100 protein-coding genes and 1 pseudogene (1 of these 101 running past the window's edge) are annotated in these 115,343 nt (G+C 64.9%); 67 read left to right on the top strand and 34 right to left on the bottom strand.

What is annotated here, in order from left to right; genetic code table 11:
• A protein-coding gene (locus BMZ02_RS05230) for a tetratricopeptide repeat protein (protein WP_091640601.1) crosses the window boundary here: on the top strand, positions 1–1,402 show its 3' portion. The gene continues 992 nt to the left of window position 1, outside the view; only the last 1,402 of its 2,394 coding nucleotides appear in the window; the start codon falls outside the window, past its left edge; its stop codon occupies positions 1,400–1,402.
• Here the strand turns inward: BMZ02_RS05230 and yqeC are convergent, their stop codons facing one another.
• Together yqeC and BMZ02_RS05220 are read right to left on the bottom strand one after the other, a co-directional pair.
• Positions 1,403–2,158 (bottom strand): selenium cofactor biosynthesis protein YqeC, encoded by a 756-nt coding sequence (gene yqeC / locus BMZ02_RS05225; protein ID WP_091640599.1) that lies wholly within the window; start codon positions 2,156–2,158, stop codon positions 1,403–1,405.
• A complete protein-coding gene (locus BMZ02_RS05220; protein WP_245753948.1) occupies positions 2,155–3,210 on the bottom strand; it encodes a WD40/YVTN/BNR-like repeat-containing protein in 1,056 nt (351 codons plus the stop codon). Before BMZ02_RS05220 ends, yqeC begins: the two co-directional genes overlap by 4 nt.
• A 169-nt stretch (positions 3,211–3,379) precedes the next feature.
• On the opposite strand from BMZ02_RS05220, the gene BMZ02_RS05215 reads away from it, so the two are divergent.
• Together BMZ02_RS05215 and moeB are read left to right on the top strand one after the other, a co-directional pair.
• Positions 3,380–3,778 (top strand): M67 family metallopeptidase, encoded by a 399-nt coding sequence (locus tag BMZ02_RS05215; RefSeq protein WP_091640596.1) that lies wholly within the window; start codon positions 3,380–3,382, stop codon positions 3,776–3,778.
• Positions 3,778–5,223 (top strand): molybdopterin-synthase adenylyltransferase MoeB, encoded by a 1,446-nt coding sequence (gene moeB, locus BMZ02_RS05210; protein WP_091641798.1) that lies wholly within the window; start codon positions 3,778–3,780, stop codon positions 5,221–5,223. The genes BMZ02_RS05215 and moeB overlap by 1 nt, the downstream gene beginning before the upstream one ends.
• On the opposite strand, the gene moeA is transcribed toward moeB, so the two are convergent.
• On the bottom strand, positions 5,224–6,501 hold the full coding sequence (gene moeA / locus BMZ02_RS05205; RefSeq protein WP_091640594.1) for a molybdopterin molybdotransferase MoeA: 1,278 nt from the start codon (positions 6,499–6,501) through the stop codon (positions 5,224–5,226). It lies immediately after the preceding gene.
• A gap of 61 nt (positions 6,502–6,562) precedes the next feature.
• Here moeA and BMZ02_RS05200 point away from each other — a divergent pair, with 61 nt between their 5' ends.
• The 12 genes from BMZ02_RS05200 (at position 6,563) to BMZ02_RS05150 (ending at position 18,245) form a co-directional block, all read left to right on the top strand.
• Positions 6,563–6,775 carry a DUF6494 family protein gene (locus tag BMZ02_RS05200; RefSeq protein WP_091640592.1) on the top strand — a complete coding sequence of 71 codons (213 nt, stop codon included), beginning with the start codon at positions 6,563–6,565 and terminating at the stop codon, positions 6,773–6,775.
• Positions 6,776–7,062: 287 nt separating this feature from the next.
• A complete protein-coding gene (locus BMZ02_RS05195) occupies positions 7,063–7,563 on the top strand; it encodes a DUF3305 domain-containing protein (protein ID WP_171909821.1) in 501 nt (166 codons plus the stop codon).
• The gene (locus BMZ02_RS05190) at positions 7,560–8,141 is read left to right on the top strand and encodes a DUF3306 domain-containing protein (RefSeq protein ID WP_091640589.1); all 582 of its coding nucleotides are present in this window, start codon (positions 7,560–7,562) and stop codon (positions 8,139–8,141) included. The genes BMZ02_RS05195 and BMZ02_RS05190 overlap by 4 nt, the downstream gene beginning before the upstream one ends.
• Positions 8,134–9,837 (top strand): 4Fe-4S binding protein, encoded by a 1,704-nt coding sequence (locus tag BMZ02_RS05185; protein WP_171909820.1) that lies wholly within the window; start codon positions 8,134–8,136, stop codon positions 9,835–9,837. The genes BMZ02_RS05190 and BMZ02_RS05185 overlap by 8 nt, the downstream gene beginning before the upstream one ends.
• A 10-nt stretch (positions 9,838–9,847) precedes the next feature.
• A complete protein-coding gene (locus BMZ02_RS05180) occupies positions 9,848–10,471 on the top strand; it encodes a TorD/DmsD family molecular chaperone (protein WP_091640586.1) in 624 nt (207 codons plus the stop codon).
• A 74-nt stretch (positions 10,472–10,545) separates the two neighbouring features.
• The gene (locus tag BMZ02_RS05175; RefSeq protein WP_091640584.1) at positions 10,546–10,761 is read left to right on the top strand and encodes a twin-arginine translocation signal domain-containing protein; all 216 of its coding nucleotides are present in this window, start codon (positions 10,546–10,548) and stop codon (positions 10,759–10,761) included.
• Positions 10,762–10,816: 55 nt separating this feature from the next.
• Complete coding sequence (locus BMZ02_RS05170; RefSeq protein ID WP_091640583.1) at positions 10,817–13,696, top strand: formate dehydrogenase subunit alpha; 2,880 nt, start codon at positions 10,817–10,819, stop codon at positions 13,694–13,696.
• Between the two features lie 26 nt (positions 13,697–13,722).
• Positions 13,723–14,313 carry a formate dehydrogenase FDH3 subunit beta gene (gene fdh3B / locus BMZ02_RS05165; RefSeq protein WP_091640581.1) on the top strand — a complete coding sequence of 197 codons (591 nt, stop codon included), beginning with the start codon at positions 13,723–13,725 and terminating at the stop codon, positions 14,311–14,313.
• An 82-nt stretch (positions 14,314–14,395) separates the two neighbouring features.
• On the top strand, positions 14,396–14,590 hold the full coding sequence (locus tag BMZ02_RS18735; protein WP_139209147.1) for a hypothetical protein: 195 nt from the start codon (positions 14,396–14,398) through the stop codon (positions 14,588–14,590).
• 15 nt (positions 14,591–14,605) lie between these two features.
• On the top strand, positions 14,606–15,721 hold the full coding sequence (locus BMZ02_RS05160) for a formate dehydrogenase subunit gamma (protein WP_091640579.1): 1,116 nt from the start codon (positions 14,606–14,608) through the stop codon (positions 15,719–15,721).
• 79 nt (positions 15,722–15,800) lie between these two features.
• Entirely contained in the window at positions 15,801–16,295 is a 495-nt protein-coding gene (locus tag BMZ02_RS05155) for a DUF6505 family protein (protein WP_091640577.1), read from the top strand.
• A gap of 147 nt (positions 16,296–16,442) precedes the next feature.
• Entirely contained in the window at positions 16,443–18,245 is a 1,803-nt protein-coding gene (locus BMZ02_RS05150) for a PHA/PHB synthase family protein (RefSeq protein WP_091641796.1), read from the top strand.
• Between the two features lie 98 nt (positions 18,246–18,343).
• Here BMZ02_RS05150 and BMZ02_RS05145 read toward each other — a convergent pair whose 3' ends face one another.
• The 6 genes from BMZ02_RS05145 to BMZ02_RS05120 all read right to left on the bottom strand — a co-directional run bounded on the left by BMZ02_RS05145 (position 18,344) and on the right by BMZ02_RS05120 (position 25,394).
• Positions 18,344–19,705, bottom strand: coding sequence for a GH1 family beta-glucosidase (locus BMZ02_RS05145; protein WP_091640576.1), 1,362 nt, complete (start codon positions 19,703–19,705; stop codon positions 18,344–18,346).
• A gap of 20 nt (positions 19,706–19,725) precedes the next feature.
• On the bottom strand, positions 19,726–20,589 hold the full coding sequence (locus BMZ02_RS05140) for a carbohydrate ABC transporter permease (RefSeq protein ID WP_091640574.1): 864 nt from the start codon (positions 20,587–20,589) through the stop codon (positions 19,726–19,728).
• The gene (locus tag BMZ02_RS05135; RefSeq protein WP_216110703.1) at positions 20,589–21,605 is read right to left on the bottom strand and encodes a carbohydrate ABC transporter permease; all 1,017 of its coding nucleotides are present in this window, start codon (positions 21,603–21,605) and stop codon (positions 20,589–20,591) included. The genes BMZ02_RS05140 and BMZ02_RS05135 overlap by 1 nt, the downstream gene beginning before the upstream one ends.
• A 69-nt stretch (positions 21,606–21,674) precedes the next feature.
• Positions 21,675–22,910: an ABC transporter substrate-binding protein gene (locus BMZ02_RS05130; protein ID WP_091640573.1), complete on the bottom strand. Its 1,236-nt coding sequence runs from the start codon at positions 22,908–22,910 to the stop codon at positions 21,675–21,677.
• Positions 22,911–22,971: 61 nt separating this feature from the next.
• Positions 22,972–24,198: a carbohydrate porin gene (locus BMZ02_RS05125; protein WP_091640571.1), complete on the bottom strand. Its 1,227-nt coding sequence runs from the start codon at positions 24,196–24,198 to the stop codon at positions 22,972–22,974.
• A 110-nt stretch (positions 24,199–24,308) separates the two neighbouring features.
• Positions 24,309–25,394: an ABC transporter ATP-binding protein gene (locus BMZ02_RS05120; protein WP_091640569.1), complete on the bottom strand. Its 1,086-nt coding sequence runs from the start codon at positions 25,392–25,394 to the stop codon at positions 24,309–24,311.
• Between the two features lie 191 nt (positions 25,395–25,585).
• Here BMZ02_RS05120 and BMZ02_RS05115 point away from each other — a divergent pair, with 191 nt between their 5' ends.
• Positions 25,586–26,620: a LacI family DNA-binding transcriptional regulator gene (locus BMZ02_RS05115; RefSeq protein ID WP_091640568.1), complete on the top strand. Its 1,035-nt coding sequence runs from the start codon at positions 25,586–25,588 to the stop codon at positions 26,618–26,620.
• Here the strand turns inward: BMZ02_RS05115 and BMZ02_RS05110 are convergent, their stop codons facing one another.
• The 7 genes from BMZ02_RS05110 to malE all read right to left on the bottom strand — a co-directional run bounded on the left by BMZ02_RS05110 (position 26,621) and on the right by malE (position 35,267).
• Positions 26,621–28,570 carry a primary-amine oxidase gene (locus tag BMZ02_RS05110; RefSeq protein ID WP_091640566.1) on the bottom strand — a complete coding sequence of 650 codons (1,950 nt, stop codon included), beginning with the start codon at positions 28,568–28,570 and terminating at the stop codon, positions 26,621–26,623. It abuts the gene before it with no gap.
• Positions 28,571–28,661: 91 nt separating this feature from the next.
• Positions 28,662–29,462, bottom strand: a complete 801-nt coding sequence (locus BMZ02_RS05105) for a DUF2182 domain-containing protein (protein WP_171909819.1) — start codon at positions 29,460–29,462, stop codon at positions 28,662–28,664.
• The gene (locus BMZ02_RS05100; protein ID WP_091640563.1) at positions 29,459–30,109 is read right to left on the bottom strand and encodes a DUF1326 domain-containing protein; all 651 of its coding nucleotides are present in this window, start codon (positions 30,107–30,109) and stop codon (positions 29,459–29,461) included. Before BMZ02_RS05100 ends, BMZ02_RS05105 begins: the two co-directional genes overlap by 4 nt.
• Positions 30,110–30,237: 128 nt before the next feature.
• Positions 30,238–31,287, bottom strand: coding sequence for an alpha/beta fold hydrolase (locus tag BMZ02_RS05095; protein ID WP_171909818.1), 1,050 nt, complete (start codon positions 31,285–31,287; stop codon positions 30,238–30,240).
• Positions 31,288–31,451: 164 nt separating this feature from the next.
• Positions 31,452–32,342, bottom strand: coding sequence for a maltose ABC transporter permease MalG (gene malG, locus BMZ02_RS05090; protein ID WP_091640559.1), 891 nt, complete (start codon positions 32,340–32,342; stop codon positions 31,452–31,454).
• 21 nt (positions 32,343–32,363) lie between these two features.
• Positions 32,364–33,989: a maltose ABC transporter permease MalF gene (malF, locus tag BMZ02_RS05085; protein ID WP_091640557.1), complete on the bottom strand. Its 1,626-nt coding sequence runs from the start codon at positions 33,987–33,989 to the stop codon at positions 32,364–32,366.
• 81 nt (positions 33,990–34,070) lie between these two features.
• A complete protein-coding gene (malE, locus tag BMZ02_RS05080) occupies positions 34,071–35,267 on the bottom strand; it encodes a maltose/maltodextrin ABC transporter substrate-binding protein MalE (RefSeq protein ID WP_091640556.1) in 1,197 nt (398 codons plus the stop codon).
• A 253-nt stretch (positions 35,268–35,520) separates the two neighbouring features.
• Here malE and BMZ02_RS05075 point away from each other — a divergent pair, with 253 nt between their 5' ends.
• The gene (locus tag BMZ02_RS05075) at positions 35,521–37,008 is read left to right on the top strand and encodes an alpha-amylase (protein WP_171909817.1); all 1,488 of its coding nucleotides are present in this window, start codon (positions 35,521–35,523) and stop codon (positions 37,006–37,008) included.
• A gap of 51 nt (positions 37,009–37,059) precedes the next feature.
• On the opposite strand, the gene BMZ02_RS05070 is transcribed toward BMZ02_RS05075, so the two are convergent.
• From BMZ02_RS05070 to zwf, 5 genes are read right to left on the bottom strand one after another with little or no spacing between them, the layout of a single operon-like run.
• On the bottom strand, positions 37,060–38,013 hold the full coding sequence (locus tag BMZ02_RS05070) for a carbohydrate kinase family protein (protein WP_091640553.1): 954 nt from the start codon (positions 38,011–38,013) through the stop codon (positions 37,060–37,062).
• A complete protein-coding gene (gene pgi / locus BMZ02_RS05065; RefSeq protein WP_091641790.1) occupies positions 38,010–39,674 on the bottom strand; it encodes a glucose-6-phosphate isomerase in 1,665 nt (554 codons plus the stop codon). The genes BMZ02_RS05070 and pgi overlap by 4 nt, the downstream gene beginning before the upstream one ends.
• 38 nt (positions 39,675–39,712) lie before the next feature.
• Positions 39,713–40,591: an aldo/keto reductase gene (locus tag BMZ02_RS05060; protein ID WP_091640551.1), complete on the bottom strand. Its 879-nt coding sequence runs from the start codon at positions 40,589–40,591 to the stop codon at positions 39,713–39,715.
• On the bottom strand, positions 40,591–41,550 hold the full coding sequence (gene glk / locus BMZ02_RS05055) for a glucokinase (RefSeq protein ID WP_091640549.1): 960 nt from the start codon (positions 41,548–41,550) through the stop codon (positions 40,591–40,593). The genes BMZ02_RS05060 and glk overlap by 1 nt, the downstream gene beginning before the upstream one ends.
• A 5-nt stretch (positions 41,551–41,555) precedes the next feature.
• On the bottom strand, positions 41,556–43,013 hold the full coding sequence (gene zwf, locus BMZ02_RS05050) for a glucose-6-phosphate dehydrogenase (protein WP_091640548.1): 1,458 nt from the start codon (positions 43,011–43,013) through the stop codon (positions 41,556–41,558).
• Positions 43,014–43,422: 409 nt separating this feature from the next.
• Here zwf and BMZ02_RS05045 point away from each other — a divergent pair, with 409 nt between their 5' ends.
• The gene (locus BMZ02_RS05045) at positions 43,423–44,628 is read left to right on the top strand and encodes a maltoporin (protein ID WP_091640546.1); all 1,206 of its coding nucleotides are present in this window, start codon (positions 43,423–43,425) and stop codon (positions 44,626–44,628) included.
• 95 nt (positions 44,629–44,723) lie between these two features.
• On the opposite strand, the gene hexR is transcribed toward BMZ02_RS05045, so the two are convergent.
• Positions 44,724–45,572 (bottom strand): transcriptional regulator HexR, encoded by an 849-nt coding sequence (gene hexR / locus BMZ02_RS05040; RefSeq protein ID WP_091640544.1) that lies wholly within the window; start codon positions 45,570–45,572, stop codon positions 44,724–44,726.
• Positions 45,573–45,650: 78 nt separating this feature from the next.
• Complete coding sequence (gene pgl / locus BMZ02_RS05035) at positions 45,651–46,370, bottom strand: 6-phosphogluconolactonase (RefSeq protein ID WP_091640542.1); 720 nt, start codon at positions 46,368–46,370, stop codon at positions 45,651–45,653.
• A gap of 239 nt (positions 46,371–46,609) precedes the next feature.
• Between pgl and edd the strand changes: the two genes are divergently transcribed.
• From edd to BMZ02_RS04985, 10 genes are all read left to right on the top strand, one after another.
• Positions 46,610–48,472 carry a phosphogluconate dehydratase gene (gene edd, locus BMZ02_RS05030; RefSeq protein ID WP_091640541.1) on the top strand — a complete coding sequence of 621 codons (1,863 nt, stop codon included), beginning with the start codon at positions 46,610–46,612 and terminating at the stop codon, positions 48,470–48,472.
• Positions 48,472–49,146 carry a bifunctional 4-hydroxy-2-oxoglutarate aldolase/2-dehydro-3-deoxy-phosphogluconate aldolase gene (gene eda, locus BMZ02_RS05025; RefSeq protein WP_281244306.1) on the top strand — a complete coding sequence of 225 codons (675 nt, stop codon included), beginning with the start codon at positions 48,472–48,474 and terminating at the stop codon, positions 49,144–49,146. Before edd ends, eda begins: the two co-directional genes overlap by 1 nt.
• Before the next feature lie 23 nt (positions 49,147–49,169).
• Positions 49,170–50,186 (top strand): type I glyceraldehyde-3-phosphate dehydrogenase, encoded by a 1,017-nt coding sequence (gene gap / locus BMZ02_RS05020; protein ID WP_091640538.1) that lies wholly within the window; start codon positions 49,170–49,172, stop codon positions 50,184–50,186.
• A 40-nt stretch (positions 50,187–50,226) separates the two neighbouring features.
• Positions 50,227–51,672, top strand: coding sequence for a pyruvate kinase (gene pyk / locus BMZ02_RS05015; protein WP_091640536.1), 1,446 nt, complete (start codon positions 50,227–50,229; stop codon positions 51,670–51,672).
• Positions 51,673–53,295 carry an alpha-amylase family glycosyl hydrolase gene (locus BMZ02_RS05010; protein ID WP_091640535.1) on the top strand — a complete coding sequence of 541 codons (1,623 nt, stop codon included), beginning with the start codon at positions 51,673–51,675 and terminating at the stop codon, positions 53,293–53,295.
• A 72-nt stretch (positions 53,296–53,367) separates the two neighbouring features.
• Positions 53,368–56,085 (top strand): HTH-type transcriptional regulator MalT, encoded by a 2,718-nt coding sequence (gene malT / locus BMZ02_RS05005; RefSeq protein WP_091640533.1) that lies wholly within the window; start codon positions 53,368–53,370, stop codon positions 56,083–56,085.
• A gap of 135 nt (positions 56,086–56,220) precedes the next feature.
• A complete protein-coding gene (locus BMZ02_RS05000) occupies positions 56,221–57,918 on the top strand; it encodes an alpha-amylase family glycosyl hydrolase (RefSeq protein ID WP_091640532.1) in 1,698 nt (565 codons plus the stop codon).
• Positions 57,906–59,021, top strand: a complete 1,116-nt coding sequence (gene ugpC / locus BMZ02_RS04995) for a sn-glycerol-3-phosphate ABC transporter ATP-binding protein UgpC (RefSeq protein ID WP_091640530.1) — start codon at positions 57,906–57,908, stop codon at positions 59,019–59,021. The genes BMZ02_RS05000 and ugpC overlap by 13 nt, the downstream gene beginning before the upstream one ends.
• Before the next feature lie 251 nt (positions 59,022–59,272).
• Positions 59,273–59,971, top strand: a complete 699-nt coding sequence (locus BMZ02_RS04990) for a cyclase family protein (RefSeq protein WP_216110702.1) — start codon at positions 59,273–59,275, stop codon at positions 59,969–59,971.
• A gap of 65 nt (positions 59,972–60,036) precedes the next feature.
• A complete protein-coding gene (locus BMZ02_RS04985; protein ID WP_091640526.1) occupies positions 60,037–61,464 on the top strand; it encodes an amidase in 1,428 nt (475 codons plus the stop codon).
• A gap of 61 nt (positions 61,465–61,525) precedes the next feature.
• Here the strand turns inward: BMZ02_RS04985 and BMZ02_RS04980 are convergent, their stop codons facing one another.
• A complete protein-coding gene (locus BMZ02_RS04980) occupies positions 61,526–62,485 on the bottom strand; it encodes a LysR family transcriptional regulator (protein WP_171909816.1) in 960 nt (319 codons plus the stop codon).
• A 360-nt stretch (positions 62,486–62,845) separates the two neighbouring features.
• Here BMZ02_RS04980 and BMZ02_RS04975 point away from each other — a divergent pair, with 360 nt between their 5' ends.
• From BMZ02_RS04975 to BMZ02_RS04890, 18 genes are all read left to right on the top strand, one after another.
• Positions 62,846–64,054, top strand: coding sequence for an ABC transporter substrate-binding protein (locus BMZ02_RS04975; protein WP_091640522.1), 1,209 nt, complete (start codon positions 62,846–62,848; stop codon positions 64,052–64,054).
• A gap of 152 nt (positions 64,055–64,206) precedes the next feature.
• Positions 64,207–65,082, top strand: a complete 876-nt coding sequence (locus tag BMZ02_RS04970; protein ID WP_091640519.1) for a branched-chain amino acid ABC transporter permease — start codon at positions 64,207–64,209, stop codon at positions 65,080–65,082.
• The gene (locus BMZ02_RS04965; RefSeq protein WP_091640515.1) at positions 65,079–66,920 is read left to right on the top strand and encodes a branched-chain amino acid ABC transporter ATP-binding protein/permease; all 1,842 of its coding nucleotides are present in this window, start codon (positions 65,079–65,081) and stop codon (positions 66,918–66,920) included. Before BMZ02_RS04970 ends, BMZ02_RS04965 begins: the two co-directional genes overlap by 4 nt.
• Entirely contained in the window at positions 66,917–67,693 is a 777-nt protein-coding gene (locus BMZ02_RS04960) for an ABC transporter ATP-binding protein (protein ID WP_091640513.1), read from the top strand. Before BMZ02_RS04965 ends, BMZ02_RS04960 begins: the two co-directional genes overlap by 4 nt.
• Positions 67,694–67,740: 47 nt before the next feature.
• On the top strand, positions 67,741–69,819 hold the full coding sequence (locus tag BMZ02_RS04955) for a hydantoinase/oxoprolinase family protein (protein ID WP_091640510.1): 2,079 nt from the start codon (positions 67,741–67,743) through the stop codon (positions 69,817–69,819).
• A 3-nt stretch (positions 69,820–69,822) separates the two neighbouring features.
• Positions 69,823–71,625 (top strand): hydantoinase B/oxoprolinase family protein, encoded by a 1,803-nt coding sequence (locus BMZ02_RS04950; protein ID WP_091640507.1) that lies wholly within the window; start codon positions 69,823–69,825, stop codon positions 71,623–71,625.
• Positions 71,622–72,560 (top strand): N-carbamoyl-D-amino-acid hydrolase, encoded by a 939-nt coding sequence (locus BMZ02_RS04945; RefSeq protein ID WP_091640504.1) that lies wholly within the window; start codon positions 71,622–71,624, stop codon positions 72,558–72,560. The genes BMZ02_RS04950 and BMZ02_RS04945 overlap by 4 nt, the downstream gene beginning before the upstream one ends.
• 44 nt (positions 72,561–72,604) lie before the next feature.
• A complete protein-coding gene (locus tag BMZ02_RS04940) occupies positions 72,605–73,870 on the top strand; it encodes a Zn-dependent hydrolase (protein ID WP_171909815.1) in 1,266 nt (421 codons plus the stop codon).
• A gap of 35 nt (positions 73,871–73,905) precedes the next feature.
• The gene (locus tag BMZ02_RS04935) at positions 73,906–74,790 is read left to right on the top strand and encodes a polysaccharide deacetylase family protein (protein ID WP_091640498.1); all 885 of its coding nucleotides are present in this window, start codon (positions 73,906–73,908) and stop codon (positions 74,788–74,790) included.
• Between the two features lie 56 nt (positions 74,791–74,846).
• Positions 74,847–75,152, top strand: a complete 306-nt coding sequence (locus BMZ02_RS04930; RefSeq protein ID WP_091640494.1) for a hypothetical protein — start codon at positions 74,847–74,849, stop codon at positions 75,150–75,152.
• Positions 75,149–76,186 carry a CobW family GTP-binding protein gene (locus BMZ02_RS04925; protein ID WP_091640492.1) on the top strand — a complete coding sequence of 346 codons (1,038 nt, stop codon included), beginning with the start codon at positions 75,149–75,151 and terminating at the stop codon, positions 76,184–76,186. Before BMZ02_RS04930 ends, BMZ02_RS04925 begins: the two co-directional genes overlap by 4 nt.
• Positions 76,187–76,315: 129 nt before the next feature.
• Positions 76,316–76,789: a nucleoside deaminase gene (locus BMZ02_RS04920; protein WP_091640490.1), complete on the top strand. Its 474-nt coding sequence runs from the start codon at positions 76,316–76,318 to the stop codon at positions 76,787–76,789.
• Between the two features lie 17 nt (positions 76,790–76,806).
• Positions 76,807–77,946: an ABC transporter substrate-binding protein gene (locus BMZ02_RS04915; RefSeq protein WP_091640488.1), complete on the top strand. Its 1,140-nt coding sequence runs from the start codon at positions 76,807–76,809 to the stop codon at positions 77,944–77,946.
• Between the two features lie 17 nt (positions 77,947–77,963).
• Entirely contained in the window at positions 77,964–78,893 is a 930-nt protein-coding gene (locus BMZ02_RS04910) for an ABC transporter permease (RefSeq protein WP_171909814.1), read from the top strand.
• A gap of 53 nt (positions 78,894–78,946) precedes the next feature.
• Positions 78,947–79,678 carry an ABC transporter permease gene (locus BMZ02_RS04905; RefSeq protein ID WP_171909813.1) on the top strand — a complete coding sequence of 244 codons (732 nt, stop codon included), beginning with the start codon at positions 78,947–78,949 and terminating at the stop codon, positions 79,676–79,678.
• A 31-nt stretch (positions 79,679–79,709) separates the two neighbouring features.
• Positions 79,710–80,789, top strand: a complete 1,080-nt coding sequence (locus BMZ02_RS04900; RefSeq protein WP_216110701.1) for an ABC transporter ATP-binding protein — start codon at positions 79,710–79,712, stop codon at positions 80,787–80,789.
• Positions 80,750–82,339, top strand: a complete 1,590-nt coding sequence (locus BMZ02_RS04895) for an amidohydrolase family protein (RefSeq protein WP_216110700.1) — start codon at positions 80,750–80,752, stop codon at positions 82,337–82,339. Before BMZ02_RS04900 ends, BMZ02_RS04895 begins: the two co-directional genes overlap by 40 nt.
• A 137-nt stretch (positions 82,340–82,476) precedes the next feature.
• On the top strand, positions 82,477–84,801 hold the full coding sequence (locus BMZ02_RS04890) for a molybdopterin-dependent oxidoreductase (protein ID WP_091640481.1): 2,325 nt from the start codon (positions 82,477–82,479) through the stop codon (positions 84,799–84,801).
• Between the two features lie 13 nt (positions 84,802–84,814).
• On the opposite strand, the gene BMZ02_RS04885 is transcribed toward BMZ02_RS04890, so the two are convergent.
• The 4 genes from BMZ02_RS04885 to BMZ02_RS04870 all read right to left on the bottom strand — a co-directional run bounded on the left by BMZ02_RS04885 (position 84,815) and on the right by BMZ02_RS04870 (position 89,590).
• A complete protein-coding gene (locus BMZ02_RS04885) occupies positions 84,815–86,011 on the bottom strand; it encodes an efflux RND transporter periplasmic adaptor subunit (RefSeq protein WP_091640479.1) in 1,197 nt (398 codons plus the stop codon).
• Positions 86,012–86,014: 3 nt separating this feature from the next.
• Positions 86,015–88,378 carry an ABC transporter permease gene (locus tag BMZ02_RS04880; protein WP_091640477.1) on the bottom strand — a complete coding sequence of 788 codons (2,364 nt, stop codon included), beginning with the start codon at positions 88,376–88,378 and terminating at the stop codon, positions 86,015–86,017.
• Between the two features lie 5 nt (positions 88,379–88,383).
• Positions 88,384–89,112 carry an ABC transporter ATP-binding protein gene (locus BMZ02_RS04875; protein ID WP_091640475.1) on the bottom strand — a complete coding sequence of 243 codons (729 nt, stop codon included), beginning with the start codon at positions 89,110–89,112 and terminating at the stop codon, positions 88,384–88,386.
• 79 nt (positions 89,113–89,191) lie between these two features.
• The gene (locus tag BMZ02_RS04870; RefSeq protein ID WP_091640473.1) at positions 89,192–89,590 is read right to left on the bottom strand and encodes a DUF2306 domain-containing protein; all 399 of its coding nucleotides are present in this window, start codon (positions 89,588–89,590) and stop codon (positions 89,192–89,194) included.
• Between the two features lie 81 nt (positions 89,591–89,671).
• Between BMZ02_RS04870 and BMZ02_RS04865 the strand changes: the two genes are divergently transcribed.
• The 13 genes from BMZ02_RS04865 (at position 89,672) to BMZ02_RS04805 (ending at position 97,333) form a co-directional block, all read left to right on the top strand.
• Positions 89,672–90,208, top strand: coding sequence for a PadR family transcriptional regulator (locus BMZ02_RS04865; protein ID WP_091640471.1), 537 nt, complete (start codon positions 89,672–89,674; stop codon positions 90,206–90,208).
• Positions 90,209–90,324: 116 nt separating this feature from the next.
• Positions 90,325–90,942, top strand: a complete 618-nt coding sequence (locus BMZ02_RS04860) for a histidine phosphatase family protein (protein WP_171909812.1) — start codon at positions 90,325–90,327, stop codon at positions 90,940–90,942.
• Positions 90,943–91,197: 255 nt separating this feature from the next.
• A complete protein-coding gene (locus tag BMZ02_RS04855; RefSeq protein WP_091640469.1) occupies positions 91,198–91,428 on the top strand; it encodes a DUF6429 family protein in 231 nt (76 codons plus the stop codon).
• A gap of 114 nt (positions 91,429–91,542) precedes the next feature.
• A complete protein-coding gene (locus BMZ02_RS04850; protein ID WP_091640468.1) occupies positions 91,543–91,968 on the top strand; it encodes a GNAT family N-acetyltransferase in 426 nt (141 codons plus the stop codon).
• 360 nt (positions 91,969–92,328) lie between these two features.
• A complete protein-coding gene (locus BMZ02_RS18730) occupies positions 92,329–92,619 on the top strand; it encodes a hypothetical protein (protein ID WP_139209146.1) in 291 nt (96 codons plus the stop codon).
• 261 nt (positions 92,620–92,880) lie between these two features.
• The gene (locus BMZ02_RS19375) at positions 92,881–93,072 is read left to right on the top strand and encodes an immunity protein Imm33 domain-containing protein (protein ID WP_216110698.1); all 192 of its coding nucleotides are present in this window, start codon (positions 92,881–92,883) and stop codon (positions 93,070–93,072) included.
• 102 nt (positions 93,073–93,174) lie between these two features.
• Positions 93,175–93,573 (top strand): GFA family protein, encoded by a 399-nt coding sequence (locus BMZ02_RS19370; protein WP_091640466.1) that lies wholly within the window; start codon positions 93,175–93,177, stop codon positions 93,571–93,573.
• 295 nt (positions 93,574–93,868) lie between these two features.
• The gene (locus BMZ02_RS04830; protein ID WP_091640465.1) at positions 93,869–94,414 is read left to right on the top strand and encodes a GNAT family N-acetyltransferase; all 546 of its coding nucleotides are present in this window, start codon (positions 93,869–93,871) and stop codon (positions 94,412–94,414) included.
• A 68-nt stretch (positions 94,415–94,482) separates the two neighbouring features.
• Positions 94,483–95,010, top strand: coding sequence for a GNAT family N-acetyltransferase (locus tag BMZ02_RS04825; protein WP_091640463.1), 528 nt, complete (start codon positions 94,483–94,485; stop codon positions 95,008–95,010).
• A 456-nt stretch (positions 95,011–95,466) separates the two neighbouring features.
• A complete protein-coding gene (locus BMZ02_RS19175) occupies positions 95,467–95,826 on the top strand; it encodes a class I SAM-dependent methyltransferase (RefSeq protein WP_245753946.1) in 360 nt (119 codons plus the stop codon).
• Between the two features lie 87 nt (positions 95,827–95,913).
• Entirely contained in the window at positions 95,914–96,732 is an 819-nt protein-coding gene (locus tag BMZ02_RS04815) for an aminoglycoside adenylyltransferase family protein (RefSeq protein ID WP_091640461.1), read from the top strand.
• A 68-nt stretch (positions 96,733–96,800) separates the two neighbouring features.
• A complete protein-coding gene (gene yidD, locus BMZ02_RS19365; RefSeq protein ID WP_091640459.1) occupies positions 96,801–97,142 on the top strand; it encodes a membrane protein insertion efficiency factor YidD in 342 nt (113 codons plus the stop codon).
• 2 nt (positions 97,143–97,144) lie between these two features.
• Positions 97,145–97,333 carry a hypothetical protein gene (locus BMZ02_RS04805; protein ID WP_091640457.1) on the top strand — a complete coding sequence of 63 codons (189 nt, stop codon included), beginning with the start codon at positions 97,145–97,147 and terminating at the stop codon, positions 97,331–97,333.
• A 101-nt stretch (positions 97,334–97,434) separates the two neighbouring features.
• Here the strand turns inward: BMZ02_RS04805 and BMZ02_RS04800 are convergent, their stop codons facing one another.
• Positions 97,435–98,346, bottom strand: coding sequence for a LysR family transcriptional regulator (locus BMZ02_RS04800; protein ID WP_091640456.1), 912 nt, complete (start codon positions 98,344–98,346; stop codon positions 97,435–97,437).
• A gap of 215 nt (positions 98,347–98,561) precedes the next feature.
• Between BMZ02_RS04800 and BMZ02_RS04795 the strand changes: the two genes are divergently transcribed.
• Together BMZ02_RS04795 and BMZ02_RS04790 are read left to right on the top strand one after the other, a co-directional pair.
• Positions 98,562–99,011: an OsmC family protein gene (locus BMZ02_RS04795; RefSeq protein WP_091640454.1), complete on the top strand. Its 450-nt coding sequence runs from the start codon at positions 98,562–98,564 to the stop codon at positions 99,009–99,011.
• 121 nt (positions 99,012–99,132) lie between these two features.
• Positions 99,133–100,062 carry a LysR family transcriptional regulator gene (locus BMZ02_RS04790; protein WP_091641778.1) on the top strand — a complete coding sequence of 310 codons (930 nt, stop codon included), beginning with the start codon at positions 99,133–99,135 and terminating at the stop codon, positions 100,060–100,062.
• Between the two features lie 54 nt (positions 100,063–100,116).
• On the opposite strand, the gene BMZ02_RS04785 is transcribed toward BMZ02_RS04790, so the two are convergent.
• The gene (locus BMZ02_RS04785; RefSeq protein WP_091640452.1) at positions 100,117–101,133 is read right to left on the bottom strand and encodes a Gfo/Idh/MocA family protein; all 1,017 of its coding nucleotides are present in this window, start codon (positions 101,131–101,133) and stop codon (positions 100,117–100,119) included.
• A 217-nt stretch (positions 101,134–101,350) separates the two neighbouring features.
• On the opposite strand from BMZ02_RS04785, the gene BMZ02_RS04780 reads away from it, so the two are divergent.
• Both BMZ02_RS04780 and BMZ02_RS04775 read left to right on the top strand, forming a co-directional pair.
• On the top strand, positions 101,351–103,114 hold the full coding sequence (locus BMZ02_RS04780; RefSeq protein WP_091640451.1) for a hypothetical protein: 1,764 nt from the start codon (positions 101,351–101,353) through the stop codon (positions 103,112–103,114).
• A 2-nt stretch (positions 103,115–103,116) separates the two neighbouring features.
• Complete coding sequence (locus BMZ02_RS04775; protein WP_091640449.1) at positions 103,117–104,985, top strand: polysaccharide deacetylase family protein; 1,869 nt, start codon at positions 103,117–103,119, stop codon at positions 104,983–104,985.
• Between the two features lie 8 nt (positions 104,986–104,993).
• Here the strand turns inward: BMZ02_RS04775 and BMZ02_RS19275 are convergent, their stop codons facing one another.
• The 3 genes from BMZ02_RS19275 to BMZ02_RS04760 form a co-directional block, all read right to left on the bottom strand.
• On the bottom strand, positions 104,994–105,368 hold the full coding sequence (locus tag BMZ02_RS19275; protein ID WP_216110696.1) for a LysR family transcriptional regulator: 375 nt from the start codon (positions 105,366–105,368) through the stop codon (positions 104,994–104,996).
• A 188-nt stretch (positions 105,369–105,556) separates the two neighbouring features.
• On the bottom strand, positions 105,557–106,912 hold the full coding sequence (locus BMZ02_RS04765; protein WP_091640445.1) for a sigma-54-dependent transcriptional regulator: 1,356 nt from the start codon (positions 106,910–106,912) through the stop codon (positions 105,557–105,559).
• A gap of 4 nt (positions 106,913–106,916) precedes the next feature.
• Positions 106,917–108,764: a sensor histidine kinase gene (locus tag BMZ02_RS04760; protein WP_171909810.1), complete on the bottom strand. Its 1,848-nt coding sequence runs from the start codon at positions 108,762–108,764 to the stop codon at positions 106,917–106,919.
• 120 nt (positions 108,765–108,884) lie between these two features.
• On the opposite strand from BMZ02_RS04760, the gene BMZ02_RS04755 reads away from it, so the two are divergent.
• From BMZ02_RS04755 to BMZ02_RS04740, 4 genes are all read left to right on the top strand, one after another.
• Positions 108,885–109,868 (top strand): TAXI family TRAP transporter solute-binding subunit, encoded by a 984-nt coding sequence (locus BMZ02_RS04755; RefSeq protein ID WP_091640441.1) that lies wholly within the window; start codon positions 108,885–108,887, stop codon positions 109,866–109,868.
• Between the two features lie 69 nt (positions 109,869–109,937).
• Entirely contained in the window at positions 109,938–112,121 is a 2,184-nt protein-coding gene (locus tag BMZ02_RS04750) for a TRAP transporter permease (protein WP_091640440.1), read from the top strand.
• A 13-nt stretch (positions 112,122–112,134) separates the two neighbouring features.
• Positions 112,135–113,223, top strand: a complete 1,089-nt coding sequence (locus tag BMZ02_RS04745; RefSeq protein WP_091640438.1) for a porin — start codon at positions 112,135–112,137, stop codon at positions 113,221–113,223.
• A gap of 311 nt (positions 113,224–113,534) precedes the next feature.
• Positions 113,535–114,659: a WD40/YVTN/BNR-like repeat-containing protein gene (locus tag BMZ02_RS04740; RefSeq protein WP_091640436.1), complete on the top strand. Its 1,125-nt coding sequence runs from the start codon at positions 113,535–113,537 to the stop codon at positions 114,657–114,659.
• Between the two features lie 415 nt (positions 114,660–115,074).
• Here BMZ02_RS04740 and BMZ02_RS04735 read toward each other — a convergent pair.
• Positions 115,075–115,343: pseudogene (locus tag BMZ02_RS04735) on the bottom strand (integrase core domain-containing protein); the annotation flags it as partial.

The following is a 115,343-nucleotide window of genomic DNA, read 5'->3' as shown; positions in this document are numbered from 1 at the left end:
GTACTGGTCCGCATGGGGCGACGCGGACACCATCGCCAGCTGGTATGCCGAGCGGATCCCGGACTGGCGGGGCCGGCTGGACCGCGATGCGTTCGCGGGGCTGCTGCTCGGCCTGGCGTCGGCTCTCCGTGACATGGGCGCCACGGACGCCCTGCAGCCCCATCTGGATGCGCTCGAGGCGGAGTTCGATCAGCTCCCGGTCCAGCTGCAGGCGCGCGCCCTGGCCGTGCGCGGAGGCTGGTTTACGGATCGTGGCGACCACGAGGCGGCCGAGGCGCCGCTGCGCCGGGCGCTGGCGCTTCGCCAGGAGGCTTGTGGACCCGACCACCCGGAGACGCGCACCAGTCGTCACCAGTTGGCGATCTGGCACGAGGAGCGCGGTGAGCTGCAGCAGGCCGTGGCGTTGTATCGGGAGGCGCTGCAGCAGCGCGAGCGGACCCTGGGCGAGCGTGATCCGGGTTTGATTCCGTATCTCACCAACCTGGGTGCGGTCTACAAGGCCATGGACGACATCGCCGCGGCCAAGCCGTGGTACCGGCGTGCACTGGACATTGCCGAACGGCAGCACGGCAACAGCCACCCCACCACGGCCGCCTGTCTCGACAATCTCGCCGGTGTTGTCTACGCGGAGCATGACTTCGATCAGGCCGAGACGCTCTACCAGCGCGCCCTCGGCATTGCCGAGACGGTGTTCGGCACCATGCACGCCGCCACCGCCGCTGCGGCCCACAACCTGGGGGCAGTCATGGACGCGCGGGAAGACTTCCGTACCGCCGAGATGCTGTTCCAGCGCGCTCTGGATATCCGCGAGGAGCTGTTCGGCGCGGAACACGTGGACACCGCCTCCACGCTCCACAACCTGGCCGGCGTCAAGGACGCCATGGGGCGGTATACGGACGCCGAGCCGCTGTACCGCAAGGCGATCGCCAACTGGGAGGCACTGGTGGGGGAGCAGCACCCGGCCACGGCCACCAGCGTGAACAACCTGGCGGACCTGCTGCGGGAGACGGGCCAGTACGACGAAGCCGAACAGCTCTATCGCCGCAATCTGGAGACGTGGGGATCGCTGATGGGCGGTGACCACCCCCATACGTTGATGACCCTCTGCGAGCTGGCCGGGCTGTTCGCAGACCGGCAGCGCTACCAGGAAGCCGAACCCATGTTGCGGGATGCCGTGGAGCGGACCGCCCAGGTGCTGGGGCGGGACAATATGGACCACATCAACGCGGTGACCCGCCTGGCGGCGCTGTACCGGGATACCGGGCGCCGCGATGACGCGCGCCAGCTGCTCAAGCAGGCAGTGCTCTCGGTGGAGGGGACACTGGGCATGATGTCACCGCGGGTGCAGAAACTGCGGCGGCACCTGGAGGCCCTGGACGTGGACCCGGACCGGCTGCACTAGCTACCGGCGCCGGATCACGTCCACCAGCAGGCCCGGCGCCTTGAGGCTGGTCAGCACCACCCGGTCGAATCGGTCGCTGCCGTCGAGAATGTGGTGGGCCGTGACTTCCGCCGCCTCACGCGCCACGCCGGTGTCGACCATGTTCAGCACTGGCACCGGCGTCGCCGACCCCGTGCCCTGCAGCAGCCCGTGCGGGTGCGTGTAGAGCCGCGCCATGGCCGCCGGCGTCAGCAGTTGATCTTCCGCCAGCCCGGTGATGGCCAGGACCTGGTCCAGACGGTGGGCGATCCGGGCGTTCACCGGGCGCGCCAGCGCGTGCACCGAGCCCACCAGCAGCGCCGTATCCGCACAGGCCGGGATGCGCGGCTCGTCGTCGCGGGGGGCCTTGATGAGGCGCATGCGGGCGCCATCCGCCTTCACCGCGGTCAGCCCGAAGCCACCGTCCGCGTGGATGCCCGCCAGGGTTTCCGCTGACACGCCCGCAAGCCGGCCGGCCTTGTCCGTGGGCTGGGCGTAGAGAATGCGGGAGGCGCCATGCTGCGGTACGGACGCCCGGAGCTGCGTCTCGTCGTCCACCACCACAGTGGCCTCCAGCCGGGGCGGAGGCTGGTAGGTGAACACCGTGGTGGTCATGGCCGTGCGGCCCGGGTAGTACTGGAGCAGGTGGTACAGCAGCGTCTTCTTGCCGCCGGCGCCCACGGCGCAGACGATGCCGTCGCGGATGCCCAGTGCCTCCAGCAGCGGTTCGATGTTCATGCCAGGGCCTCCTCCGGGATCACGGCCGCCTTCACCGAGAGGATCCGCGGCAGGAAACCTTCCAGCAGCCGCCAGCTCCCGCCGCGATCACGACTGATGAACAGGTGGCCGCTGGAGGTCCCCATGTAGACGCCGCACTCCGGCAGGTCATCCACGTCCATGGCGTCGCGCAGCACCGAGACGTAGGCGTGGTCCTGCGGCAGCCCGTGCGTCAGCTCTGCCCACGTGCGGCCGCCGTCGCCGGTGCGGTAGACGCGCAGCCGGCCGTCCACCGTGGTGCGCAGGTGATTGCTGTCGATGGGCACCACGTACAGCACATCGGGATCGTCGGCCTCGGTCACCGCGGCATAGCCGAAGTCGCTGGGCAGTCCGGCGGTGATCTCCGTCCAGGTGTCTCCCGCGTCGTCGCTGCGGTAGACGCCGTTGTAACACTGCCGGTACAGCCGCTCCGGGTTGCGCGGGTGAACCACCAGGCGGTGGATGTTGTGGCCGGTCTCCGGGGCGGCCTGGGGCAGGTGCTCCGCGCGCACGCCGCGGTTGATGGGTGTCCAGTGATGGCCGTCGTCGTCGCTGCGGAACGCACCGCCCGCCGATACGGCTGCGAACAGCCGTCGTGGCCGGGTCGGCAGGGCGTGGATGGAGTGCAGCGAGAAGCCGCCCTTGGCGGGCTCCCAGGTGCGGCGCGTGGGATGGTGGTTCAGCCCCTCGACGGCCTGCCAGGCGTCGCCGCGGTCGTGGCTGACGAACAGCCCGGCGGGGTCGATACCGGCGTACAGTGTCTGCGGCGCGGCGGTGTTGCCCGGCGCCAGATACCAGATGGCGTTCAGCGCCGAGTCAAACGTGCCGGAGGGGTGGCTCGGCGGCGCCGCGGTGGGCGACCAGGTCGCGCCGGCGTCGTCGGTGCGGTACACGTGGGCGCCCCAGACCAGATGCTTGGCGGCGGCATAGCCGCGCCGCGGGTCGCGGGGGTCGAGCCAGGCGTGGAGAATCTCGTAGCCTGCGATCAGCGGCCCGTCCATGCGCCATGTCTCCCGGTTGCGATCACTGGTCACGCGGAACAGTCCCTTCTGGGTTCCCACCAGAAGGACGACGCGAGTGGCTGTGGACGGGGAAGGCTGGTGCATCGGGCTCCTCGGTGACGGTATGGATGACGTATCGAACCGGGCTGTATTGCACCAGAAAAGTGGATTGCCGGCGATCACGAACTGATACGATATCCGCATGAGTAAGACCGAAGTGACGCCTGCGCTGCGCGAGGAGCTCATCGACGCGTCCCGCCGGGCGCTGCCGGAAGAGGCGTGCGGTATTCTGCTCGGGCGACACGGTGTGGTCCGGGAGATCGTGGGAATGACCAACCAGGCGCGACGGCCACTGGACCAGTTTGCCCTGGATCCGCTGGAGTACATGCACGCGGAACGCGACGCCGGGCAGCGGGGCCTTGATGTGCTTGGTGTCTGGCACAGTCACCCGGATGGCCGTGCGGAGCCGTCCGAGAGTGACCGCCGGGCAGCCTGGGCCGGCTGGTTGTACGTGATTGTCGGATCGCCCGGTGACGCGCACGCCGAGATCCGTGGCTGGCGCCTCAATGGCAGCCGGTTCGAAGAGGAGGTGTTGTGCTGATGCCCGTTGTCACCGTGCGTATCCCCACCCCGCTGCGTGGCCATGTGGAGGGTCGGCCGGAGGTGACCCTGGAAGGGCAGACCGTTGGTGATGTGCTCAACCGCCTCGCCACGGACTACCCGGCGCTGGGGCAGCGCCTGCTCACCCCTGAGGGGCGTGTGCGCACCTATGTGAACGTGTTCGTGGGCGAGCACAACATGACCGCGCTGGACGGCTGGCAGACACCGGTGAGCGAAGGGCAGGTGGTGTCGGTCCTGCCCGCGGTCGCCGGGGGCGCGGGCCGGGCCCGGGATCGGCGCCTGGAGCGGCTGCGCGAGAGCGTGGACGAACTTGAACCCCGGCAGGCGCACACCATGCTGGCCGGGGGTGCGGCGCTGATCGACGTGCGCGAGCCCGACGAGGTCGCCGAGGGCAGCCCCGACGGGGCGCTTCGCCTCGGCCGAGGGTATCTCGAGCTGCGCGTCGAGGACGAGATCCCCGACCTGGACCGGCCGGTGATGGTGATGTGCGGAGGAGGGACGCGCTCGCTGTTCGCTGCCGAAGATCTCCAGCGCCTGGGCTATACCCGGGTCTATTCCGTTGCCGGGGGCTTCAACCAGTGGAAGAACGAGGGCCTGCCGTTCAGCATCCCGCGCATGCTGGATGCCGACGCCCGCGCGCGCTACTCCCGCCACCTGCTGATGCCGGAAGTGGGCGAGGCCGGGCAGGCGCGTCTGCTGGACAGCAAGGTGCTGCTGGTGGGGGCCGGTGGGCTCGGATCGCCGGCCGCGCTCTACCTGGCGGCCGCTGGTGTGGGCACCATCGGCATCGTCGATCACGATGTGGTCGACCGCAGCAATCTGCAGCGACAGGTCATCCACAGCGAGGAACGGGTAGGCCTCTCCAAGGTCGAGTCCGCCCGCGAGGCCATCCGCCACCTGAACAGCTCGGTGACGGTGGTCGGGCACGAGGCGCATCTCGAGTCCGGTAACGTGGAGGACCTGTTCAGCGGCTACGACGTCATCGTCGATGGCACTGACAACTTCCCCTCGCGCTATCTCATCAATGACGCCTGCGTGAAGCTTGGCCTCCCCAACGTGCACGGGGCGGTGTATCGGTTCGAAGGTCAGGTGACCGTCTTCTGGCCGGGTCGGCCGGACGCGCCTGGCCCCTGTTACCGCTGCCTGTTCCCGGAGCCGCCACCGCCCGAGCTGGCGCCATCGTGTGCGGAAGCCGGCGTGCTCGGGGTGCTGCCCGGCGTGGTCGGCCTGATGCAGTCGGTGGAGACCATCAAGCTGCTGCTCGGCATCGGCGAGCCGCTGGTGGGGCGGTTACTGCACTACGACGCCCTGGCTGCCCGCTTTCATGAGCTGCGGGTGGAACGGGACACCGGCTGTGCCTACTGTGGCGACGGTGTACAGTTCCCCGGCTACGTTGACTACCAGGCCTTCTGCACCGGCAGCTGATCACCCCATGACGCCGTGGAATGGCTGCACGTCGACCATGGTGCCGGCGGCCACGTCTCCGCTGTCGTGGGGCAGCACGATGAAGCAGTCCGCCAGGCTGACCGAGCGCAGGATGCCGGAGCCCTGGCTGCCCGTGGTGGTGACCACCAGCTCCCCGGCGTCGTCGCGCCGCAGGATGCCGCGCTGGAATTCGGTGCGCCCGGGCCGCTTGCGCAGGGCCGTGGCCGTGCGCACCCGGAAGGTCGTGGGCGGCTCGGGATCTTCACCCATCATGCGGCGCAGTGCCGGCTGCACGAACTGGTACCAGGTCGCCACCACCGACACCGGGTTGCCGGGCAGGCCGAAGAAGCGTGCGTTGCCGATGGTGCCGAAGGCCAGTGGCCGGCCGGGGCGCATGGCGATTTTCCAGAACCCCACCTGGCCCAGGCGGTTCATGATGTCCTTGACGAAATCGGCTTCGCCGACCGAGACCCCGCCCGAGGTGATGACGGCATCGGCAAAGGAGGCCGCGTCGGCGAAGGCCTGCTCCATGGCGTCCGGGTCATCGGCGATCACGCCCATGTCCGTGGCCTCAGCGCCGAGCGCCTGGAGCGCCGCATACAGGGTGTACCGGTTGCTGTCGTAGATCTGGCCGGGGTCGAGTGACGACCCCGCCGTGCGCAGCTCGTCGCCCGTGGAGAAGAAGGCCACGCGCAGCCGCCGGTAGACCGGAACCTCCACCAGCCCGAGGCTGCCGAGCATGCCCAGTTCCGCGGTGCCGATCCGCTGGCCTGCGGCCAGCACCGTCTCGCCCCGGCGCAGGTCCTCACCCGCCGGGCGTACGTTCTGTCCCGCGGTCTCGCCGGCTGCGATCACGACCTGATCGGCGTCGCGACGGACATTCTCCTGCATCACCACGGTGTCCGCTCCGGCGGGCATGGGCGCCCCGGTCATGATCCGCACGCAGTCCCCCGCCTGCAGGCTACCGTCCAGCGTGTGGCCGGCCATGACCGTGCCGATGCAGCGCAGCGTGGCCGAGCCCTCACTCGGGATGTCACCGCCCCGCAGGGCGTAACCGTCCATGGCCGCGTTGTCGTGGGCCGGCACGTCGATGTCGGAGGTCACCGGCTCCGCCAGCACCCGGCCCAGTGCCAGCCGCGTGCTGACCCGTTCCACACCCGCTACCGGAGCGAGATCGGTACGGATGCGCTCCCACGCTGCGGAGACCGGCAGCGACTGGGGGTCGTGGTCGCTCCGGCAGGAGGGGTCGTCTTGGATGGGGTTGTCGCTTTCAGTCATGATGCCCACGTCATTGCGGTTGGTGTTGGCCGGTCAGGCCCTGAACAGTAAGGAGCGAACGATGAATGATGATGCCCTGAATATGCAGATTCGCAAATGCCTCAAACAGTTTGGCGTGACCTCGCAGCAGGAAATCGAACGATCCCTGGGGGCCGCGCTGGAGAGCGGGGCCCTGAAAGGAAACGAGAAGCTGCCCGTACGCATGACCCTGGAGGTGGACGGGCTGGATATCAGCCACACCGTCAGCGGGGAGCTGGATCTCGACGCCGAGTAGGCGCCGGCCGTGTTGTGGGGCGTTGTGATAAAACGACGCATTGGTGCGGCGCCGCATGGTGCATTGTGTCCCGGTGCGCGCCGTACCGGATGTTCGGCCCGGCCCGGGCTGCCCGGCTCTCCCGCAAAAAACCCTTGGGTTTAGCGGGACAACGGGCCGAAGGACGGGCCGCATCGCTGCAGAAGGCCTGTGGCACCGATCTTGCTACTGTTGCCGTAGACGTCAACGTGAGGTGGCCGGTGCAGGCAGGATCCACGAAGCACAATGAGGGTTGGGGTGATGACGCAGTGCTCCCTGCTGCCGTCATCATCGCCCAGGCGGCCTCCGGACGCGCGGAGGCCAACGGCGTTGTCGTGGGCAAGCGATTTGCCACGGAGCGACGCCAGTCCACCTGCATCCGCTCCGCGGAGGAGGGCAGCCTCTACATGTGGTCCGGCTACCACCTGCAGCTGCGCAAGGCGCAGGCGGAGGCGTATTACCTGAATATCCGTGGTGATTCGCCCTCCGTCTTCGTGGTGGGGCGCAACGGTGCGGACGGCTTCGTGCCGGAGCGCCTGACGGTCAGTCTGGACGAGGCGCAGAACCTGGACGCCACGGAGCTGCGCGATGCCGGCGAGACCGTGATGCGCGTGGCCATGCCCGCCGAAGTCTATCGCTGGGTGGAAGGGTTCGTGCTCAAGCACTACGAGCCGCGCCGCAAGGGTGGCAAGGGCCGTGGCAAGAAGCGCAGCAAGGCGCTTTACGATGCCGAGGTGGGTGACCAGGCCGACACGGGAGGGCAGACGTGAGCGAGCGGGAGCAGCAGACCGCCGATACCGGCTTTTTCGATCGCTGGTCGCGCCGCAAGGCGGGGCGGCGGCAAGGGGAGGTCCTGCCTGATGAGCCGGAGCAGCCGCAGGCCGAGGCCGCCGTTGACACGGAAGAGGTCGAGGAGGCGCCGGTGCGGATCGATGAGCGCACCGGCAAGCCCTACGATGAACTGACCGATGACGACATGCCGCCGCTGGAATCGCTGACACCGGACTCCGACGTGAGCATGTTCATGGCGCGGAACATCAGCCCCGAGCTGCGCCGCAAGGCGCTGCGGACGCTGTTCCGTTCGCCGAAGTTCAACAAGATCTCCCTGTGCGCGGAGTACGCCGAGGACTACACCACCTGGACGCCCATGGGCGACGTGGTGCCGCACGACTGGAAGCGCGCGATCGCGCGCGAGGCGGAGCGGGCGCGCCAGAAACTGGCCGATGCCATGGGTGACGACATGCAGGCCGCCGACGATGGTGTCGAGCTGGCTGACGCGGACCGGACGGCCGGCGGCACCGCGACGGGTGCCGACGGCCACGAGCCGACCACGAGGACCGATGACTGATTATCTGAACGTATACGCCGACATGGCCTTGCCCGCTTCCGGGGCCGCGCGTGACGCGGCGCTGCAGGCGGGCGCCGTCGTTGAAGTGGGCGCAACATCGCTTGTGGGCTATCGCTCGGCAGGCCACCTGCTGCTCATCGGGGCGGAGCTGGACGCGCTGGAGTGTGCGGCGCGCCTGCGTGAGTCCCTCACGTGCACGATCATGGCGACCCGCGCCCATGAGGGTGAGCTGCCCGGGGAGGCCGCAGCGGCGCGTGCGGATCAGCGGCGTGTGACGGTGCTCTACGGCCAGCCGGCCAGCGTCGGTGGTCATCTCGGGCACTTTGATGCGTTGCTGGAGACACCGCGCGGCGAGGCCCTGCGCGCGGCGGATCTCAACGGCGATGACCACCCCTGGTTTGATCTGGTGCTCGATCTCCGGCGTGAGCCCGCGCTGCAGATGGACCTGCCGCCGTTCGGCTATTACGCCCCTGCCGGCGATGCGGAGGCCCTGGAGCGGGCGCTTGCCGAGATCCCGGAGATGACCGGCGAGTTCGAGAAGCCGAAATTCTTCAACTACAGCCCCGATATCTGTGCCCACGGCGATAGCGGCCTGACCGGGTGCACGCGCTGCCTGGATGCCTGCCCCGCGGACGCCATTACCTCCATCGGCGAGATCATCGAGGTGGACCCCTACCTCTGCCAGGGAGGCGGCACCTGTGCCACGGCGTGCCCGACCGGCGCCATCATCTACGCCTACCCGGGGCCGAAAGACATGGCCGCCCGGGTCAAGGCGATGCTGCAGGCGTACAGGGAGGCCGGCGGCGAGCGGCCGGTGCTGCTGTTCCACGATGAGGACGCTGGCGCGGACCGGTTGCACGCAATCGCGGCGGACCTGCCGGATCACGTCATTCCCGTGCGGGTCGCCGAAATCGGCTCCGTGGGCATGGATCTGTGGCTGACGGCGCTGGCCTATGGTGCGGCCGGGGTGGTGTTGCTTGATACCCGGGCCGTGCCGCCCACGGTGCGCGCGGAGGTGGAGCGCCAGCTCGATTATGCCCGCAGCCTGCTGGACGCCATGGAGCTGGGCGGCGACCGGCTCGTGCTGGCACCCGCCGATGACGGTTTTGCCGCAGCGCTTCAGGGTGCCGCGGGCCGGGCGCCAGTGACGCCGGCGGGGTTCGAGACGTTCAACGAGAAGCGCGGCACCCTGCGCCTGGCCATTGATCACCTCTACGGGCAGGCACTGGCACGCCCGCAGGTGACGGCCATGCCCGCCGGTTCGCCGTTCGGGCAGGTCATGGTGGACGCCGACAAGTGCACGTTGTGCATGGCGTGCCCGCAGGTCTGCCCGACGAACGCCCTCACGGATGCCGGCGACAAGCCGCAGCTCAATTTTACCGAGGACCTCTGCGTGCAGTGCGGCCTGTGCCAGACCGCCTGTCCCGAGGACGCCATCACGCTGGAGTCCCGCTTCCTGTTTGACTGGGAGCAGCGCCGCCAGCCGCGCGTGCTCAACGAGGAGCAGCCGTTCGAGTGCGTCAGCTGCGGCAAGCCGTTTGCGACGCCGAGCGTGATCGAGCGCATGACGCAGCGGCTCGAGGGGCATCACATGTTCCAGTCGGAGGCGAATCTCCGGCGCCTGAAGATGTGTGGCGACTGCCGCGTGAAAGACATGTTCGAGACCGAGCAGGGCTCGGGCAATACATTGATGTGAGCGAGTGTTTATGAGCACGACGGAATGGTCAGTACCGGGTGCAGGCGCCGCGACGCGGGAGGATGAGCTCCGTGCCGGGACCTGGACGCTGCTTGGCCGGCTGCTTGCGGCGCCGCCGGACCGGGAGGTCATCGACCTGCTGCGTGGTATCTCCCGCGGCTCCGGAAAGGGCGAGTCCGACAACCTGGCCGCGGCGTGGCAGGCGTTGCGTAAAGCCGCCGAGCGGGTCGGCATCGAGGCGGCCGACCGCGAGTTCCATGACCTTTTCATCGGCGTGGGCGGTGGTGAGATCACCCCGTACGCGTCGTGGTACCAGACCGGCTCGCTCATGGAGCGGCCGCTGGTTGTTCTGCGGCAGGATCTGCAGCAGCTCGGTGTCGAGCGCCAGGAAGGCAACAGCGAGCCGGAGGATCATGCCGCGGCGATCTGCGACGTCATGGCGCTGATCATCAGTGATCCGGACGTCTCGTTCGAATGGCAGAGGGAGCTGTTCCAGAAGCACGTTGAGCCATGGATGGAGACGTTCTTCCGGGATGTGGAGCAGTCCGGGAACGCCGATTTCTACCGTGCCGTGGGGCAGGTGGGGGCCGCGTTCGTGGCGCTTGAGCAGGATTATTTTTCCATGCTGGCCTGACAGCGGGGGCTGGGGTCGGTTCGGTGAACCTTAGGGTCGATGGTATCGACAGGGTATGGCAGGAGGACGCAGACATGAGCATGTCCGATAACGACAAAACCCGTCCGGAACGGCGGCGCTTTCTGAAGACGGTCGTGGCAACCGGTGGTGCCGTGGCGCTGACGGCCGGGGCCGGCCAGGTGCTGGCACACAACCACGAGGGTCCCGAGAAAGAAGAACTCCAGGAAGGGAAGAAGGGCTACCACGAGACCAAGCATATTCGCGATTACTATGCGCGGGCGGATTTCTGAGTCGTGCGGGCAACCGTAACTGCATCGAATTCGTCCCGAGTGGAGGAGTAAGACCATGAAACTGACAAAGAAAAAGGCATCGGCGGCCGGCGCCGCGGCTCCCGGACTGCTCGGCAAGGCGCTGACGCGCCGGGCCTTTCTCCAGGGGTCCGGGCTCGCCGTAGGTGGTGCCGCTGTCGCCGGGATGCTGCCGACGTCCATGATGCGCAAGGCCAAGGCCGCGCGCCGCATCGATCCGGATGCGGAGATCCGCGAAGTGCTCACCGTCTGCGGTCACTGCTCCGTCGGTTGCAGCACCATTGCCGAAGTGCAGAACGGCGTCTGGGTCGGACAGGAGCCGGCGCTGGACAGCCCCATCAATCTGGGCGCGCACTGCGCCAAGGGTGCGGCCCTGCGTAATCACGGCCACAGCACCCGCCGGGTGAAATACCCGATGAAGAAGGTTGCCGGCCGCTGGGAGCGGATCAGCTGGGAAGAGGCCATCGAGGAGATCGGCGACAAGCTGCTGCATATCCGTGATGAGTCCGGCCCGGATTCGCTCTGGTTCGCCGGCTCGTCCAAGGCCAACAACGAGGGCGCCTACCTGCAGCGCAAGTTCGCTGCCTTCTGGGGCTCCAACAACTGTGACCACCAGGCACGCATCTGCCACTCCACCACGGTGGCCGGCGTTGCCAACACCTGGGGTTACGGTGCGCAGACGAACTCCTACAACGACATCCTCAACTCCAAGTGCATCATCATGTGCGGCTCCAACGCCGCCGAAGCCCACCCGGTTGCCATGCAGATGATCCTGCGTGCGAAGGAGCAGGGCTCGAAGATGGTGGTGATGGATCCGCGCTTCACCCGCACCGCGGCGCACGCCGACACCTACGTCCGGTTCCGCTCCGGTACGGACGTGGCGCTGATCTGGGGCATTCTCTACCACGTCTTCGAGAACGAATGGGAAGACACCGAGTACCTGGAGCAGCGCGTCTTCGGCATGGACCGCGTCCGCGAGGAAGTGGCCAAGTGGACGCCGGACCAGGTCGAGCGCGTGACCGGTGTGTCGGAAGAGGGTGTCTACGAAGTGGCCAGGATCATGGCCGAGAATCGCCCCGGCACCTTCGTGTGGTGCATGGGCGGCACGCAGCACACCATCGGCAACAACTATGTCCGCGCCTACAACTGCCTGCAGCTGGCGCTGGGCAACATTGGCGTCGAGGGTGGCGGTGCCAACATCTTCCGCGGTCACGACAACGTCCAGGGCGCCACCGACGTGGGCCCGAACCCGGACAACCTGCCCGGCTACTACCCCATTGCCGAGGGTGGCTGGCAGCACTGGTGCCGGGTCTGGGACGTGGACTACGACTGGCTGAGTGCCCGGTTTGACCAGGACGAGTACGACGATGGCCAGGGTGGCACGGTGAAGCCGATGAACTCCGGCGGCATCACCGTCTCCCGCTGGATCGACGGTGTTCTGGAGGACAAGGACAACATCTCCCAGAAGGACAACATCCGCGCGGTGATGATGTGGGGCCATGCGCCCAACTCCCAGACCCGCGGGCCGGAGATGAAGGAAGCCATGGAGAAGCTGGACCTTCTCGTGGTCATCGATCCGTATCCGACGGTCACCGCCGTGCTGCACGAGCGCTCCGACGACACCTACCTCCTGCCTGCTGCCACGCAGTTCGAGCAGGCCGGGTCGGTGACGGCCTCGAACCGCTCCATCCAGTGGCGCGAACAGGTGATCGAACCGCTGTACGAGCACAAGGCCGACTCCGACATCGCCTACATGCTGGCCAGCAAGCTCGGTTTCGCCGACGAGATGTTCAAGAACATCGAAGTGGCGGACGGGCATGTGAGCCCCGAGAGCGTGCTGCGCGAGATCAACCAGGGCACCTGGTCCATCGGCTACACCGGGCAGAGCCCGGAGCGGCTGAAGGAGCACATGGCCAACCAGCGGTCCTTCGACGTGAAGTCGCTGAAGGCACGGGGCGGCCCCGTGGACGGCGAGACCTACTGCCTGCCGTGGCCCTGCTATGGCACGCCGGAGATGAAGCACCCCGGCACCCACGTGCTCTATGACACCAGCAAGCACGTCATGGATGGTGGCGGTAACTTCCGGGCCAACTTCGGCACCGACTACGAGGGTGAGAACCTGCTCGCGGAAGGGTCGTGGTCCGAGGGCGCGGAGATCGAGGACGGCTACCCCGAGTTCGACTCCGAGCTGCTCAAGCAGCTGGGCTGGTGGGACGATCTCACCGACGAGGAGAAGGAGTACGCCGAGGGCAAGTCCTGGACTACCGACCGCTCCGGCGGGATCATCCGTGTTGCCATGGAGCACGGCTGTCATCCCTTCGGTAACGCCAAGGCCCGTGCCTACGTGTGGAACTTCCCGGACCCGGTGCCGCTGCACCGCGAGCCGCTCTACACGCCGCGGTACGACCTGGTCGAGGACTTCCCGACCTACGAGGACCGCAAGGTGTTCTACCGGCTGCCGACCCGTTTCGAGTCCGTGCAGGCCACCGACTACTCCGACGACTATCCGCTGATTCATACCAGCGGCCGTCTGGTGGAGTACGAAGGTGGCGGTGAGGAGACGCGCTCCAACCCGTGGCTCGCCGAGCTCAAGCAGGACATGTTCGTGGAGATCAACCCGGCTGACGCCAACGATGCGGGGGTCCGCAACGGCCAGATGGTCTGGCTGGAAGGCCCGGAAGGCGGCCGCATCCGCATCAAGGCCCTGGTCACGGATCGCGTCGGTCGCGGCACGGTGTTCACGCCGTTCCACTTCGGCGGGCACTTCCAGGGTGAGGACCTCATCGACCGGTATCCGGAGGGGGCTGCGCCCTACGTCCGTGGTGACTCGACCAACACGGCGACCACCTACGGGTATGACTCGGTCACCATGATGCAGGAAACCAAGACCACCCTTTGCCGCGTGACGCCGGCCTGAGAACGATTTGAGAGGAGAAAGCCGTCATGGCAAGAATGAAATTTCTCTGTGACGCCGAACGCTGCATCGAGTGCCAGGCCTGTGTCACGGCTTGTAAGAATGAGCACGAGGTGCCGTGGGGCGTGAACCGCCGCCGGGTCATCGTCATGAACGATGGCCAGCCCGGCGAAAAGGCCATTTCCGTGGCCTGCATGCATTGTACTGACGCACCCTGTGCGGCGGTCTGTCCGGTGGACTGTTTCTACACCACCGCCGACGGCATCGTGCTGCACGACAAGGACCTGTGCATCGGTTGCGGTTACTGCTTCTACGCGTGCCCGTTCGGCGCGCCGCAGTACCCGCAGCAGACGGCATTCGGGGTGCGCGGCAAGATGGACAAGTGCACCTTCTGCGCAGGCGGCCCCGAAACGGCGCACTCCCAGGAAGAGCTGACCAAGTACGGCACCAACCGTGTCGAGGAAGGCAAGCTTCCGCTGTGTGCCGAGATGTGTGCGACCAAGGCCCTGATCGCGGGGGATGGCAACGTCATTGCGGATATCTACCGCAAGCGTGTCATGACCCGCGGCGGGCGGCCGCAGACGTGGGGCTGGCAGGCTGCCTACGGGCAGGATGTCTGACGGGGTTGAAGCCGGGGCCTGTGCGCGGGCCCCGGCCGATCGGCCGGTGAACAAGAACAGCAAGGCTGGAGAGGAGCATTCCATGATGCCTAGAAAATTCACCCTGTCAGCGACGGCGGCCCTGAGCCTGGCACTGTTGGCGGGTTGTTCCGATGTGACCCTGTACGAACCCGGTGTCTACAAGGGCAGCGGCGACGAGACTGCATCGGAGGAAGCTGCCGAGCGTCGATCAGGGGCTTTGAGAGACCGTGCGCAGTCTGCCCACAGTGACCGCTAGCGCGAGGAGGTCCACATGAGTGAGCACCAGCAAACAGCGGTGCGGGCACGGCGCAGATGGCGCTCCATGATCTGGAGCATCATGGCCATCTTCGTGCTTGCCGTGGCGCTGCCTTCTGCCGGGTATCTCTTTGCGCAGACCACCACGGGCGAGCCCCAGCGGCAGTTCTCTGAGCAAAGCGAAAGCAATCCCCGGTCCGACATGTGGCGTGACGGCCGGCGCGGCGAGGGTGGTTTCACTACCCAGACCGGGCCGTATGTCACCAACCAGATGATGACCAACGTCGGCGAGAATTACCGGCAGATTCGCAGTGGTCCCGTGATCACTGCGGGAGGCTGGTTCCTGGTTCTCGTCTTTCTGGCGATCACCGCCTTCTTCCTGCTCACCGGGCAGAAGAAGATCGAGGGCGGCCGTTCCGGGCAGACCATCGTGCGATGGCAGGCCTACGAGCGGTTCCTGCACTGGTTTACGGCGATCTCCTTCATCCTTCTCGCCATTACCGGCCTGAGTCTGCTGTTCGGCAGGACGGTGCTGATCCCGATTTTCGGGCACCAGGGCTTTGCCGCGTACGCGCAGCTTGCCTACTGGGTCCACAACGTGGTCGGCCCGGTCTTCTCGGTGGGCGTGTTGATGATGATCGTGCTGTGGGTGCGCCACAACATTCCCAACAAGACCGACCTGGAGTGGTTCAAGCAGGGCGGGGGCATTATCGGGAACAAGCACCCGTCGGCGGGCAAGATGAACGGCGGTGAGAAGGTCTGGTTCTGGGGCGGGGTTTTCGCTCTCGGGCTGACCGTGATCATTACCGGCTTCATCGCGCTGTTCCCGAACTGGGGCTTCCAGACCCGGGAGATCATGTCGTGGTCGCTGATCATCCACGCCACGGCGGCGATCCTCTGGATCGGGCTGTTCCTGGGCCATGCCTACATCGGCACTCTGGGTACCGAAGGGGCTCTTGAGGGCATGACCCGCGGGCGCGTCGATACGGCCTGGGCGAAGCAGCACCACGACCTGTGGTATCAGGACGTGCTGGCGTCCGGCGAGAAACCGGTGCCGGAAGAGGAACTCGGGAGCGGCGCCAGGCAGGCTCCACCGGGTGAGTCGAAACCGGCAGGTCAGCAGGGTTCCTGAACCCGGCTGCAGCTGTCCATCGTAGCGGCAGGCGGCTTCCGGGCCGCCTGCCGTTTGTTGTTTGTGAGGGGATGGCCGAATGAAATTCATGCGTGTCGCCCGGCTTGATGACACCGACGAGCACGTCTACGAGAATGCAGCCCGGGTTGGCGAACCCGCGGTGCCCGGCAGTTTCGTCTTTACCTTCTCCGACCGCGACCCGACCCTGTTCGAAGGCAAGGAGAAACAGGCGTTCCGTCATGGATTTCTGGGAACGCGCAGTTTCGGCTGGGCGACCGTCGTGGTGGTCGACGACATCGAGGAGGGCGAGTACAAGAGCGTGATCGAGAGCCTCGCCCACCACTTCGTCAGCGAGTACGGTGCGCCCAGCATGGAGGCGGCGTTGCCTGTCGCCAGACAGGAGGCGGAGTACGCCGCCGGGCTCTGCGAGCATGAGGTCAACACCCTGCTGGCCGTGGAGCGCGCTGCCGACGAGGACGGCATCCACGAGGCCTTCAAGACGGTGCAGCCCCGGGCCGACTGGGAAGGTGAGGGGCAGCCCGTGCGCGTCTGGGATTTCTTCCGCGACGAGTAGTTTTTCGTCCCCAGGACGTTGCGTTTTCGCCCATTCGATCCGACCATGAAGCAGAGGCCTGCACAAGGATGGTTCAGGCCGGTGTTCGGTACCCGACAGGCACGGCCGGTTCCGTTGATCCGGCCCCGACGCAGCGAGGTCACCCGCATGAGTGAGTCACAAGGTCAGTCCTCCCGGATCGATCCCGAGAAACTCTCCCGGTCCATGATGGACGTCGCTGGCAGGAGCCAGGAGCTGGTCAAGGACTTTCTCGCACGTCAGCAGTCGAGCCAGAACATCAGTGGCGACGAAGCCCGCCACATGATGCAGTTGTTCCAGGATTTCTACGCCCGCCTCGTGTCCGATCCGGCAACGCTGGTCCAGGCCCAGATGCAGTTCTGGCAGGACTACATGGCGCTGATGCAGAGCACCGGGCTGCGCATGATGGGGCTGGAGGCTGAGAGCGCCGTGAAGCCCAAGCCGGGGGACAAGCGCTTTCGTGATGCCCGCTGGGAAGAGAATCCGCTGTTCGACTTCATCAAGCAGTCCTATCTGCTGACTGCCGATCATATCCACCACACGGTCGCGGGCGTCGAGGGGCTCGACGACAAGACGCGCCGGAAAGTGGATTTCTATACGCGGCAGTTCGTGAATGCCATGTCGCCGTCGAACTTCGTGGCCACCAACCCGGAGGTGCTGCAGAAGACCATCGACACGGGCGGGCAGAACCTGCTCGATGGCCTGAACAAGCTGCTGGAGGATCTTGAACGCGGCAACGGCGAGCTGAAGATCCGCATGACCCACCCGGAAGCGTTCGAGGTGGGCAAGGATGTGGCCGTCACCCCCGGCAAGGTGGTCTACCAGAACGACCTGATCCAGCTCATTCAGTACGCGCCGGCCACCAAGGAAGTGAGCAAGCGGCCGATCATCATCACGCCGCCGTGGATCAACAAGTACTACATCCTGGATCTGCGACCGGAGAACTCGGTGGTCCGCTGGCTGGTGGAGCAGGGGCACACGGTGTTCATGATCTCCTGGCGCAATCCGTCCCCGGCCCTCGCCAACAAGCGCTTCGATGACTACATGCTCGAAGGTCCGCTGGCGGCCATGGACGTGGTGGAGGAGATTACCGGCGAGTCGGAACTGAACATGGTGGGTTACTGCCTCGGCGGCACGTTGCTCGCGTCGACCCTGGCCTACTGTGCCGAGACGGGCGACAAACGCCCGCAGAGCGCGACCTTCTTCGTGACTCTGCTGGATTTCGAGAGTCCGGGTGATCTGGAGCTGTTCATCGACGAGGAGCAGCTGGAGGTCCTGGAGAAGCAGATGGAGGAGCGCGGTGTGCTCAAGGGCAGCCAGATGGCCACCGCCATGAACATGCTGCGGGACAACGACCTGATCTGGTCGTTCTTCGTCAACAACTACCTGCACGGCCAGGATCCGTTTCCGTTCGACCTGCTGTTCTGGAATCAGGACTCCACCAACATGCCGGCGCGCATGCACTCGTTCTATCTGCGCAACATGTACCTGCGCAACAAACTGCGGGAGCCCGGTGGTATCTCGCTGAATGGCGTGCCCATCGATCTGTCGAAGGTCAAGGTGCCCGCCTATTACATTTCCACCAAGGAAGACCATATCGCGCCGTGGCGGGCCACCTACTCGGGGGCGCGTCTGCTGTCGAGCAACGTGAAGTTCACCCTCGGCATGTCCGGGCATATTGCGGGCGTGGTCAACCCGCCCAGCAAGAACAAGTACGGCTACTGGACCAACCCCAAGAGCGGCAAGCTGCCGGCGTCACCGGATGACTGGATGGAGAAGTCGGCGTTCAACGAAGGCTCGTGGTGGCCGGACTGGAACAACTGGCTTGCCGACAAGAGCGGCGGCAAGGTGGCCGCAAGAAAACCCGGCAGCAAGACGCATCCTCCCATCGAGGATGCGCCGGGGAGCTACGTGCGGGAGCGGCACGACTGATCCGGCCGCGGCCGCCCCGGCGCCGGGACCCGGGTCACCCGGGCCACCCGGGCGCGGGTGGCCCGGGGCGGGTACTGACATGACTCCGGGCGGGGCTCTCAGGATGCTGCACCGGCCCCGGCGCTCTGGCGCTCGGCCATGAACTCCCGGAACAGCGTCGCGCTCCGTTTCCGGATCCGCTCCTGGCTGTCGTAATCCACGTAGACCAGCCCGAATCGCTGGCTGTACCCCTCGGCCCACTCGAAGTTGTCCAGCAGGCTCCAGGCGAAGTAGCCCGTGATGTTGACGCCGTCGCGAATGGCCTGGTCGACGGCCTGCAGGTGGCGGTTGTAGTAGTCGCAACGCAGGTCGTCGTGAATGCCGTCGTCCTCGACGGTTTCGGTTACGGCCGCGCCGTTTTCCGTGACCATCAGGGGCGGCAGGTGATACTGCCGGTCGAGGTCGGTGAGCAGGCGATACAGGCCGTGGGGATAGACCTCCCAGTCCATGCTGGTGCGCTGGGCATTCTCCACCCGGACTTCCCTGGCCTCCCCGTCCTGGTCATGGGTGACCAGGCTGCGGGTGTAGTAATTCACCCCCAGGAAGTCGATGGGGCGGGAGATGATGTCCATGTCGCCGGGGTAGACCACCGGTGTGGATTCCGGCCGGAAACGGGTGACCAGGGAGGGGTAACGGCCTTCGAGTACCGGCTCCAGGAACCAGTGGCCGTTGATGGCGTCCTGCAGGAGGGCCATGGCCTGGTCGTCGTATCGCTCGGTTGCCGGGAAACTGGGCGTGAAGTTCAGCACCAGCCCGTGTCGCGATTGTGGTGCATTGTGACGCATGGCGGGCAGCGCGAGCCCGTGGGCCAGGAGCAGGTGATGTGCCGCCTGATAGGCCAGCCGCGGTTCCTTGAGGCCGGGTGCGTGGACGCCGAGCTCGTATCCCAGGAAGGCGCTGCACCAGGGTTCGTTCAGGGTGGCGTACGCCTCCACCCGGTTCCCCAGGGCCGCGGTCACCACGTCCGCAAACTCCGCGAAGGCGTAGGCCGTCTCGCGGTTGACCCAGCCGCCGCGGTTATCCAGGTACTGGGGCAGGTCCCAGTGATACAGCGTGACGATCGGTTTGACGTCGCGTTCCACCAGCCCGTCGATGATCTGCTCGTAGAAGCGGAGCCCTTCCGGGTTGACCTCGCCACGGCGCGGCATGACGCGGGGCCAGGAAATGGACAGCCGGTACGCGTCGAAACCGAGATCCTGGACCAGGTCCAGATCCTCCGGCCAGCGATGATAGTGCTCGCAGGCCACATCACCGGTGTCGCCGTTGAGGACCCGCCCCGGCTGCCGGCAGAAGGTATCCCAGATGCTCGGCGTGCGCCCGCCTTCCCGGGCGGCCCCTTCCACTTGATACGCGGCCGTCGCCACTCCGAAAAGGAAGTCGGGGCTGCGCAGTCTGGAATCGTTCGGCACATCAAAAGTCACAAGTACGTCTCCTGTTTCCGTTACTGTTTGACGGCACCACTGGTCATGCCGGAAATCATCTGTCTGGATGCCACGAGGTAGATGGCGATCAGCGGCAGGATGGAGATGGTGGTTCCCAGCATGACCGCGCCCCACGGCGTGTTGGGGATGTTCTGGACGCTGCGCAGTGCCAGCGTGATCACCTGGGTATCAGACTCCGTGAGCACCACGAGCGGGTGCAGGAAGTTGTTCCAGAGAAAGACGAACTGGACGATCGCCAGTGTTGCCAGGGCGGGGCGGAGCAGGGGCAGCACCACGCTCCAGTAAATGCGGAACTCGCCGGCGCCGTCCAGTCGTGCGGCCTCCAGCAGCTCCCTGGGCACCGATGCCACCGTGTACTGACGCATCAGAAAGATGCCGATGGGGTTGATGGTGAAAGGCAGCCACACTGCGATGTGCGTATTCACCAGCCCCAGGGAGTCGATCACCAGGTAATAGGGGATCAGGGTCAGCACCGGAGGAATCATCATGGAGCAGACCATGACCAGGAAGACCAGGTTACGCCCCCTGAAGCGGTACACGGCGAGGGCGTATCCGCACATGCTGCAGAACAGCAGCGAGACCAGCGTCCCCAGGACCGACACCTTGAAGCTGTTATACATGGCGGTCCAGAACGGCATGATCTCCATGAGCCGCTGGTAGTTGTTGATGAGCTGATCGCTGAAGTAGAGCGTCAGCTCGGAGCTGAACATGGTCGAGCGGTCATGGGTCGACAGCAGGATCGACCACAGGAACGGGAAGATCGTCACGAAGACACCCAGCAGCAGGAAGGTCCACAGCAGGGTCTTCAGGGCGACATCCAGGTTGCGTTGATAGCGGTCGCTCTGGAATAGAGAGGTCAGCATCAGTTGCCCTCCAGGCCCTTGCGGCCGAACAGGTGGAAGTAGACCCAGGTCATCGCGGCGATGACGAAGAACAGGATCCAGGAGATGGCGGCTGCGCTGCCCATGTCCATCCACTGCCAGGCGACGCGATAGAGGTAATTGGAGATGGTCATGCCGCTTCGGGATGCCTGCTCCAGCGCGCGGGTGAGCACGTATGGCTCGTCGAACAGGTTCATGTTGCCGATGATCGTCATGGTCACGGCAAAGAAGATGAACGGGCGCAGCATGGGCAGGGCCACGAAGCGGAACTGCTGCCAGGCGTTGGCACCGTCGATGCGGGCCGCTTCGTAGAGATCCTTCGGGATCGTGGTCAGCCCGGCGACGTAGATGATGATGTTGAAGCCCACGTACTTCCAGAACACCACCGCAGAGATGGAATACTGGATCAGTGCGTTGTCCTGGACCCAGCGGATGGGCATCACGTCAGCCACCCAGGTGAACGCCCAGCCGGTGACCGGGTTCGTCGCCAGGTAGATCAGCGTCTGGTTCAGAATGCCGCTGTGAGGGGCATAGATGACGTAGAAGATCATCGACACGGCGATGGTCGATGTCACGTAGGGCGTGAAGTAGGCGACGCTGAGCCAGTGGCGTGCGCGGCTGCCCAGTTGCACGAGAACGAACGCCGCGGGCAGCGCGATCAGGTGCTGGGGCACCCCCGAGAGCAGCGCGATGACCACGGTATTGCGAAGGGAGCGCCAGAGCGTGGGGTCGGTCAGCGCGTAGCTGTAGTTCTCCAGGCCGACCCACTGCATGGCACTCAGCCCCGCGGCCGGGTTCCAGACGTGGAACGACAGATAGATCATGAAGAAGATCGGGAAGACGAAGAACGTCCCGAACAGGATGAAAAAGGGCGACAGGAACCAGTACGGTGCTTTGGTCCGGGCCATTTTGCGGCGGCCCGGACCATCACCGGCGCGCTGGCCCTCGAGAGGGACGGCGTGACTGGCTGTCGCTGTATCGGACGTGTGGGTGCTCATGGTGATATCCCCGTGGCTCAGCCGGGGTGGCGCCTGGGGCGCCACCCCGGTCATGGCGGTGCCTGTGCGTCAAAGCATCCGGAGGCGGCGCTTGAGCTGGCTCTCGGCCTCCTCAAGCGCATCCATGATGGCCACGTCGTCGTCCAGGACCCTGGACAGGGCGTCGCTGACGACGAGGTCGTAGGCAATGTGATCGCCCTGGTGCGGGGTGACCGGTTCGATGTTCTCCGCGATTTCGGCGAACAGGTGCCGTGCCTGCTGACCCCGCAGGAATTCGATTTCATCGTCGAACATCGGGTGGTCGTAGGTTCTGGTATTGGCAGGGAACGCCGCGATGTTCTCGAAGCCCTCGATCTGAATGTCCGGGCTGATCAGGTACTCCAGCAGCTCCCAGGCCTCCTCCTGGTTGTCGCTCTGCTCGGGGATGGCGAGGAAGGAACCGCCCCACGAGCCGTAACGCCCCGCGGGCAGGCGGGAGGCTCCCCACTCTCCGGAGGTTTCCGGCGCGATCCAGTTCTGGAGGTGGCCCAGCAACCACGCCCCCGAGAGCTCGGTGGCGAATTCGCCGTTCCGGAAGCCTTCGTACCAGTCCTCGGTCCAGTCGTTGATGCTACCGTCGAGCCCCTCTTCACGGATGGTCCGCGCCATCTCGAAGGCACGCACGAACCGGTCACCGGTGATCAGTGAGTTGCCGTCTTCGTCGAAGTAGAATCCTTCCCCTTCGTCGACCTCGGTGAAGATGATGGCCTGGGCCACGGACGAGGCGTTGCCGACCAGCAGCGTGTCGTGCTCTTCGCGCAGCCATCGGCCGTACTCCAGGTAGGCGTCCCAGGAGTCCTGAATGTCGTCCAGGTCCTGTTCGGCCTCGTCCATGAGGTCGCGGCGGTAGTACATGACCCCCGGGCCGATATCCACCGGGATGCCGTATTGCCCACCGTCGGGGGACTGTCCCTGAGTCACCGCGTAATCGGCGAAGTCGTCCTCCATGCCCTCGAATCGCTCCGAGAGATCCACCAGCCCGCCTTCGCCGACAAAGGCACCGATCTGACCCACGTCCACCAGTACCAGGTCGCCGGCACCGCGACCGGTGCCGAGCGTCGTGGCAAGGCGGTTGTGGTGTTCCTCCCATTCGTTCATGAGAATGTCGACCTGCAGCCCGTGCGCCTCCTGGAAGGCGGGTAGCACGGCCTCGAGCTGGCTGTCGTAATCCGGGAACCCTTCGAAGCGGATTTCGTCATCCGCCAGGGCGGGAAGGGCCAGCAGCAGCATTGCCGCGGCTGAGCCCAGGCGTTGGGATGCTTTCATTGTCTTCTCCTCCTTGGGCGGGATCGTTACGTCCCGTTGATCGTGCGTGCCGGTAAACGGGTTACCACCAGGTCTCGACCTGGGCGCCGACGGACGTACCGCTGGTGTCCCCGGCGAATGCGGATGTGCCCTCATCGTCGAAGGTGAGTGGGCCGCCGGCATCGTTGACCGCGTCGTTCCACCGGGCGTGCGTCGCAAAGAACCGGATGGTGGGGCGTGAGGTCGGATCAGGTCCCGCGGAGAGGGCGAGGGCGGCTGTCCCCTTGGTCATGTGGATGGTGTCGCCGTCGTCGGGTTCGATCCGGTCGTGGCCAATCTCCAGCAGGAAACGGAACGGCCCGCCCAGGTGGGTGTCGGTGCGTGCCCCGAGCGAGTACCAGTCGTCTTCCGGGCCGTCGTCGAAGTCCCGGTAGCGGTACTGGGCGATGAGGTCCCAGCCCGTGGAGGCGGCGTCAATGAAACCGGTCTGTTGCAGGTGGAGCCGGTACAGACTCCCGTCGTGGTCCTGTGCAGCGGGATTGACGCCGTCATCGTCGGGCGTGTGGTAGTCGCGGTACTGGAGGCCGACGATGGTGCTGCCGCCCAGCGTTCCGGTGGTGGTGTGATACAGCGCCACGGAGATGCCGTCGTCATTGTCGATGTCCGGATCGCCTTCGCTGGTGGACTGGTTGTGGCTGTAGGCCGTGTAGATATCCAGGTGGTTGCCCGGCAGGGTCTGAATATCCGTCAGCCGCACCGAATGCGTGATGTTGGCGTTATCCGCCGCCTGGTTGGGATCCATCAGGAAGGCGTAGCTGAGTTTGCCGAAGCCTACATCCATGTCTTCAATCCCGGCGCCGTCGCCATCACGGCTCTCCATGAAGAAGTCGTTGATGCCGAACTGGACGCGGTCGTAGAAGCGTCGGCCCGCCCATACCCGACCGTTGGCCAGAGCGGGAATGTTCTCGCCGTAAGCGTACGCCTGGCCGAAGGTCGCTTCCAGGTCTCCTTCCTCGAAACCCCAGGCCGTCCAGGCGCTGGGCATGACCAGCACGCCCCAGCGGCTGCCGTCTTCGCCTTCCGCGAGCGTGGCACCGATCTCCGGTTCGATGACGTAGTCGCACTCGTTGCCGAGACGCCACTTGTAGTCAGCCCCGGGCAGCTGGAAACAGGTCATGCGACCGCCGTCCGTGTTGAACCCGGTGCCGGCACGCATGTACCCGCTGAACTCGATGGGATCGGCCGGAGTGACGGACCAGACCCCGACCAGCCCGATTGCAATGGCGCCTCTGGTTAGAATGGATTTCATGGTTCTCCTCCTTGCGTTTCTGCTTCTTGCCGTTTTCTGCGGCCTCCGCCGCCGTTTCTATCGGTTCTGTTCTTGAAATGAAAACGTTTTCATTCTTGGTCGAAAAAGGATTACCCCACGCGGAGCGTCGGGCCCGCTTCATCGAAGTAGTGGCACTCTTCCGGCACCGCACGCAGTGCGACAACGTCGCCGGGGGCATAGTGGCCGGCCGTCTCCGTGAGCTTCACCGAGACGATCTGGTCCGTATCCCTGAGGCGTGCGTGCAGAATGGCGTAATCACCCAGGTTCTCCTGCACTTCCACCGATGCCGGGGCGCCGTTCTCCGCGTCCGTCAGCTCGAAGTGTTCGGGGCGGATGCCCACCGTCGCCGGGCAGTCAGTGCGGCTCAGGGCATAAGGGACCGGCAGGGCCAGGGAGTCGCTGAGCCATGCCCTCGTGGCGCCGTTGCTGTGCTCCAGCCGGCATGGCAGCAGGTTCATCTTCGGCGAACCCAGGAACCCGCCCACGAACTGATTGGTCGGCCGCGCGTAGAGTTCCGCGGGGGGACCTGACTGTTCAATGACCCCGTGGTTGAACACCACGACCCGGTCACCGAGCGTCATGGCTTCCACCTGATCGTGGGTGACGTAGATCATGGTCGTGCCCAGTTCCCGGTGCAGGCGCATCAGCTCAATACGCATCTGCACGCGCAGCGATGCGTCCAGGTTGGAGAGGGGCTCGTCAAACAGGAATACCTCGGGTTTACGTGTAATGGCGCGGCCGATGGCGACGCGCTGGCGCTGCCCGCCGGAGAGCTCCTTGGGCCTGCGCTCAAGCAGGTGATTGATCTGCAGGATATCCGCTGCCGTGTTGACCGAGTCGTTGATCACCTGCCTGGAGTGGCCCGCGAGCTTCAGGGCGAAGCCCATGTTTTCGCGGACGTTCATGTGGGGGTAAAGGGCGTAGCTCTGGAACACCATGGCAACGCCGCGGCGGGCAGGAGGTGTCCGGTTGTGCAGGGTACCGTCGATCAGCAGCTCGCCGTCGGAGATGTCCTCCAGCCCGGCGATCATGCGCAGCATGGTGGATTTACCGCAGCCGGACGGCCCCACCAGCACGACGAACTCACCGTCGCTGATGTCAAGGTCGACGCCCTTGATGACGTCGCTGTCTCCGTCATAGCGTTTGGCGATGTTCCGCATGGTCACGGCAGCCATCGGCGATTCTCCTCCCGAGTCGTGATTTGGTATTGTTTATCAACGTAAGAAAACGTTTTCATTTTTCAACAGTATTAGTACCTCGGGTTTCTGCTGTCAAGGGTCCGGGTTGCTTCATCAACCGATTGGTATCAGTGGGTTTGTCGGTATACTAGTCTTTGGGAAAGCTTCGGTGTGCTGGAGAAATCAGCTTGAAAACGTCAGTCAGGTCCCGTCGTGACGAAAAGGCGTCCTCGCCAACGGTTCTCGAGGTCGCCAAGGTCGCGGGCGTCTCCGTGAGCACCGTCTCGCGCATTCTCAACGGGACGGCCAGGGTCTCCGAGGCCAAGCGCCAGGCGGTCGAGGACGCCATTGCCGCGCTCGATTTCGAACCGAACGCGCTTGCCCAGAGCCTGAAACGCGGGCGCTCCATGACGGTCGGGGTGCTGACACAGGACGTCAGCAGCTCTTATTTCACGGAAACCCTGAAAGGGGTCGAGCATGCGCTGACGGACACCGGCTACGCGCCACTGATTGCCAGTGGTCACTGGAATGCGGAGGAGGAGGCGCATCGTGTCAGGCTGCTCATCGCCCGCCGGGTGGACGGGATCATCATCCTGAGCGGCAACCTCACGTCGGCGCAGATCACCCAGTATTCCGGGCAGGTGCCGGTGGTCGCCACCGGCCACCGCATCGAGGCGCCCAAGGCGTGGGCGATCGAGCTGGACAACGAGCGCGGGGGGGTGATGGCAACGCGCCACCTGCTCGATCTCGGGCACCGGCGGATCGCCCATATCCGGGGGCCGGAAGAGCACGCCGATGCAGAGCAGCGGTTCGCCGGTTACCGGCGTGCCCTGGAGGAGGCCGGCGTCCAGTACGATGAGCGTCTGGTGGTTCCCGGGGATTTCTACGAAACCAGCGGCGTGCTGGGTGTCGCCGAGCTGCTCGCCCGCGGTGCGCCCTTTACCGCGATTTTCGCGGCGAACGACCAGATGGCGTATGGCGTCCGGTTGGCACTGAGTCGACAGGGCATCCGCGTGCCGGACGACATCTCCCTGATCGGATTCGATGATCTGCCGGGTTCGCTCTACACAACCCCGCCGCTGACCACCGTGCGCCAGCCGCTGTTCGACATGGGGCGGATCGCGGCCGGCAATCTGCTTCGCATCATTGACGGTGACCCGCCCGAACCGTTTGCGCCGGAGGTGGAGCTGGTGGTTCGGGAGACCACGCGCCGGTTGCGGTGACTAGGCGCAACAGCTAGCGGCGTTCCTGCCCGGCGGCAGGGTGATGGCCGGGTTGCGGTCGAAGAAACCCGAGGGCATCAGCCGGAAGCCGCAGGTGACACAGGGCTGCACCGGGTAATCCTCGGGGCGCACCGGGTGGTGCAGGCCGAAGACGTGCCAGAGCACCACGTCGGTATCCACCAGGTTGCGGTCCGCGGATGTCCACTCCGGGAGTCCCTGTCCGGGGCCAGACTGGTTCACGAATTCGCCGGCGGGGTAGCGTTCCTCCGCGTTGAAGGGCGTCACCCACATGTGATTCTGGATGAATCCACCGCGTTGTCCGGAGCGCGACTGCGGGTGCGTGTACGGGGTGACCGGATTGGTGGCCTCGAGCTTGAAGCCGGTGGGCTGGCCCACGCCGTTGCGGCGCTGCCGGTTGACCACCTTCCAGTAGCGCATGGTCTCGCTGTTCGCCCGTCGCTGCGCCACCCGCTCCGTCTCCAGCAGGGTCGCCTCCTCGCGGAAGGCGTTGCCGTAAGGATTCTCGGGCCCCTCCGGCGGCACCACCACGTTGTACTCCATCACCGCGTTGTCCGGGCCGTCCACGTCCATGTCCAGACGGGCGCAGAACAGGTGCTGGTGGATCTGGCCGGCCACGCCCGGGGCGACCTCGTTGGCGAACGGGGAGGGGTTGCCCGGCTCGCAGGCCACCGTGTTGATGATGCCGGTGGCCTTCATCTCGAACTCGACAGTGCCCGTCTGGTAGAGATACCAGTACGACGCGTATTCGTAATTGCCGACCGTGGAGATGGACGAGATCACCAGCCGCCGCAGCCGTCGCACCTCCGTGTGGTCGGTGCGGAAATCCCAGTGCTTCCAGGCGATGCCGTTGTCTTCCTCGTGGATGCAGATGGCATTGGCGATCTCGATGGGCTCGCCGTCGACGCCGTTGACGTAGGCGTCCAGGTAGCGGATCGCGCCCAGGCAGTCGCAGCCCAGCGTGAGGGAGTTCGCCAGCTTGCCGAGGCCGTACTCGCCGATGTCGAAGACGTTCTTGCGGTAGTGGCCCGGTGCCGGGCTGCCGTAGGGGACCACCATCTCCGCCAGGGATGCACGGTAGAGCACGGGGCGGCGTTCATCGCCCTCGGTATAGCCCAGCGTGTGCAGGGTCAGCCCCTCGCGGGCGTTGAAGCCGATGCGCACATCCCACCCCTGCCAGCGCAACAGGTTCCCCTCAACGGTAAAGCTGGGGCCGTCGCTCTGGACCACGTCCAGGGGCTTGATGCCGGTGCGGGTAGCGCCCACCAGATCGGCCTCGTAGTTGGATTCGCCGCGGGGCACGGGCACAGGCTCACGGTCGGCATAGTGGTCGTCGACCCGGATCACTTCCATGGTGTCCACGTCCACCACGGCGTTCACCCCTTCGATGGGGTGCGCGTAGAAGTTGTCCCGGGGGTGGGTGCGGACCCACGCGAAGGTGTGGGACAGGCGGCGCCCCTCTTCGCCGGGGACGTCAAAGCGCCCCGCGGACCATGGGTCCACGCAGACCAGCGACATGTCCTCCACGCCACGGCGAGCGCACGCCTTGATGAACGCCGGATCGGCCTTGACCGCGTCCTCGATGGCCATGAACTCCTCGAGCATGATCATGGGGCGTGCATCCGGGCGGTGTTCGCTGGACAGGATCCGGCGTTCGGTGAGGGAGAGTGCACCGAGCGTCACGCCGATGCCGCCGGGGCGGGACACCACGAACCGTACCCGGCGGTCCAGGGGGTGGCCCGGCTCCCAGTCACGGACCGTGTCCTTGTCGGGCTCTTCCAGGACCAGGCGTTCGAAGCGCAACGGCTCCGGCCCGAGCGCTTCGCGCAGCAGGGCCGCGGCCGCACGGATCTCTTCCGGGCCGAGTGGGTCGAGTGGGTGGAACGTATCGGCGGCTGCGCCGACTGGAGTGGATTCGCTACTGATCGCCATGTTCCGGCCTCCCGACCAACCGATTAGCTTGAGATAAGCAGAGGCCGGGGAGAGCGTCAAGCGGCTTCTGACGAAGGGCAGTGCCTTGGCCTCAGTGGCCATGGACCCCGTGATGATCGTGGCCGACGGATGTCCACTCCGGCGCGAGCAGCAGGAGCGTGCCCAGCACTATGAGCCCGATCCCCACGGGTTTGACGACCCGGTCACCGTAAGCGCCGGTCTTCTCGTAGAGCATCAGCAGTGCCAGCGGCGCCATCCACGCGAGATTGGCGATGCCCACCACGACCATCACAAGCATCAGCGCCCAGCAGCAGCCGATACAGAACAGCCCGTGCCGCAGCCCCAGGTGCAGTGCCGCCAGTCGCCCGCGCCGGTAATGGGCCATGAGGAAGACGCCCGGGTGGCGGCAGTGGCGCAGGCAGGCGTTCTTGAGGCCGGAGAACTGGAAGGCACCGGCCAGGACCAGGGCACCACCCGCCAGCCACTCCGGTCGGTGAGCGAGCCAGTGCCAGTGGTGTCCGGCGGCGAGCACGGCATTGTGGAGTGTCAGTGCGCCCACACCGAATGCGGTCCAGACCAGCAGGTAGCCGCCGATGAAGGCCCCGTGCGCCGTCCCCGGATGGGGCTGGCGTGCCGCCGTGCGGGCAAACAGCCGTATCATCGGCAGAGACGATGGCAGCATCATCGCCGCAATGTGGACCTGCCAGGCCAGCAGCAACAGAGCCAGGCTCGCCGCCAACGACATGTCGCCGGTGACCAGCCGGTGGTGATGGATCCACTGCGCGTGGCCGGTGAACTCGGCAGTGAGGCCGAGCAGCCAGGCGCTGGCGATCACTGCCAGCAGTACCGGCGACGCAAGCCAGACGTTGCGCGGTGCGGTGACCGTGCTCACGGCCGGTGCTCCATGTGCCATGCGGTCTGGATGGTGTTGCGTCCGTCGAATGACCAGGACATGCCGTACCGGGGCAGGTTCACGCGGAACGTGCGCGACTTGCCCACGTAGGCGGGGGCGCCGGCGACCGTGGAGAAGGGGCTGCCGTGGAGCGTGGCCTGGGCGCCGTCCGGCGACGCGACGATTGGCTCCAGTGCCGCGTCCACCATGCCGTCCACCCGCAGGTGGCCCGATGCGTTCTCGGCCCCGTGGGACACCGGGGCGCGTTCCACGGCCACCAGTTCTCCCACGAGACCGGCCAGATCGGCGAGCGGGCCGCCCAGGTCGCCGGAGAACGCCCGCAGCAGTGCCTCGTGCTGGGCGACCGAGGCGCGCTCGTCCACCAGTTGCACGACGCGCCACTGCCCGGCCAGGGCATTACCGGGGATGACGGCAACGTTGACCACCGTCAGACCGGAGACGTCCACGCCCTCGACGACCCCGCGCTCCAGGTTGAATGCGATGACCCCGTAGCACGCGCCACCGTCCGGGTCCTCGCCGATGAAACAGGGGCAGGGGGCGCCGCAGGAGCAGATTTCCAGTAGCGTGCCTTCCAGTGCGTAACCCCGTGCAGTCGTGTTGTCTGCGTGTTCCGAAGAGGTCGCCATGATGCATCTCCCATGGTCTGGATGAGCGCGAGAGGTGATGTGTTCAGGGAGTCTAGACGGGCGCCACACCGCACCGCATCGCGGCAACCCCGCAGGGGGCGATGCCGGAAAACCGGCATGGCGCGTAATCAGGGGGCCGGAGAGACCAGGCCCAGCTTCACGGCCCGCAGTGCCAGGTCGGCGCGGCCGTGGGCGGGCAGCTTGCTGTAGATGTGACTGACGTGGCGCTCCACCGTGCCGACAGAGATGCCGAGCGCCGTTGCGATGGCCTTGTTCGAGGCGCCTTCCGCGATGTGCTGCAGCACTTCGCGCTCGCGGCTGCTGAGCTCGCCCCCGGGGGTGGGCGCGTGGTGCTCCGCGCCGGGTGGCCGGCCGGCGAGGAAGTGCAGGATGAGGTCGACCAGCGAGCCGGAGTCGCGGATGAACGGGTCGTGTTCATTGCCGTCCAGGGCCTCGAACTGCGCGCCCGGCACAAGCGCGGCGATTTCATGGCCAGCGCTGAGCGGCACTGCACGATCGCCCCGGTTGTGCACGACCAGAACGGGCATGGTCAGGGCCGGGAGGACGTCGCGCACGTCCATGGTCCACAGGTGGTCCAGCAATTGCGCTGCCATCCCGGAGGATGCCGCCATACGCTGGAAGCGACCGTACCACTGCATTTCGCGGGCACCCCCGTTGGGCACCAGCATTGCCGCCAGGGTCCGGGAGCCCACGTTCCAGTTCATGTGCACCACCTGCTTGAGGGCCTCCAGGCGCTCCCTGGTGGTGATGGCGCTGCCCCGGGCGAACGCGGAGCAGAAGACGAGGCGTTGCACCCGCTCCGGGTGGCGTGCGGCGAAGACCGCCGCCGGCGGGCCGCCAAAGGAATAACCGATCAGGCTGGCGCGCTCGATCCCCGCGGCATCCATCACCGCGGTCAGTTGCTGGACATCGTTCTCCAGCGTCAGGGCAAATCCCTGACGGTCCGACAGCCCGCAGCCGAGGCGGTCGTACCAGGTGAGCTGATGCACGGCGGTGAGTTTCCGGCGGGCGCTCGCCGCTGCGGGGTGCGTCCAGAGCTCATGGAGGTGACACAGCCAGCCCGGGACGAGCACCAGTGGTGGACCGCGCCCGAGGCTTGCGAAGGCGATGCGCGCGCCCTCGGGCCCCTCGCACAGACGAACCGAGGGTTCATGCATGGCAATGATTCCAGTCCGCGGTTGCCGGCGCCTCCCGGGTCGCGTGGTGCAGCCCGGTTGCTTCAACTGTAGCCGGTGCCGGGGAGGGCGGCCACGCGTTGACTGGAACTGCTGCATCCGTACCCGGCGGCGGCCGCGCTACGACACGGCCGCCTGGTCCCGATTCAGCCCTTCACCCCGCCCGCGGTCAGCCCACCGATGATCCAGCGTTGACAGATCAGGAAGGCAACCGTGATTGGCAGCCCCGACAGCACCGCGGCGGCCGCGAAGTTGCCCCAGCGCTGGTTGTGCTCGGCCAGGTACTGTTGCGCACCCACCGCCAGCGTGAGTTGGTCCATGTCGACCAGTAGCACCGATGCCATGGGGTACTCCATGATGCTCATGACGAAGGCCAGGATGAACACCACCATCAGAATGGGCAGTGACAGGGGTAGCAGGATGTAGCGAAAGGCCTGCCAGACGCTGGCACCGTCCACCATGGCGGCTTCTTCCAGCGAGCTGTCGATGGATTCGAAATACCCCTTGATCGTCCAGATGTGCAGCGCGACCGCGCCGAGGGAAGCGAGTATGAGTGCGCCGTGACTGTTGATGCCCAGCCAGCTCACGAAGTGGCCGAGGCGGTCGAAAAGGGCGTAGAGCGCCACCAGGGAGAGCACTGGCGGGAACATCTGGAAGATCAGCATGCCCTTGAGCATGGGGGCCTTGCCGGCGAAGCGCATGCGCGCGAAGGCATAAGCGCTGGTTGTGGAGAGCAGCAGGATCAGCAGCGAGGACACCACGGCCACCTTGACCGAGTTCCACAGCCATAGCAGAACGGGGAACGGCGGGCGTACCACGGTGCCGTCGGCCCGCTCCCAGGGGATGCCGAAGGCCAGCGCCCAGTGCTCCAGCGAGAAGCGCTCGGGGATCAGGCTGCCGGTTGCGAAGTTCCCTTCCCGGAACGAGATGGAGATCACCAGCAGCAACGGGAAGATGATCAGCGACACGAAGCCGATCAGGAACAGGTGTGCCGCCAGCTTGCGGGAGCGGATCGAGCGGGGTTGGACCATGGCCATTGTTGTCACTCCTCCAGGCGGTCAGACCTTGACCTTCGACAGGCGCAGGTTGATGAGCGAGAGTGCCGCGACCAGCAGGAAGATCAGCGTTGCCACCGCCGCGGCGAGACCGAAGTTCTGCCCCGAATCCTGGAAGGCGATGCGGTACGCGTAGCTCACCAGCAGATCCGTGGTGCCGGCAGGGGTGGACGCCCCCACAATGTCCGGGTTGCCGCCCGTGAGCAGGGCAATCAGCACGAAGTTGTTGAAGTTGAACGCGAACGCGGCGATCAGCAGCGGCGTCAGTGGCTTCAGGATCATGGGCAGGGTGATGGTCAGCATGTTGGTGATGGGTCCGCCACCATCCACCGCGGACGCCTCGTAGAGATCCCGCGGGATGGACTGCATCAGGCCCATGCACAACAGCAGCATGTACGGGTAGCCCAGCCAGGTGTTGACGATCAGCAGCATGGTGCGCGCCAGCCATGGATCGCTGAACCAGTCCGGGCTGATGCCGAACAGAGAACTCAGGATGAGATTGATCTCGCCGAAGTTCTCATTGAACATCCCCTTGAAGATGAGGATGGATATGAATGCAGGGACGGCGTACGGCAGGATCAGTAACGTGCGGTAGGTGGCCTTGCCACCGAGCTGGTCCCACTGCAGCAGTGACGCGAGAACGAAACCGAGCGCCAGCGTGAACAATACGGTGAGCCCGGCGAAGGCGAAGGTCCACACGAAGATCTGCATGAACGGCCCACGGATGTCCGGGTCGAAAAGGACCCGGGCGTAGTTCTCGAAGCCCACGTTCACCGGCCACCCGGGGGTGATCCGTTCGCCCTCGTCGGTGACGAAAAAGCCGGTTTCCTGGTCCGGTGTGAGGGTGGTCTGTTCCCGGAGGTCGGTGAGGGTGCCGTCCTCGTTCTCCACGTACCGGTCGAGCATGGGAGCGAAGCTGCGCAGCCCGGTCATACGCAGTTCCAGGTCGCCGGGTGTGGTCAGGCGCATGGCCTGAAGCGCATCCCGCAGTGAAATCACCTCCCGGGTTTCCAGTGCCGTGCCGGCGGGGGGAGCATCGGCCTCGTGCAGGGTGATGGCCTGACGGTCGTCCGTGTCCAGGGAGACCGGATCGCTGACAAGAAGACGCGGCCCGTCGACCGTATCCTCGATCAGCTCTTCCTGGCTGCTGTCGAGCGTATCCGGCAGGGCGGCATCCCTGTCCAGCTCCAGGAACAGGCGCGCGTCGTCCTGATCCCGGTAGACCGAGAAACTGAAGGAAATCCCTTCCTCCTGGTAGGTGCGATCCAGCAGCTGAGCCCGCACGCGCTCCTCGCTCAGCAGGTTGGACGAGCTGTAGTTGGTGAAGCTGATGCCCACCGTGTAGACCAGCGGGAAAATGACGAACACGCCCATGCCGGCAAGCGCCGGGAAGACGTAACGGTGGCGCATGAGCGACCGCTTCGTGAACACCACCGTCAGTGAGGCGGCCAGGGTCAGGAACAGCAGCGCGAACGGCCACTCGCCCTGGGCGTGGAAGGCCACCACGAGCCAGAGCAGGGAGATGACCAGAGCGGCAAACAGCCCGCCCTGAAGCCAGCGCTTGGCCCGGTCAAGGTGATCGGAGATGCCGTTGCCCGACAGGGGCCGGGCGAAGGTGGCAGTGTTCATGGTGCGTTCCTGCTGGCGTCGGGGCCGGCCTGCGCTCGTGGTCTGCCGTGACCGGCCCCGGGGAGTGAGTGCGTACCGCGCTTACTGCTGCATGCGACGGGCCGCGGTATCCAGGGCCTCCCGGACATCCTGCCGGCCGCTGCCGATGTTCTGCAGCGCGGGCTCCATGGCCGACCAGAACGCTCCCATCTCGGGTACGTTCGGCATGGGCATGCCGAGCTCCGCGTTCTCCAGCGTTGCCTTGATCCGTGGATCCTCCTCCAGTTCGGCCTGATACGCCTTGTGCGCCACCGCGCCCAGGGAGCCGTCGCTGTTGAAGGTGCGCATGCCGTCCTCACTCAACAGGTAGTTCTCCAGGAACTCCACCGCGATCAGGTCGTTGGGCGAGGCGGAGTTGACCATGGCCGCCATCACGCCAAACATGGGCCGGGCGCGCTCATCCCCGACCTTTGGAAGCAGTGCCACTCCGTAGTTGATGCCACTCTGCTCCAGATTGCTCCACGCCCACGGGCCACTGATCATGGTGGCCACTTCGCCGCGATTGAAGCGGGCATCCATGGCACCGTAGTCGGTGCCGCTTGGCAGCACGTCCTGCTCGATCAGGTCCCGCAGCAGCTGTGCGCCCTTGACCGCGCCGTCGCTGTTGATGCCGATATCCGACGTGTCGAAGCCGTCTTCGGTCTCCTGGAAGACGTAGCCGCCGTTGGCTGCCAGCAGCGGCCAGGTGTAATAGGTGTCGCTGTAGTCCCAGAGAATTGCCTTCTTGTCCTGCTTCACCAGCTCCTCGTCCAGGGCGATGAGCTCGTCGAAGCTCTCCGGGGCGGTGTCGACAATGTCCTTGTTGTAGATCAGCCCGATGGACTCGACGGACACGGGGTAACCGTAGATATCGCCATTCCATTGCACGGCATCCCAGGTGAAGTCGAAATAGTTGCCCCGGAAGCTGCTGGACGGCGACAGCGGCTTCAGCAGCCCGCTCTGGGCCCACTCGCCCATACGGTCGTGGGCCCAGATGACGATATCCGGCCCCTGGCCGCTGCCGGCGGCCTGCTGGAAGCGGTCGGTAATATTGTCCGGGTGCTGCACCCGGACTTCGATACCGGTGTCCTCTTCGAACTGACGGGCGACGTCGCGGATGCCGTCCTCGCCCTTGTTGTCACCCATCCACACGGTAATGCGGTCGTCGTCAAAGGCAACAGCCGCCTGGGACAGGCCGAGCCCGGTACCCAGGCCGGCAGCCAGCAGGGGAAACAGAATGCTGCGGCGGTTGATGGACATGGGGTTCTCCTCCTCGCTTCTCTTCTGATCGCAACAGGCGTGGGCCACGCATGCGGGGCTCCGCCTGAAGGTGTGGTGGCCTACAGAGTCCCCGAATCTGCGCCTACCGTCCTCCTCCCCCTGGACCGGTTCCATGGCGTATTCGCGGGGCGTAGCCGGGCCGGACCGAGCTGCGCCCCGGGATGAGCCCGGGCGCCGCCGCGCCGGGTACTGTCGAGTGCAGATTCCACGAACACCAAAGGAGGAGAAGACAATGCGTGGCATTCATGGACACTCACTCGTTGCCGGCGCGGTGTTTCTCGCCGGACTGGCCGGGGCGCCCGCCCTTGCCGCGGAGCCGGCGGATGCAACCCGTCTTGGCAGTCCGCAACCGGTGATGGTGCACCTTTTCGAGTGGCGCTGGGACGACATCGCTGCCGAATGCGAGGATTACCTGGGGCCGACGGGGATCGACGCGGTGCAGGTCTCCCCACCCAACGAGCATATCGTACCGGGCGGCGTGGAGGGGGCATGGTGGGCGCGGTATCAGCCCGTGAGCTACGAGGTGACGTCGCGGAGCGGCGACCGGGAGGCATTCGAAGCCATGGTCCGCCGGTGTGACGCTGCCGGCGTCGGTATTGTCGTGGACGCCGTGATCAACCACATGGCGGCCATCGGCGAAGGGGAAGGCATTGCCGGCACGTCCTATTCCGAGTTCCGGTACGGTGATCTCTACTCCAGGGACGACTTCAACCACTGCGACCGCTACGACGACGACCACATCCGCGACTATCAGAGCCGCTACGAGGTGCAGTACTGCCATCTGCTGGGCCTGGCCGACCTGGCCACCGGTGAAACGCACGTGCGCGCGCGTATCGCCGATTACCTGCAGACACTGGTGGACCTGGGGGTTGCCGGCTTCCGTATCGACGCCGCCAAGCACATGCCGGCGGAAGACGTGGCCGCCATCATTGATCGGCTGGACGGCGAGCCCTACATCTTCCAGGAGGTCATCGACCCAGGCGATGAACCCATCACCAAGTGGGAATACCAGGGCATCGCCGCGGTGACCGAGTTCAACTATCCCCACGAGGTGGCGACCGCCATCGAGGAAGGCGCGTGGGACCGGCTGAAGCATGTGGGTGAGGGGGATGCCTGGCTGAAGAGCGACTCCGCCCTGGTGTTCGTCGACAACCACGACAACCAGCGCGGCCACGTGGGTGGCGGCGTGCTCATGCACCGGGACGCGGCTTACCCGCTGGCGCTGGCGTTCAAGCTGGCGTGGCCTTACGGAACGCCAAAGCTCATGTCGAGCTTCGCGTTTGAAGACGGCGACCAGGGGCCGCCATCCGACCCCGATGCGGGGTGGGCCACGACTCCGGTGCATGGCGACGATGGTATCGGCTGCCTGGACCCTGACGACGACCCGAACGAGGGCTGGGTCTGCGAGCACCGCTGGTCGGAGGTAACGGCCATGGTTGGTTTCCGCAAGGCGGCCGGTGATGCGCCGGTGACGCACTGGCAGCAGGACGGGGCGACCCGTATCGCGTTCTCCCGTGATGATGCCGGCTTCCTGGCCATCAATGGCGGGGACGACGAATGGGACGCCCGGTTACAGACCGGGTTGCCCGAAGGGGCGTACTGCAACGTGCTGGCGGCGGATTGCGACACGCCCGTGCACGTGGGTGGCGACGGCGTCGCCGAGGTGGCAGTGCGCGGCATGGACGCGGTTGCACTGCAGGTGAATCGCACGGCCGAGTAGGTGATGAGCGCGTGCGGGCCGCCGCGCTGCTGCCCGCACGCGCTCAGGTATTCAGAATCGCACGTCCGCGGTCGTCGGCAGGGCGGTGTACGCCCCGGGGCGTGTGACCGCGTGGGCGCCACAGCGGCACGCCACGTCGACCATGGCGCGCAGTCGCCCCGCGTCACGATGCCATGGTGCATCGATACCGTCCCGGGCCAGCATCGCCAACAGGCCGCCGGTAAAGGCATCACCGCCGGCGGTGGTATCCACCGCCTGCACCGGCGGGGGCCGCTGCACAAAGCCCAGCTCCGCCGTTCGAACGTCGACGGTGCCGGGGCCATCCGTGACGATCACGAGCCGCACACCGGCGTCGAAGCGATCCCGGAACCAGGTATCCACCGGTTGCTCGCCCCGTAGCGCGTCCAGCTCCTCCCGCCCGAGTTTCACCAGCGCTGCCCGGTCCAGGAGTCGGGTGACGCGTCTCGCGTCCGCCTGCCCACCGGGCCAGAGGTCATGGCGCAGGTTGACGTCCACGCTGATCAGGCAGCCTGCCGCCGAAGCCTGTCCGACGATGGCGAAGGTGGTCTCCGCAATGGCCGGTTCGGTAAGGCTGTTGCTGCAACAGTGCAGGATGGCCCGGACGTCGAACACGCCGCCGGGAAGGTGGTGCGGGCGGTACAGCAGGTCTGCGGCGGGTGGGCGGTAGAAGTCGAAGGTGCGCTCGCCGCTGGCGTCCCGGGAGACGAAGGCGAGGGCGGTGCGCGCCTCGCCGGTACGCGCGATGCCGCTGGTATCCACCCCGTGACGGGTCAGCTCCTGCACCAGGAAGTCACCGAAATAGTCCGCCCCCACCATGCCGAGGAATCGACTGGGGACACCCAGCCGTGCGCAGGCGACTGCCACATTGGCGGGCGCTCCACCGGCGTAGGGGGTGAATGTCTCCGTCTCGCTGTCCGCTCCGTCACCGAGGCGGCTGGAGAGCATGTCCACCAGCGCCTCGCCGAACGCGATGACCGGGGTCACGACTTCTTGCCCTGGCGCTTTCCCGGTCGTTGCGACGGCTTTTCTGTCCGGCCACCGCCCGCCTCGCGGTCGTTGCCGAAGCGCTCGCGCACCAGGTGCAGCAGCCCCTGGGTGGAGGGGTCGAAATCGGTGACGTTGGTGTCGATGCGCTCGCTGATCTCGCCGGCGATGCGCTTGCCCAGTTCCACGCCCCATTGGTCGAAGGAGTTGATGTTCCAGATCACGCCCTGGACGAACACCTTGTGCTCGTAGAGCGCGATCAGGGCGCCCAGGTTACGGGGGGTGAGCTCATCCAGCAGCAGCGTGCTGGAGGGGCGGTTGCCCGGGCAGCTGTACGGGTCCAGCCGGCTGCCGGTCTGGCTGCCCTCCATGAAGGCGTTGGCCTGGGCGAGCATGTTGGTGAGCAGGGCGAAGTGGTGCTCCTCGAAGCCGGGCTCGGGTTTCAGCGAGGCGATGAAGTCGATGGGCACGTAGCGGGTGCCCTGGTGCAGGAGCTGGAAGAAGGCGTGCTGGCCGTTGGAGCCGGTCTGCCCCCAGACGATGGGTCCGGTCTTGTAGTTCACCGGGTGGCCGAAGATGTCCACCGACTTGCCGTTGGACTCCATGTCCAGCTGCTGCAGGAACGCCGGCAACTGATGCAGCGCCTGGTCGTAGGGGACGATGGCGTGCGTCTCCGCCCCCACGAAGTTGATGTACCAGATGCCGATCAGCGCCATCAGCACCGGCATGTTCTCGGCGTTGGGCGCTTCCAGGAAGTGGCGGTCCATCTCGTGGGCGCCCCGGAGCATGTCCATGAAGCCCTCGAAACCGATGGCCAGGGCGATGGGCAGGCCAATGGAGGACCACATGGAGTAGCGCCCGCCTACCCAGGCCCAGAACTCGAAGATGTTCTCCTCGCGGATGCCGAACTCCCTGGCCGCCTTGCGGTTGGTGGAGGCGGCGACGAAGTGGGCGCCGATGTCGGCATCCTCGCCGGCGTTCTCCAGGAACCAGCGCCGGGCGGTGCGCGCGTTCAGCAGCGTCTCCTGGGTGGAGAAAGTCTTGGTGGAGACGATGAACAGCGTGGTTGCCGGATCCAGGTCCTTGAGGACTTTCTGGATGTGGGTGCCGTCCACGTTGGAGACGAAGTGGAAGTTCAGCGCCGGGTGGCGCTGGTCCAGCAGCGCCCGGCAGGCCATGTTGGGGCCGAGGTCCGAGCCGCCGATGCCGATGTTCACCACGTCGCGGATGCGCTCGCCGCTGTAACCGGTCCACTCGCCGCTGCGCACGGCATCGGAGAAGCGGTGGATCTGCTCCCAGGAGCGGTGGATTTCCGGCATCACGTCCTTGCCGTCGGCGTGGTAGACGGGCTGGTCGCTGACGTTGCGCAGGGCGGTGTGGAGCACCGGCCGGTCCTCGGTGACATTGATGATATCCCCGGAGAACATCTGCGCGCGCCGCTGCACCAGGGCGGAGTGGTCGGCGAGCTCCAGCAGCTTGGCGAGCACGGCGTCCGAGATCTGGTGCTTGGAGTAGTCCAGAAACAGCCCGCCCACGCGCAGGCTCATCTTGTCGAAGCGCTCGGGGTCGGCGGCGAAGTAGTCGCGGATGCGGTCGTGCTCGGTCTCCTGCTGCAGGCGCTGCAGGGCCTGCCAGGTCACGCTGCGGGTCAGTTGAAACATGGTGTGTTGCTCCGATTCATGATGCTGTCGCCGGCCGCTCATGCCACGGGCTCGCCCCGGGCCTGCTCCAGCAGCGCGAACCAGGTGGCTCGCGTCATGGGCTGCCCGGTGGAGCCTAGCAGTTCGTCGATCCGTTCGGGTCGCAAGGTGCCGATCACCGGCAACGGGCGGCCGGGCAGGGTGCGCACCCAGTCGAGTGCGATGGCGGCGGCTGTACTGTTCCATTCCCCGGCGAGGCGCTCAAGCATGGCGCCGGTGTGCCCCTGAAGGGCGGCTCCGCCGCCGAGGGGTGACCAGGCCATGGGCTGCAGGCCGTCTGCCAGCAGGGCATCGTAGTCGCCGTGGAACAGGGGGGATGTGCGTGCCAGCGAGAGCTGCAGCTGGTGGCCGGCAAGCCGGTTGCGCATGGCGCCCTGCAGGCGCCGCCACTGCTCCGGCCCGAAATTGGACACGCCGGCCGCACCGATCTTGCCCGCAGTGATGGCGTCGTCCAGTGCCCGGCCCGTGGCCTCGGCATCCAGGAGCGGATCCGGCCGGTGGATCAGGAAGTGATCGACATGCGCCACGCCCAGCCGGTCCAGGGCGGCATCAATGGCCCGGGTGACGTGGGTTGCCGACGTGTCGTAGTGCTTGACGCCGAAGGGCGAACTGTCGCGTCCCTCGGGCACGATCCCGGTCTTGGTGACGATGCGCACCTGCCGGGCCAGCGCCGGGCGGTGGCGCAGTGCCTGGCCGAACAGGCGCTCGCCGGCCCCGTCGCCGTAGATGTCGGCGTGGTCGAACCAACACAGCCCCTGCTCCAGCCGTGCCTGGATCCAGTCCGCCAGGCGCTCCGGCCGGTGCAGTTCCGGGCGCTCATGCAGGCGCATCATGCCGAGCAGGAACGGCGTGTCCGGCCACAACGGTGACGCGGCCATCAGGCCACCTCCTCGTTGTGGAGCGCTTCGGCGGCGCCCAGCAGGCCCGTCCACTCGGCGGTGACCACGAGGGTGGGAATGCCGGCGGTGTAGTCGCTCATGCGGCCCTTGTCCGTGAAAGCCGCGCGGAAGCCGCTGCCGGGCAGGCGGTCCAGCAGGCGCGGCACGATGCCGCCGCCCAGGTAGACACCGCCCCGGGCGCCGAGGGCCAGGGCCGCGTCGCCGCAGACATCACCCAGGATCTTCAGGAACCGGTCCACCACCGCACTGGCGACGGGGTCGCCCGCATCGGCCCCGGCGGTGACCTCCGCCGGCGCGGTGTAATCGGGTGTCAGGCCGTTGATCTGCGTGTGCGTCCGGTACAGCTCCAGCAGACCCTGGCCACAGAGAATGCGCTCCACCGAGACGCGCCCGTAGCGGCTGCGGAATGCCCGCAGCACCTCGGTTTCATAAGCGTCCGTGGGGGCGAAGGCTACGTGGCCGCCTTCCGTGGTCAGCGGAATCCAGTTGCGGCGTCCTGGCACCACGCCGGCCATGCCGAGCCCGGTGCCCGGGCCGATCACCAGGCGGGCGCTGGCCGGGTCCGCCTCGCCCCCGCCGATGGGCACCAGCTGGTCGGCAGCGACATGGGGCACCCCCAGGGCCTGGGCGGTGAAGTCGTTGATGACCTTGAACCGCTGCAATCCCAGCTCCGCCTGGACGGCCCGGCGGGAGAACCGCCAGTGGTTATTGGTCATGCGGATGGCATCGTCGTGGACCGGGCAGGCGAAGGCAAGGCACGCCTCGTGTGGCTGGTCGGCGTCGACATCGCCGAGGTAGGCATGCACCGCGTCGGTGATGCCGGCGAAATCGGCGCAGGGGAGAGCGCGGATCGCCTCGGGCTGCACCGCGCCGGGTGCCACCAGCGCGAACCGCGCATTGGTGCCGCCGACATCACCGATGAGGGCGTGCCGCGCCATGGCGGCTACGCCTCCTCGTGCCAGCAGTAGCCGCCCCGGCCGACCAGGGCGCTGGAGGCCGCCGGGCCCCAGGTGCCGGCGGTGTAGGTCTTGGGCCTGTCACCGTGCTGTTCCCAGGCGTCGAGAATGGGCTCGATCCAGCGCCAGGCGGCGTCCACCTCGTCGCGGCGCATGAACAGCGTCAGCTTGCCGCGCAGGCAGTCCATGAGCAGCCGCTCGTAGGCGTCCGCCTTGCGCGTGGTGAAGGTCTGGGCGAAGTCCAGGTTCAGGGCCACGGGGCGCAGCTGCATGTCGTCGCCGGGGGCCTTGGCCATGAGGTAGAGCTCTACGCCCTCGTCCGGCTGCAGGGTGATCACCAGCCGGTTCGGCATGGGCATGGAACTCTCGCTGAAGATGGAGTGGGGCACTTCGCGGAAGTTGACCACCACCTCGGCCACGCGCTCCTGCATGCGCTTGCCCGTGCGCAGGTAGAAGGGCACGCCGGCCCAGCGCCAGGTGTCGATCTCCGTTTTCAGCGCCACGAAGGTCTCGGTGGTGCTGTCCGGGGCGACGCCGTCTTCCTCCAGGTAACCGGGGACGGAGGTCCCCTCGATGGCGCCCGCCTTGTACTGGCCCCGCACGCTGTTCTCGATGGCGCTGCGGCCCGTGAGCGGGTGCAGCGCGCGCAGCACCTTGAGTTTCTCGTCGCGCACGGCGTCCGGGTTGATGCTCGTGGGCGGCTCCATGGCGATGATGCACAACAGCTGCAGCAGGTGGTTCTGCACCATGTCGCGCAGGGCGCCGGTGCCCTCGTAAAACGAGCCGCGGCCTTCCACGCCCACCTGCTCGGCCAGGGTGATCTGCACGTCACGGATGCTGGAGCGGTTCCACAGCGGCTCGAACAGCGCGTTGCCGAAGCGCAGGGCAATGAGGTTCTGCACCGCCTCCTTACCCAGGTAGTGGTCGATGCGGTAAATCTGGTGCTCGGTGAAGACCCGGGCCACCTCGCGGTTGATGTGCTCGGCGCTGTCCAGGTCGTGTCCGAGGGGCTTCTCCAGCACCACGCGGGCGTTCTCCGTGGCCAGGCCAGCGGCGCCCAGGTGATGGCAGATGCCGGTGAACAGCGCCGGCCCGGTGGAGAGGTAGAACACCCGCGTGCGCTCCGGGTAGGCGCCCAGCAGTTCGGCCAGCGGCAGAAAGTCCGCCTCCCGGGTGGCGTCCACGCGGATGTAGTCGAGCCGCTCCGCGAAGGCGGCCCAGACCGTGTCCGAGAATGCCTCGCCCACGTACGTCCGGCACGCCTCCCGCGCGTTAGCCACGTAGTCATCGCGGCTGATGTCGTGGCGCGACGCGGCGATGATGCGCCCCTCGGCACACAGGGCGCCGTCCTGGTGCCGGTGGTACAGCGCCGGGATCAGCTTGCGCATGGCCAGGTCGCCATTGCCGCCAAAGATGACCATGTCGAACGGTTTGACTTCGGACACGTGGGTCTCCTCCGTGATCCTGCGGCTCGCGCCTCGTGTGGTCAGGCGTCATCCAGTCGGGATTCGGTCTGATGTGGCCGCGGTGATTCTTGGTTGACTGGATTTGTAGCAAAACTACAGGAGGAATGAAAGGGCGCCTTCTCCGGAGAATCTCCACCCTCTGCTGCTTGTTGCCGGCCTACGCCCCCAGCTTACGCCTGTTTCCTCCTACTGAGGGAGGACGACGTGAACACCGCGATGAACAACCCTGATTGTCAGCCGGTGCTTGCCCGGATCGTTGGTCGAGTTCGGCAGCGCGGTTTGTAGTTATGCAACACGACGGGTCCGTGCCCTGGGTTCACGGGCGCGTCGCAACGACAAGCCACTTCCGGATGTGGCAAGAACGAGAGTAACGACAGGAGGAGAAGCCATGACAAGGCTCCGCAAGGGGATGCTGCCGGCGGCAGCGGTCGTGTCGGCAGCATTGTTCGCCGAGGGGGCGCTCGCCGTGGATTTCAGTGGCTATATGCGCTCGGGTATTGGTGGTAATTCCAAGGGGGGTGACCAGACCTGCTTCCAGGTCGATGGTGCCAGCAGCAAGTATCGTCTCGGCAACGAATGCGAGACCTATGGCGAGCTCAGTCTCGGGACCAACGTCTGGGAGGGCGAGGAAGGCGAGTACTTCCGCATGAAAGCGACATTCGCTTTCGTTACCGAGCAGCAGCAGGACTTCGAGCTGCTGGAGGACGACAACGAATGGGCCAATCGCGAAGCCTACGTGGAGGCGGGTAACCTGTTCGGTGGGCGGTTGTCGGATGCCCGGTTCTGGGCGGGCAAGAAGTTCTACCAGCGCCACGATGTTCACATCACCGATTACTACTACTGGGACAACAGCGGCCCTGGCGCCGGTATCAGCAACGTCGACGTGGGAATCGGCAATCTCTCCTACGCCTACCGCCGGAATACCGAATCCGACGACGTCGCGTTCGAGAACCATGATCTGCGCCTTGCCGACATTGCCGTGAACCCGGGGGGCTCCCTGGAGCTGGGTCTGATCTACGGCCGTGGAGACGACAGCAGCGGTGACGACGTCTACGCAGACGGCTGGCTGGCGACGGCGCAGCATACCCAGAGCATGATGGGCGGTTTCCACAGGGTTGCGCTCCATTACGGCGAGGGAACGTACGGCACGGGCAATTTCGCCCTGGCGTTCCCGCCAGGCGATGCCTCGGGCGGCGACACGGTCTGGCGCGTTGTGCAGCAGCTTCAGTACCAGCTCAGTGACAACTGGTCCGGCATGTTCACGGCTGTCTACGAGGACCAGAACGACCGCCAGACGTGGTACTCGGCAGGGGTTCGGCCCATTTATCACCTGAACCGGTACGTGGATCTGGTCACGGAAGTGGGCTACGACCGTGTCGACCCGGATGATGGCGATGCGCGCCATCTCACCAAGGGGACCTTCGCCGTGCAGTTGAGCCCGGAGATGAGCTTCTGGTCGCGGCCGAATCTGCGCGCCTTCGTCACCTACGCCAACTGGAACGATGCCGCGGCGGACGCAGGGACCGGCGGCGATGTCTTTGCCGACAGTACTGATGGCGTGACCTACGGCTTCCAGGCCGAAACGTGGTGGTGATTCCCCCCTGATCGCATGGATGCGTCATGCACCACCCGCTTGTGCGGAGGCGTCGCCGGCGTCCTCCGCACCGTTGTGTGCGTGAGGCGCGTCCGTCAGCTCGTGCCGCTGTCCTGCACCCGCTTCTCCGCCAGATTGCGCTTGGTCTTCTCCAGTGACGCGGCCAGCTCCGGTCCGCGCTGCAGGGCAACGCCCACGGCGAGAATGTCGCAGATGGTCAGGTGGGCGATGCGGGAGGTCATGGGTGTATAGGTGTCGGTGTCTTCGTTGACGTCGGCGTAGAGGGCGACGGTGCTGCAGTTCGCCAGCGGCGAGCCGCAGGCGGTGATGGCGATGACGTGCGCCCCCGCCTCCAGGGCCAGCTCGGCGCTGCGGATGAGCTCGGCCGACCGCCCCGTGTGGGAGATGGCGACCACCACGCTCTCCGGCGGCAGAATCGCCGCGGACATGCCGTGGGTATGTGCGTCGGAGTAGGCGATGGTGGGTACGCCGAGGCGGAAGAACTTGTGCTGGGCATCCTGGGCGACGATGCCGGATGCGCCATGGCCGTAGAACTCGATCCGCGGTGCGGCGGCGAGCAGGTCGATGGCCCGTTCCACGCCGTCGGTGTTCAGGTGGTTGCGCGCCTGCACCAGCGTGGCGATGGCGCGGTCGAACAGCTTGGCCGAAAGCTTTCCGGCGCTGTCGCCGATGTCCACGCCGCTGGAGATGTAGGGGATGTCGCTTGCCAGGCTTCCCGCGAGCCGGAGCTTGAAGTCCTGGAAGCCCGTGCAGCCGATGGCCCGGCAGAAGCGGATCACCGTGGGTTCACTGACACCGGCCTTTTCCGCGATGGCGGCGATGGACGCGCTCACCACCGTTGCCGGATGGTCCAGCACCAGGTCAGCGACTTTCTGTTCCGAGCGCCGCAGTTCCGGGTGCAGCGCCTTGATTCTCGTGAGCATGATCGCGTGTCTGCGTGCCGTGGCCAGAGCCGTTTGCAGGGGTGCAGACCGAGTATATCACCCGGCCCGCACGGCGTTTCAGGGTGCCCAGTAGACGTGTACCGGTGTGTGGCGCTGATGTAGCACGGCGCGCACGGGCATAGCGAAGGCGTCGTCGCCCGCCAGGGCCTGCTGATAGACGTCCCACTTGTCAGCGCCGGTGATATGCAGGATCAGCCGGTGCGTATTGAGCAGCGCCGGTAGCGTCAGGCTCATGCGTGCGTGGGGCGCGGTCTCCGGCGTGACGGGAATGCACAGCGATCCACAGTCCGGGTCCAGCGCCGTGGCCAGGGCCGGGGCGTGGGGGAACAGGGAGGCCGTGTGGCCGTCGCTGCCCATGCCCAGTATCACCGCATCCAGGGGCCAGGGCAGGCCCCGCAGTCGCTCTTCGCACTCCCGCGCGCCGGCTTCGGGCGATGGCGCCGACGTCTTGAGCGGGATGAAACCGGCGCCGGCGGCATCGCCCCCGAGCAGGGTCTCGCGAACGAGGCGTTCGTTGCTGTCGTCGTGGTCCGGGGCCACCCAGCGCTCGTCCGCCAGGGTGACGTCGATACGCGCCCAGGGGAGGTCCCCGGTGCCCAGTGCGCGAAAGAACGGAACGGGGGTGCTTCCGCCCGAGACGGCCAGGGTGGCCCGCGGCGCCCGGGAGAGGCCGTCCAGCAGGGTGGACGTGACGGTCCGGGCGAGGTCGGCCGCAAGGGCGTCGCGGTCCTCGAAGCAGTGCTCAATCGGCGGGGCGGGGGTGTCTGCATGGGTCATGAGCGTGTATCCCGAGGTGGTTGGTGAAGCGTGTTTGTAGCAAGACTACAAGACCGGGGTGCGCTTATCCACGGTCGAGCGCCATTCCTGCGCCTTTCCGGGTGGGGGCGGGTCGTCCAGGTCAGCGCCTCCGGGTTTGATGTGCTTGCGTTCGGTGACATCCCGTTCTAGCATGTAGTAAAGCTACATAATCAGTCGGCCGCCTTCAAGGCCGTGTACGCAGGAGGAGGACGGGAGGCATGCCCCAGCTCAACGAGACCCTGGTCCGGGTGACCGAGCGCGTTACGGAGCGCAGCCGTGACACGCGCCGGGCGTACCTGGACGCGGTCACCCGCGCCGCGGATGATCAGCCCCAGCGCGGCACCCTCTCGTGCACCAACCTGGCCCACGGCTTTGCGGCCTCACCGGAGTCGGACAAGGACGCGCTCAAGCAGATGCACTGGCCCAACCTGGCCATCGTCTCCGCCTACAACGACATGCTCTCCGCCCACCAGCCCCTGGGCGCCTTTCCCGGCGTCATCAAACAGGCGGCGCGCGAGGTGGGTGCCACGGCGCAGTTCGCCAGCGGCGTGCCGGCCATGTGCGACGGCGTTACCCAGGGGCAGCCGGGCATGCAGCTGTCGCTGTTCAGCCGCGACGTGATCGCCATGTCCACGGCCGTGGCGCTGTCCCACAACATGTTCGACGCCACCCTGTGTCTGGGCGTGTGCGACAAGATCGTGCCGGGGCTGCTGATCGGTGCCCTGAGTTTCGGCCATCTGCCGACCATCTTCGTGCCCGGTGGCCCCATGCCGTCCGGGTTGCCGAACCAGGAGAAGGCGCGCATCCGCCAGGAGTTCGCCCAGGGGAAGATCGGCCGCGACGCGCTGCTGGAGGCGGAGAGCCAGTCCTACCACAGCCCCGGCACCTGCACCTTCTATGGCACCGCCAACAGCAACCAGCTGGTGCTGGAGTTCATGGGCCTGCACCTGCCGGGCTCTGCGTTCGTGAACCCCGATACACCCCTGCGCTTTGCGCTCACCGCCGAGGCGGCGCGCCGGGCGGCGGGCCTGACGCGCCTGGGTGGCGACTACACGCCCATCGGCCGCGTGGTGGACGAGAAAGCCGTGATCAACGGCATCGTCGGCCTGCTGGCCAGTGGCGGCTCCACCAATCACACCATGCACCTGGTGGCCACGGCCCGTGCCGCCGGCATCATGGTGGACTGGGACGACTTCGACGCCCTGTCGCGGGCCGTGCCACTCATGGCCCGCGTCTACCCCAACGGCGAGGCGGACGTGAACCACCTGCACGCCGCCGGCGGCACCGGGTTCATGATCCGTGAGCTGCTGGACGCCGGTCTGCTGCACGAGGACGTGAGCACGGTCATGGGGCCGGGGTTGCGGCATTACACCCGTGAGCCGTTCCTCGATAACGGCCAGGTGGTCTGGCGCGAAACGCCTGCGGTCTCGGGTGATCCGGCGGTGCTGCGCCCCGTGGCCAACCCCTTTGATGCGGAGAGCGGACTGCGGCTGGTGTCCGGCAACCTGGGGCGTGGCGTGATCAAGACCTCTGCGGTCAAGGACGCCCACCGGGTGGTGGAAGCGCCGGCGCGGGTGTTCTCCAGCCAGGATGCGCTGATTGCCGCCTTCAAGGCGGACGAGCTGACCGGTGACATGGTCGCCGTGCTGCCGTTCCAGGGCCCGCGTGCCTGCGGCATGCCGGAGCTGCACAAGCTCACGCCCACTCTGGGTGTGCTGCAGGACCGGGGGCACCAGGTGGCGCTGGTCACCGACGGGCGTATGTCCGGGGCCTCCGGCAAAGTGCCCGCAGCCATCCACATGTCGCCGGAATGCCTCGGCGGGGGACCGCTGGGCAAAGTGCGTGATGGTGACATGATCCGCCTCGACAGCCGCTCCGGGGTGGTCGACGCACTGGTGGATGCCGATGAATGGGCGCGCCGTGACGTTGTCACGCCGGATCTGGCACCCGAGCACACCGGTCTTGGCCGGGACCTGTTCGATACCTTCCGTGCGACGACTTCGAACGCCGAGTCCGGCGCCATGAGCATCATGCTCGCCGGTGCCCTGCGTGCGCCCACGGCGGAAGAGGAGGTGCAGTGATGGCCCTTGATGGAGAGCCGGCCCGGGCAGCACGGGAGCGCGGGACGATGGACATGCAGAGCATCATGACGGCCGCCCCGGTGATTCCGGTGCTTCGTATCGACGATCCGGTGCACGCAGCGCCGCTTGCCCGGGCGCTGGTGGATGGCGGCCTGCCGGTGCTGGAGATCACGCTGCGCACGCCGTGTGCCATGGACGCCGTCGCCGCCATGATTCGCGAGGTGCCGGATGCCATCGTCGGTGTCGGCACGATTCTCCAGCCGGAAGATATGCGTCGGGCGGCGGATGCCGGCGCGGCCTTTGCCGTGAGTCCCGGCCTGACGCCGGCCCTGGTCGAAGCCGCCCGGGATAGCGGTTTGCCCTTTCTGCCGGGGGTGATGACGCCCGGCGAAGCGATGCAGGCGCGGGAGTACGGGTTTCGCGCGCTCAAGCTTTTCCCCGCCGAACAGGCCGGCGGCGTGCCGATGCTCAAGGCGCTCGCCGGACCGCTTCCGGATCTCACGTTCTGCCCCACGGGCGGCGTGACCCAGGTGTCGTTCACCGACTACCTGGCGCTACCCAACGTCGCCTGCGTGGGCGGCTCCTGGCTGGCGCCGGCGGACAGTGTCGCGGCCGGGGACTGGGAAGGGATCAAGGCGCTGGCGGCTGCCGCAGCCGCATCGGCGCACATCTGAGACAGAGTCGAGGAGAGACCATCATGACCTATCGCATTGCCATCAACGGATACGGGCGCATCGGCCGCAACGTGCTGCGGGCGCTGTACGAGAGCGGCCGCACCAACGAGATGGAAATCGTCGCCATCAACGACCTGGGCGATGCCGCGACCAATGCCCACCTCACCCGCCACGACACCGTGCACGGCCGGTTCAATGCCGATGTGCAGGTGGACGGCGACGACATGGTCGTCAACGGCGACCGCATCCGAGTCGTGGCCGAGCGCGACCCGGCGAACCTCCCCTGGCGGGAGCTGGGTATCGACGCGGTGATGGAGTGCACGGGGCTGTTCACCAGCAAGGCCAAGGCTGCGGCCCACCTGGAAGCAGGTGCGCGCAAGGTGGTGATCTCGGCGCCGGGCGGCAGCGACGTGGACGCCACGGTGGTCTACGGCGTCAACGACAGCACGCTCACCGCCGATCACCAGGTGATCTCCAACGCCTCCTGCACCACCAACTGCCTGGCACCGGTGGTGAAGCCGCTGCACGAGGGCATCGGTGTCGAGCACGGGTTGATGACCACCATCCACTCCTACACCAACGACCAGGTGCTCTCGGACGTCTACCACTCGGATCTGCGCCGGGCGCGCTCGGCCACCCAGTCCATGATTCCCACCAAGACCGGTGCCGCGGCGGCGGTGGGGCTGGTGCTGCCGGAGCTGGACGGCCGGCTGGACGGTTTTGCCGTGCGCGTGCCCACCATCAACGTCTCGCTGGTGGATCTCACGTTCACCGCGTCGCGCGAGACCACGGTGGAAGGGGTGAACAGTGTGCTGCGTCAGGCCGCCGAAGGGTCGCTCAAGGGCATTCTCGCGGTGAACGATGAGCCGCTGGTGTCCATGGATTTCAACCACGATCCGGTATCCTCCACCTATGATCCGTTCATGACGCGGGTCTCGGAAGGCCGGTTGGTGAAAGTCTGCGCCTGGTACGACAATGAGTGGGGGTTCTCCAACCGCATGCTCGACACCACGCGGGCCTTGCTGGACGCCGCCGGCTGAGGGCGGCGGAGCGATCACAAGGAAAACGGAGGAGATACCCATGCCGCGCCGTACCAAGATTGTCGCCACCCTGGGGCCGGCCACCGATGCGCCCGGCGCGCTGGAGAAGATCATCCACGCCGGCGTCGATGTGGTTCGCCTGAACTACTCCCACGGCGCCGCCGCCGACCACCAGGGGCGGGTCCGCGCGCTGCGCGAGGCCGCCGAGCGGGTGGGGCGGGACGTGGGCGTACTGGCCGACCTGCAGGGGCCCAAGATCCGCGTGGATCGCTTCCGTGACGGTGCGGTGACCCTGGAGGAGGGCGACGCCTTCTGCCTGGATGCCGAGCTGGCCCCGGACGCCGGCGACCACCACCAGGTGGGCGTGGCGTACAAGAACCTGCCCAACGACGTGGGGCCTGGCGACCTCCTGCTGCTGAACGACGGGCTCATCACCATGCGCGTCGAAGAGGTGGCCGGCTCCCGCGTGCACTGCCGTGTGGAGCTGGGCGGCGAGCTGTCCAATAACAAGGGCATCAACCGCCAGGGCGGCGGCCTCTCCGCCGACGCACTCACCGACAAGGATCGGGACGATCTGCGGTCCGCGGCGGAGCTGGGCGTGGACTACATCGCCGTCTCCTTTCCCCGCTCCGCGGCGGATATCGAGCTGGCGCGTTCGCTGCTGAAGGAGGCCGGCTCCGACGCCGGCATCGTCGCCAAGATCGAGCGCGCCGAAGCGGTGGACGCCATCGACGAGATCACCCTGGCGTCGGATGCCGTGATGGTCGCCCGCGGCGATCTGGCCGTGGAGATCGGCGACGCCGAGCTGCCGGGCGTGCAGAAGCACATCATCGCCACTGCCCTGCGGCTGAACCGCTCCGTGATCACGGCCACGCAGATGATGGAGTCCATGATCGAGCACCCCATGCCCACCCGGGCCGAGGTGCTGGATGTGGCCAACGCCGTCATGGACGGCACCGACGCGGTGATGCTCTCCGCCGAGACCGCCGCCGGCAAGTACCCGGTGCGCACCGTCGAGGCCATGGCCCGCGTGTGCGTGGGCGCCGAGGCGCAGGTGACCACCCAGCGCTCCACCCATCGCATGGACTCGGACTTCGAGCGCATCGACGAGGCCATCGCCATGGCCACCATGTACACCGCCAACCACCTGCACGCGGACGCCATCATCGCGCTCACCGAATCCGGCGCCACCACCCTGTGGATGTCGCGCATCAGCTCCGGCATCCCCATCTACGCGCTCACCCGCCACGAACGGACCCGGCGGCGGGTCACCCTCTATCGGGACGTCTATCCCGTGGCCTTCGACATCATGCACACCGACCCGAATCACGTGATCGCCGATGCACTGGAGACCATGCGCGCCAGCGGGGCCGTACACGACGGCGACACCGTGATCGTCACCAAGGGGGATTTCACCGGCATTCCCGGCAGCACCAACACCATGCGTATCGTGCGTGTGGGTGAGGAATTGCAGCGGGGGCGGTGAATGCGAACCGGCCGTGATGACTGGTGGCGGGGAGCCGTCATCTATCAGATCTACCCGCGCAGTTTTGCCGACAGCAACGGTGATGGCATTGGCGATCTGCCGGGCATTACCACGAAGCTCGACTACGTGGCGGATCTGGGCGTTGACGCCATCTGGCTGTCGCCTTTCTTCCGCTCGCCCATGAAGGACTTCGGCTACGATATCTCGGATTACCGGGATGTGGATCCGCTTTTCGGAACGTTGCAGGACTTCGATGCGCTGGTGGCCAGAGCCCACGAACTGGGCCTGAAGGTGATGATCGACCAGGTGCTCTCCCACAGCTCGGATCAGCACCCCTGGTTCCAGGAGAGCCGGCAGGACCGCACCAATCCGAAGGCGGACTGGTACGTATGGGCGGACCCGAATGCAGACGGCACACCGCCGAACAACTGGCTGTCCATCTTCGGCGGCAGCGCCTGGCAGTGGGAGCCGCGTCGTCGCCAGTACTACCTGCACAACTTCCTGGCCAGCCAGCCGGACCTCAACTTCCACAACCCGCGGGTGCAGGACGCCGTACTGGACGACGTGGCGTTCTGGTTGAAGCGGGGTGTGGACGGGTTTCGGCTGGACGTGGTGAATTTCTATTTCCACGATGCACAACTGCGCAGCAACCCGCCGCACCCGGACCCGGCCTCCAGCACGACCGCGCCGCCGGATAACCCTTACGTATTCCAGCAGCACCACTACGACAAGACACAGCCCGAGAACCTGGCCTTTCTGCGCCGCTTCCGCGCGTTGCTGGACCACTACGGCGCCCGCGCGTCCGTCGGCGAGATCGGCGCCGACGATGCCGTGCAGGTGATGGCCGACTACACCGGCGGCGGCGACCGGCTGCACATGGCCTACACGTTCGAGATGCTGGGGGAAGCCAGCACCGCGGCTTACCTGCAGCGGGTCATGGAGGAGTTCGAGGCACGTATCGGTGATGGCTGGCCCTGCTGGTCCACCGGCAACCACGACGTGCCCCGCGTGGCCACGCGCTGGAGCGGCGGGCAGCCCACCGATGCCAGGCTTCGTGCCTACATGGCCACGCTCTTGTCCATGCGCGGCAGCGCGTGCATCTACCAGGGCGAGGAGCTGGGGCTGGAGGAGGCGGAGCTGCGCTTTGAGGAATTACAGGACCCCTACGGCATTCGCTTCTGGCCGCGTTTCAAGGGTCGCGATGGCTGTCGCACGCCGATGCCGTGGCGGGCGGAAGCCCGCCACGCCGGGTTCTCGGACGTGCCCCCCTGGCTGCCCGTGCCGGAGCAGCATCGCGCCTGCGCCGCCGACACCCAGTGCGGCGTTGATGACTCCGTGCTGACGCACTACCGGCGGTTCCTGCACTGGCGTCGTGCCCAGCCCGCCCTGCGAATCGGAGAGATTCGCTTTCTGGAGGCACCGGACGACGTGCTGCTGATCCGGCGTTTCACTGACGACCAGGACCTTCTGGCCGCGATCAATCTCTCCGATGCCGCGGTCCGGTTGCCCCTTCCGCCTTGCGGTCGCGTCCAGGCGCTGGACGGGCACGGTTTCGTCGGTGAGTGCGATGGCACGATGATCCACCTGCCGCCGTGGCAGGCGTGGTTTGGCGAGATGGTCTGATACCGCGGTTTCCCGCGAATGGCCGTAAACCGGCATACTGCCCCGTATAAGAACACAGCAGGCTGATGCGCCATGCGAATCATCGAGGAGAAGCTCACGCCGCCTCCGCTGCCGCCGTCCGTGGTGGCGCGGGAGCGGCTGAACGCACATTTCGTGCTGGATGAGCGGGTCCGGTTGCAGGTGGTGCAGGCCCCGTCCGGCTACGGCAAGACCACGCTGCTGGCCGAGCGGCTGACCGCCCTGGAGCAGCCCGCCGTGTGGCTGCGGCTGGACGCACGCGACGACCGCCCGGAACGCTTCGCCTGTTACTTTCAGGCCACCCTGGAGCGCCTGTTTCGTGACCATCTGGGACGTGAGCCCGGAGCGCTTGATCTCGGCCTCGGGTTCGACGACGCCGTGGAGGAGTGGCTGGCCTGTCTGCCTGACGAAGCCGCCAGTTGCCGGCTCGTGATCGACGAGTTCGAGCATCTGCACGACCCGGTCATTATTGAAGGGCTGCGCTACTGGCTTCGGCACCAGCCGCCGTGGCTGACCCTGACCGTGATCTCGCGGACTTTGCCCGAGCTGGGTATGCCCGCCCTGCGGCTGCGGGGCGAGCTGGAGGAAATCGGCATGGACGCCCTGGCCTTCGACCTGGAGGAGGCCCAGACCCTCTGCGCCGAGCAGCTCAGTTTTCCGCCCACCCGCGTCAGTCTGGATCGGGCGCTGCGCCGGACAGAGGGCTGGGTGATGGCACTGAACTGGCTCGTGGAGCGCACGACGACACGCGCCGGTTTCGACACGCTGGTGGATCGTCTCGGGGGCGCCCACCCGGACTTCGTCGCCTGGTTTGACGAGCTGCTGAGGCGGAACCTGGGTGACGACGACCGCCATCTCCTGCTGCAGCTGGGCGTCCTGGAGCGTTTCTCCCCGGAGCTGGTCGCGCGGCTGCTGGAAGGGGATCGTGTCACCCAGCGGCTGGACCGTCTCGAGCAGGCCGGACTGTTCATTACCCGACTCGATCCCCACGGCCAGTGGTGTCGTTTCCACACCCTGTTTTCCCAGTACCTCCACCACCGGCGCCACGAGCTGAGCCTGGATAGCCAGCGGCAGCTGCACCGCCGCGCCAGCGAGGCGTGGCTGGCGCTGGGGGATACCGCCATGGCGCTGGCGCAGGCGATACAGGCCGATGACCCGCACGCATTGGCGGGCATGATCGAACAGCGCGGCCCCGAGCTCATCGCCGAGGGCCACTTCGCGTTACTCGAACGCGCGCTCGAGGCGCTCGGTGAGCCGCGCATCAGCGAGTCACCCCGGTTGACCCTGGTCCTCGGCTGGGTGACCCATGCGCAGCAGGAGTTTGCGCGAACGGAACGCTGCATCAACTGGATCGAAGCGGAGCAGCATAAGCCCGAGTGGTCCGAGTTCGCCGCAGAGTTCGCCACCCTGAGCGCCCAGCTCGCCATCAATCAGGGGGATGCCGCGCGCGCCGCGCCCCTCGCGGAGAAGGCGCTGACCTTGCCGGCCCGCTACCTGTGGGCCACCCCCATGCGCGCGGCGGCCATTCTGGGCGAGGCACAGTTCGTCATGGGGCATCTGGAGGAGTCGCTGGCGCGGGTGCGCGAGGTGGAGCGGGAGGCCGAGCGCATCGGCCACGACCAGCTCAAGCTCCACACCCTGTGCCAGCAGTCGGAGGTGCTGGTGGCGCAGGGGCGGCTGCAGGCCGCCTTCGACGTGCAGGAGCGCGCATTCGCCCACATGGAAACCACCGGCCTGGACCACGTCCCCATGGCCGAGTTTCTGTACCGCATCCGCAGCCAGCTCCTGTGGGAGTGGTACCGCCTGGACGAAGCCGAGCACGCGGCCCTGCAGGGCATCGCAGTGCTTGATGCCCAGGGCGAGCGATGGGCACTTCAGTGTCATACCTGTCTGGCCAATGTCGCCCAGGCCCGTGGTGATGAAACCCAGTGCGCGGACCATATTCGTCGCATCCGCAAGGGGCTGGCGGAAGGCGATTATCACATCGACTGGTTGACGAACGCCCATGCCACACTGCTCACCTGGTGGGAATCCACCAACGATATGGAGGCCGTTGCCCGCTGGCTGCAGGAAGCGCCACCGGCCGAGCCGGAGCGGGCCACCAACCACTTCGCCCAGTGCAACGTGCGCAACCGGGCGCGGGCGCTGACGTTGCTGGGCGAGTACGCGCAGGCCGAATCGCTGCTGAATGCGCTGGAGGGCGAGGCGGCCCGCCTCGGGCTTGTGACGGACGCCAATCGCAACCGGATCGCCCTGGCGGCACTCGCCTGGGCCCGGGAAGAGACCGAGACGGCCCTGGGTCACACCGCACAGGCCCTGGTCCAGGCGGGGCGCACCACGGTTATGGGGAGCTTCCTGCGGCTGGGGCAATCGTTGCGGGATCTGCTCGCCGGGGTGCTCGCCGAATGGGATGCGGATGACCTCACCCGCGCCCGCGCCGAGCGGTTGCTGGAGATGGCGGGCCGGCAGCACGAGTTCGGCCATGCCATGCGCCTGATGCTGGATGAGGACATCATCGCCGACATCGTTGCCCGCCCGGACGTTCCCGAGCTGATCCGCACCTCTCCGCTGACCCGGCGGGAGTGGCAGATCCTGGGGCTCATCTACGCCGGGCTGTCCAACGAGCAGATTGCCGAGCAGCTTACCGTGGCGCCTACCACCATCAAGACCCACATCCGCAGCTTGTACCAGAAGCAGAACATCAGTTGCCGGGAAGAGGCCATCGCCTTCGCCGGCGATCTGCTTAGTCGCGTCGAGGGTGTTACCCCCTGACCCCCTCCCGGGGCGGCCGCGTCTCTCATCCCCCCGGCTACGCCTCCACGCCTCGACGCCGGAGGATTCCCCGGGCCGGGGAAGGGCGGACCATAGGCTCCAGATGATCCGCTTTCAGCAACAAGGACTACGGCTATGACGCAAGCAAACCCCGTGGCGGTCGCCCCCCACGCCCACCAGGGCCTCGACTGGTGGCGCGGCGCGGTGATCTACCAGATCTACCCGCGCAGCTTCATGGACGCCAACGGCGACGGCATCGGTGATCTCCGGGGCGTGATCGACCGGCTGGACTACATCGCGTCCCTGAACGTGGAGGCAATCTGGCTGTCGCCCTTCTTCACCTCGCCCATGAAGGATTTCGGCTACGACGTGGCCGACTACTGCGACGTGGACCCCATGTTCGGCACCCTGGACGATTTCGACCGGCTGGTGGAGGAGGCCCATGCACGGGGTCTGAAGGTGACCATCGATCAGGTGCTTTCCCACACCTCCGATCAGCATCCCTGGTTCCAGGAAAGCCGGCAGGATCGCACCAACCCGAAGGCCGACTGGTACGTCTGGGCTGACGCGAAACCGGATGGCTCGCCGCCCACCAACTGGCAGTCCGTGTTTGGCGGCTCCTCCTGGCAGTGGGACACCCGCCGCTGCCAGTATTACCTGCACAATTTCCTGATCGAGCAGCCGGACCTCAACTTCCGCAACCCGGAGGTGGTCGAGGCGATTCTCGGGCAGGTGCGGTTCTGGCTTGAGCGCGGTGTGGACGGCTTCCGGCTCGACGCCATCAACTTCTGTACCCACGGCGAGCTGCGGGATAACCCGCCGGCGGAGCAGGTCCGCAACGGTGCCATCGGCGTGCGGCCTGACAACCCCTACGGCTTCCAGCAGCACCTCCACGACAAGACACAGCCGGAGAATCTGCACTTCCTGGAGCGGCTGCGGGCGTTGTTCGACGAGTACCCGGGAACGACCAGCGTCGGCGAAGTGGGCGATGACCGCTCCCTCGACGTCATGGCCGAGTACACCCGGGGCGGCAAACGGTTGCACATGTGTTACTCCTTCGATTTCATGAACGAGCGCAACGATCCGCACTACCTGTGCAGCGTGCTCCGGACCATGGAGGCCAGGATCAACGACGGCTGGCCATGCTGGGCGCTGGGCAACCACGATGTCACCCGGCTCGCGACGCGCTGGAACGCCGCGGGCAATGAGGAGAGACTGCGCCTGTACATGGCATTCCTGCTGACACAGCGCGGTAGCGTATGCATCTATCAGGGCGAGGAGCTGGGCCTGACTGAAGCGGAGCTGGGCTTTGATCAGCTGGTGGACCCGGCGGGGATCACCTTCTGGCCGGCCTACAAGGGCCGCGACGGCTGCCGGACGCCGCACCCTTGGCACGCGGATCACGATCACGGCGCCTTTTCCGATGCCCCGCCGTGGTTGCCGGTGCCGGCAAAGCACCTGGAGCGGGCCGTCAGTCGCCAGGAGCGGGACCCCGATTCCCTGCTCAATGCCTATCGGGCGTTCCTCGCGTTCCGCCGCCAGCAGCCCGAGCTGGTCAAGGGTGACGTCCACTACCATCCGGTGCGTGATGACGTCCTGTGTCTCGAGCGCTGGCATAGCCAGAGCCATCCAGGACAGCGCATTCTGGTGGCACTGAACTTCAGCGATGAGCAGCGCGAACTACCCGCGCCGAAAGCGGCGGAGCGACTCCCCGGGGCGCCCGCGCTGGTGAACGGCCGCTGGGAAGAGGGGCGTGTCGTCCTGCCCCCCTGGGGTATCGCCATTGCCCGGTGCCCGGGTGATTCGAAGGAGGAGACGCAATGGGTCATCTGAAGCTGGATGGCATCGGCAAGGACTACGGCGATGTGCAGATCTCCAGGGATATCAACCTCGACATCCAGGACGGCGAGTTCGTGGTCTTCATCGGGCCATCGGGCTGCGGCAAGTCGACGTTGCTGCGCATGATTGCGGGGCTTGAGGACATCACCACCGGCGACATGTACCTGGATGGCGGGCGCATCAATGATGATCCGCCCCAGGAGCGCGATATCGGCATGGTATTCCAGTCCTACGCCCTGTATCCGCACATGACCGTGGCCGAGAACATGGCGTTCGGGCTCAAGCTCGCGCGGCGGAAAAAGGCGGAGATCCGCGAACGGGTGCAGCGCGCCGCCGAAATCCTGCATCTCACCGAACTGCTGGATCGCAGGCCGAAGGACCTCTCTGGCGGTCAGCGCCAGCGGGTGGCCATTGGCCGCACGCTGGTGAAGGAGCCGGCGATATTCCTTTTCGACGAGCCGTTGTCCAACCTCGATGCTGCCCTGCGGGTGGAGATGCGCGTGCAACTCGCCGAGCTGCACAAGCGCCTGGGCGCCACCATGATCTACGTGACCCACGATCAGGTGGAGGCCATGACACTGGCGGACCGCATCGTGCTTCTCAGCGGCGGGCGTATTGCCCAGGTTGGCAGTCCTCTGGAGCTTTACCACTTTCCGGAATACCTGGAAGTGGCGCAGTTCATTGGCTCACCGCGGATCAACACCATCACCGTCGAGGTGCTGGACCCCGGGTCACAGACCACGGTCGTTCGGTTGCCCGGCGGTGACACCCTGAATGTCCCCGCCGATGGCTCCGGCCTGACCCGGGGCGACTCCGCCACGCTGGGGATCCGCGCCGAGGATTTCGTTGCCGGTGATCAGGCGGAGGTGGCCCTGCGTGCACGCATGATGGTCACGGAGAAGCTGGGCTACGAGACCCTGGGCCATATGCAGGCCGAGGGCGTTGACGGGACAATGACCCAGCGGCTGGACGGGCTTTCCCAGGTCCGTGAACATGACGACGTGGCGCTCGGGCTTCGCGGCGAACACTGCCATCTCTTCGGGCCCGATGGCGTGGCCTGCCGGCGGCGGGTGGCGATTCCCGGTGTGCCGCAATAGCAACGCCATGCCGAGGCGGCGCTTCTACCGGGACGTGCTATGTTGTTGATGCGGCTGCGTTCGACCGCGCGACGCGGATCACCATGCTGGCCGAATATAATCTGCGCCTATACCACCCATACGCTTTGTCTCATTGCCCACCACCCGTTTACGACGGATAGTTTCTCAAATCCGGTGGATTCGCAGTGATCGTCAGGTCGGAATCGATCTATTGATCGTGCGAATTCTTGAGTCAAAACCTGGTGGAGGCAATGATGGGTAAAAAAGTAATCGATTTGTCCTTGACGGTTGAGGACAATATGCCCTCCCACAAGCTCTTTCAGAGCCCTTTTCACATCAAGCACCTCGATCACGATTCCACGAAGTCCATGGGGCTCGGGGTTCCCGAGGACAGGATGACGTTCCAGACCAACTTCATCGGCATGCTGGATCACGTAGGCACCCACGTCGACGCCTTTCTGCACGTAAACCCCGACGGTGCCGCCATTGACGAGATGCCACTGGAGATGTTCATGGGGTCGGCGGTATGCCTTGACATGCGCCATATCCCCGACCTCGGTGACATCGACGCGGCGGAGATGGAGAAGGCGGAGAAAGCGGCGGGAGTCAAGGTCGATGGGCATATTGTTCTGCTCTGCACCGGGCTGCACGAGCGCCATTACCCGAATCAGGATGTCTGCTGGAAGAATCCGGGGCTGACGGTTGACGCCACTCACTGGCTTGCAGAACGCGGTTCGAAACTTCACGGCGTGGAAGGGCCGAGCACAGATAAGCCGACGGACAATCTTTTTGCCCAGCATCGTGCTTGCCGGGATCTGGGCGTTTCCCACTATGAATGGCTCATCAATCTGGATCAGCTCGTCGGTCAGGGCGAGTTCGATTTCTTCGGTGTTCCGATCAAGTTCAAGGGTGGTTCCGGGTCACCGGTGCGTGCTTTTGCGCTGCTTTGATACCGGCTCATTCCACGAACGATGAGTGGCTGAATATGGTTGGTGAATAACACAGGATGAACGCCATGGGGCAGGCACGGGATTTGGGTGATTCGCTGCGGTTTGCGAGCCTTCAGCAGCTTCGTGCCGCCATCATGGAGCGACGGCTGAGCCCGCTGGAGCTGGTGGACGCGACGCTGGACCTGGTTGACCGGTTCGAGCCGCAGCTCAATTGTTTCGCCTACCTGGACCGGCGGGAAGTGCGCCTCCAGGCCCGCAACATCGAGGGGCGGCTGCGGCGCGGTGATGAACTCGGTCCGCTGACCGGTATTCCGATCGCGATCAAGGACCTGATCACTGTCGCCGGCGGACCGACCCAGTTCGGCTCCAGGGTGATGCGCGGCAAGCATATCGAGCAGGACGCGCCCGTCGTCGAGAGAATCCGGGCGGCGGGCGGCATCATTCTTGGCAAGACCACCACCAGTGAGTTCGGTTGCAAGGCGGTCGGTGACAGCCCCCTGACAGGGATTACCCGCAACCCGTGGAACCTGGACAAGACGCCGGGTGGGTCAAGTTGTGGTGCGGCGGCTCTGGTGGCCGCCGGAATCACGCCGGTTGCCATCGGCACAGATGGTGGTGGATCGATTCGGATTCCGGCGTCCATGACCGGGCTGTTCGGGATCAAGGGCCAGTTTGGCCGCGTCCCCGTCTATCCCGCATCGGCGACCCCCACGCTGGCTCATGTGGGGCCTCTGAGCCGCAGGGTCACTGATGCGGCCACGGTGATGAACGTGATCGCCGGTGGCGACGAGCGCGATCCCGGCTCCGTCTGGGCGCAGCCCATGGATTACGAGCAGGCCTGTCGAAGGACTTCGGATCCGCTGCGGATTGCCTGGAGCCCCACGCTGGGTTACGGGGAGCCGACCGGCGAGACGATCGAGATCGTCCAGTCAGCGGTGACTGCCCTGCAGGACCTCGGGCATACCGTTGATCTGGTGGAGCGGGTATTCCCGGAGGACCCTGTGGACCTCTGGGTTGCCGAGTTCTACGCGGGCGTTGGCACGCGCATGGCCGATGCGTTGTCCCGGGACCGTGAAGCCATTGACCCGGAGGTAGTGGTTGAGCTGGACGCCGCGGTGGCACAGGAGATGGGTGCCTACTATCAGTCGGTGTTCCGTCGCTACGACTTCCGTGAGACGGTACGCAAGTTCTTCAACGACTACGATCTGCTGGTGACACCGACACTCCCCGTGGAGGCGTTTGACGTCGGGCTGCCCACGCCGCCGACCCACCGGCATCGCAGCATCGTGTCCTGGTCCTACTACACGTATCCCTTCAATCTCAGCGGCCATCCAGCGGCATCGGTGCCTGCCGGCTTCACCCGCGACGGTCTGCCGGTCGGCCTCCAGCTCGTTGCCCCGGCGCTCAGGGAAGACCGCCTCTTTTCGGTGGCCAGCGCCCTGGAGCAGCTACGCCCCTGGAGCCATCACTTGCCGGCGCTCCAGGCTTCGTGATGACTCACCGCGCTGGATTGCGCAGGCGCATGCGACCTGTTTGCCCGCTCTTGTGGCGGGTTCAGCGTTTCCCTGTGGATTGTGCGTCGGCGTTGACGGCAGATGGTTGTCTGTTGTTGCGGTACTGCTCCTCGATCTGCGCCACCAGCAGGTTGTAGATGGCGCGGACGCACATGTTCCGCATGGAGCTCCGCAGAGCTGCCACGTACAGCGACCAGCGAATGGGCGGTGAGTGGATCGGAACGGCCCGCAGGTGCCCGGACTCGACCAGCGAAGACACACTGGCGAAGGGGAGTATCGACGCGAAACCGTTGCGCATCAGCTCGATGATACCGGCGAACGAATCCGTTTCGTACTGTATCTTCAGTGGCGACCTCTGTTTGCGTGCAACCTGGTCGAGGTGCGCACCAAGCGTGTGCTTCATGCTCGGAAGAACAAGTGGATAATTGGACAAATCCCTGAAAGAAACAGTTTTGGTTTCTTCAGGGATTTTATCAGGGCTGGAAACAAGAAATAAATTCTCATTCAAAGCCGATGTGATGACGTGATTTTCCGGCTCAAGAGTGCTTATATCGTAAAGAGTGACAATATCGAGTGTCTGGTTTTCCAGTTCTTCCCGAAGACGCCCGGACATGGCCTCCACAACATGAATCGTGATCCGCGGAAGGTTCTCGCTGGCACTGGTCAGGAGGGGGGCAACCAGGGAGCTGGCTGCCGTTGTGGTAACACCAACCATCACCTTCCCGGAAGGGTTATTGGTGAAGTCCGAAACCAGTGAAGGCGTCTTGTCGACCTGTGACAGGATTTCGGTGAAATGGTCAAGGAGGAGCGAGCCAACATAGGTCAGGGTGACCCCCCTGGAATGGCGGTCAAGCAGCGGAAAGCCCACCTCTTCCTCGAGGCTTCTGAGACTTTGACTCAAAGCCGGCTGCGCCACGTCAAGATGCTCACCGGCCTTTGACAGGCTTCCGAGGCGGGCGATCGCCACGAAATAGCGAAGCTGTTTAATATTCAACCCCATGCCAATACCCCGCATGTCTGCGTTGGTTCGCATCGGGGCGGATATAAGCAAGATTGTGGCCAGGCCCCACTCGTGGCCGGCGGCAATCGGCTCGTTCCTCTCTGGCAGCCCGTGTTTCTTACGTAGTTCGTCACGAGGCGTCGTTCCTCGACTCACCCGTGGCCGGGGCCATGTCTGCGTCATTTTAGCGCCGGATGATCCGCCAATGCTCCAGGTTGGTGCGGTTCTCCCCCCACATCAATTTCCCATATACCACCCATACCCGGAATCCTGTTGCCGGGGTTCAAGGGGGTGCGTTTAATCAAGTCATCGTCGTTCTCTATCCGATCACGAAATAATCGATGTGTGGAGGAATGGGTTATGTCTGCAACGAAATCAGTGTCGGGAGTGGGGATTATTTTCGGTCTTGCGGTTCTTTTCGGTTCGGCTACCGCAGCTGCCCAGGAACGGGAACCCTGTATCGGAATTTCCGCAGCCACATCGGGCGCACAGGCATACGGTGGCGAAGCAATTCGAATGGGCGTGCAACTGGCAATCGAAGATATTAACGAAGCCGGGGGCGTGCTCGGCCAGGAGCTCTCCTACAACATTTACGATGAGGCGGGATCGCCTCCCCGCGGTGTCGATAACCTGCGTCGTATCGCCGAGCGGGACAACTGTATCTTCGTGTTCGGTGGCTACCATTCTACGGTGCAGCTTGCCATGGTCGATCCCATCCACCAGATCGGCATCCCCTACATGGCGGTGATCTCCGCGAACACCAACATCATCGAGAACGACGTGGACGACAGTTACATGTTCCGCGTCTCGGCCAAGGACCGCTGGGTGGCGCAATTCCTCGTGGAAGAGGGGCTGGCGCGCTCCGAAAACAACGCGGTTGCAATGATCTACGAGAACACGGGCTGGGGCGAGGGTGCATTGCCCAATGTGGAGGCGGCACTGGCCCAGCATGGCGAAGAGCTGGTGGATGCCCGGGACTTCGAGTGGGGTGATTCGGACATGACGTCACAGCTCAGTCGCATGCGGGACGCGGGCGCCGACACCCTGATCATCTGGGGGCTGGATCGTGAGGGTGATCAGATTCTGCGCTCCCTGGAACGGATCGACTGGGATCCCGTGGTACTCGGTGCCTGGGGCATCGCCGGCAACCTCGGTGACCTGGCGGGTGAGCGCGCCAATGGCGTCCTCGTGATGCAGACCTACAGCTGGATGGGCGACCTGGAGCCCCAGGCACAGGAACTCTTCCAGCGTCTGCAGGAGGAGTTCGGCATCGGGGAGCAGGGCGACATCCATATGGGGAGCGGTATTGCCAACGCCTACGATGCGGTTCACATCGTGGCCAAGGCTATCGAGGAGGCGGGCGTTTTCGAATGGGACGCCGTTCGCGATGCCATGTTCGAGGTCAGCCATGAGGGTCTGGTGACGAACTATGATCCGGCGTTCGAGGCTTACGACCCGGACAAGCACGAGGTCAAGAACGAACGTCACGATGCGATTCTCCCCGAAGCCTATCAGCTGACCGTCTGGCACAACGGCGAGCTTCTGCCGATCGAACAGACCGATTACTGATCCCTGGCCGAGGCAACTGGCCGTCCGGTGTCTGCCGGATGGCCAGTTGCCGGACGCTCCACCCCTTTTCGATCAGCCGTCGCCGCGCGTGAGGCAACAGAGGCCGGGTGCGCGGAAGGCGACGCTGCTTCCCCGACAGGGAGATTCGGTCCATGTCTTTCATTGTTCAGAACTTCTTGAGCGGTCTGGCCATGGGCGGGGTGTACGCCCTGGTTGCCCTGGGGTTCTACATCATGTGGTCCGCCGCCCGCGCTGCCAATTTCGCGCATGGCGACACGGTGATGCTCGGCGGCGTACTGGCCATAACCGCGGTGTCTTTCGGTTTCGCGCTGCCGCTGGCGATGCTGGTTGCCGTTGTCCTGTGCATCGGCTACTCGTTGATCGTGGAACGCATCGGGGTCCGCCCGTTTGCCCAGCATCACGGCTCCATTGGCTGGATTCTCTGCACGATTGCCATCGGCATCATGCTGGAGACCTTCGTCACCGTGACGTTCGGCTCCTACTCCCAGCCGCTTGCTTCGCCCGGGGTGGACACGATCGTCCGCGTGCTGGGTGCGGGCGTGTATCCGCAGCAACTCTTCATCATTGCCTTCGTCATCGTCTTCGTACTCGCACTGGAGGCGTTCTACCGCCGGACGCAGCTTGGCCGGGCCCTCAAGGCGGTTGCCTTCAACCGGGAAGCGTCGGGCCTGATGGGGATCAACGTACGGCGCATCACTGCGTTCGCCTTCGGGCTGGCAGGGCTGCTGGGCGGTCTGGCCGGCGTGCTGGTGGGGCCGATTACCAGCGTCTCCGCAACCATGGGGTTACTGCTGGGGCTGAAGGGGTTCGTCATCTTCATCATGGCGGGGCTGTCCAGTGCCTACGGCGTGGTGGCGGTAGGGCTGGCCGTCGGGGTGATCGAGCAGTTCATCCACGCCTATTCCAGTTCGACGATGCGCGAGATCGTCACGTTCAGCCTCGCCATCGCGGTCCTGCTGCTTTTCCCGCAAGGCCTGTTCGGCCGTAAAGAGGTGGCGAAAGTATGAATATCCAGTCCCGGATCATTCCTGTTCTCAGCGCCGTGCTGTTCCTGATCATCCTGATCTATCCGATGCTCACCGACAGCCAGTACATGCTGCGCGTGTTCATGGCCTTCCTGATTTACGGGATCCTCGCCATGGGGCTCAACGTGCTGGTCGGCATGACCGGTCTGATCTCGCTTGGACAGGCCGGGGTGTACGCGTTGGGCGCTTACACGGTGGCCGTTCTGGGGACCAGCTTCGGCCTGGGCATGGTGCCGTCCGTGATGATTGCCATGGCGCTGGCCGCGTTGCTCGGCGTGGTTCTGGCCTACCCCACGGTCAGGGTCACCGGTGTCTACTTCGCCGTGCTGACCATCGCCTTCGGTCTCATCGTCCAGGCAGTTCTGGTGGAATGGCGCGGCCTGACGGGGGGGAACCTTGGCCTCACAGGGATCCCGGCCGCAGACTTCTTCGGCCTGGAGTTTACCGGCAACGGGTTCTTCTACCTTGTGGCCGGGTTCTTCATCGTCGTTTTTCTGTTTCACCACAACATCATCAAGTCCCGCTACGGCCGGGCGATGCTGGCGTCGGGTCAGAGCGACGTGGCGACCCAGTGTCTCGGGATCAATACCACAATGATCCGGGTGTTTGCTTTCGTGGTCGCAGCGGTGCTGGCGACGGTCGCCGGGGCGCTCTACGCCTATCTCAATCGCTACGTGAGCCCGGACGTGTTCTCGTTCAGTGAGTCCATCAAGTTCCTGCTCATGGTGGTGCTTGGTGGGCCGGGGACCATCTTCGGGCCGATCGTCGGCGCCGGCATCCTGAACTACATCACGGAGTTCATTCAGGGACTGGATGTCTGGCAGAACTTCCTTTACGGCGCATTGCTCCTGTTCACGATGTTCGTCCTGCAGCGCGGCATCGTGGGGACAGTGGAGCACTATGGGGCGCTCTGGCTGCGCAATGGCCAGGAGGATCCGGCTGCCGCCAGCCGCAAGCCCAAGGTGGCCCTCGACGAGGGTCTGCTGACACGTACTGGCAAGGGCCACTTCGGCGAGTCCCTGAACCTCGAGGACATGACTGTCCAGTTCGGGGGGCTGAAAGCGGTGGATTCGGTCTCGGAGACCATCCAGCGCGGCACCGTCCATGCGCTGATCGGGCCCAACGGGGCTGGCAAGTCGACACTGCTGAACCTGGCCTCCGGCTTCTATCGGTCGACATCCGGTCGCGCCATTCTGTTTGGCGAGGAAATCACCAACCTGAAAAGCCACACGCTCTCGAAGCGGGGTGTCGCCCGTACCTTCCAGAACACCGAGCTGTTCGGGGAAATGACTGCGCTGGAGAACGTGCTCGTCGGCCTGCACAACCAGGCGACGGCCACGTTCCTCGAGACGTTGCTGCGTCTGCCGCGTCACTACCGGGACGAGAAGCGTTTCCGGGAAACGGCGCAACAGTTGCTCGACTACGTGGATATCGGTGCCTATGCGGAGACCAAGGCCAGCAACCTGGCGTTCGGCCATCAGCGTCGCCTGGAAATCGCTCGCGCCCTGGCAACCAATCCGGCCCTGTTACTGCTGGACGAGCCGGCGGCCGGGCTGACACAGAGCGAGATCGGTGGCCTTGTCGAGCTGATCCGCGATCTCAACGGCCGCGGCGTCACCATCATCCTCGTGGAACACCACGTGGATCTCATCATGGACGTCTCCGACAAGGTCACCGTGCTCGATCACGGACGGGTGATCGCGTCAGGCGACGTGGAGACCGTCCGCAACGACCCCGCCGTGATCGAGGCGTACTTCGGTCAGTCCAGGGACGAGCCGGATGCGTTCGATCTTTCCCAAGGCGAAGGAGAACCGACATGAGTGCGGCAAATCAGTGGCAGTCTCCCGGGGCCGGACAGGCAGGCACGCCCGCGCTGGAAGTCAGCAATCTGGAGGTTGCCTACGGTCAGGTGAAGGCGGTGAGAGGGGTGTCGCTGACCGTGGGGCAGGGTGAACTGGTGTCCCTGATCGGGAGTAACGGTGCCGGCAAGAGCTCGACCCTGAAGGCCATCGCCGGTGTGATCCGCCCCGTTGCGGGGGCCGTCAACGTGGCGGGCCAGGCCACCCAGGGCTTGCCTTCCGAGCAGATGGTCGAGCGTGGTGTGGCGCTGGTGCCCGAGGGGCGCATGATCTTTGCCGACCAGACGGTGGAGGACAATCTCTACCTGGGCGCCTACACCCGCATCAAGAAGAACGACAAGGCGGGTGTCGCCGAAGACTTCGAGAAGGTCTACCACCTGTTTCCGCGACTCCACGAGCGCCGTACCCAGGTGGCGGGAAGCCTGTCCGGCGGCGAGCAGCAGATGCTCGCCCTGGCACGGGGGCTGTTGTCCCGGCCGACGCTGCTGATGATCGACGAGATGTCCCTGGGCCTGGCCCCGCGGGTCATCGACACCCTGTTCCCGGTGATCAGCCAGCTCAACGACGAGGGGTTATCCATCCTGCTGGTGGAGCAGATGGCGCGGCTTGCTATGCAGGTCTCGTCGCGCACCTACGTCATGGAGAACGGCAGCATCTTCGCCGAAGGGCCGTCGGCCGAGCTCGCCCGGGATCCCCGGGTGATGGAGGCCTACCTGGGTAAGTCCGCCACCTGAGGGCGCTGGCGTCAACTGCTGGCCGAACCATCTGGAGATAGAGCGACATGAAACTGATTGGAGTGGATGTCGGGGGCACGTTCACCGACCTTGTCTACGTTGATACCCAGGTTGCCGAGAGCACCATCCACAAGGTGGCCACCACGCCGCATGATCCGTCGGAGGGTGTCCTGAACGGCGTTGTGGAACTGTGCAAGCGGGCCGAAGTGGATCCCGGGAGCATCGATCATGTGCTCCACGGCACCACCATCGCCACCAATGCCATCCTCGAGCACGACGGCGTGGAAGCGGGCATGATCACCAACGAGGGTTACCGGGACATCATCCAGATCGGTCGCCATCAACGCCCGCAGCACTACTCCATCATGCAGGAGGTCCCGTGGCAGGACCGGCCACTGGTCAAGCGCCGTTATCGCAAGACCGTTGCCGGGCGGGTCGCGCCGCCCTCGGGCGAGATCATGGAAGCTCTGGACGAGGAGGGTGTCCGCCGCGCTGCGCGGGAGCTCAAGGAGCGCGGCATCAACTCCATCGCCATCTGTTTCCTGTTCTCGTACCTGAATCCCGAGCAGGAGCTGCGGGCCCGGGAGCTCGTGCTCGAGGAGCACCCGGACTGCTTCGTGACGACATCGTCCTCGGTTTCACCGCAGTTCCGGGAGTTCGAGCGCTTTACCACCACCGCGATGAACGCCTTCATCGGCCCGAAGGTCAGGACCTACGTGGCGCGGCTGGAATCCGACCTGGCGGCCCACGGGCTTTCCGCCGATCTGCACATCATGTGCTCCAACGGTGGCGTAGCCACCGCTGACATGGTGGCCGCCCGGCCGGTGCTCACGCTGCTGTCAGGCCCGGCAGCGGGTGTGCTCGGCGGGGGGTGGGCCGGGGCACTGTCGGATCGGGATCACGTCATTACCTTCGATGTCGGCGGCACGTCGGCGGACATCGGCATCGTGCGTGGGGGCGTCTTCGAGGAGGCCACCGCCCGGGATACCGCCATCGCCGGGTTCCCGCTGCTGGTACCCATGATCGACATTCATACCATTGGCGCCGGCGGGGGCTCCATCGCCTACCTGGATGCCGGTGGTGCGTTCTGTGTCGGCCCGCGCAGCGCCGGAGCCCGTCCTGGCCCGGCCGCGTACGGGCACGGCGGTGACCAGCCCACGGTCACCGATGCCAACGTGGTGCTCGGGCGCCTGGACGGCGAGAACTTCCTCGGCGGCGAGATGGCCCTCGACGCGGAGGCGTCCGTGCGGGTGGTCAGCGCACTGGCGGCAGAGCTCGGGATGACGCCCGAGGCCACCGCGGATGGCGTCATGAAGATCGTCAACGCGAACATGGCCAACCTGATCCGCTCCCGGACCGTTCAGAAGGGGCTGGACCCGCGGTCGTTCAGCCTGGTGGCGTTCGGTGGTGGCGGGCCGCTCCAGGCCGTGGATGTCGCCGCCGAGCTGGGCATTCCGGAGGTCATCATTCCCCCGGCGCCCGGCATCACGTCCGCCATGGGCCTCACCACCACGGATCTCAAGTACGACGCGGTACGCACCGCCTTTGTCAGTACCCGGCGCATGGATCTCCCTGCGCTGCACCAGTCCTTCGCCAGCATGGAGAGCGAGATCGGCCGCCAGTTCGCGGCGGACGGGCTGTCGCCGGACGAGTACCGCTTCGAGCGAAGTGCCGACCTGCGCTACGTGGGCCAGGGCTACGAGCTGCGGGTCACCGTGCCCGGCGGCGCCATGGACGAGGCCGCGCTGGCGTCCATGTTCGCGGAGTTCGCGGACAAGCATCTCACCGAGTACGGGCACGTGCACGCCGAGGACCCCATCGAGATCGTCAACGTGCGTGTCACCGGGATCGGCACCATGCCGAAACTGCACGCCCCTGTGTTGAAGCCGCGGCAGTCCCTGGATGACGCATTGATCCGCCACAAGGACTGCGTGTTCCGCGTCAATGGATCGCTGGAGACGCTGTCGACTCCGCTCTACCTGCGCGACGCCTTACCGGTGGATCAGGACTTTCAGGGGCCGGCCATCATCATCCAGAAGGACACCACCTCCATCGTGCGTCCCCAGGACCGGATGACCGCCGACTCCAAGGGGAATCTCATCATCAAGCTTGGCGTTGAGGGCTGAACGATGTCAGTAGCGAACGGCGTTACCAACGAAATCGATCCGGTTACCGCAAGCGTGATCCAGGGATCGCTCCAGAACATTGCCATCGAGATGGGCTTCAAGCTGATGCGCATGTCCTACTCGTCGATCATCCGGGAGTCGGAGGACTTTGGCGCCGCGGTGCTGGACCACGAGGGCAACCAGATTGCCGAGTCCACGCAGTCCACGCCGCTCCAGTCAGGGCCGATTCCGGGGTATGTCCGCAATGCACTGGCCAATCTCGCCGAGCGTGGTCAGGAGGTGGAGCCCGGGGACGTGATCATGCACAACGATCCCTACGGCGGCGGCAGTCACGGGCCGGATGTGGCGTTCATCGTGCCGGTGTTCGTCGAGGATGCGCTGGTGGGGTTCACGGCGACGACGGCCCATCACCTGGATATCGGCGCCCTGACGCCGGGCAGCGCGGGCATTGTCGACGCCATCGATGCCTATGCCGAAGGCCTGCAGTTCAAGGCCATCAAGGTGTATGCCGCGGGCCGGAAGAACGAGGATGTGTGGCAGCTCCTGCGCGATAACGTGCGGGCACCGAAGATGGTGGTGGGGGATATGGAAGCGCAGATTGCCGCTTGCCGGATTGGAGCGCAGCGACTGCTGGATCTGATCGGGGAATACGGGTTGGCCACCGTGCAGGCGGCCAACAACGCCGTGATGGATTACGCCGAGCGGCTCATGCGGCAGGCCATCAAGGACCTGCCCGATGGCGTTTACTCCGCCGAGACCATGATCGACGGCTACCTGGACGACCCGTCCGATGCCCGCAAGAACCTGCCGATCAAGGCGACGATTACCGTCAGCGGCGACGAACTGACCGTGGATCTCACCGGAACGGCGCGCCAGGTGGATGATCGCCCCATCAACATGCCCTTCGAGGGCACCACCGATGTGGCCATCTGGCTCACCATCCGCTCCGTGCTGCTGGACACGGCCGTGCACGGCTACATTCCGCAGAACACCGGGATCACGCGCCCGATCCATATCGTCGCGCCCAAGGGCTGCCTCGCCAACCCGGAGTTCCCTGCGCCCACCATCGCCCGGCTGGGAGCCGGCAACCAGCTTTGCGACACGGTCATGCAGGCCCTTGGGCGGGCGCGCCCGGAGCAGGTCTCCGCGGGCATCGGCCATCTCAAGGTCATCGCGTTCTCCGGTCTTCAGGACGGTGAGCACTGGGTGCACATGGAGATCTTCGAGGGCAGTTACGGCGGGCGCTACGGCATGGACGGCATGGATGCCGTGGACACGCTTTTCGCCAATACGCGCAACAACCCCATCGAGGACATAGAGACGCATCTGCCGCTGCGGGTGCGGCGCTACGAGCTGCGGGAGAACGTCAATGGCGCCGGGAAGTGGCGCGGTGGTTTCGGCTCCGTGCGCGAGTTCGAGTTTCTCAGTGACGGGGGCGGCTCGGTAGAGGGCGAGGGGCACCGGTTCCGCCCCTGGGGATTCCTCGGTGGCCAGGAAGGGCAGCCGGCGGCGCTCAAGACCGTGCGTGCATCCGGCGAGGCGTTCGACCTGCCCTCCAAGGTGCCGTACCAGCCCATGTCGGCGGGTGACCGGTTCGTCGCGGTCGGGCCATCCGGAGGCGGCTACGGCCCCCCGCTGGAGCGGGATCCGGCCGATGTGCTGGACGACGTGCTGGACGAACTCATCGATGTCTCCACCGCTGAAGAGACCTACGGGGTGAGCATCCGTGATGGTCAGGTGGACCTGTCGGCCACCGAGTCCCTGCGGCAGCGCCTGCGTGCCGGAGCGGGAGGGTCGGCGTCGTGAGCCGGTACCTGGATGTGGCGGCGGCCCAGATGGGGCCGGTGGCCAGAGATGAACCCCGGTCCAGCGCCGTGCGACGCATGATCACTCTCATGCGCGAGGCGCGGGCCCGGGGGGCGGACCTGGTGGTCTACCCGGAACTGGCGCTGACCACGTTTTTCCCCCGCTGGGTGATCGATGACGAATCGGAACTGGACGCCTTCTTCGAGACGGAGATGCCGGGGCGGGAGACGGCGCCCCTGTTCGAGGAGAGCGCGCGCCTGGGTATCTCGTTCTACCTGGGATACGCCGAACTGGTCCGGGAGGGCAGCGAGAAGCGGCGCTTCAATACCTCCATCTTCGTGGACGGCACCGGGACCATCGCTGCCAAGTACCGCAAGGTGCACCTCCCCGGGCATGACGAACCCCAGGCGGGGCGGACGTTCCAGCACCTGGAGAAGCGGTACTTCCGCACCGGTGACCTGGGGTTTCCGGTCTGGCACGCGTGTGGCGGACTGATGGGCATGTGCCTGTGCAACGACCGCCGCTGGCCCGAAACCTACCGTGTCATGGGGCTGCAGGGTGTCGAGCTGATCATGCTGGGCTACAACACCCCGGTGCACCACACCGGGTACGAGGCCGTGGATGCGCTGGCGGGCTTTCACAACCACCTGTCAGTGCAGGCCGGCGCCTACCAGAACGCGACCTGGGTCGTGGCGACCGCCAAGGGCGGCACCGAAGAGGGCTCCGAGATGATCGCCCAGAGTGCGATCGTCGCGCCCTCCGGGGAGATCGTCGCCATGGCCTCCACCCGCGGGGATGAGGTGATTACGGCGCGCTGCGATCTGGACCTGGGCCGGTTCTACCGGGAGACCATTTTCGACTTCGAGCGCCACCGCGAGCCCTCGGCTTACGGGTTGATCGTGGAGCGCAAGGGCGCGCGGCCTCCCGACGCCTGAATGCCGGGGGCGTACCAGCGCCGTAACAGCCATAGGGAGCAATGATGATGTATGCCGATGCGCACAAGGCAGCCAGTCACGTGTCCGGAGAGCGTCTGTGGAACCGGCTGATGCGGCTGGCGGAAATCGGTGCCACGGCGAAAGGGGGCGTGAACCGCCAGGCCATGACGCCCGAGGACAGCCAGGCCCGGGCGCTGATGGCCGACTGGGCCCGGGGGCTGGGGTTCTCGGTGCAGCAGGACGGCATCGGTAACCTTTTCATGCGCCGTGATGGCCGGGACATCAGCCGACTGCCCATCGTCACGGGCAGCCATCTCGACAGCCAGCCGACCGGCGGGTGTTTCGACGGGGTGCTGGGAGTGGTAATGGCGCTGGAAGCCCTGGAGGCGATCCAGGAGGCGGGGATCAGGACGCACCATCCTCTGGAGATCGTCGCCTGGATGAACGAAGAGGGGTCGCGGTACGGGCCGGTATGCATGGGGTCCAGTGTTTACGTCGGCCGCATGGGTCTCGCCGAGGCCTGTGCCAGCGTCGCCAGCGACGGTGCGGTTCTGGGTGACGAGCTGCCAGCCGCGTTGGCAGCGGTGGCCCCGGCCGAGGAGCGGGACTTCGGTGCGCCCATGGCCGCCTACCTGGAATCCCACATCGAGCAGGGCCCGGTGCTCGAGGAGCAGGGCGTTCAGCTCGGCATTGTCTCGGCAATCCAGGGGATTCGCTGGTTCCGGTGCGAAGTGACCGGGGCCGAAGCCCACGCCGGCACCACGCCCCGCCGCATGCGGCGCGACGCAGGGCAGGCAGCCATGCGCATGATTGCCGCCATGGAGGAGGCGTTCACCGATGAGGGCGACGCCATCCGGTTCACCGTTGGCCAGTTTCATGTGGACCCCGGGTCACCCAACGTGGTGCCGGGGCGCGCTGCGTTCTCCATCGACCTCCGGCATCCCGACGCCGCGTTACTGGACACGTTGAGCGAGCAGGTTCACGCCATCTGCCAGGAGCACCGGGGCCCTTGCCAGGTCACCGTTGAGCAGGTCGGCGGGGTGGCACCCGTCGACCTGGCGCCCTGGATGACCGGGGTTCTCGACGACTGCGCGGCGGAACTGGACGTCACGCGCATGACCATGCCGTCCGGCGCGGTACACGACGCCTCCAACATGGCGGCGCTCTGCCCAACCGCCATGCTGTTCATTCCCTCCCGTGAAGGGATCAGCCATAACGAAGCGGAGTGGAGTGAGCCTGACGCCTGCAGGGACGGGGCGCGGCTTCTTGCGGCCAGCCTCGTCCGTATTGATGAACGGCTTAGTCAGTAACTGCTTGATCCACTAACCAGCGAGGTCACGAGACCATGGCAAAGAAAGAGATCCTGTGTGCGTTCGGCGTCGATGTGGACGCTGTCGGCGGCTGGCTCGGTTCCTACGGTGGCGAGGACTCCCCGGACGATATCTCCCGGGGCATGTTCTCCGGCGAAGTCGGATCCCTGCGGCTGCTGAAGCTGTTCGAGCGCTTCGACATGAAGACGTCCTGGTTCATTCCCGGTCACTCCATCGAGACCTTTCCCGAGCAGATGCAGCGGGTTGCCGATGCGGGGCACGAGATCGGCGTGCACGGCTACAGCCACGAGAACCCCATCGCCATGACCGAGGAGCAGGAGCGGGACGTGCTCGATCATTGCATCGAGCTGGTCACGAAACTCGCGGGAAAGCGGCCCACCGGTTACGTGGCCCCCTGGTGGGAATTCAGCAACGTGACCAACGAACTCCTGCTGGAGCGGGGCATCAAGTACGATCACAGCCTCATGCATGACGACTTCCACCCCTATTACGTGCGGGTGGGCGATTCCTGGACGAAGATCGACTACTCCAGGAACGCCAGGGACTGGATGAAGCCCCTGGAGCGCGGTGAGGAAACCGACCTCATCGAGATTCCTGCCAACTGGTATCTCGACGACCTCCCGCCCATGATGTTCATCAAGAAGGCGCCCAACAGCCACGGTTTCGTCAGCCCGCGTCACCTGGGTGAAATGTGGCAGGACCAGTTCGACTGGGTGTACCGGGAGCACGACTACGCCGTGTTCACCATGACCATCCACCCGGATGTCTCCGGGCGCCCGCAGGTGTTGATGATGCTCGAGCGGCTGATTGGCCACATGCTGGCCCATGAAGGCGTGCGTTTCTGCACCTTTGACGAAATCGCCGACGACTTCGCCCGGCGTTCTCCGCGCAAGAAATGACCCTTTGCCACACCGCCGCACCGCGGCGGTGTGGATTGCAACGGGGAGGGTGAACAATGTGTGGCCTGTGTGGTGCGCTCGGGGGAGAAGACAACTGGACCATGGGCGCTGTTGATCCCGGACGCGCGAGCCACCTGCGGCGGCAGGAACGCCGCTATCGCCTCGTCATGATCAACCGGGCGCTGGCGCCGTTTCGCGTTGTGGTGGACGACTTCCAGGGTCAGGCCTACGTCGTCCGCACCCTCACGGGGGCGCAGGAACTGGTGACGGATCTGGGTGGTATCTGGCCGGCGGCGGAGCGGCTGTCTTCCCGTGCCATCGATCCCCTGGACGAAACCTACCTGCGGAGCCTGTCCCGATGACCGGGGATGCCCGGTTCCCCGTCCACGTTGTCACAGGGTTCCTCGGTAGCGGCAAGACCACGCTGTTGCGCGCCGTTCTCGGGTCCGAGGCGTTCGGTGACACCGCGGTACTGGTGAACGAGTTCGGCGAAGTGGGGCTGGATCACCTGCTCCTGGGCGAGATCGCCGAGGACACGGTGCTGCTGGACAGCGGCTGCGTGTGCTGCACCATTCGCGGCGAGCTGTCGGAGGCGCTGCGTCGTCTGCATTCCCGGCGGACTCGTGGCGAGATCCCCCCGTTCCGGCGCATTGTGCTGGAGACCACGGGGCTGGCGGAGCCGGCGCCCATTGCGTCGACCATCGCGGCGGATCCGGTGCTGCGTCACCACGTTCGCCCCGGTACGACGGTCGCCGTGGTGGACTGCACCAATGCAGTGACAACCCATTGGCGGGAACCCATATGGGCCGAGCAGGTGGCGGCGGCGGACCGGGTCCTGCTCTCGAAGACCGATCTGGCCACCGAGGACGAGATCCAGGCTACCCGGGATACCGTAACCGGCATCAATCCCGGTGCCGAGCTGCTGGGTGCCGAGGCGCTGACAAGGCCGCCGGAGCGGTTGTTCGACGCGGGGCCGCATCTGCGCCTCGCCTCGGGGGCGGAACTCACCGACTGGCTCGGTCCCGCCGCGGCTCGTGACGGACATGCCACGCACGCTCGGGGAGCCGGTATCGCCGGAATCGAGTCGTTTGCACTCGACATGGAGGAGCCGGTGGACTGGACGGCTTTCGCAGTCTGGTTGTCGATGCTGCTCGGTCAGCACGGCGAGCGGATACTGCGGGTGAAGGGGGTGCTGCGCATCGAGGGCGCGGACTGGCCGCTGGCGATCCACGGCGTGCAGCACACCGTCTACCCACCCGTCCACCTGCAGGCGTTCGATGACTGGCAGGGAGAGTCCCGGCTGATTTTCATTACCCGCGGGTTGAGCCACGACGTGATTGCTCGCTCGCTGCGCACGTTTGTCGCACACATCGCGGATCCGCCGGGGCTGAGATAGGCCCATATTTTCCGCTTATACCTGCCATGGCCTGAGTGACCTTGCCGGCGTTGTGAGCCCGGGCCTATTTTGTACGTAATAGTTAATTCCTTGCAGATCATTAGGATCGTTGGGTTTCGGAGAGAAATAATGCAAGAGCCGGCCTACTTCATGCGGAAAGCCATTGAGCATTCCAGGAAGAAAATGAAGGAAAACGGTGCTGCTCCTTTCGCTGCTGTCGTTGTAAAAGATGGCAAGATTGTCGGGGTTGGCGTGAACGAAGTTGTCACGAAAAACGATGTCACCTCTCACGGTGAAGTGGAGGCGATTCGGGACGCGGGACGCAACCTCGACACCTGGGATCTTTCCGGCTGCGTACTCTATACGACCTGTGAGCCTTGTGAGCTCTGCGTTGCCGCCATGCACTGGGCACGAATCAGTCGTATGTATTACGCCAATACGCTTGATGACTGTGCACCAATGGGGCTTGATCTCAAAGGACTCAGGGAGACGGTTCGTCGCGACGTTAACGACCGTGATCTTCCATCCGAACAACTGCTTCATGGTGAGGCGAAGGCTGTTCTTGATGAGTGGCTGGAGTCTGATGAATTCAGACCTTTCTAACTCCGCAGGAGAGAATCATGTCCCGTATCCTTGACAAGAATGGCCGTCCAATCAGCCGTCGCCGGTTCCTTCAGGGCATGGGCGCCCTTGCCGGCTCGACCGTGTTGGCATCCTCCCCCTTTCGCACGCTGGGAGCCAGTGACCAGGTGCTCAACATTCTGACCTGGCCTGGCCATGGTGATCCCTTCGTGGTCAGGGAGTTCGAGGAGCAGTACAACTGCACCGTTCGTGCCCGCGAGTACGAGGGTGGCGAGGAAATGCTCGCCATGGTCAATCAGGCACCTCCCGGCACGTATGACGTCATCATGGCGGATGCGGAGTACATCCAGATGCTGCGGGACGGGGATTTCATCCAGCGCCTGGATCCGTCTGACTATCCCCTCGAGGACTTCTGGCCGGAGTTTCAGGAATTCGAGTCGCACTGGGCCGACGGCGACCTGTACTCCGTGATGCTCCGTTTCGGCTACATCGGAATGGCATACCGGACAGATATTTTCGACGAGGATGAAGTCACTTCCTACAGCGCCTTGTGGAGTGACAAGGCCGCCGGACGGGTCGGGTTTTTCGACTGGTATCTGCCCAGCATGGGCTGTGTGAGCCTGTACGAAGGCAACGAGGATCCGTTCGACATCGATAGTGCGGCGTTTGAAGCCCTGAAAGAGCGCCTTTTCAGCCTCGAGCCCCAGACCGCCGGTTTCCGCGGCATGTCCGGGGTGTTCTCCATGCTCACCGACGGCACCGCATCCGTGGTTCCGGGGGTGGGCGACTGGGTGGCCTTCCTGTTGCAGGAAGACGGCATCCCGGTTGCCTCCGCCGTTCCCGAAGAGGGCGGGCTCCAGTGGACGGAGTCGCTGTCCATCGCAAACGGTGCGCAGAACCCCGATCTTGCCAGGGCATTCATCCAGTACATGACGTCGCCCGAGGGTCAGGTGAAGACGGCCCGCCTGCCCGCATACGCGGCATCGATCCCGAACCGCAAAGGTTGGGAGCTGCTCAATGAAGACTACCCCGACGCAGCGAAGTCCCTCCGTCACACGTTCGATGATCGCAATGTCATCGACGAGTACCGGGACGGGCTCATCAGTCTGCGCCGTCTCCCTGCTCAGCAGAACATCGAGCTGTGGAATGACGCCTGGACCGAGTTCAAGTCACTCTGATCGGAAGGCGCCAGGCCATGAACAGAACCACGGTCGCGAAGAGCGCCAGGTTGCTTCGGCTCATTGAAGCACTTGGCGCACACAGGAGTCCGACACTGCGCTTCCGCCAGGCGCGTTTTGCGATCGCGTGGGGATTGCCGCCTGTCGCGTGGCAGGCGGCGTTTTTCGTCGGGCCTCTGCTCCTGCTGGTGTGGATCTCTTTCTGGTCGGTGGTGAACTTCCGGCTGACACCGGACTTCGTCCTGGACAACTGGCGGCACCTCCTTGGCAGCGGCTCGTTCATCAACGCCTACGCCTACAGTTTCAAGATGGCCGTGCTCACGGCCGTTACGGTCGGTGCCGTGGCGATACCCGCTGCTTACACGATCGCGTTCAAGACGTCCCCGCGCCTGCGGCTGACACTGCTGCTCCTGTTGATCGTGCCCTTCTTTACGAGCTATCCGGTGAGGATCTACTCCTGGCAATCGTTGTTGAGCCCCAATGGGTTCATCAACAGTATGCTGGACCTGGTCGCCCTTGGTCCCTATCTCTTCCTGAACAACTGGATCGGTACGCTGGTTGGCCTGGTGACACTGACCATGCCGCTAGTGGTCATCATCCAGACACTGGCGTTCTCCGCCGTGGACAGGAGTTACGTTGAAGCAGCCCACAATCTGGGCTGCGGCCGGATCAAGACGTTCTTCACGGTTCTTCTCCCTCTCGCCAGAACCGGGCTGATTCTGTCGGTTACGCTCGCGTTCGTGCTCGCATTCGGCGATTTTATTTCCCCGACCTTCCTCGGCGGCTCGCGGCCCCCAACGCTCAGTATTCTGCTGACGGATCAGGTTCAGTCGGGGAACCACTGGCCGCGGGCCGCCGTGGTCGCAGTGATCATGTTCGTGACGCTGATTACGGTCGTGCTGTCCATGCTCGCATTCGCGTACCGGAACAAGTGGAGGAGCGTGTGAGAGGCGATTCCGCGAGATCCCTGATCCTTTACGCGTATGTGGGTGTGGTGCTCATGTTCGTGTTTACCCCGATCATTGCGAACCTGGTTTTCTCGTTCAACGCCTCGAGGTTTCCAACGCTTCCGCTGGCTGGATTCACGACGCACTGGTATGAGGAGATATTCAGCGACAGGCGGCTCATTCAGGGTTTGAAAAACAGCCTTCTCGTCTCCGGAACCACGGCATTGATTGCAACGTTTCTTGGTTTCTCGGCTGCATATATCGATTACCGATACCGGTTTTTCGGGCGGACCGCCTTTCTTGCCCTGGTGACTCTTCCGCCCACAATCCCGGTCGTCATACTTGGGCTCGGGATGCTGTCGTTTCAGTCCAGCGTGGGTTTGCTTGGCACTATTCCTGGTATTGTCAGTGCACACGTTGTCTATTGTGCTCCTTTTGCGCTTGCTCTGACCCGGATGCGCCTGGCGAGCCTCGATCCTTCGATTGAGCCCGCGGCCTGGAACCTTGGGGCGACTCAGGGGAGTACGATGCTATCGATCATCATTCCCCATTGTGCTCCCGCGATCCTGGCAGCGTTTTTCCTGACGGCGGCCGTTTCCTTCGACGAGTTCATGATCGCCTATTTCATCTCAGGGTATAACCAGACGCTTCCCGTTCACGTCCTGACAATGCTGGAGGGGCAGGTGAGCCCGCGAGTCAATGCGATTGGAAGCGTCGTTTTCCTTTTCACTATCGGGATGGTCGTCCTGGCACAGGTGCTGATGGTTCGCCGACGCCACAGTTGATTGCCCGTCGTCGGAAACGAGGATGCGAGAAATGGCAGTGACAATGCTTGAACTGGAGGGTGTGGAGAAGAAATACGGCGGTGCAGCCGCCGTCGACAAGGTCTCGTTTTCCGTGAACAAGGGCGAGTTCATCGCAATTATGGGGCCATCCGGCTGCGGCAAGACGACCACCCTCAGGATGATTGCCGGGCTGGACGTCCCGGATGGCGGTGACATCCGCCTCTGGGGGCGCAGCCTGGTTGATGACGCGCCGTGGGACCGGGATGCACCACTGGTCTGGCAGAACTACGCACTGTTCCCGTTCATGTCGGTTCAGAAGAACGTGGAGTTCGGGCTGGTCCAGCGTAAACGGCCGAAAGCAGAGCGCCGCAAGAAGTCTCAGGAGTGGATGGAGAGGCTTGGCATTGGCGCTCTGGCCAATCGTGGCGTTGCCCAGTTGTCAGGCGGCCAGCGCCAGCGGGTCGCGCTCGCCCGGGCGCTGGTTACCGAGCCGGAGATGCTGCTGCTCGACGAGCCTCTGTCGGCACTGGATCAGCACTTGCGGGTTCAGATGCAGGGTGAACTGCTTCGCCTGCAGCGCGAACTGAATACGACGTTCATTCACGTGACGCACAGTCAGTCTGAATCCTTCGCCATGGCGGATCGGGTGATCGTGATGAACGGTGGCACGGTGCAACAGATCGATGCGCCGAAAGTGATCCATCAGAGGCCGGCGAACCGATTCGTGGCGGAGTTCGTGGGGGGGAAGAATATTTTCAACGGACGGCTGCAGGCGTTGAACGCCGGCACCGCACTGTTTCGCGTGGGCGAGCGCGAGTTCACGGTCTGCGGGGTTGACGGGTTCGATGCGGGCGACGACGCCTGTCTCGTGGTGGGAGCCAATCATGTTGGCATCCAGGCGGCGCCGCGCGGCCAGGGAAATGAGATGGATGTGGAAATCGAGACGGTCGAGACGTCAGGTTCCAGCGCGATCGTCCACATGCGCGCCGCAGATGGAACGGAAGTGATTGCCGAGAGTGCTGTTGGTCACCTTGACGACGCACTCGTGCAGGTAGGCGCCAGAGTGGTGGCGTGTTGGGAGCCCGACGACGGTTTTCTCGTTCCCAGATAACGTCCTTTTCGTGGAATTCGGAGATTGCAATGAGCACATTGATTCAGGGCGCGACCATTGTCGCCATGGGTGGAAATACGGGAACGGAGCCCTTTCAGGGCGATATCCTGATCGAGGGCGATAGCATCACCAAGATCGGCAAGGACATCCCGCCGTCGCCGGGCGTTGAAGTGATCGACGCGCGCGGCAAGCTCGTCATGCCCGGGCTTGTCAACGCGCACCTGCATACCGGTGAGGCGTTGTACAAGGGGCGTTACGACAACCTCCCGCTGGAACTATGGATGCTGTACTCGTATCCGGTGCTGGACGCCGAACCCCTGGGGGAGCGCCTGATCTATCTTCGCAGCATGCTGGTTGCCATGGAGGCCCTCAAGACCGGGACAACGTGCTTCACGGATGATATGTACGAATCCCCGCAGCAGAGCATGGCGCAGCTTGGTGCGGCAGTTCAGGCCTATGATGACGTGGGTATTCGCGCGACGGTCTCCGGGCATGTGGTGAACAAGAACTACCTGGATACGGTCCCGTTCGCCCGGGAGCATGTCCCTGCCGCGCTGCAGGACGAGATCGGCAAGTCAGCGCCGCCTTCAACCGAGGCTTACCTGGAATTTGCCAAGGAGGCGTACACCAGGTTCCATGACCGCTCCGGGCGCATCCGTTTCATGGTCGCGCCGTCCGCGCCACAACGGTGTACGGAGGACCTGCTGCTGGGAGCCAATGAGCTGGCGCAGCAGTGGAAGGTGCCTTTCCACACGCACATCGTCGAAACCAAGGTGCAGGGGTGTACCGGTCCGGCACTCTACGGGCGCAGCCTGATGCGGTACATGCATGATCTGGGGCTTTTGCACCCGGGCGTCACCATCGCGCATTCCATCTGGGTGAGCGACGAAGATATCGAATTGATGGGGGATGCCGGCGTCTCGATCGTGCATAACGTGATCTCCAACCAGAAACTGGGCGCCGGGATTGCACCGGTGCGCAAGCTTCTCGGGGCAGGCGTCAATGTCGGGCTGGGCACCGACGGGATCTGCTCCAACGATTCGGCGAACATGTTCGATGTGATCAAGGCGGCCGGCCTGATTCACAAGGTGACCACTCCCGAGTACGGGCGCTGGCTCAATGCCGGCGAAGTGCTGAACGCCGGCACGCTTGCCGGTGCAAAGACAGCGCGGATCGAGCACCTCACCGGTTCGATCGAGGTGGGGAAAAGGGCGGATCTCCTTTTCATTGACATGAAAACGAGCGCGTTCACCCCCTGCAACGACATTCGCAATCACCTGGTCTACTGCGAGAACGGCAGCTCGATCGAGGCGGTGATGGTCAACGGTGACATCGTGGTCCGGGACGGTAAGCTGACCAGGGTTGATGAAGCCGCGCTGCTGGAAGAGCTGCGACAGCTCATGCCGGAGTTTCTCAGCTATCACGCGAAGGTGGAGCGCAGTAATTCGCGCCTTTTTCCGTACATTGATGAAATCCACAAGAAGTGCGCTCTGATGGATATCGGCGTCAACCGGCTCGGGACCGACGACGCCTATGGAACACGCCAGTAAGCCGGACTGGAGGAGCCGGGTTGCCCACCGTGGCGTCGCTCACAGGGGGCGTCGGCGTCATGGGCGGGGTGCGGCATGGCGTCCTCGGCCGGTTCTGTGCTGTGATAGGGACATGACTGGTAGCAGGACAGCGCCGCATGAACAGCTCGCACGCGCCCGAAGGGACGCTCACTTCCACCCACTGGGGAACGTATCGCGTACAGACCCGTGACGGTCGGGTGACCGCCCTCACGGGCTTCGAGAAGGACCCGGACCCGTCGCCCATCGGGCAGGGGATTGTCGACGTGCTCGAAGGCCCGCTGCGCATCGACGCCCCCATGGTGCGCCGCGGCTGGCTGGAACACGGCCCCGGCCCGGCAGGCGGTGCCCGCGGGCGGGATGAGTTCGTGGAAGTCTCCTGGCCCCGGGCCATCGAACTGGTCGCCGGCGAGCTGGCGCGGGTGCGCGACCAGTACGGCAACGAGGCCATCTACGGCGGCTCCTACGGCTGGTCCAGCGCCGGGCGCTTCCACCACGCCCAGAGCCAGCTGAAGCGGTTCCTCAACAGCATCGGCGGCTACACCACGTCGGTGAACACCTACAGCTACGCCGCGGCGGAAGTCACCCTGCCTTACGTGCTCGGCGACTTCTACTCCATGATCAATGGCGCCACCAGCTGGGATGTCATCCGCGAGCGCACCGGGTTGTTCGTCGCCTTTGGTGGCGTGCCGCTCAAAAACGGCCAGGTCACCAACGGTGGTGTCAGCCGGCATGTGCAGCGCCAGGGGTTGCTGAGCGCCGCCGAGGCCGGCGTGAAAGTGGTGAACGTTAGCCCGCTGCGCTCCGACGTGCTGGACGAGGCGCGGATGGAGTGGTGCGCCCTCCGCCCCGGAACGGATGTGGCGCTGCTGCTTGCCATTGCCTACACACTCGACAACGAGGGGCTGGCGGATCGGGCGTTTCTCGACCGGTATACGGTGGGATTCGACCGCTTCCGCGCCTACTTCCAGGGCGAGGTGGACGGTGTGCCAAAGACGCCCGCGTGGGCAGCGGGCAAGACCGGCCTGGCGGCGGAGCGGATTCACGCTCTGGCCGTGGAGATGGCCAGCCAGCGCACCATGATCTCGGTGAGCTGGTCGCTGACGCGCCAGGACAACGGCGAGCAGCCCTACTGGGCGGCCATCGCCGTCGCCGCCATGCTTGGTCAGCTGGGCACCCCGGGCGGCGGAATCGGCTTTGGCTACAGCGCCATGAACGCCATCGGCGACAACTACCGGGGCATCCCCGGCGCCGCGCTGCCCCAGGGCCGCAACCCGGTGGAGGGGTTCATTCCCGTGGCGCGCATCAGCGACATGCTGCTGCACCCCGGCGAGACGTTCGAATACAACGGCATGACCGGCACCTACCCGCGCATCCGGCTGGTGTACTGGGCCGGTGGCAACCCGTTCCACCACCACCAGGATCTGGTCAGGCTGCGCGAGGCCTGGCAGCGGCCCGATACCGTGATCGCCCACGAGTGGTGCTGGAACGCACACGCGAAACACGCCGACATCGTGCTGCCCGCCAACACCTCGCTTGAGCGCAACGATATTGCGCTGTCGGTGCGGGAGCCGTTCCTGATCTACATGGAACAGGCCATCGAATCGGTGGGGCAGAGCATGGCCGACTACGACATCTTCACCGCGCTCGCCGACGCCCTGGGCGCGCGGGAGACCTTCACTGAAGGGCGTGACGAGGCCGCATGGCTGGAATACCTGTATGCGGGCACCCGCGAGCGGGCGGCAACGCACGGCGTCCAGTTACCGGATTTCGAGTCGCTGAAAGCGCAGGGGTGGTTCGAGGCGCCGGCCCGGGACGAGCCGCAGGTGTTGTTGAAGGCGTTCCGCGATGACCCGGACGCCAACCCCCTGAAAACCCCCAGCGGACGCATCGAGATCTTCTCCGAGACCGTGGCCGGGTTCGGCTACGCGGAGTGCCCCGGTTACCCGTTCTGGAAGGACCCGGTGGAGTGGCTCGGCGCGGCGGACGCCACCACACCGCTGCACCTGATCTCCAACCAGCCGGCCACGAAGCTGCACTCTCAGCTTGATCACGGCCAGCACAGCAGAAGCGGCAAGCGCAACGGCCGCGAACCCGTGGTGATCCACCCCGACGACGCCGCGCCGCGCGGTATCCGCGACGGCAGCCCGGTGCGGCTGTTCAATGAGCGTGGCAGCTGCCTGTGCACGGCGGTTGTCAGCGACGAGGTGCGGCCCGGCGTGCTGCAGGTGAGTACCGGTGCCTGGTATGACCCGCCGGCCGAAGAGGGCACGGGGCTGTCCTGCCTGCACGGCAACCCGAACGTGCTCACGCGGGATCAGGGCACCTCGCGGCTGGCCCAGGGGCCCAGTGCGCTGTCGTGCTTGGTGGATATCGAGGCGTACGCGGGCGATCCTCCCCCCATGACCGCCTTCACGCCGCCACCCATTCGTCGCGGAGACTGAGCCGATCCCGCGCTCAGTCGTCCGCCCGGACCCGTGCGCCGTCGCTCACGCGATCACCCGGGTGGGTGATCACCCGCTCGCCTGACGCCAGCCCGTCGAGGATCTGGGTTTGCAGGCCGCTGCGCCGGCCGGGCTCGATCGGGCGGCGGTCGGCGCGGCCGTTGCTGACCACGTAGACGGACCACTGGCCATCACTGCGGAACAGGGCGCTGGTGGGCACCTGAAGGACATCGTCATCCTCCCAGAGGATGAACCGGGCCTCGACCCGAAACCCGTCGCCGAGGGCCTCCCAGGCCTCGCGGGGCGAGGTGATCGCCACGCGCACGGGCACGCGCTGCTCATCCACGCCCAGGGCGGAGACGCGCAGAAAGCCGCCCGGCTCCACCCGGCGGACTTCGCCCTGCAGGTCCTCGCTGCCACCCCAGCGCTCCAGGGTCACCGCCATCCCGGGCCGCACACGCACGGCGTCCATGGACAGCAGGTCCACCTGGACTTCCAGGGTCGACAGATCCCCGACGTCCAGCACCGGGTCGCCCGCGTTCACCGGCCCTTCGCTGTAGCGGTGGCGGCGGGTGACCACGCCGTCGATGGGCGACGGAACCTGCAGCCGGGGCTGATCACCCGGTGCGCGTTCGCCGTCGGCGATCTCCAGCACGGCCCGGGCGGCATCCAGCTCGAAGCGGGCCACGTCCACCGCGTGCCGGGCCGATCGCTCGGCGGTGCGGGCGGATTCGCGCTGGGCGCGGATGCGCTCCATCTGCTCCGTGGAGACGAGCTCCCGGTCGTACATCTGCTGGTAACGCTGATCCTCGGAGCGGGCGAGCTGATGCTGGATCTGCCGGGCTTCCAGCTCGGCCTCCGCGGCATCCAGGCGGGCGCGGGCCGCGGCCGTGGCCTCCCGGGCCTGACTGCGGGAGCGGGCATCCAGCGCAGGGGCAGGCGTCGGCTCCAGCTCCAGCAGCGTCTGCCCGGCGGTGACGCCGTCACCGGGCTCGAGCGTGACGCGCCGAAGGTAGCCGGTGATGGGGGCGGAGACCGTGTGCGGGTCCGGTAGGCGTGTGCGCCCCTCGTCCTCCACGGTCTCGGCGAAGTGGCCGCGCTCCGCCGTGACGGTGCTGACCGGCACGGGCGCCGGCCACAGGGCCAGCCCCAGCAGGCCGATGACGGCCACCGCGAGTAGGGTGAGGATGAGCTTCTTGCGCAAGGTCATGGGCTACTCAACCGTTTTCAGTGCGGACACCATGTCCAGGCTCCGCAGTCGTCGCAGGATCAGGAGGACGGACAACACTGTCGCCACGATCACCCCCGCGGCGGCGAAGGCGTACGTCTGCGGGGTGATCACGAACGGCACGCGGAACAGATCCGTGCTCATGGCGGCGCTCAATGCCATCGCGAACCCGGTGCCCAGCAGCCAGCCCAGCGGGATGGCCAGCAGCGTCAGCGCGGCGATCTCGCCCAGCAGGATCCAGCTCACCTCACCCCGGGTATAACCCAGCACCCGCAGGGTGGCGAGTTCCCGGGCCCGTTCCGCGAAGGCGATGCGGGCGTTGTTGTAGGCCACGGCAAAGGTGATGGAGCCGCCGAGCAGCAGCAGCACGCCCATCATGATCAGCACGGTGTCGTCGATGTACTCGCGAATGGCGGCCTCCGCCTCGCCGATCAGCCCGATGCCGGCGATCTGCGGGACGTCCCACAGCGCCTCGTACAGTGCCGGGTGCTGGCTGGCATCGGTGAGCAGCCACACTCCGGACAATGCCGGGCCCTCGCGCATGAGCCGGTTCAGCGCCTGGCGCTCCATGTAGGCGCTCACCCCCACGGGCTCGCTGACCACGGCCGCGAGCTCCACATCCAGGGTGCGCCGGTGACCCTCCATGACCTCCACCTGCACCGCATCCCCGGGGCGCAGGCCCAGATAGTCCGCCAGGTAATCCGTGAGCACCAGGCCTTCCGGCGGCAGGCGCTGGGGCTGTCCGCGCGCATCCGTGAGCCGGCGCAGCTTCGGTTCCGCATCCATGCCGAGGATCGCCGTGCGGTAGTCCTGGCCGTTGGCGGCCAGCCGCACCGGCACGTTGCGAAAGCCCTCCACGTATTGAACGCCCGGCTTGTGGCGCAGCCCGGCCACGGCGTGGGCCGAGGCGGGCTCGGTGAAGTAGAGGTTGATGTCCATGGTCTGCACCAGCCGGTACTGGGTATCAAGCATGTCGTCCACGGCGCCGAACTGGTAACTGCCCACCATCAGGAGCGCGCCGGAGAGGCCGATGCCGAGCACCGAGAGGCCGGATTTCAGGCGGTGGCGGGCGAGATTGCGCACGATGATGCGTGTGGGCTGATCCAGCAGCCGCCCCAGGTGCGAGCGCTCCAGCCAGCCCTGGCGGAACGTCTCCGGCGCCGGCGGCCGCATGGCCTCGGCGGGCGGCAGGCTCACCGCCCCGCGCACGGCCCGGTAAGTGCCCAGCGCCGCGGCACCGGCCGCCACCACCACCGCCAGCAGCAGGACCTGGGGTTGCAGCCGGAAGCTCATGGCCGGGAAGCGGAAGTATTCCATGTACACCGCCGCCAGGGCATCGGCCGCCCAGGCGCCCATGCCCACCCCCACGGCCACGCCGATAAGCACGATCAGGCCGGTGAGCAGCCCGTAGTGCGCGGCCATGTCCCGGTTGCTGTAACCGAAAGCTTTGAGCACCGCCACCTGCTGACGCTGCGTGCGCACGATGCGCCCCATGAGCACGTTCAGCAGGAACGCGGCCACGCCCAGGAACAGCGTCGGCAGCGCTACGGCCATGACCCGGAGCTGATCCAGCTCCATGGTCAGGAACTGGTGCGAGACCTGATCGTCGCGGTCGTAGGCGCCGGTGCCGCCGTAGCGCGCCAGCAGCGTATCCACGGTGTCGATGACCGGCCCTGCGTCGGCCCCGGCCTGCAGGGTCAGCACCGCATTGTTGAAGGCGCCGTCCATGCCGAAGGCGTTGGCCAGGGCGCGGCGGTTCATCCACAGCACGGCGAAGCGCTCGTAGTCCGGCAGCAGGTCCGCCGGGCCGATCTGGTAGACGAACTCCGGCGACAGGGCCACGCCACTGACCGTCATGGTCTCCAGGCGCCCGCGAATGATGGCCGTCACGGTGTCGCCGGGGCGCAGGCCATGGGCCTCGGAGAAGGGCTCGCTGATCACCACCTGGTCCGACCGGCCCGGGTCCGGCAGGCTGCCCTCGCGCAGGTAGAGCCGGTTCAGGTCCGGTTGCCGGCCGTCCGGCAGGGACAGCAGTTGCCCGCGCACCGGGTCGGCGTAGCCGGGCACCTCCAGGCGCACCGGGGCGTTGACGCGCGTCTCCACGTGATCCACGCCGGGGATGTCGCGAAGCCGTTCGGCGAGGCCCTCCGGCGCCCGCTTGAGGTCCACGAACACGTCGGCGAAGTGGTAGTCCCGGTAGAAGCGGTCCTTGGTCAGGCTGATGGCGTCCAGGGTGGTTACGGCGATGATCAGCGTCATCACGCCCGCGGCCACCACCACGGCGATCGCCGCCACCTGGCCCTTGAGGTCGACCAGATCGCGGAGCAGCTTGCGGTGGATGGTGCGCACGCCGGTTACCAGCTCAGCTCGGACGGCGCCTTGCGCTGCTCGTTCACGTGGACGTCGCTGACGCGCCCGTCGCTCAGCCGCACCACCCGGTCCGCCATTTCAGCGATTACCACGTTGTGGGTGATCACCGCCGTGGTGGTGTTGAGTTCCCGGTTCACGTGCTCGATGGCCTCCAGAACCTGCACGCCGGTGCGGGAGTCCAGCGCGCCGGTGGGTTCGTCACACAACAGCACCGCGGGGCGCTTGGCGATGGCCCGGGCGATCGCCACCCGCTGCTGTTCGCCCCCGGAGAGCTGGGAAGGGAAGTGGTCCAGTCGCTCGCCCAGCCCCACCAGGGCCAGGGCATCTTCCGGGCGCATGGGGTTGCGGCTGATGTCCGTGACGATGGCTACGTTCTCGCGGGCGGTGAGGCTCGAGATGAGGTTGTAGAACTGGAACACGAAGCCCACGTGATCGCGCCGGTAGGCGGTGAGCACCCGGTCGCTGGCCCGGACCAGGTCCTGATCGCCGTAGCGCACCTGGCCGTCCGTGGCGCTGTCCAGCCCGCCGAGGATGTTCAGCAGGGTGGATTTGCCCGATCCGGAGGCGCCCAGCATGACCGTGAGCTCGCCGGCGTAGAGGTCCAGATCCACCCCGCGCAGGGCGTGAATGACCATCTCGCCGTTCGTATAGACCTTGGTCAGGCCGCGCGTGGCGAACACGACGTCACGAGAAGAAACCGTGGCATGCTGCATGGGAAGGTCCGCAACCAGTCCAGTGATTGCACTCTAGCAGGCGCAACCCGGAGCGGATTGACCTGGATCAACGGCGCGCCTACCCGCCGAAGACCACCCCATGCATGATGCGCCCCGGCAGAAAGGTGAAGGCGCCCGCACCTACCAGCGCGAACACGAACAGCGAGATCATGATGCTGCGATGGGTGGCGACATCGTGGCGGCGCGCCGCCCGGACGGCGAACACCAGCATCACCAGGGTGAAGATCGACAGCAGATGGATCGGACTCCAGATCCCGAAAACCCGGCCCATGTGGATGAAGAACGACGAGCCCGCAGTGACCGCCATCAGCCCGATCCAGCTCCACCCCACGACCCGGTGCACCCTCGATCCCCGCGGGAGCAGGAACTGCCCTACGCCGATGACGAAGGCCAGAACGGCGGCGAGGGTATGGATCTGGATCGCCAGGGTACTTTGCAACAACGGTTCCAGCGTCATGGGGCTGCCCTCTTATGCAACTTGTTGCATAATGATGCCTTGAGCCCGTTTGCTATGCAACAAGTTGCATAAGGAGTTGTGATGGCCCTGCGATACGCCCTCCTGGCGGCCCTGCACGAGGAGCCGGCCACCGGGTACGACCTGAACCAGCGGTTCGGGCGGCGCCAGGGATTCGTCTGGAGCGCGAGTCATCAGCAGATCTACCGCGAGCTGGGAAGACTCCACGAGGAGGGGCTGCTGAGCATGGAAGCGGAACCCCAGGCCGAGCGCCCGGATCGCAAGCGATACGCCGTTACACCGGCGGGGGAGGCCGCCCTGCGGGACTGGCTGGCAACACCCCAGCCACGCCCGGCGACACGGGATCCGCTGCTGGTGAAACTGTTCGCTGGCGACCTGGTGGACGATGAGGCGCTGCGCGGCGAGCTTGCCACCCTGCGCCGGGCCTGGGAGGAGCGGCTCGCCGCCTACCGGGAGGTGGAGGCCACCTGGTTCAGTGACCCGGAGACCCTCTCACGCCACTATCGCCTCCAGTATCTCGCCCTGCGGCGGGGCATCACCGCGGGCCAGGCGTGGCTGCACTGGCTGGATGAGGCAGAGGCGCTGCTGCAGGACGCCTGAACACGGACGCCGCCGGGTTCATGATTCGTACCCGGCTCCCTTCGCGCTCCCGCCCATGTGGACGTTTCCGTAACGGGGTCGTATAAGAATAGTGTCAATACTATTCGAGCAATCCGATGACGACACCAAGAGCGTTCGGATTCCACGCCGACTACGGTGATCGAGCCGCATTGATCCTGCTGTTGGCCGTTATCCTCCTCTCGCTGCCGCCGTTGCTGGTCGCAGAGGAGCGAGACGAAGCATTGGCACTGGTGCGAGAAGGCGAAGCGGTATTGATGCTCCGACATGCCCTGGCGCCGGGCGTCGGCGATCCTGAAGGCTTCGAGGTCGGTGACTGCTCCACCCAGCGCAACCTCGACGAACGCGGCCGGGAACAAGCGCGCGCCTGGAAGCCGTTCCTGCAGGCCCACGGCATTGACCGCGCCCGCGTACTCTCCAGCCAGTGGTGCCGCAGCATGGACACCGCCCAAGAGATGAACGTGGGGGAAGTGGTGGAACTCCCGCCGCTCAACTCCTTCTTCGGCGGCCGTGGTGATCGCGAGCAGCAGACCCGCGACACCATCATGCACGTGAACACCATGGAGCCAGGCGACCCCGTCATCCTGGTCTCCCACCAGGTCAACATCACCGCCCTCACAGGCACCAGCGTCAGATCCAATGAAGGCGTCATCATCCGCCTGCCACCGGAGCAGCGCAGCGAAGTTGTGGCGCGGATCGCGCCCGACGCTGAGTAAACGAACCGCCTCCGCCATCGCCCCCTTCACTGCCGGAGCAAGCGACCTACCATGCCGCATGACTCCGGCACGAAATCGCGCCGTCAAGTGATTGGTGGCACCGAACGGCCCTCCCGCGGTAATCTGCTGTAACAAGGGGAAACGCGATAGGGCACACAGCTGCAGTGAAGGTAGATATCTCGCCGTCACGGTGATCGAGTCATCGTGAGGGCGGTATATTCACTGTAAAAAGGGCACATCACCAGAGGATGAGCCATGGAGATTGATGAAGAAAAAATCGATGAGGCCGTATTGGCTTTGCTGTACCTGACTTTGCATGACGGTGGTCGGGCTTGGAAATCCTTTGATTGGGATGCCATGAATAGGCTTCATGAAAAGGGTCTCATTGAGAACCCGGTTGGTAAGGCCAAGTCAGTCCTGTTCACTGAGGACGGTCTAAAAGAGTCAGAGCGCTTGTTCCAGAAACTTTTCGCCAAGGATTCGTGAACTTGGATGTCAGGTCTTTTAACCAAGCGGTCACCCGGACGCCAAAAGCGTACCGCTTTTGGTTCCCTACGCTGCGCTCCGGCGTCGGTTACCATCAGCGTTAGGAAGGCTCAAATGAAGCTCACATTCCAGCAAGCGAGAAACAAGGATTTTGTCGAGCAGCTGACCTGGCGAAATATGGAGCCTTACTACAAAGAGCTCGGGATTAGCTGGGACCAGGCGGTATTCGATAAGAACTGGAATGACTTTGAAAACTACGAGATAGTTATAAATGATTCTGTAGTTGGGGTGCTTCGGTTGAGTCATGACAAGTCTGCCTACTATATCCGCGACCTCCAAGTTGACCCGGATTGGCAGCATCAAGGTTTGGGGTCGCAGGCGCTTAGATACACTGCCAATCTAGCCCAGAAATCAGGGTTTAAATTACTCCGGCTCCGGGTGTTTAGTGAAAACCCGGCGGTGGGGTTATATAAGCGGATGGGATTCCGGATCAGTAAAACTGAAAGCGGTACGCACTATATGGAACGGGAGCTTTCCTAATAAGTTGCTGCACGCGGAAAAATTACTCGCTGCTCGTTAGTTGGGGAAGAGGCTGCCAAGGCTGCATGGCTGGTCGTTCAGCATTCTGTTTCAGAGCCCGAGTTCATGGGTGAGTGTGTCTCAGTACTCGAAGATGCTGTCGCGAGAGAGGATGTAGCGGGCTGGCAGTTGGCATTCCTCCAGGATCGGGTACGTCTTGGGCTGAACTCCATCGAGGAGCGCCAGGAACAAATCACTGAGCAGGAGCGGAAGCGTCGTGCAAATATCGAACAAACCAGTTATCCAAGCGCTGGACTTCGGCCTCCACCGGACGCGGTGGTCCTTCCCACAAAAAGTAGACACTGTTGTGTGCACTAAGTCATGAGCAAGAAGCAGGACAAAAAAAAATGGAGATTGAACCCCGCTGAAGTGTCCATGGGCATGAATGGCTTAAATAGTGGCAGGCCGGGCCAATTTGAAAGAAAGCTTAAAACAACGAGTGCCGTCGTATTTCTTACTCATTTGCCTACGGGAATTAAAGTTGAAGGTGAAGTGCCACCTGGAAACTATAGTAAGAAAGAGATGCAGCAAAAACGAGCTGAGCTAAAGCAGGAGCTTTTCCTTAAATTGGAGGTGCTCGTGGCAAAAAAACTCAATATCAAAGGGCGGTAGCATATTCACACTTAAAAAGTTGCAGCACGTAAAGCGTCGCTACGCGGTTCGGACCTCCGTTCCTCTGGCGCTAAACTACGGCCCCTGTCCAAAGCGTTGGGTTTCCATCAGGTATCTTCAGTGATGAATAAAGTATTCAAATTGAAAGCCGATGAATTAAAAAATATTGCTAGAGGCTACGGCGGCTGCATAGCAACCGACATGATTACTGGCAACGGTAAGAAGGTTGGGTACGTGTGCCGAGAAGGGTCGAGGAATTAAATGGACAGTGGTTGGTGCTTTATGTGGGGTAAAGGGTCGCAGAAGTATATGGATGATTCAGCCAATCACGAAATCTATGATGTCAACACCATCGCGAACTACTATCCGGACATTGTTGATTTCCTGAATGCTCCGATTGGTTCGGCGTTCGAAAGAAAGTCGTCTGTGAATATAGTAGCAATTGAAGGCTAGAAATGTATCAAGCGCAGGCACAGCGGCGGCCTTTTTGTTAAGGCTGCGCCTCTGTTAAAAAGCCGCGCGCGCTGCGGTCGATAGCACAGGGAGGTTGGGTAAATGAGCCTATCAGGTAGCTGCCTCTGCGGAGGCGTCCAATATGAAGTAAATGGTGATCTTAGCGATGTGTACAATTGCCATTGCTCTATGTGTCGCAAGCTCCATGCGTCGGCGTTCCGAACCTGCGCAAAGGTGAGGGCCGAGGATTGGCGGACCGTCAGAGGCCAGGAGCTGCTCAAGTCCTACGAGTCATCGCCCGGGGAGTTCAAGGTGTTTTGTTCAACCTGCGGCTCCAGCATTCATACGAAGTTCGGTGCAAAGCCGGAGGTCTATGCGCTACCACTGGGCACCCTCGACACTGATCCCGGCGTGCGCGCAGCCCGCCATGTCTTCGTGGGCAGCAAGGCTCCGTGGTTTGAGATTACCGACGATTTGCCTCAGTTCACTCAGAATGGCTGAGGCGGTCATTACAAATCGGGTAAGCCGGACGTCCCTGATGGGACGCCGCTTCGTTCAGCACTAGGCAGAGAGACGGAGGCCGTGATCGAGGCACGCAGAGGGTCGGTTGCGGTCGTCTATCCGGCCGTTTGGTGGAGTCTTGAGCTCCTGGCCTTCATGGAATCCGCGCACCGGAAGCCAAGCGCTGCCAGCGGTTTAAAAATGCAGCCGTCGGTGCTGGAAATGGACTGAGCGAGCGCTGGCTGGTCTCGCCTTCGAATGGCCCTAATCACCGTGATAAGGCACCACCTGACCCATGATCACAACGGAAAGATTGATACTTCGGCAGTGGGGTGACGAAGACCTTCAACCCTTTGCGCAGATGTGTGGGGATAAGGACGTGATGGAGTTCTTCCCGAAGCTTTTGACTGAGGAAGAAAGCTACAGTATGGGGAGACACATCAAGTCTCTCATTGCTGAACGTGGGTGGGGATTCTGGGCTGTAGAGATCCCGGGTCAAAGTCAGTTCATTGGGTTTGTCGGCCTGCACACGCCCAAGGAGAGCATGCCCTTCTCACCATGTGTCGAGGTTGGCTGGCGTCTTGCGAAACGCTATTGGGGTATGGGGTACGCAACGGAGGCTGCCCACGAGTCGTTGCGGTATGCGTTCACTCACTTGGGTGTAGATGAGGTAGTGTCTTTTGCAACAGTGCGCAATATTCGTTCTCAAGCGGTCATGAGAAAAGTCGGGATGTCCTATGTCAGGAATTTTCGGCATCCGGATCTGGAACCTTCCAACCCGCTTTGCGAGCATGTCTTGTATAAGGCATGGAGAGACGATTGGGGGCGGTATGACTTATAGCAAAGAAAGAAAAACAAGATGCAGCGAATCCCCTCGTTTCTGGTGGTGTTCAGAGAAAAAGTGAAGTTATGGTTACCGTCTCGGAAAGGATAGCGTTACGGCACTACCGGCATGAAGATGGCGCGTCAATTTTCGAGAGCTACACTGGCAATCTCGAATCCGCGAAATATCTTGCAAGATTGCCACACATAAATATCGAGCAAACCGAGCGAATGCTCCAGAAGATTTCGACCCCGGAAAGCCTGATGTATGCCGGGAAGTGTGTTTGGGTGATCGAGGCGATAACAGAGGGTGCCGCTGTGGGGATGGTCACCGTTGTCAGGACGGATGAGTCGATGGCTGTTCACTTCGGTGTCGGTATTCCATACAGGGGTCGAGGGTACGCCGCTGAAGCGCTGGAGCTGGCTGCGAATCACCTGATCGAGGCTCGTTGGTCGAGAAACATAAGCTCTTTCACGGACGTGGAGAACGTGGCCGCTCAAGCAACTCTGCTGAAGGCGGGGTTCGTGTTCACTGAAAGGGTCAATGGCTTCTATCAGGCCCCGCAGCTGAACGGAGAATACAGGGATGTTTTTCGCTATCGGTTCAGGGGGTAAGAAAGGGAAGACATACACGCTATCTTTCACCGGTTTACGGAGGAAGTGTTGTATGAGAGCCTCTGGTGATATTTCAAATGGATGCCTGATCAGGCTGGTGAGTTCGTAGCCGCAAACGCGTCGTGGGGGAGTCAGATTTTGGAGTTGGCCAGCATCGTCCCATGGGGTCGGTCATTCGAAGAATACCAGACGATGTTCGGTTTATCGGAGAGTGATCTGGGGAAGAAGATAGTTGGGTGCGGGGATGGCCCGGCGAGCTTTAACGCAGAGGCCACACACCGGGGACACCGAGTCACATCCTGCGATCCACTGTACCACTTTCAGGCTGAAGAGATACGCCGACGGGTGGACGAAGTGTACCCGGAGGTAATGGATAAGCTCCGGGAGGGGCAAGACAGCTATTTCTGGGACTCAGTAGGAAGTGTTGATCAGCTTGGAGAGGTTCGGATGAGGGCCATGTCGACGTTCCTCGCTGATTTTGATGCCGGTTTCCAGCAGGGGCGGTATGTAGCAGCTTCACTCCCTTCGCTGCCATTCGGTGACCCTGAGTTCGATTTGGCACTCTGCTCCCATTACCTGTTCCTCTATAGCGACCATGTTGATGAAGTGACTCATCTGGCATCAATGCGCGAGCTGTGCAGAGTAGCGTCCGAAGTCCGTGTGTTTCCGGTTGTTTCTCTGGACGGAACGGTTTCGGAGCACCTGGACTACGTGATGACGGCGCTATCCGAAGACGGTATGCAGGTCTCGTTGCGGCCTGTCAGCTACCGATTTCAGAAGGGTGCGAGTGAGATGCTGGTCGCGAAGCCCGTATAGCCAGAGGATGTTAGCGGAAGCGCGTCCTGCGGGCGTTTCGAGGTGCCTTAATACCAACGTGTCAGGGCGAGAGGGGCCCCGGAGAGTATGGCAAGCCCGGACATACCAGATGAAGCGAGACAGGCGCAGTCAATCGTAGAAGGTGTCCTTGGTGAATCGATTGTCGGTAGTTATCTCTTCGGCTCCGCCGTCGGTGGTGGTCTGAAGCGGGACAGCGACGTGGATATTCTGGTTGCTGTCTCTAATCCGCCGACCTTTGAGCAGAGGCAGACGTTGGTTTCTCGGCTGATGGGCGTATCTGGTGCGATTGGTAATGCGCAAGGCGTCAGGCCTTTGGAGCTGATGGTAATAGCGGTTTCTGACGTTGTTCCCTGGCGGTTCCCGCCACGGGCCGAGTTTGTGTACGGCGAGTGGTTACGAGAGCTGTTTGAGGCCGGGAGCGTCCCGGAACCGGTCCGCGATCCTGATCTGGCAGTTGTTCTGAAGAAAGTGATCGACAACAGTCTGCCGTTGTATGGGAGCAATGCCGCGGAGGTTTTCGATCCGGTGCCAATGGCTGATATCCGACGGGCAATCCGCGATTCCTTGCCCACGCTTCTGGCGGAGGCCGCGGGTGATGAGCGCAACGTGGTTTTGACGTTGTCACGCATGTGGCTGACGGCGGCTACCGGCGATATCGCGCCAAAAGATGTGGCGGCGGAATGGGTGGAGCAACAAGCACCTCCTGAGCATGCGGCGGTTGTGCAGTATGCCCGTAAGGGGTATCTGGGAACGGTTGAAGACCGGTGGGGGGAGAAGCAGGAAGACTTCGAAGCGCTCGTTTCCTACATGAAGGGCTCGATCGAGAAATGCCTGGGTGCGCCGTCGGGGAAACACCCTAACAATCACAGGCACCGTACAAACTGACCGCTGTGACTTTGTCCGTCTAAAGGCGCGGGGTTCGTGCCTGGGGGGATGCATCGTAAGAGGGGCGCATGGATAAATTCGAATTTGCCGTTGATGAGTCAGTTCGGCCGACCGTGGAGCGCAAATTGACTGGAACGACCCCGGGGGATGAGAGGATATCCGCGCTCCCCCTTCCTTCCGGGTCACGTCTTGTAAGATGGTCCATAATCGTCCTTCGTTTCTATCGAAAACTGGCGCCCCGGTCATTACGAAATAAATGCGTATTTGAGCCAAGTTGCTCTCACTACAGTGAGCTGGCTTTCCGGCAGAAGGGGTTCTGGCTTGGTCTCAGGTTGACGTATAAGCGCCTGGTGCGTTGTCGGGCTGGCGCCGGGGGTATCGATTATTTGTTTCTTGAGAAAGAGGAGTAGCCATGAAATATAAAGTAGAGTCCATTGGTGCTGAGTTCTCGAACAAGGCGATTTCCGAGCTCGAGAAACGGCTCGAGTCCAGGGCATCAGAAGGCTATAAGTTTCATTCAGTTTTCCAGGTTTCTCAACCGGGTTGTCTCGGTGTCGGTAAAGGGACCACCACGTATTTGGCGGTCTATGTCAAGGAATGATGGGGCGCATCAGTATTGAGCCGGCAAGGTCATGGTCAGGGGCGGCAACGCGTCCCTTGGCTGCTGATCAGGCAAGGCGGCCGGGTGCGGCCTGAGCCGGCTCAATCCTCGTGCAGGGCGTTGAACGCTTCGGCGAGATGATCGATCAATACCCGCACTGCCGGGAGCAGGCCCCGCCGCGACGGGAATACCGCATGCACGATCTCGCGGCGCGGCGCCCAGGTCGGGAGCACCGGCACGAGCCGCCCGGCGTCCAGTTCGGGCCGGACCATCATGCGGGGGAGTTGCACCACGCCGATGCCGGCGACGGCCGCTTTGCGGAGCGCGCTCATGTCGGTGGTGACCAGTCTCGGCACATGGGGCACGTATGCGGGCTTGTCCTCGGGGCCGAACAGGTTCCAGGTGAAGTCCTCCTGGGGAGTGCCGAGGCCCAGGGTCGGCCAGGCCGCAAGGTCGTCCGGTGCTGAAGGCTGGCCACCCTGTTGCTCCACCAGCTGCGGGCTGGCGAGCAGGCATTGGCCCCGATCGGCCAGCACGCGCAGGATGAGCTCGCTGTCCTCCAACGGCGGCGGGCGCACACGGATCGCCACGTCGATCCCTTCCCCGACCACGTCAACGCGCCGGTTGGTGGCGTCCAGTGCCACGTTGACCAGTGGATACCGCAACATGAAGTCGGTGAGCATGTCACCGACGTAAGACTGCAGCAGCGCCACCGGGCAGCTCACGCGGACGGTGCCACGGGGCTCTGACCGCGTGGTCTCCACCGCTTCCTCGGCCGCCTCGGCCTCAACCAGCATGGCTTTGCAGTGGCGATAGTAGGTCTCGCCGATGGGCGTGACGGTGAACTGGCGCGTGGTGCGATGGATCAGGCGAACGCCCAGGCGCTCTTCCAGCAGAGCGACGCGGCGGCTCAGGCGGGACTTGGGCGTTCCCAAAGCGCGGCCGGCGGGAGCGAATCCCCCGTGATCCACCACCTGCACGAAGAAGTAGAGGTCATTGAGGTCGTAGGCCACGCAGTCGTTCCCTTTTGTGAACACTGTGGCCCGATTTTAAGCCTTGTGGCTTGAGTTGTCCTGTCTGCGTCGTCAATCGCTCTGTCCGGGCCACGATTTCCCGCCGAGTGGTCCTCACATTAGCCAGGCTAAGCCGCTTGCTTAGTAATCGTCGTTTTACGCGGAGTGGCGCAGTTCCTAAGTTGATCGTGCGTCAATTCACGGGAGGGGAAGCTATGTCAGTGCATGGTGCTGCGATCAACTGGGAGCGTCAGCCCCACGAGTCCGGGGAAAACACGTTCTCGCGCAATCATCAGGTTGCGCTGAATGGTGGTCAGAATGTGGATGTATCGGCGTCGGTCGAGTTCAAGGGCGACCCCAACTGTGCCGATCCGGAGCAGATGCTGGTGAGCGCAGTGTCCAGTTGTCACATGCTGTTCTTCCTGGCGATTGCCGAGATGCAGGGGTATCGGGTTGAGTCGTACACGGATAACCCGAAGGGCTACCTGGAGCAGAACGAGAAGAAGGGCAGGGAAGTCACGCGCATCGAGCTGTCGCCCCAGGTCACGTTTGGCGGCGATAAGGTGCCCGGCGAAGCGGCGATCGAGAAAATCCACGCCAATGCGCACAAGAACTGCTTCATTCGCAATTCCATTACGGCCGATGTGACGGTCAACGGGGCCTGATCATCCATGAGCCGGGCGCCAGCCGGCTGGCCCCGGCGTGGTTTCCGGAGCGGCATTGATTATAGTGAGGGCCTCCCACCTGACCGTGTCGGTGGCCTGTCACGAATTGCGAGTACTGGTCATGCTACGACTGCCGTCCCTGACCTCACTGGCCTATTTCGAGGTTGCAGCGCGCACCAGGAGCTTTGCTGCGGCGGCGAAGGAGCTGAACGTCACGCCGGCGGCGATCAGCCATCAGATCAAGGCGCTGGAGGAGTATCTCGGTGTCGAGCTGTTCGTGCGCCACCACCGGCGGGTCAGCTTGACGCCGGCGGCGCGCGAGGCGTTGCCGGACCTGCGCGAGGGTTTTCAGGCGCTGGAGCAGGCCGTGGAGAAGATCCGCTCCCACGGCGACGAGCGGCTGATCGTGACCGTGTGCGCAGAGCCGTTGTTTGCCACCAAGTGGATCGTGCCGCGCCTGCATCGTTTTTACGCTATTTGCCCGGACGCCGAGGTGCGGCTGCAGGCGAGCCTGCAGACGGTCGATCGCGCCAGGGACAGCGCCTTCGGCGCAGCGGATCTCAAGCGCGCTGGCATCGACGTGTCCGTGCGCCTTGGTTATGGCCACTATGCCGATATCGAGCCGGAGCGGCTCATGGGGCTGACGCTGGTACCGATGTGCGCGCCGGCGTTGGCGCGCAACGTGACCGGAGCCGAGTCACTGCACACGCTGCCGCTGCTGCGTGATGGCACCCTCGATCGCTTCGGTGAGGCGTGCGGGTGGAAAGAGTGGTTCAGGCAGCAGGGCAGCGAGAGCGGCGGGCTGCGGGAGTTGCGGTTTGGCAATGGGCTGCTGGCGCAGGAGGCGGCCCTGGCCGGTCAGGGTGTGCTCCTGGGCGTACCGGAGTTGCACCAGGCGGAGCTCACCGCCGGGACGCTGGAGCAGGTGAGTGATCGGTCGCTGGATTGTGAGCAGGCGTACTTTGTCGCCAGCGCGGGCCCGGGCGAGGAGCGGCCTATCGCCGGGCAGTTCCGGGAGTGGTTGCTGGGTGAAGTACACCAGCCTGCGTAGGCATCCAGGCTGACGCAGTAGGCCGTGACGCCCCGGGAACCCGGCAAGGCGTTGTCAGAGGAAAGGGAAGGTCACGCCGGCATCGCGCAGCATCCGGTCCATGACCCTGGCGGTGCCCAGGGTGGCGGCCCAGGGCATGCCGGGGCACTCGCGCTCGCCGGCCCGAATGGACGCCATGGCGGCTTCGATCTGATACTCGAATCCGTTGCCGCGGTGGGGCTGTTCGAATCGCTCCACCGCGGGCGACTCGGCCGCCGTCACCTCGGTAAGGCGAGCGCTTTCCGAGGCCCAGAAGAGCGCGTCAATCTCTATGACGCCGCGCTCGCCCTCGATCCGAAACCCATTGCGACGCTGGCCCAGGAAACTGCTCGTGAACTGACTGACCAGGTCGCCGTAATCGAGGATGGCCGCGGTCCGCTCATCCACCCCGGTGGGGCCGAGCCGGGTTGCCGACTGCACGCGATCCGGATCTCGCCCGGTCACGAACCGGCTCAGGGCGATACAGTACACCCCCATGTCCAGCAGATTGCCACCGGCCAGCGCCGGGTCGAACAACCGATCCGAGGTGTTGCGCGGCATGTCGACACAGAACTCCGAATGCAGGGTATGCACCGGGCCGATGCGGCCGTCGTCCAGCCAGCGGCGCACCTGCTGCCAGACGGGCAGAAACCGTGACCACATTGCCTCCATCAGGAAAACGCCCTGTTGGTCCGCCACCTGCATCAGTTCCTCGGCCTGGGCGGCCGTCACCGTCATCGGCTTCTCGCACAGCACCGGCTTGCCCGCTCTCAGGGCAGCCAGCACCTGTTCGTGATGAAAGCGGTGCGGACTGGCGACATAAACCGCGTCTATAGAAGGGTCGGCCAACATTGCGGCGTAATCCGTGTAAACCGCTGGCTCCGGGCCGGGCTGCGGGAAGGCCTCCGTAAAGGCCCGGCCCCGATCGGTATCGCGACTGGTCACGGCGCCGAGTCGGGCATCGTCCACCGAGGATAGTGCCGAGGCAAAGGTCTGGGCGATACGCCCGGGTGATACGATGCCCCACTGAAATACTGCGTTTGAAGCGGCCATCGGCACGAATCCTTGTGACCAGAAGAGACCAACAGCTTAGCCGATTGGTAACGTCGCGCGCAGCCATGGACAGGGAGGCACACGTACCGGGACTGTCACCACCGGTGCTGTGCCCAGTGACTTTGCCGGTTGTGACCCACGTCAATCCGCCGGACGACGGCGTGGTCGATACTGTATTCGCGTCGATCACGCTGGCGCAGGCCACAGAGGAGCCGGAATGGTTCGAGTCGCCCATGCAACCGTTGTCCAGCGCCTGGTGCTCCTCGGGATCGTCTTCTGGTTTGGCGCATACGCATCCACACTACTGGCCGATACCGCCTCCATCATGATCTGCGAAGAGGATGACGCTGTCGGCAGTGCGCGCTTCGAGGCTCCCTATTACGGCGTGGACGGCTCGCGCCAGCGTCTGCTGCTGGCGGACGAGACCGGCGCGGCACCCGAGGGCTGTGTCCGGCAGACGCTGCCGGGCATTGCCGTCGATCAGGTGCTCTGGGCCGGGCCGGCGGAGCCGGACCTGCCCGACGAGGACCTGTATTCTCTGACGCTGCAGGGTCGGTTTGATGGCGACGCCGTGACCGTGAGCGAGGTCATCAGCAACATCCCGCTGGCCTCGCCGGAACGGTCATATCTGCCGTTCAACGAGTCCGTGGTCCGCGACTTCGAGCCGAGGGCCTTCGGTGTGGACGAGCGCGTGCGCGTTGAGGCGGACAACACGCTGCGCTGCGAGGCCGGGTCCCGCGTCGCCGGCGTGCTCTTTCGCTCCGGGCGACGCTGGTTGGCGTCGTCACCCATGCAGCTGGTGGTGGAGGCTCGAGGCAGCGGAGCGTTTGAGGTGGCGATCGGCGACAGCCGGCGCGACGACGAGGAAACCCCTCTGACGCTGGGTACGCTTGCGGTGGATGATACCGAACCGCAGACCTTCCGCTTTCCCGTCCCCGGCAATGACCGGAACTGGTCCTCACTGACCGTCGTCTGCCCGGCGGAGAGCGCCGCGCTGCGCATTGATGACATACGCATGGAGCCGCGGGAGCGGGAGCAGGAGGCGCCCCGCGGGGCGTGGTTCTGGTCGCCCGGGTTCTGGCAGGACCGGCCGGAGACGCTTTGGGCCGCCGCGGAAGAGCAGGGGCTCGACGAGTTGTACGTCTCGGTGCCGACCAGCGCGGGGGGTGTCGAGAGCCCGGAGGCGCTCGCCCGTTTTCTCGCGGATGCCAGTGAGCGGGGGCTGGCCGTGTGGGCGGTTGTCGGCGATCCGCACGATGTGCTGGAGCAGAGCTGGCCGGCCCTGCGTGCGCGGATGAAGGCGTTTCGCCAGTTCAACGAGACCAGTGAAGCGGGCGCCCGCCTGGCAGGTGTCCAGTTGGACATCGAACCCTACCTGCTGCCCGGGTTCGCCCAGAATCACGACCTCTGGCGGGAGCGCTGGGTCGATACCGTCGCTGTCGCACAGGACGCACTGGACGGCGCCATGCCCGTTGATCTTGTCGTGCCTTCCTGGTGGGGCATCCACCCGCGCTGGGGGGAGAAGCTGTTTGCTGCCCTGGACTGGTCCGGCGTACGCATGACCGTAATGAACTACCACACGGACCCGGAGCGGCTGCGACATGACGCCGAGCCGTTCCTCTCCTGGGGGGAGAACCACGGCCACCGGATCCGTATGGCGCTGGAAGCCGGGTCGCTGCCGGACGAGACCCAGCGGCGGTATGTGCGCTCGGATGACGATACCGGCAGGCTATGGCTGGTTTCCGTGGACCAGACCCCGGTACTGCTGCTCCTGGCCGAGCCGGCCGCGGGATTGCCCGGCCGGGCGTTTTCCTACAGCGGGGCCGTCAACATCCCCGCGAGCCGGTACACCTTTGACGGCGATCTGGACCATCTCTCGGTCGTGGCGGCTGCCCTTGAGCCCTACTGGCTGGGTTGGTCCGCTTTCGGCGGACTCAGCATCCACGGGCTGGATGAAACCCGATCGAACGGAGCCCATTGACCGTGACTCGACACCGAATCGGCATTGGCATTGCCTTTTTGCTGGTCATCACGTTTGCCGCCTGGTGGCTGTTCAGCGACTCCGGGCCGGCGTTCCCTGACCTCCAGGGCCCGGAACAGCCCACCGTCCTGCCAGGCGAACCACCACGGACCGGCGTCGAGGCGTATGCCAGCGACCACCCATTCGGCGTCGGGCTGTATGTGCGCGACGAGGAGAGCTCCTGGCTGGGGCTGGCGCACGGCTTCCGCAGCCTCGGCATTCCCTTCCGCGTCGTGACGGATCTCGACGACGCGCTCGAGCACGCCGTCATCATGGTGTATCCGTCCCTGACCGGCGCGAATACGCCCCCGGGAACGCTGGAAGCCCTGACCGCCCACGTGGAGGATGGCGGTACCGTCGTCGGCTTCTCCGCGCTCGGCGGCGGCGCCCGGGCGCTGTTCGGGTACGGCGGGGCCCATGAACACGCCCGACGCCAGCACATCAGCCTGTGGTCTTCGGCAGTGACTGACCCGGTCCTCTCGACCGGCGGCTCGTCCATCGTCATGCTGGGAAGCCCGCTGATCCCGGACTCCGGACTGCCCGGGGTGCACTACACGGACACCGCCGAGCCGCCCATCGCGGTGTTCGGCGACGATGGTCGCGTCGCGGTGACGCGGAAGACCCACGGTGGTGAAGGCGAAGACAGAGGGCACGCCTACGCGGTCGGTGTGGACCTCGGGCACTACATCCTGCGAGCCCACAACGGGCGGTTCCCCATGCTGTCCGACACTTACGTGAACGCCTTTCAACCCCAGGTCGATACCGTCCTGAGAGTCCTGAAGAACATCTACCGGGAAGGCGACCCGGCTGCCATCACATTGTCACCGACGCCTCATGGACGCGAGTTCACCGCACTGATGACGCACGACGTGGATTTTACGCACTCCATGGACAACATCCCGCACTACACCGAAGTCGCCCAGCGTCATGGCGTTCCTGCGACCTATTTCATCCAGACCAAGTACGTGACGGACTACAACGATCGCGCGTTCTTCGACACGTCGCGCATCCCGACGCTCGAGGCGCTGGTGGAGCAGGGCATGGGCATCGCCAGCCACACCGTCGCCCATTCCAATGAACTCGCCCGCATGCCGGTAGGATCAGGCACGGAACAGTACCCGGACTACCGACCTTTCGTCGTGGATTTCATGCGGGTTCGCGACGCCACCATGCTGGGCGAGCTACGCGTCAGCCGGTTCCTGCTGGAGGAAAGCAGTGGCGCACCGGTGCGCGCCTTCCGCCCCGGCCATCTGTCCCTGCCGGCGCAGCTCCCTCAACTCCTGCATGCGGTTGGCTATGAGTTCAGCTCCAGCATCACGGCGAACGAGGCCCTGACGCATCTCCCCTACCAGCTGATGCATAACCGCTCTTATGGCGCGGAGCTGCCCGTCTACGAATTCCCGGTCACTATTGAGGATGAAGTGGGTGTGCTCGGCGAGCGCTTCGACGACGCGGTCATGCTGAGTGAACAGGTGGCCCAGTACCAGGGGCTGGTCAACCTGCTGATTCACACCGACGAGCTGGGCCACAAGCTGGATTTCGTGGATCGTTACATGGAGCAGTTCGGAGACAGGGCGTGGTTCGACACGGTGTCCGGCTACGGCGACTGGTGGCGCGCGCGGGAATCCGTGCAGTTCGAGCTCCGGTCCGCGGATCCGTCCCGGACCACCGTCGCCCTGACCGTGGCTGACCCCGTGGAAGGCCTCACGCTGACCCTGCCGGGCGACTGGCAGTATGACGCCGGAGTTTCGGGCTCACGGCAGTCCGGCCGGACGCTGGTGCTCGGCCCCATTGAGGAACGCGCCGAGCTGCAGTTCCGCGTGTCGCGCTGACCGCCTGGTCACGCGGAGGGCGGGTCGGGCGCGTCTTCCATCCGCCGGCTGATCGCCCGGGTCGCGCCCGGTGCTCCCGACACACTGGTCAGCGACTCGCCGATGAGTGCGAGGCCGCGGCTGATGTCGTTGTACACCGCCCTTCCTGCGTTGGTGAGCCGGATACCCCGGTGCAGCCTCTGGAACAGCGACGTGCCCAGGTAGTCCTCCAGGTTACGGATCTGATAGGTCACGGCGGACTGGGTGAGATACAGCTCTTCAGCCGCGCGGGTGAACGAACCGGAGCGGGCCGCAGCCTCGAATGCCCGCAGGGCCTGCATGTTCGGCAGGCGGGCCGGGAGGGGGGTGGGCTGTCCTTGTTGGGGGTGTGCTAGTGAAGTCATGGTCTCCTCCTGGAGCGTGTTTCTTGTCATTGGCAGCCCGGTCAGGGCTCCCCAGGCCATTGCAGGCGGCATGCCAGGAGGAAGGGGGGTGTAAGTGGTTGAATTAATGGTGAGGTTTGGGGTGTCGTTACGGCCGTAAGCAAGAAATTGCCGACAGGCGGTGGTGGCGTCGGCGGTTTTTCGCCGATTTACCCGCGCAGCCCGTATCGCCGCATCTTCTCGTTGAGGGTGCGCCGGGGGAGTTGCAGCTCCTCAAGCACGGGGGTGATGCGTCCCTCATGGCGGCGCAGGGCATCCTGGATAAGCTGGCGTTCAAGCTTCTGCACCTGTTCCCTGAGTCCTTCCCCGGGCGCGGGGGCAATGTCGTTGTCCTGGCGCAGCAGGCTGCCAAGGCGCTCTTCCGGCGGTAGCGAGGAGAGCGTATAGCGCGCGGCCACGTTCTTGAGTTCACGCACGTTGCCGGGCCAGTCGTGGTTCATCAGGGCCGTGAGAGTGGCGCTGTCGGGGTAGGTGACCGGTCGGTCGTAGACCACGGCGGCGTGCTCGCAGAACACCGAGAACAGCATGGGGACGTCCTCGCGGCGCTCGCGCAGGGGCGGTATGTGCAGCTCGATGGTGTTGACGCGGTAATACAGATCCTCGCGTAGCTCGCGGCGCTGGATGGCGCCGCGCGCGTCCGTGTTGATGGCTGCGATCAGGCGGAAGTCGGTGTTGCGTACGGTGTTGGAGCCCAGTCGGTTGAACGAGCGTTCCTGGATGGCGCGCAGCAGTTTGGCTTGCACCTCCAGTGGCATGTCCGCCATCTCGTCCAGGAACAGCGTGCCGCCGTGTGCTTCCTCCAGGCGCCCCTTGCGCCGGGTCGAGGCCGATGTGAACGCGCCCGGCTCGTGGCCGAAGAGTTCGCTCTCGGCCAGGGTCTCGGGTATGGCCGCGCAGTTCACCGCCACCAGAGGCTGGTCGTGGCGAGGGCTGAGATGATGCAGACAGCTGGCCACCACCTCTTTGCCGGTGCCGGTCTCGCCGATGACCAGGACGTTGGCGTCCACCGGCGCCATGTCGATGATCTCCTGGCGCAGCTTGTTGATCGCCGGGCTGCGGCCGATCAGGCGTGCATGCAGGCCGCTGAGATCCTCCATCTGGCTGCGCAGGTTGCGGTTCTCCAGCACCAGATGGCGCTTCTCGCAGGCCCGCCGGACGGATTCCAGCAGGCGTTCGGCGTTGAAGGGCTTTTCGATGAAGTCGTAGCAGCCGTTACGCATGGCTTCCACGGCCATGTCGATGTCGCCGTGCCCGGTGAACAGGATCACCGGCAGGTCCGGGTCGATGTGCTGTACCGCCTGCTGCAGGTCGCGGCCGTCCATGTCCGGCATGCGCACGTCGGAGACCACCACCGCCGGGCTGTCCGTGGCGATTGTCTCCAGCAGAGGAGCGGCCGCGGCCAGTGGCTCGACGTGGAAGTCCGCCAGGCGTAGCCAGCGTGCCACGGAGGAGCGCATGGCTTCATCGTCCTCCACCAGGTAGATGGTCACTCCCTGTTCGGTCATCCTGTTATGTCTCCTCCTGTCGGGCCGGGGTGGTGCGCTGCAGGCGGACCCGGAATCGCGCCCCGCCGGATTCGCTGGACGTCGCGGTGATGGTGCCGCCCATACCGGTGACGATGCGCTCGGCGATGGCGAGACCAAGACCGATGCCTTCACCGGAGCTCTTGGTCGTGAAAAACGGCTCGAAGACGCCCGCGCCGTCCCCCGGGAGGCCGTGGCCGTTGTCCTCGACACACAGCTCCACCTCCTGTGCCCCCGGACGCACCCACAGGTGCACGCTCGGGGTGTCCGCGTGGGCCACTGCATCGATGGCGTTCTGCACAAGGTTGACCACAACCTGCTCCATGCGCACCGGGTCTCCCAGGGCGTGAACGGGCTCGTCGGGCATTTCCGGCTCCAGGGCGAGGCCCTGCCGGTTGAGAGCGGGCTGCAACAGGTGCAGGGCGTTGTTGACACTGCGTTGCACCTCGAACGGACCGTTGCTGTCCGCGCTCTTGCGCGCGTATGTCTTGAGCTGTTGCGCCATGGAGGCCATGCGGTGGACCAGATCCTCCACCTGGCCCAGAACCTCGGTGAGTTCCCCCGTGTCGCCGTTGCGCAGCAGCAGGCGGGCCGAGGCGACATTGGTCTGTACGGCGGCCAGGGGCTGATTGATCTCATGGGCAACGGACGCCGACATCTGGCCCAGTGCGGCCATCTTGGCCGCCTGCACCAGCTCCTCTTCGGCGTTACGTAGTTCCTGCTCTGCGCGCCGCCGTTCGTCGATCTCCTCCTGGAGCTGATGGTTGATGGCGCGGATGCGATCCGCGTCTTCCGCCTCGCGCCGGGAGATCAGCTTCTCGCGACGCTCGCGCATGTACAGCAGCAACATGTAGACCGCCACCGCCAGGGTAAACAGACCCACCCATGATGCCGTGGTCTGGGTCTCCAGCGACGCCGTCGGCGTGAGGTAGTAGAGGGTCCAGTCCTGGTCCTCCAGGGTGCGGGTGCCGGCCAGGTAGAGGGTGTTGTTGATGCTCACCCGATCACCGTCGCGCTGGAAGTCCAGCTCCGGTAGCGGGTTGGGGCTGAACGACGGCACCACGACGCCGTTCCCGGCTTCCCTGTGCACGGGCGTGTGGGGCAGAAAGTGATAGCGCCAGGCGTCCTGGCTGGTGAGAAAGATCACCTCGTTGTTGTCGGCCACGAACACCGCTTCACCGCCCTCCGCCCAGCTGGACTCGATGCTCGTGAGGTCGATCTTGACCACGGCCACACCCAGAATCCCTTCACTGGAGCGGATGGGGCGCGACATGTAGTAACCGGGTTCGCGGCTGGTGGTGCCGATGGCGAAATACCCGCCCGCCTGGCCTCCCAGGGCATCCTGGAAGTAGGGGCGAAAGCTGAAGTCACCGCCCAGGAAGCTGTCGGCCTGGCGCCAGTTGCTGGTGGCCACCGTGACTCCGTCGGGGTTCATGATGTAGATGACGTCCGCCTCGGAGTCATCCACCGCGTCCTCCAGGTAGCGGTTGGTGTCGTAGACGGCGGCGTCGTCCCGCAGCACTTCCCTGACCTGCTCTGTCTGAGCCACCAGGTAGGGGACGGATCGGAACCGCTGGAGTTCACCCAGGATGGTGTGCTCATAGAGGTTCAGGCGCTCGTCGATGATCTGCCGGGCGTCACTCTCCAGGCGATCGCCGACCATCTGACCGCCCTGCCAGACAAGGGACCCTGCGACCATGGCGTAGGCCAGGCTGAACCAGAGCCAGTGCCAGCGCCGACGCGCGCGGCCAGCCCCGGGAGATGGGGCGGGGTCGTTGTCAGCGTCGGTGAGGTGTTGCCGGGGCGTCGTCACAACCACTCCGCGGTTGGTCATGGGCCTGCGCCCCATGATGGGGCGTTTGCACGACCGCTGCCATCAAAAATCCTCATTGGCGCCGATGCCGCTTTCTGGACAAGGATGGCGGCGACTCGAAAAACCCAGGAGGAGATCGACATGAAACAGCAGTATACCAACGCGCTGACAGCGGCCGTGTGCGCAAGTGCGGTCATGCTCGCTGCAGCCGGCAATGCCCACGCCGACCGGGACGACTGGCCTTCCAGCATGACCGTGGGGACCGCCAGCCAGGGTGGTACCTACTATATCTACGGCTCCGGCTGGGCGGACATGGTGAGTCAGGCGCACGACATCAACGCCGGTGCGGAGGTCACCGGTGGTCCGGTGCAGAACGCCACCCTGGTTCAGACGGGCGATCACGAGTTCGGCATGGTCACCATGGGGCCGGCCTATCAGGCCTGGATCGGCGAGAGCGAACTGGCACCGGGGATGGAGCACCGGAGCATGCGCGCGGTGTTCCCCATGTACCAGACCACCCTGCAGATCATCGCCCTGGAGGGCTCGGGGATCGAGTCGGTGGAGGATCTGGACGGCAAGACCGTGGGGGTCGGCCCGGCGGGCGGCACCGCGGACATGTACCACCCGCAGTTGTTCGAGCTCAAGGGCCTGGATGTGGACACCCGCAACGGCGGCGCCTCGGACCAGGCCGGGCAGTTGCAGGACGGGCTGATCGACGCGTTCGCGTTCGCGGCCGGCATACCGGTTGCCGCGTTCAACGAGCTGGAGGCGCAGGCAGACGTCAACATCTTCTCCTATGAGGGGCAGGACGCGATCGTGGACGAGTTCCCGGAGCTGAGTGCCGCCACGATCCCGGCCGACGTCTACTCCGCGCTGGACGACGACGCGCCTGCCATCTCCGTGTGGAACTTCGCCATCACCCACGAGGATATGCCCGAGTCGCTGGTCTATGAGGTCACGCGCACCGTCATGGAGAACCACGAGCGCATGAAGGAGATCCACGGTTCGGCGCAGGAAACGATCCCGGAGAACCTGGAGCACAACGAGTTCATCCCCTGGCACCCGGGTGCCGTGCGGTGGTTCGAGGAAAACGGCTACACGATTCCCGAGGACCTACGCGGGTAATGCGCCGCGGAGCGGGTGCCGGCGGGTTGGCCGGCACCCGTCACTTCCAGACCACGCGGGGAACCATTCATGACGACTTCCGATACGCGGGTGACCGGGCCGGCGGACGACGCCGATGCCGAAATTCCCCTGGCCGATAACGAGCGGGATTTGCACGGCGCGGTGGGCTGGGCCGTATTCGGCTTTGCCGTGGCTTTCGTCGCCCTTCATCTACTGACCCTCAATCTCGCCCCCATGGAGACGTGGACCTACCGCATCATCCACGTCGCCGGGGGCCTGATGCTGGGCTTCTGCACCCTGGCTGCCGTCGCCCTTGCCCGGGATGACCGCGGCACCGGCGCCGGCCCGGTCGTGTGGCTGGTAGCGCTCCCGGCGGTGGTTGCCGTGGCGTATGCGGCGGGCCTGGTGGCCTGGGCGTGGTATATCACTGCCTGGGCTGGCGACATGGCGCCGCAATGGGCGCTGGATCAGGCGGCCATGGCATTGCCCGCGGGGACGCTCATTGCCATGGCCGCCGCGCGATGGTGGACCGGCGGCGGACGTGCGCCGGGCTGGCCGGATGCGGTGCTGGCGCTCGCCGCGGCGGTGGTTGCCGCCTACCTGATTCTCGGCATCGACGGCTGGCGCATGAGGGCGGGTACGCCCATGGCCGGGACCACCGAAATGCTCATGGCCGGCACCGGTGTGCTGCTCATTCTGGAGCTCACGCGCCGGGTCGCTGGCTGGGCGCTGGTGGTGATTACGGCGGTGTTCCTGGTGTACGCCTTCGGGGGCGCATACCTGCCCGGCATTCTGGAGCACCGTGGGTACTCGCCGGAGCGGTTCTTCAGCTACATCTACACCGACAACGGCATCCTGGGTCCCACCACGGCCGTGTCCTCCACCTACATCATCCTGTTCATCACCTTCGCGGCATTCCTGCAGGCGTCGAAGGTGGGGGACTACTTCGTGAACTTCGCCTTCGCCGCGGCGGGCCGCGCCCGTGGCGGGCCGGCCAAGGTGGCGGTATTCGCCTCCGGGCTCATGGGCATGATCAACGGCACCTCCGCCGGCAACGTGGCGGCGACGGGCAGCCTCACCATCCCGCTGATGAAACGGGTGGGGTACCGGGCGCGCAGTGCCGGCGGCGTGGAGGCGGCGGCGTCCACCGGTGGGCAACTGGTACCGCCGATCATGGGCGCGGGTGCCTTCATCATGGCGGAGATCACCGGCGTGCCGTACACGGAGATCGCCGTCGCCGCCATCATTCCGGCCGCACTGTATTTCCTGTCCATCTACTTCATGGTGGATTTCGAGGCGCGCCGCGAGGGAATGACCGGGCTGTCCGGCGACCAGCTGCCCTCGTTCCGGGGCATGGTGCGTCAGGCCTACCTCTTCATCCCCATCATCATTCTCATCGCCACGTTGTTTGCGGGGTATTCGGTGATCCGTGCCGGAACGCTGGCGATGGTCAGTGCGGTGGTGGTCTCCTGGCTGACGCCGCACTGGATGGGAGTGCCCGCGATTCTGCGCGCTCTGGCCCTGGGGGCGCGGATGGCCGTGCCGCTGATTGCCGTGTGCGCCTGCGCAGGGATCATCGTCGGCGTCATCAGCCTCACGGGCGTCGGTGCCCGCTTTGCCGCCATGTTGCTGCAGGTGGCAGAGGCCAGTCAGCTGCTGGCGATGGTCTTCGCCATGTGCATCAGCATTCTGCTCGGCATGGGCATGCCCACCACGGCGGCGTACGCCGTCGCAGCGTCGGTGGTGGCGCCCGGGCTGCAACAGATGGGCATTCCGCCCCTGGTGTCGCACTTCTTCGTCTTCTACTTCGCGGTGCTCTCGGCGATCACGCCTCCCGTGGCGTTGGCCGCTTACGCCGCGGCTGGCATTGCCGGCACGGATCCACTTAAAACGGCCACGACCTCGTTCAAGTTCGGCCTGGCCGCTTTCATCGTGCCGTTCATGTTCTTTTACAGCCCTGCGTTGCTCATGGAGGGCGAACCGCTGCAGATCGTCAGGGTGGTGGCAACCGCATCGCTCGGCGTATTCCTGCTGGCGGCGTCGCTGCAGGGCTGGCTTATCGGTGCAACGGCGATGTGGCTGCGCGTGCTGCTAATGGCCGGGGCACTGATGATGATCGCTGGTGGCTGGCTCACCGACATGACCGGGATCGTGCTGGCACTGGCGCTTGTGGCCCTGCAGTGGTCACGCAAGGGAAGCGTATCGGGCACCGATACGCAGGTGGAGTCCAATAACACACATTCACGGATTTGAGGAGAAGACAGTCATGTCTCATAACAACACCGATTCGTCACGGACTGCTGTGGCGCTCTTGACCGCGGCCCTTTGCGCAGCCCCGGCTGCTGTCGTCGCGGATGATCGGAACGACGTCGAACTGTACGGTGAGGCGCATCTGTCCCTGAACTATTTCGACACCGACAATTCTGACGCCGACGACGATGACAGCGGGTTCGGATTCAGCTCCAATGCCTCGCGTTTCGGTATTCGCGGTAGCCGTCTGCTGGATTCCGGTCTGACGGCCATTTATCAGCTGGAGCTGGAAGCGGCGTGGTCGGGAGAGAGTGGTACCGACGATGACGGCAACGACGCCGTTCTGCGCCAGGTGCGCGACAGCTTCGTGGGTGTGGAGGGTGACTTCGGTATGGTTCGGGCAGGGCGCCTGCCGGCGGCCAATCAGTTCATCTATGAGTCGAACTATATGCTCAACACCATCGGCGACGTCGGGTCGATCACCAGCTTTGGCATTGGGGGGCGCTTCAGCGGTGCCGTGCAATACGTCTCGCCGGACCTCGGGCCCGTGAACGTGTCCGCGACGGTTGCGCCGGAAGGCTCATCGGGCGACTCGGAGGAGATGGGAGACCACGATTTCCTCGTCCGGGGCACGTTCAGTGAAGGGCCGTGGCTCGCCGCCCTGACGTTCGTGCAGGTGGGCGCAGACGATGATGAGGGTAACGGTTTCGATGTCTATGCCCTCGGCCTTGGCTTCGAGCGTGACAACTACGAGGTCGGCACGCTGTTCGCGACCCGTGACCACGATGCGGACGACCGTGATGACCACGTCATCGCCCTCGGGGGGAGCGTGTCGTTGACCCCGGTTTCGACCATTCGGGCGCAGGCCGCGCAGTTCCTGGGTGATGCGGACGACGCCGACTCTCTGTCCCTTGCCGTTGGGTACTTCCACCAGTTGGCGGACAACACCGAGGTCTATGGCGCATACGCCCGCACCGATAACGATGATGCCCAGGAGCAAGACACCTTCGGTTACGGCCATGGTGGTACCCCCGCAAACCTGGCAGACACCGGGGCTGGCTCCACTCCCCAAGGGGTCAGTGTCGGGGTTCATCACCGCTTCTGAGGCTGAACCGCACCAAGGACCAGCGTCTGAAGGGTAACGTGCTCCCTCGGGCGCTGGTTTCCGCGTTGCTTCCCGGCCAGGCCCCTCGAGGGGTATCATCTCCTGCCACTTGGCCCATCACCTGCCTCCTGGCCTTCGAGCGGGCCTCAACGTGAAGCGCCGGACGCGCTCACGATAACAGGGAAGTCCACATCGGCACCCTGCCCATTGATGCAGCAGCACCTGCGTTTGGAGTGACTATGCGCCGTCTTCGTTGGGCATTAGCCGTGCTTGTCGTCTTAATTGCGGGTTACGTGATAGGGAACGGGGGAGTGTGGGAGCGCGTCAGCAACGATTTCATGAAGGAAGACAAGCCCTATGGACCAGGGGACTTCCGTATTCGTGGCGAGCAGGTGCTTTCCATGAAGCTGACCAATCCGGAAATAATATTCAAGCCACGTGAAGAGCGTAGTGATCCAGATAGGGCTGAGCCTACGGAAGCATGGATGGGAGATGTCGGTGAAAGAGCCAACCGTCGGACTGTACGTATTCTAGCCGGGGACCTTGAAGCGGGTGTCGAGCGGCGCTTTGAAGAGCCCGCCCAGCAGGCAGACTGGTGGCTTTCCCCGGACTGGAGCACGCTCTACCTTGCCACCGGGTGGTCGGACCGCACGGCTGAAAAGCCACCAGGGCAGCGCTACCTCCCCCAGTTTACCCAGCTGTTCAAGTCCAGTGATCAGGGAGAGACCTGGGATCGCCTGCCCTGGCCGGAAGATCAGAATATTTCGGCGTTGCGGTTCATCGATGCCCAGCGGGGCTACCTGGTGGGCTGGGGGCCACATCTCTGGCGGACCGAGGATGGTGGTGAGCACTGGCAGGAAGTGCCCGTACCGGCTGGTGCCCGTAACCCGGACAACGAGCGGCAGCGCTTCGACCTGGTCGCACTGGGGCGGGATAACGTATTGAGAATGGCGTTTTTTGACCGTCACCGTGGCGAGAGCGTCATGTATTCCCTGCCCTGGGGCGAGGACGAGCCGTCTTTCGAGGTGGCATTGGGGGATTACGGCGTTAATGACATTGCCGCGACGGAGCAGGGCGAGGTTTATATTCTGGCTCGAAAGGGGCGCCCCATCACCCTGGTACCGAAGGAGCAGCTGGAGGAACATCCCACTTCTGTCCGGTACTGGGACGGTGACCAACTCACTGAACTGCATGAATTCGATAGCGATCTGGTGGGTTACGCCTTGTATATCACCCCGGACGAGGGGTTGCTGTTCGATGGTGTGAACCAAGGCAGCCTGCTCGGTAAAAATGTCACTGCGGTGAGTTATGACGGGGGCGATCGCTGGACTATCGAAGACGAAGGACGTAGCGCCCAAGGTGGTTACTACGACACCCGGACCGGTGAGCGCTGGCGCGTGTCGGGCTACTCGCTTTATCGGCGCGAGATTCGCTAGTGTCCAGTCCCGCGTTATCCGGCCGTATCCGGCCGTATCCGTCCTGATCCTGATCCTGGTCCTGATCCTGGTCCTGGTTCCCGCCCTTCGAGGGCGTAGTCACCCCATGCCCGACAACGCATCGCCCTCAGCGGCAGTGGGGACCCTTGCGCCTCATGGCCCGGGAAGGGGCCGAGGATGAACCAATGTTCAAGCGGCCGGGTTCCCGGCCGATACCGCGGGGCGTAGTTTTCATATCCTCCGGGGGAACCATGTCCATTGCCCGAAAGTATGTCCTCACCTTTGGTACGGTGGCGGCCCTGGCGGTCGCGCTGATCGCGGCTTGAGGTGGACCCAATCAGTTGGACAACCTGATGGTGTCCCTAAGCTATGATCCGGTTGTTTCCCTGGCTCAGGCTGCCAAGGATATGGATTGCCCGTAGTACACCTCATCGGGCGTTTGGTAATCAAGGGTTTGGTGGTACCGGGTCTGATTGTAATGCCGGAAGTACCGGTGGAGCGCCTGCTTCAAGTGTCGGCCATCCTCGAAGGCAGTGAGGTAGACGCACTCGTGTTTGACGCTGCGCCAGAGCCGTTCCACGAAGATGTTGTCATGGTAGCAGCCCTTGCCGTCCATACTGATCCGGATGCCATACTCTTTGAGAACGCTTGTGAAGGCCTCGCTGGTGAACTGGACACCCTGAT

Origin of the sequence: Aquisalimonas asiatica (genome assembly GCF_900110585.1) — a bacterium.
GTDB lineage: Bacteria > Pseudomonadota > Gammaproteobacteria > Nitrococcales > Aquisalimonadaceae > Aquisalimonas > Aquisalimonas asiatica.
This window is presented reverse-complemented; position numbering and strand designations above follow the sequence as displayed.

Bases quoted from the DNA above. Each gene is read 5' to 3' on its own strand.
- malE (WP_091640556.1), bottom strand. From the start codon at position 35,267: ATGTCCATCAACCGCCGCAGCATTCTGTTTCCCCTGCTGGCTGCCGGC.
- BMZ02_RS05180 (WP_091640586.1), top strand. From the start codon at position 9,848: ATGAGCACGACGGAATGGTCAGTACCGGGTGCAGGCGCCGCGACGCGG.
- BMZ02_RS19370 (WP_091640466.1), top strand. From the start codon at position 93,175: ATGAGCCTATCAGGTAGCTGCCTCTGCGGAGGCGTCCAATATGAAGTA.
- BMZ02_RS04755 (WP_091640441.1), top strand. From the start codon at position 108,885: ATGAAACAGCAGTATACCAACGCGCTGACAGCGGCCGTGTGCGCAAGT.
- BMZ02_RS05075 (WP_171909817.1), top strand. From the start codon at position 35,521: ATGCGTGGCATTCATGGACACTCACTCGTTGCCGGCGCGGTGTTTCTC.
- BMZ02_RS05100 (WP_091640563.1), bottom strand. From the start codon at position 30,109: ATGGCGACCTCTTCGGAACACGCAGACAACACGACTGCACGGGGTTAC.
- BMZ02_RS04790 (WP_091641778.1), top strand. From the start codon at position 99,133: ATGCTACGACTGCCGTCCCTGACCTCACTGGCCTATTTCGAGGTTGCA.
- BMZ02_RS04955 (WP_091640510.1), top strand. From the start codon at position 67,741: ATGAAACTGATTGGAGTGGATGTCGGGGGCACGTTCACCGACCTTGTC.
- BMZ02_RS04760 (WP_171909810.1), bottom strand. From the start codon at position 108,764: ATGACCAACCGCGGAGTGGTTGTGACGACGCCCCGGCAACACCTCACC.
- BMZ02_RS05150 (WP_091641796.1), top strand. From the start codon at position 16,443: ATGAGTGAGTCACAAGGTCAGTCCTCCCGGATCGATCCCGAGAAACTC.
- BMZ02_RS05000 (WP_091640532.1), top strand. From the start codon at position 56,221: ATGACGCAAGCAAACCCCGTGGCGGTCGCCCCCCACGCCCACCAGGGC.
- BMZ02_RS04925 (WP_091640492.1), top strand. From the start codon at position 75,149: ATGACCGGGGATGCCCGGTTCCCCGTCCACGTTGTCACAGGGTTCCTC.
- BMZ02_RS05120 (WP_091640569.1), bottom strand. From the start codon at position 25,394: ATGGCTGCCGTGACCATGCGGAACATCGCCAAACGCTATGACGGAGAC.
- BMZ02_RS05170 (WP_091640583.1), top strand. From the start codon at position 10,817: ATGAAACTGACAAAGAAAAAGGCATCGGCGGCCGGCGCCGCGGCTCCC.
- BMZ02_RS04860 (WP_171909812.1), top strand. From the start codon at position 90,325: ATGACGACACCAAGAGCGTTCGGATTCCACGCCGACTACGGTGATCGA.
- BMZ02_RS04940 (WP_171909815.1), top strand. From the start codon at position 72,605: ATGATGTATGCCGATGCGCACAAGGCAGCCAGTCACGTGTCCGGAGAG.
- fdh3B (WP_091640581.1), top strand. From the start codon at position 13,723: ATGGCAAGAATGAAATTTCTCTGTGACGCCGAACGCTGCATCGAGTGC.
- pgi (WP_091641790.1), bottom strand. From the start codon at position 39,674: ATGTTTCAACTGACCCGCAGCGTGACCTGGCAGGCCCTGCAGCGCCTG.
- BMZ02_RS04905 (WP_171909813.1), top strand. From the start codon at position 78,947: ATGTTCGTGTTTACCCCGATCATTGCGAACCTGGTTTTCTCGTTCAAC.
- BMZ02_RS04930 (WP_091640494.1), top strand. From the start codon at position 74,847: ATGTGTGGCCTGTGTGGTGCGCTCGGGGGAGAAGACAACTGGACCATG.
- moeB (WP_091641798.1), top strand. From the start codon at position 3,778: ATGCCCGTTGTCACCGTGCGTATCCCCACCCCGCTGCGTGGCCATGTG.
- malT (WP_091640533.1), top strand. From the start codon at position 53,368: ATGCGAATCATCGAGGAGAAGCTCACGCCGCCTCCGCTGCCGCCGTCC.
- BMZ02_RS05130 (WP_091640573.1), bottom strand. From the start codon at position 22,910: ATGAAAGCATCCCAACGCCTGGGCTCAGCCGCGGCAATGCTGCTGCTG.
- hexR (WP_091640544.1), bottom strand. From the start codon at position 45,572: ATGCTCACGAGAATCAAGGCGCTGCACCCGGAACTGCGGCGCTCGGAA.
- BMZ02_RS04980 (WP_171909816.1), bottom strand. From the start codon at position 62,485: ATGGGGTTGAATATTAAACAGCTTCGCTATTTCGTGGCGATCGCCCGC.
- BMZ02_RS05045 (WP_091640546.1), top strand. From the start codon at position 43,423: ATGACAAGGCTCCGCAAGGGGATGCTGCCGGCGGCAGCGGTCGTGTCG.
- BMZ02_RS04745 (WP_091640438.1), top strand. From the start codon at position 112,135: ATGTCTCATAACAACACCGATTCGTCACGGACTGCTGTGGCGCTCTTG.
- BMZ02_RS05135 (WP_216110703.1), bottom strand. From the start codon at position 21,605: ATGAGCACCCACACGTCCGATACAGCGACAGCCAGTCACGCCGTCCCT.
- BMZ02_RS04890 (WP_091640481.1), top strand. From the start codon at position 82,477: ATGAACAGCTCGCACGCGCCCGAAGGGACGCTCACTTCCACCCACTGG.
- moeA (WP_091640594.1), bottom strand. From the start codon at position 6,501: ATGACTGAAAGCGACAACCCCATCCAAGACGACCCCTCCTGCCGGAGC.
- BMZ02_RS05110 (WP_091640566.1), bottom strand. From the start codon at position 28,570: ATGGCGATCAGTAGCGAATCCACTCCAGTCGGCGCAGCCGCCGATACG.
- BMZ02_RS05185 (WP_171909820.1), top strand. From the start codon at position 8,134: ATGACTGATTATCTGAACGTATACGCCGACATGGCCTTGCCCGCTTCC.
- BMZ02_RS19375 (WP_216110698.1), top strand. From the start codon at position 92,881: ATGGACAGTGGTTGGTGCTTTATGTGGGGTAAAGGGTCGCAGAAGTAT.
- BMZ02_RS04825 (WP_091640463.1), top strand. From the start codon at position 94,483: ATGGTTACCGTCTCGGAAAGGATAGCGTTACGGCACTACCGGCATGAA.
- pyk (WP_091640536.1), top strand. From the start codon at position 50,227: ATGCCGCGCCGTACCAAGATTGTCGCCACCCTGGGGCCGGCCACCGAT.
- BMZ02_RS04900 (WP_216110701.1), top strand. From the start codon at position 79,710: ATGGCAGTGACAATGCTTGAACTGGAGGGTGTGGAGAAGAAATACGGC.
- BMZ02_RS18735 (WP_139209147.1), top strand. From the start codon at position 14,396: ATGATGCCTAGAAAATTCACCCTGTCAGCGACGGCGGCCCTGAGCCTG.
- BMZ02_RS05200 (WP_091640592.1), top strand. From the start codon at position 6,563: ATGAATGATGATGCCCTGAATATGCAGATTCGCAAATGCCTCAAACAG.
- BMZ02_RS04855 (WP_091640469.1), top strand. From the start codon at position 91,198: ATGGAGATTGATGAAGAAAAAATCGATGAGGCCGTATTGGCTTTGCTG.
- eda (WP_281244306.1), top strand. From the start codon at position 48,472: ATGGCCCTTGATGGAGAGCCGGCCCGGGCAGCACGGGAGCGCGGGACG.
- BMZ02_RS04960 (WP_091640513.1), top strand. From the start codon at position 66,917: ATGAGTGCGGCAAATCAGTGGCAGTCTCCCGGGGCCGGACAGGCAGGC.
- BMZ02_RS05125 (WP_091640571.1), bottom strand. From the start codon at position 24,198: ATGAAATCCATTCTAACCAGAGGCGCCATTGCAATCGGGCTGGTCGGG.
- BMZ02_RS04815 (WP_091640461.1), top strand. From the start codon at position 95,914: ATGGCAAGCCCGGACATACCAGATGAAGCGAGACAGGCGCAGTCAATC.
- BMZ02_RS19175 (WP_245753946.1), top strand. From the start codon at position 95,467: ATGTCGACGTTCCTCGCTGATTTTGATGCCGGTTTCCAGCAGGGGCGG.
- gap (WP_091640538.1), top strand. From the start codon at position 49,170: ATGACCTATCGCATTGCCATCAACGGATACGGGCGCATCGGCCGCAAC.
- BMZ02_RS05155 (WP_091640577.1), top strand. From the start codon at position 15,801: ATGAAATTCATGCGTGTCGCCCGGCTTGATGACACCGACGAGCACGTC.
- yqeC (WP_091640599.1), bottom strand. From the start codon at position 2,158: ATGAACATCGAACCGCTGCTGGAGGCACTGGGCATCCGCGACGGCATC.
- BMZ02_RS04865 (WP_091640471.1), top strand. From the start codon at position 89,672: ATGGCCCTGCGATACGCCCTCCTGGCGGCCCTGCACGAGGAGCCGGCC.
- glk (WP_091640549.1), bottom strand. From the start codon at position 41,550: ATGGCGCGGCACGCCCTCATCGGTGATGTCGGCGGCACCAATGCGCGG.
- BMZ02_RS04785 (WP_091640452.1), bottom strand. From the start codon at position 101,133: ATGGCCGCTTCAAACGCAGTATTTCAGTGGGGCATCGTATCACCCGGG.
- BMZ02_RS04965 (WP_091640515.1), top strand. From the start codon at position 65,079: ATGAATATCCAGTCCCGGATCATTCCTGTTCTCAGCGCCGTGCTGTTC.
- BMZ02_RS04805 (WP_091640457.1), top strand. From the start codon at position 97,145: ATGAAATATAAAGTAGAGTCCATTGGTGCTGAGTTCTCGAACAAGGCG.
- BMZ02_RS05175 (WP_091640584.1), top strand. From the start codon at position 10,546: ATGAGCATGTCCGATAACGACAAAACCCGTCCGGAACGGCGGCGCTTT.
- BMZ02_RS04975 (WP_091640522.1), top strand. From the start codon at position 62,846: ATGTCTGCAACGAAATCAGTGTCGGGAGTGGGGATTATTTTCGGTCTT.
- BMZ02_RS04870 (WP_091640473.1), bottom strand. From the start codon at position 89,590: ATGACGCTGGAACCGTTGTTGCAAAGTACCCTGGCGATCCAGATCCAT.
- BMZ02_RS04885 (WP_091640479.1), bottom strand. From the start codon at position 86,011: ATGACCTTGCGCAAGAAGCTCATCCTCACCCTACTCGCGGTGGCCGTC.
- BMZ02_RS04765 (WP_091640445.1), bottom strand. From the start codon at position 106,912: ATGACCGAACAGGGAGTGACCATCTACCTGGTGGAGGACGATGAAGCC.
- BMZ02_RS04850 (WP_091640468.1), top strand. From the start codon at position 91,543: ATGAAGCTCACATTCCAGCAAGCGAGAAACAAGGATTTTGTCGAGCAG.
- BMZ02_RS04780 (WP_091640451.1), top strand. From the start codon at position 101,351: ATGGTTCGAGTCGCCCATGCAACCGTTGTCCAGCGCCTGGTGCTCCTC.
- yidD (WP_091640459.1), top strand. From the start codon at position 96,801: ATGGATAAATTCGAATTTGCCGTTGATGAGTCAGTTCGGCCGACCGTG.
- BMZ02_RS04990 (WP_216110702.1), top strand. From the start codon at position 59,273: ATGATGGGTAAAAAAGTAATCGATTTGTCCTTGACGGTTGAGGACAAT.
- BMZ02_RS04830 (WP_091640465.1), top strand. From the start codon at position 93,869: ATGATCACAACGGAAAGATTGATACTTCGGCAGTGGGGTGACGAAGAC.
- BMZ02_RS05215 (WP_091640596.1), top strand. From the start codon at position 3,380: ATGAGTAAGACCGAAGTGACGCCTGCGCTGCGCGAGGAGCTCATCGAC.
- BMZ02_RS04950 (WP_091640507.1), top strand. From the start codon at position 69,823: ATGTCAGTAGCGAACGGCGTTACCAACGAAATCGATCCGGTTACCGCA.
- malF (WP_091640557.1), bottom strand. From the start codon at position 33,989: ATGAACACTGCCACCTTCGCCCGGCCCCTGTCGGGCAACGGCATCTCC.
- pgl (WP_091640542.1), bottom strand. From the start codon at position 46,370: ATGACCCATGCAGACACCCCCGCCCCGCCGATTGAGCACTGCTTCGAG.
- BMZ02_RS04875 (WP_091640475.1), bottom strand. From the start codon at position 89,112: ATGCAGCATGCCACGGTTTCTTCTCGTGACGTCGTGTTCGCCACGCGC.
- BMZ02_RS04750 (WP_091640440.1), top strand. From the start codon at position 109,938: ATGACGACTTCCGATACGCGGGTGACCGGGCCGGCGGACGACGCCGAT.
- ugpC (WP_091640530.1), top strand. From the start codon at position 57,906: ATGGGTCATCTGAAGCTGGATGGCATCGGCAAGGACTACGGCGATGTG.
- BMZ02_RS05160 (WP_091640579.1), top strand. From the start codon at position 14,606: ATGAGTGAGCACCAGCAAACAGCGGTGCGGGCACGGCGCAGATGGCGC.
- BMZ02_RS05095 (WP_171909818.1), bottom strand. From the start codon at position 31,287: ATGCATGAACCCTCGGTTCGTCTGTGCGAGGGGCCCGAGGGCGCGCGC.
- BMZ02_RS04935 (WP_091640498.1), top strand. From the start codon at position 73,906: ATGGCAAAGAAAGAGATCCTGTGTGCGTTCGGCGTCGATGTGGACGCT.
- BMZ02_RS04910 (WP_171909814.1), top strand. From the start codon at position 77,964: ATGAACAGAACCACGGTCGCGAAGAGCGCCAGGTTGCTTCGGCTCATT.
- BMZ02_RS18730 (WP_139209146.1), top strand. From the start codon at position 92,329: ATGAGCAAGAAGCAGGACAAAAAAAAATGGAGATTGAACCCCGCTGAA.
- BMZ02_RS04795 (WP_091640454.1), top strand. From the start codon at position 98,562: ATGTCAGTGCATGGTGCTGCGATCAACTGGGAGCGTCAGCCCCACGAG.
- BMZ02_RS04970 (WP_091640519.1), top strand. From the start codon at position 64,207: ATGTCTTTCATTGTTCAGAACTTCTTGAGCGGTCTGGCCATGGGCGGG.
- BMZ02_RS05010 (WP_091640535.1), top strand. From the start codon at position 51,673: ATGCGAACCGGCCGTGATGACTGGTGGCGGGGAGCCGTCATCTATCAG.
- malG (WP_091640559.1), bottom strand. From the start codon at position 32,342: ATGGCCATGGTCCAACCCCGCTCGATCCGCTCCCGCAAGCTGGCGGCA.
- BMZ02_RS19275 (WP_216110696.1), bottom strand. From the start codon at position 105,368: ATGACTTCACTAGCACACCCCCAACAAGGACAGCCCACCCCCCTCCCG.
- BMZ02_RS04985 (WP_091640526.1), top strand. From the start codon at position 60,037: ATGGGGCAGGCACGGGATTTGGGTGATTCGCTGCGGTTTGCGAGCCTT.
- BMZ02_RS05060 (WP_091640551.1), bottom strand. From the start codon at position 40,591: ATGGCCGCGTCACCGTTGTGGCCGGACACGCCGTTCCTGCTCGGCATG.
- BMZ02_RS04915 (WP_091640488.1), top strand. From the start codon at position 76,807: ATGTCCCGTATCCTTGACAAGAATGGCCGTCCAATCAGCCGTCGCCGG.
- BMZ02_RS05140 (WP_091640574.1), bottom strand. From the start codon at position 20,589: ATGCTGACCTCTCTATTCCAGAGCGACCGCTATCAACGCAACCTGGAT.
- BMZ02_RS04920 (WP_091640490.1), top strand. From the start codon at position 76,316: ATGCAAGAGCCGGCCTACTTCATGCGGAAAGCCATTGAGCATTCCAGG.
- edd (WP_091640541.1), top strand. From the start codon at position 46,610: ATGCCCCAGCTCAACGAGACCCTGGTCCGGGTGACCGAGCGCGTTACG.